The sequence below is a fragment of the Mycobacterium sp. AZCC_0083 genome (assembly GCF_014202335.1).
Classification (GTDB): Bacteria; Actinomycetota; Actinomycetes; order Mycobacteriales; family Mycobacteriaceae; genus Mycobacterium.
This window is the reverse complement of sequence record NZ_JACHGP010000007.1, coordinates 339,856-455,198: the sequence shown is the minus strand read 5'-3', so window position 1 is coordinate 455,198 and position 115,343 is coordinate 339,856. Positions and strand designations below refer to the sequence as shown.

Genomic DNA, 115,343 nt, shown 5'->3' with positions numbered 1-115,343 from the left:
CCCGATCGCGACATCACCATGTACATCAACTCGCCTGGTGGCTCGTTCACCTCGCTGATGGCGATCTACGACACCATGCAGTACGTGCGCGCCGACATCCAGACGGTCTGCCTCGGTCAGGCGGCGTCCGCCGCAGCGGTGCTGCTGGCCGCAGGCAGCCCTGGCAAGCGCCTTGCCCTCCCGAACGCGCGCGTGCTGATCCACCAGCCGTCGCTCGGCGGCGTCATCCAGGGCCAGTTCTCGGATCTGGAGATCCAGGCTGCAGAGATCGAGCGGATGCGCACCCTGATGGAAGTGACGCTGGCCAATCACACCGGCAAGACGCCGGCACAGATTCGCAAGGACACCGACCGCGACAAGATCCTCACGGCTGCCGACGCCAAGGAGTACGGGATCATCGACACGGTCTTGGAGTACCGCAAGCTCTCCGTCCAGAACGCCTGATAGCCCTCTGGACGCCGGGTACGTTGGACGCCGGGTCTCTCGAAGCGGTAACGACGGCGACACGCCAACAACACGGTGGCGCGTTCCGACGGGCTGCGGGGGACGGCAGGAGATATGTTCTCCTCCAACGCAGGCAAATATCACCGACGCGATTCGGCTTTATCGGTCGCATGGCGCCGGAGCAAGCGGGTAGCGTCGGGAAATACACCAGAGGTGACCCCCGGAGCGACCCTCACCGACGGCTAACAGGAAAGTAGGCCCGCAGGGACATGGCACGCATTGGAGATGGCGGCGACCTGCTGAAGTGCTCGTTCTGTGGCAAGAGCCAAAAGCAGGTCAAGAAGCTCATCGCGGGACCCGGCGTGTACATCTGCGACGAGTGCATCGATCTGTGCAACGAGATCATCGAGGAAGAGCTGGCTGACGCCGATGACGTCAAGCTGGATGAACTCCCCAAGCCTGCGGAGATCCGCGAGTTCCTCGAGGGCTACGTCATCGGTCAGGACACCGCCAAGCGGACACTGGCCGTTGCGGTCTACAACCACTACAAGCGTATTCAGGCCCAGGAGAAGACGCGCGACTCGCGCGCCGAGCCCGTCGAACTGGCCAAGTCCAACATCCTGATGCTGGGCCCCACCGGCTGCGGCAAGACCTATCTGGCGCAGACGCTGGCCAAGATGCTCAACGTGCCGTTCGCCATCGCCGACGCCACCGCCCTGACCGAGGCCGGTTACGTCGGTGAGGACGTCGAGAACATCCTGCTCAAGCTGATCCAGGCGGCCGACTACGACGTCAAGCGCGCCGAGACCGGCATCATCTACATCGACGAGGTCGACAAGATCGCCCGCAAGAGCGAGAACCCGTCGATCACCCGCGACGTGTCCGGTGAGGGCGTGCAGCAGGCACTGCTGAAGATCCTGGAGGGCACGCAGGCGTCGGTGCCGCCGCAGGGCGGGCGCAAGCATCCGCACCAGGAGTTCATCCAGATCGACACCACGAACGTGCTGTTCATCGTGGCGGGTGCGTTCGCGGGCCTTGAGAAGATCGTGTCCGACCGCGTCGGGAAGCGTGGCCTTGGCTTCGGTGCCGAGGTCCGCTCCAAGGCCGAGATCGACACCCAGGACCACTTCGCCGAGGTCATGCCCGAGGATCTGATCAAGTTCGGCTTGATCCCGGAGTTCATCGGCCGCCTGCCGGTTGTCGCCTCGGTGACCAACCTCGACAAGGAATCGTTGGTCACGATCCTCTCGCAGCCCAAGAACGCCTTGGTCAAGCAGTACAACCGCTTGTTCGAGATGGATGGCGTCGAGCTGGAGTTCACCGAAGACGCGCTCGAGGCCATCGCCGATCAGGCCATCCACCGCGGCACCGGTGCTCGCGGTCTGCGCGCCATCATGGAAGAAGTCCTGCTGCCGGTGATGTACGACATCCCCAGCCGCGACGACGTCGCCAAGGTCGTCGTGACCAAGGAGACCGTCGAGGACAACGTGCTGCCGACGATCGTGCCGCGCAAGCCCACGCGCACCGAGCGCCGCGACAAGAGCGCCTAGCTTTTCGATTGCACTGAGGGCTGTGAATCGTCGCGATTCACGGCCCTTAGTGCCGTCAAAGCTGCCGTCACTGGGGCGTTCGTTGCTCCGACCGGCTCGGGCGGACGACAGAACGGGTCCGAGCAGCTCATCGTCTGCCCGCGGGACGTCGTTCCCGAATCACCTCGGCGACGAGCGCGGCGATCTCGGCGATGCCGTCCCGCTGGGCGAACGCCGCCTCGAACTCACGTGCACGATGCAGGTAGGGCCCATCGTCGAGGATCTCGCGCACCGCGCAGCGGATCATCGACGGCGAGGGCGTGCCCGTCTTGAGGTTGATCCCCACCCCCGCCCATGCCACCCGCGCCGCGACCTCCGGCTTGTCCTCGGTGCTGCCCGCCACGACCAGGGGCACACCCGTCGATACCGCGCGCTGCACTGCGCCGTACCCGCCGTTGGTGACCATCACGTTCACCTTGGGCATCAGGACGTCGTACGGAATGTATTCGGCGACGTGAGTATTCGAGGGCAACGCCACCTTGATGTCGGCGACGTCGCGGCCGCCCGTCGTCACGACGAGGGTGACGTCCTCGTCGGCGAGGGCCTCGATGGTCGGCTCGATGAGGCGGGACAGGTCGCCGTGACCGATGGTGCCCTGGGTGACGTGGACGACCGGGCGGTCGTCGTCGAGCCGCTTCCACCAGCGTGGCGGCACGTAGCCGCGTGCCGACTGCGGATGCACCGCACCGACGAACCTGACGTTGGGTGCCAGGTCGCTGCGCGGGTACTCGAAGCTCGGCACCGTCGGCACGATGTAGCGGTCAGCCAGCACACCGACGTCGAGCAGGAACACCGGAAGCCGGCGGGTCCCGAGCGCGGCCAGCATCGCGTTGCCTGCCCGGTGCGCCTCCCGAAGGATCACGTTGTGCACCAACAGGTTCAGCGCACGGTTGCGCAGCCGCCCCCACCGGCCGATGCCGGGAAGTAGGCCCATACCGCTGGGTGCGGTGTCGCGGCTCGACAACATCAGCGGCGTCGGGGTGTAGTACAGCACCGGTGGCCGCTTCGCCGGGTCGCCGAGCAGAAACGGGATGATCCCGAAGAAGCCGAAGTCGACGATGATCGCGTCGAAGCGGGTTCGGGCCATCGCCGCGGCCAACTCGGCGGCCTGGTGCGGCATCGGGTTCAGGAACAGCTGGATGATGCCGCGGTTGAGCGCCTTGATGGGCGTCATCTTCCCGCGATCCTCCGTGTCGAACGCCGAATCGTCGAAGTCGGCGTTCGCGGGCAGCGGATGTGGCTGAGCGCCGGTGGCGTGGACGACGTCGCTGTGGGCGGCACCCGTCATCACGGTGACGTTGTCACCGCGGGCCACCAGGTCCTGCGCGACGGCGAGCAACGGGCTGATGTGTCCGACGGGGGACAGCGCTGCAATGAGAATCTTTGCCACGGTTACTTCACCACCGCCAAGACGGTTTCGTGCCGTTGCTGCACTGCTGACATGAACAACACACGCAGGGTGTAGGCAGGCGCGTCGGCGGGCCGAACCACGGTGGCGAACTGCACGGCCGTCGCATCTGGACGTGCGTTCGCCCGCACGGCGGACAGCGCGCCGTCGTAGTCGGCAGACGGACTGACGTCGGTCAGCTCGTACCAGTCCGACCAGCCGCCGACCCTCGCTTCGCGCCACACGAGGGTGGGCTTGGGCTCGATCGACCGCCTCTCGGTGCGCCACTGGCGCAGTGCACACACCAAGTACCACAGCAGGACTCCCGCAGCGATGATGGGCAGGGTCAAATCCTCAGACATGCTGGGCTTCCATTCGTCGTTCGGCGATGGCCTCGTCGACCAGAGCGGCGATCGCGTTGACACCGTCACGACGGGCGTAGGCCGTCTGCAGGCGCAAGGCGGACTGCCGGTAGGTGCCGTCGTTCAATACCGAGCGCACGGCCCGGCGCACTTCGGCCGCGGTGGGTACGCCCGTGCGCAGGTTCACGCCTGCGCCGAAGTACTCCACCCGTGCGGCGACCTCCGGCTTGTCCTCGGTGTTGCCAGCGACCACCAGCGGCACACCCGTGGTGAGCGCCCTCTGGACGGCGCCGTACCCGCCGTTGGTGACCATGACGTCGACCAACGGAAGGAGAATGTCGTGCGGGATGAACTCGGCGACGAATGTGTTCGGCGGCAACGGACTTCGCAGTTGGGAGATCGGGCGCCCGCCGGTGGTGACCACCACCGTGACGTCCTCGTTGGCCAGTGCCTCGATGGTCGGCTCGATCAGCCTGGTCAGGTCGGCGTTGTCGATGGTGCCCTGCGTGACGTGCACGACGGGCCGGTCGGCGGACAACTCGCTCCACCACCGCGGTGCGACGAAGTCATCGGCGGGTGGGGGAAGGACCGCGCCGACGAACCGCACGTGATCGGGTAGGTCGCTGCGGTGGTACTCGAACTCGGGGATCGTGGGGGCGATCAACCGGTCGGTGAGGATGCCCGAATCCAGCACGAACACAGGCAGTTTCGGCAAATCGAGCGTCGCCAGCATGGTGTCGGCGGCTTGATGCGAGGAGCGCAGCGTGACCTTCTGGGTGACGACGTTCAGCGCGCGGTTGCGCAAGCGGCCGAACACCCCTGTGCCCGGCAGGAGGCCGGGGCCGCCCGGTGCGGTGTCCCGGCTGGTCAAGAACAGCGGGGTCGTGGAGTAGGCCAGGATCGGTGGGCGAGACGTGCTCTTGCCCAGCAACATCGGCAGGATGCCGAGGAAGAACGCGTCGGCGACGATGGCATCGAAGTGGTGTGCGGCCATCACCTCCTCGAGCGCTGCCGCCTGGTGCGGAAGCGGTCGGATGAAGATGTGCTTCACGTCGAAGTTGACCCGCGCGACGCCGGACGTCTCGGCGCGGCCGGGCAGGTCGGCGTCCAACGACGAGTCGTCGTAGTCGGCGCCGTACGGCAGCGGGTGCGGAATCGCGCCGATGGCGCGGATCTTGTCGGCATGTCGGGCCGACGTCAGGAACGTGACGTCGTCGCCACGATTCACCAAGCCTCGGGCCACGCTGAGAAGCGGGGCGACGTGCCCGATGGGTGGACTGGCTGCGAACAGGATCTCCGCCACGACGATGTCTCCCTCGATGGTCTAGCGCGTGTATCGACGAGTTCGATACTTCGCGACCACGGGGTGGTCCAGCTTGGAGGTTGTGTGGAGATCGGGTGGAGATTGCAGGTAGGAGCGTTTCCGGCAGGCTAGCCGGCGTGCTTGACCCGGTCGGGGCGGGTGTAGACGTTCATCGATTCGCCCCGCAGGAACGCCACCAGGGTGAGCCCTGCCTGGCTGGCCAGGTCGACGGCCAGCGAGGACGGTGCCGACACTGCGGCGAGCACAGGGATACCGGCCATGATGGCCTTCTGGGTGAGTTCGAAGGACGCACGCCCGCTGACCAGGAGCACGGTCCCGGACAGCGGTATCCGCCCATGCTCGACCGCCCAGCCGATCACCTTGTCGACCGCGTTGTGCCGCCCGATGTCCTCCCGCACGACGAGCATGGTGCCGTCGGCGTCGAACAGGGCGGCACCGTGCAGCCCGCCGGTGCTGGCGAACACGCGCTGCGCGCTGCGGAGTTGATCGGGCATCGCCGAGAGCGTTTCGGAGGCAACCACGGTCGGGTCGTCGCCGGGGGAGTGTCGGCTGATCGTTCGGACGGCGTCGATCGAACCCTTGCCGCACACGCCGCACGACGACGTGGTGTAGAAGTTGCGGGTGACATCGAGACCAGGTGTCGGGACGTCATCGGCCAGGGTGACGTCGAGGACGTTGTAGGTGTTGGCTCCATCGGGTCCTGCGCCCCGGCAGTATTCGACTCTTGCGATGTCATCGCGCTGGCCGACGACGCCCTCGGTAAGCAGGAACCCTTGCGCCAGTTCGACGTCGGAGCCCGGCGTGCGCATCGTGACGGTGATCGCGGCACCGTTGATCCGCAGCTCCAACGGCTCCTCCACGACGAGAGTCTCCGGTCGGGTGGTGATCGTGTCGGCGGTGAGATGGCTCGCCCGCCGCCGCGCCGTGACCCTACCCACGGGCTGCTTCCAGCCTGATCACGATCGCCTTCGACACCGGCGTATTCGACTTGGCGGCAGTGTGATCCAGTGGGATCAACGGATTGGTCTCGGGGTAGTAGGACGCCGCGTTGCCGACGGGCGTCGGGTACGGCACGACGAGGAAGTCCTTGGTGCGGCGCTCCTCGATGCCTCCCGTCCCGTCGGGGAACTCGGAGATTAGGTCGACGCGGGCGCCGTCGACGAGCCCGAGCGAGGCGATGTCGACCGGGTTGACGAAGACCACCCGTCGGCCGCCCTTCACGCCGCGATAGCGATCGTCGAGGCCGTAGATGGTGGTGTTGTACTGGTCGTGGCTGCGTAGCGTCTGCAGCACCAACCGTCCCGGTGGCACCTCAACCCACTCCAGCGGGTAGATCGCGAAATTGGCCTTGCCCGTTGCAGTTTGGAATTCCCGCGAGTCCCGCGGCGGGTGTGGGAGCTGGAACCCGTCGGGTTGCCGCACCCGGGTGTTGTAGTCCTCACAGCCGTCGACCACGTCGGCGATGGCGTCACGGATCAGGTCGTAGGAGCCCGAGAACTGCTCCCACGGCACCGGATGCTCCGGTCCCAGAAGGGTTCTGGCCATCTGGCACACGATGGCGACCTCGCTGCGCAGGTGCTCGCTTGGCGGCGTCAGGCTGCCCCGCGACAGGTGCACCATGGACATCGAGTCCTCGACCGAGACCAGCTGCTTGCCTGCGGCCTGAATGTCGCGGTCGGTGCGGCCCAGGGTCGGCAGGATCAGTGCGGTCCGCCCGTGCACGACGTGACTGCGGTTGAGTTTGGTCGAGATCTGCACCGTCAGAGCACAACTGCGCAGCGCGGCCTCGGTGACCTCGGTGTCGGGGGTGGCCGAGACGAAGTTGCCGCCCATGCCGATGAATACGCGGGCGTGCCCGTCGCGCATCGCCCGGATTCCGTTCACGACGTCGTGCCCGTGGGTGCGCGGACTGGTGATGCCGAACCGCGTGTCGAGCGCGGCAAGGAACTCCTCGGGCATCTGCTCCCAGATGCCCATCGTCCGGTCGCCCTGCACGTTCGAGTGCCCGCGCACAGGGCACACGCCAGCGCCCGGCTTGCCGATCATGCCGCGCATCAGCAGCAGGTTGGTGGCCTCGCCGATGGTGGCCACCGCGTGCCGGTGCTGGGTCAGCCCCATCGCCCAGCAGAACACCGTCCGCTGCGAGGAGATCAGCATCCCCGCCACGCGATCGAGCTGCTCGCGGTCGATGCCGGTCGCCTCCACCACGGTGTCCAGATCGACTGCGCGGGTCTGCTTCTCGTACTCGTCGAAACCGGCGCAGTGGTCGGCGATGAAGGCACGGTCGAGCACCGAACCCGGGTTGCGGTCCTCGGCCTCGAACAGCAACCGGCCCAGGCCCGCGAACAATGCCATGTCGCCGCCGAGACGGATCTGGACGAACTCGTCGGCGATCGCGACGCCGTGTGCCACGACCCCCTTGACCTTCTGCGGATCCTTGAACCGCATCAGACCGGCCTCGGGCAACGGGTTGACCGCGATGATCTTCGCGCCGCGCGCCTTCGCCTTCTCCAGCACCGACAGCATCCGCGGATGGTTGGTGCCAGGGTTCTGCCCGGCGATCAGGATGCAGTCGGCGTCCACGATGTCCTCGACCGTGACCGAGCCCTTGCCGATGCCGATCGACTCCGTCAACGCCGTCCCCGACGACTCGTGGCACATGTTGGAGCAGTCCGGCAGGTTGTTGGTGCCGTAGCTGCGGACCAACAGCTGGTACAGGAACGCGGCCTCGTTGCTGGTGCGGCCCGAGGTGTAGAACAACGCATCGTCCGGGCTGTCCAGACTCTGTAGCTCGTCGGCGATGAGCCGGTAGGCCTCGTCCCACTCGACGGGCCGATAGTGCGTGTCGCCCGGCGCCAGCAGCATGGGATGGGTCAACCGGCCCTGTTGCGACAGCCAGTACTCGGGCTTGCCGGCGAGCTCGGCCACCGAGTGCCGCGCGAAGAACTCCGGGGTGACCCGGCGCTTGGTGGCCTCCTCCGCGACGGCCTTGGCGCCGTTCTCGCAAAACTCGGCCAGTTTGCGGCCGCCCGGCTCCTCGGGCCATGCACACCCCGGGCAGTCGAATCCATGCCGCTGGTTCAGCCGCGCCAACGTTGCCGCCGTGCGCACCGGGCCCATCTGCTCCAAACCGCGGTGCAGGGACACCATCACGGCCTTGACGCCCGCGGCCTCGTGCTCGGGCCCGGTGATTTCTGCCGCGTGCTCGTCGTACGAGGCGTCGTTGTCCTGGTCGGGGCGGAGGCGCGTGGGCATGTATACAGATTAGGTCGCGATCCAAGGTTCCCGCGAACTCGGGCTAGGGTCCGCGCACTCCCTTGCCGCCGACGGCGTCGCCATTGTCATCATTGTCATCATTGGCCGACGCGTCGAAGCGGCCGTCCTGGCCGGGCCGACGGGTCTCCACGTGGTCGATGTCGTTCTTGGGCTTCGGTCGTGGTTCGTCGTCGAGCGGCCTGAGCAATGCTTCGGGGCGGTGGAAGTAATTGACCCTGGCTTGACCGTTGTCAAGGCGCGCGGGTGGTGCCCATTCGCACTCACCGCGGGCGTTGATACTGGTGCAGTACCCCCGGTCGGTGGCGACACGGTTGTCCGGCCCGCATGCCAATGCCATCTCGTCGACGTTGGTGTTGCCGTCCTCGGCCCAATCACGCACGGCGTGATGGACCTGGCTGCCGTACGCGCCGACGGTGCAACACGGCTTGGTGCATCCCCCGTCACGGGCGATCAGCATGATGCGCTGCGCGGGGGTGGCTACCCGTTTGGCGCGGAAGTGATTGAGCGCGGAGCCCGTCGCGCCATCGAACACCGCGAGGTGGTGATTGGCGTGCCCACCGATGCGAATGACGTCCTCGATCGGCATGATGGTGCCCCCGCCGGTGACGCCAATCCCTGCTCTGCTCTCCAGGTCTTGGAGTGTGGTGCGGATGATGATCGAAACGGGCAGGCCGTTGAGGTCGCCGAGGTCGGTCATCAACGCGATTCTCCCGATCACCAGCATCGCGTCGTGCCGACGCTGGGCCGGGGTGCGGTGGTCGGCGTCGATCTGGGCTTGGCTGGGAGTGCCCGCGGTGCAGGGTTCGTCGTCGGCGGGATTGCACATGCCGGGCGCGGCGTACTTGGCGAAGATGACCTCCCACACAGCCCACGCCTCGGGTGACATCTCGCCCTGGATGGGGACGTTGCCGTTGGGCAGTTGCTTGCCCGTGGAGAGTCCGCGGGTGCGTTGCCGTTCCTCATCGTCGGGTTCGGGGCCGTCCTGATCCAGCAGGAACAGGCGTAGTGCGGCGGTCTCCTTGAGCTCCTTGGGTCCGACTCGCACTGCGACACGGACCAGGTCGACCTCGATCTGTGCACGGGTCACGGTGTCCACCCAGGGTGGGATCTTCTTCATCGTTTCGCGCAGCACCTTCACGTGGTCACCGTTGACCGCCGCTGCGGCCTGGGCGGCCGCGACCGCGGGTAGCACCGGATCGAGCGAAACACCGGTCAACGTGCACTGCGAGCCGAGGTCGGCGGCCTCGGCCAGCCGGCGACCGGCTTCGGCAGTCGACAGCCGCCACAGAATTCGCAGCGCCTCGTTCCACGACTTGGCGCCCAGCTCCCCGGCGGTGGTTTCGACTTGCAGACGGGCCAGCATCCGATGCGACTGGGTTGGCAGCGCACAGGTCAGCGCCTCGTATTCGCCGTAGAGCTCGAGTAGCTCGCAGCGTGTCAGGGTTTCGACAGGGCAGTCGGCGAAGGCGTCGTACGCGGCACGCAACGCGGCCATCGCCTCGATTGCCCCTGACTTCATGATTCGAACATACATTCGACCACTGACATTTTCGGGCCACTCTGTGACTCCTGAAACCAAAGTGACACAACGGATTAGAGTGAAGCTGGCCAATCCGAATTCTGCTTTCAGATCGCGGCCGCCATTCGTTCTCGAAGTGGTTTTGGCCATCGCGGTGAACGACCGGGGTTGAGCGACGCGACTTGTTTGCCGGGACACGCATTCTGGCGGTGACGTGCGCGTAACAGTCCCGGAACTCAACGCTCCTAATGTTGGCCGGTCTAGGTCCGCGAAACGGTTGCGGACGCATGCGGCGATAGGAACTCCATTGAGCGGAAACGCAGTCCGTCTGCAAGCGATCAACAACGTTGAGGCCTACGTGCCTCCGGCGATCAGCTTCGACCCCGCCGAAGCGCCCGGCGAGATCTTCGGTTCGAACGTCTTCACCAAGGCCGAGATGCAGTTGCGGCTGCCGAAGTCGGTCTACAAGTCCGTGCTTGGCACCATCGACAAGGGCGCCAAGCTGGACCCGGCGATCGCCGACGCGGTGGCCGCGGTGATGAAGGACTGGGCACTGGAGAAGGGTGCGACGCACTACGCGCACGTCTTCTACCCGCTGACGGGTCTGACCGCCGAGAAGCACGACAGCTTCCTCGAGCCGGTCTCCGACGGCGCCACCCTGGCAGAATTCGCCGGCAAGGTCCTGATCCAGGGCGAGCCCGACGCGTCCAGCTTCCCGTCCGGCGGGCTGCGCAACACCTTCGAGGCCCGCGGTTACACCGGCTGGGACGTGACCAGCCCGGCCTACATCCTGGAGAATCCGAACGGCAACACGCTGTGCATCCCGACGGTGTTCGTCTCGATGACCGGCGAGGCACTGGACCACAAGACACCGTTGCTGCGCAGCCAGCAGGCGATGGGTGCGCATGCCGAACGCATCCTGGCGCTGTTCGGGCACACCAACGGTGAGAAGGTGGTGTCGTTCTGCGGACCCGAGCAGGAGTACTTCCTGGTCGACAGGCACTTCTTCCTGGCCAGGCCCGATCTGATCAATGCGGGCCGCACGTTGTTCGGCGCCAAGCCGCCCAAGGGCCAGGAGTTCGACGACCACTACTTCGGCGCCGTGCCGGAGCGGGTGCTGGGCTTCATGATGGACACCGAGCGCGAGCTGTTCAAACTCGGCATCCCTGCCAAGACGCGGCACAACGAGGTCGCACCGGGCCAGTTCGAGATCGCCCCGATGTTCGAGCGGGCCAACATCGCGTCCGACCACCAGCAGCTGCTGATGACGACCTTCAAGACCATCGCCAAGAAGCACGGCATGGAGTGCCTGTTCCACGAGAAGCCGTTCGCCGGTGTCAACGGTTCCGGCAAGCACGTGAACTTCTCGCTGGGCAACGCCGAGCTGGGCAGCCTGCTGGTGCCGGGGGACACCCCGCACGAGAACGCACAGTTCCTGGTGTTCTGCGCGGCCGTGATCCGCGCCGTGCACAAGTACTCGGGCCTGCTGCGCGTTTCGGTCGCCTCTGCGACAAACGACCACCGCCTCGGCGCCAACGAGGCCCCGCCCGCGATCATCTCGATCTTCCTCGGCGACCAGCTTGCCGACGTGTTCGAGCAGATCGCCAAGGGTGCGGCGACGTCGTCGAAGGGCAAGGGCACCATGATCATCGGTGTGGACACGCTGCCGCACCTGCCCACCGATCCAGGCGACCGCAACCGCACCAGCCCGTTCGCGTTCACCGGCAACCGCTTCGAGTTCCGCGCGCCGGGTTCGGGTCAGACCGTCGCGGTGCCGATGGTGATGATCAACACGATCATGGCCGATTCGCTCGACTACATGGCCACCGTGTTGGAGAAGGCCGTCGCCGACGGCGAGGACTTCGACATGGCGGTGCAGACGTTGCTCACCGAGATCATCACCGAGCACGGCGCGGTGGTGTTCAACGGCGATGGATACTCCGACAACTGGCAGATCGAGGCGGCCGAACGCGGGTTGCCGAACCTGAAGACCACGCTCGACGCGCTGCCCGAGCTGATCAAGCCGGAGTCACTGGCCCTGTTCGACAAGTACAAGGTCTTCAACGATCGCGAGATGCACAGCCGCTACGAGGTCGGGCTCGAGCAGTACGCCCTGACCATTCACGTGGAGGCGAAGCTGTCCCTCGAGTTGGGATCCACGGTGATCCTGCCTGCGGCCATGCGCTATCAGACCGAGGTCGCCCAGAACGTCGCAACGCTCAAGGCGGCAGGCATGGAGCCGAGTACCACTCTGCTGGAGGATGTTTCGGCGCCCATCGCAGATCTGGTGAGTTCGCTCGCCGACCTGAAGAAGGGGTTGGAGGACCACTCGGCCGTCAGCGCCATGGACGAGGCGTCCCACGCGCAGAGCCTGCTGCCCGCGATGGAGGCGGTCCGTGCCGCGGCCGACACGCTGGAAGGCGTAGTGGCCGACGACCTGTGGCCGCTCCCGACGTACCAGGAGATGTTGTACATCCTTTGAGCACCGAGGTCACCAGGCACTTACTGCGCTCCGGTCCGCACTCGATCCGCAGTAAGTGCTTCGGTCAGCATCTGGGCCGCAGCGCTCCGCGTCCTGTCCTTGGCCTTCGGCCACAAGTGGCTGTACGTGTTGAGGGTCAGCAATGCGGAGCCTCAACACGTCACAACCAGCCGCAATCAACCCGCTGGCGTAGAAGTGCCGAAGGTCGTGAAGCGTGTGGCTCACCTTGGCATTGGCGCGAGTTCTGTTCCTCTGGTACCCGGCTGAATTCTGATGCAGCGGCACGCCTCGGCTGTCCGTGAACATCCACCGATCTGGGTCGTTGCCGGGGACGTGCAGGCGCACGTGCTCGGAAAGCATCTGCACCACACCGTCAGGCACGTATACGGTGCGCTCGCTGCCGTACTTGGGGCTGCACGCTGGAGCAACGTGGAGCGACAGGACTAGCCGCCCTGCTTCTGAGCTTGCTCACGCGCCTTCCGACGTTCCTTGATCGTCTTGCGCACCTTCCTGGGGGCGTAGAGGAGGAGGAACTCTTCCTTCTCGCGCTCGTTCATGCCCGCCAGCGCACGGAAGACGCCGCCGAACGAAAGGTCGCTGTCCGCATACTTAGATTCATGGGGAAAATGGTGTTCAGCGAGCATCGCGAGGTCCTCGGGGACCAGATCCTCGGGGGTTTCGGGATCCGTCATTTGCCCTCCCTCCACCGCCTAACACCGTCTATTAGGGAACGGCCAAGCGCCATAATCAGTATAACGCCGCAGGTCAAGGGGGATGCCGGGGACCGTCCCTCGATGCCCGTCGCTAGGACGGATCGTGCAAAGCGCAGAGACAGTTACTCTCGTCGGTTCGCATTGTGATGGTCGCGATTTCCCCGTCGATGACGGTCAGGGCCAACTCGAACGTTTCATTCGTGCGTCGTTCCCATGACGAGGCCAACCTCTCGCAAACGCGCAGCAGGGTCCATGGCCGCACGGTATCGGCGAAGGCGTGGGGCTGGTTCGCCACGCCGGTCTCATTCGTTGCCGCTGGTCCGCAGTTGGTCCCGTTGGGCAGATTTGGGCACTACCGGGAACGTGCTGTTCAGGCCGAGTTTCTACAGCCGGTCCCAACCCGACCAACGACACAAAACGCGCGGAAGGCGGTTGTTGTACATCCTCTGAGTCTTCCTTCCCTCGCGAGCGAGCTCCCCGCGAGCCCGCGTGTTTGTACCCCGACACGCCGTCGAATCACCCACGGATGCGCGGGCTCGCGGCGGACTGGGTGAGCGCACAATCGTTGGCATGGCTGACGCGGATTGGGCGACACTGACCGGGCTTCGTGAGATCGCGCGGGCGCGTGCCGAGCGCATCCCGGGGTGGCAGGCACCGGTCGCGTACGCGGTGGGCTATCGCGGTGACGACGGTTGGCACTTCCCCCACGTCAACCAGCCAAGTGGAACTCATGGGCTGCCCGCGGTCATCCTGGCCGAGTGCGTCGGTCACGCCTCGGGCACCCGTGAGTTCACGGTGACTCCAGCTCAATTGGACGACGCGATCGCTCAGCTGGCGCCTGCAGAGGCAGCGGCCGGCGTAAGCCATCCCAACCTGGTCGCCTGGCGTGCGGTCGCCGCCGCCGAGCCCCTCGAGATCGCCGTCGTCTTCATCGGATCGGTCGACGACGCCCCGGCTGGACCGGCGGACGCGGCCCTGCGTAGCAGGCTCACCGGAGGCTGAGGAACGTATCGAGCGGACCTTGCGTCAGAGCACGGTCAGCGCTGACCCCGCGGCGAGTTTGAGAGCGTGGCCGACCGGCAGTGCCCGGTAGGACGTCGACAGGACCTCGACGCCCCACGGTCCGTCGAAGCCGAGATCGCGTAGCGTCGCCACCAGTCCGGTCAGGTCGAAACAGCCCTCACCACAGAGCACCCGGCGGTCGACGGTGTCTTCGAAGAGCGTTCCGACGATCTCCGATGCCGCGTCGTCGAGTTCGACGCCGAAGATCACCTCCGGCCACAATGCCGCGCGCAGTTCTTCCAACGAGGTATCGGCGCGAAAGACGTGCCAGGCGTCGACGAGCAAGCCTGCCGCCGGATGTCCTGCCGCGGCGACGATCTCGGCGCCCATGGGCACCGTCGCGATCGCCGAGAAGGGCATCGTCTCGATGGCGACCCGGGTTCCGTGTGCTGCTGCCTGTTCGGCGAGCTTCCGCAGCGGCTCTGCCAATGCCAAGGGATCCGACACCGGCGGGCCGTTCTCCGAACCGATCTTGATGAACGACGGCCCAAGCACGTCGGCGGCCTCGAACAGAAGGCCGCGGACGTCGTAGGTGTTTCCCGGTTGCCCGCGCGGAATCCACCACCGCTCCAGCAGCTCGATCTCGACGTGCACCAACCCGGCCGCCGAGATCAGGTCACGTAGCGCCTCGAAGCCGATGTCGTCGCGGATGACTCGGAGGTCATCGGCCACCAGACCGAAGCCGCAGAAGCCGGCATCGGCGATGGCGCCGATCCGCTTGGCGATGGGCACCGGACTGACCGCCGGTGAGTCCATCGGTGAGACCGCGCCGGCGCTGCTCCACGCCGTGGCGACGAGACTCGGTTCAGTCACTTCAGCCCTCCACGAGCGCGCGCAAAGTAACGTCCACGAGCGGCGTGTCGGGGTGCAAACACGCGCGCTCGCGGAGGAGGTGTCACCTACTTGCCGTGCTTGGTGACGTACTCCGTCATGGTCTTCAGCTGGTAGCGCGACACCTCGTGGGCGTTCTCGTCCTCGGCGAACACCGACGACACCATGACGGTGTCCGGCCGGTCGTAGAAGCCGATCTCGGCCAGACCGCCGAAGAACTCGTCCCAGTCGACGTCGCCGTCGCCGATCTTGAGGTGCTGGTGCACCCGCACCGGGTTGCCCGGCGGGTTGGTGATGTACCGCAACCCGTGGCTGCGATGGTGGTCCATCGTGTCGGCGACGTGAACCAGCCGAAGCTTGTTGCCCGCCGCCCGCATGATGTCGATCATGTTGGCGCCCATGTGAAAAGAGTGGCACGCGACGAACACCATGCCAAGGTTGGGCGAGTTGATGCCGCGGATGATCCGCACCGCTTCCAAACCGTCCTCGACGAAGTCGTCGGGGTGCGGATCGATTCGGACGTCGATGCCCTCGCGCTCGAAGATCGGCACGAGTTCCTCCATCGAGCGGAAGAACGCTCGCTCGGATTCCTCGGCCCTCTCGGGGCGGCCGGAGAACTCGGTGTTGATCACGTTCACCCCGAGGTCGACGGTGATCTGGATGACGCGCTTCCAATTCCGCACCGCGGCTTCGCGCGCGTCCTCGTCCGGCCCGGACCACCGCAGCACCGGCAACACGGAGGCGATGCCCACGCCGGCGTCGGCGCAGGCCTTGCGGAACCGGGCGACCAGGTCGTCGTCCGCGCGGGGATGGTTGAAGAACGGGATGAAGTCCCGGTGCGGTGTCAGCTGCAGATGCTGGTAGCCCAATTCGGCGACTACGCGCGGAAATTCGAGCAGGTCGTGGTCGTGATGGAACGGGGTGGGGTCAAGGGCGATCTTCATGCTCACGCCCTCGGAATCGATCTGCGGTCGACCATCTTCACCTCGACCGGGAGTCCGCTCTGCAATGACTCGACTCCGGCTTCGCACACGGCGGTGGCCGCGTAGCCGTCCCAGGCGCTCGGTCCGTCGGTGAAGTCTCCTGTCGAGCGGCCGCGGTGCACGGCGTCGACCCAGCGCTGGAACTCGGTGTCGTAGGCCTGGCCGAACCGTTCGCGGAAGCCAGGGGTGATCTGGCCGCCGCGCGTGCCGAGGGCGCCCGTGCGCACCAGGCCGACGTCGAGGCCGATCATCGCGCTGCCGCGCTCGGCGACTACCTCGGTGCGCACCTCGTAGGCCACCCCGGTTGTGACGAACAGTTCCACATCAACGTGGATGCCCGTGCTTGTCCTTAAGATCGCGATCTGCGGATCGGAGAGGCCGTGCGGTGCAGCCGGATTCGGAGTGGGCTTGATGATCTGGATCGAGGCGATCTCCTCGTCGAATAGGAACCTGGTGACGTCGACCTCGTGCACTAGCGAATCCCGCACCATCATCGCGCTGTCGAAGTGTGGTGGTACGGCGGGATTCCGGTGCGCACAGTGCAGCACCAGCGCGTTGCCCAGCTCGCCTCCGTCGAGCAGTGCCTTCAGCTGGGCGTACTCGTGGTCGAATCGGCGCATGAAGCCGACCTGGATCAGCCTGGTGGAGAGTTCGGCCTCGCGCTTGACGATCTCGAGGGAGGTCGCGACGTCGGTGGTGAGCGGCTTCTCGCACATCACGGGCTTGGTGTGCTCGAGGCACGCCAGTAGCTGCTTCTCGTGGGTGGGACCGGGCGTGGCGAGGACGACGGCGTCGACGTCGGGGTCGGCGATCGCGTCGAGCGGGTCGGCGATGGCGCGGCAGCCGGGGATGCTGGCGGCGATCTGCTCGGCCTTCTCGGCGATGTAGTCGTTGACCACCGTGACGCGAGCGCCGGAGATCTTGCTCTCGATGCGGGCGACGTGATCGGCGCCCATGACGCCGACGCCGAGAACGGCGATGCGTAGATCCGACATGTCTTTTCAATCTCCCTAGATAGAGCGGCCGACTAGCTGAATCGAACGGAGGGAACGCCGCAGGACCCCAGATAGCTCCTGGTGCGCTGGGCGATGGGGAGCGGAGCGTCGACCTCACACGGGTACATGTCCTGCTCGACGATCGCGAACACATCGATGCCGAGCTTCTCGACGGCGGCCAGAAGCGGTGGCATGTCCGGGATTCCGCGCGGTGGCTCGGTCATGGCGCCAAGCTTGACGGCCTCGCCGAACGGCAGGTCCTCGGCCTCGACCTTCGCCCGAACCTCCGGGTCGACCTGTTTGAGGTGCAGGTAGCCGATCCGCTCGGGGGCCCGCTCGATGATGGCGATGTTGTCGCCGCCGCAGTAGCTGATGTGGCCGGTGTCCAGGCAGAGGTTGACGAACTCGCCGTCGGTGCCGTCGAGGAAGCGGTACACGTTCTCTTCGGTGTCGACGTGGCTGTCGGCGTGCGGGTGGTATTGCGCACGCACGCCGTACTTCTCGAACATCGCCTTGCCGAGATCGTTCATGCCCCGAGTCTTCTTGAGCCACTGCTCGGGGGTGAGCGTTCGGTCCTCGAGCACGGCGCCGGTGGCGGGATCGCGCCACATCTCCGGGATGACGACGACGTGCTTGCCGCCGACCGCGGCCGTCAGCTTCGCGACGTCCTCGATCTGCTTCCAGACGGCATCCCACGAGTCGTCTTGGTGCAGGTGTTCGAAAACCGTTCCAGCGGATAGCTTCAGGCCGCGGGAGGCCAGCTCGTGGGACAGCTGCTTGGGGTCGGTGGGCAGGTAGCCGTAGGGTCCGAGCTCGATCCACTGGTAGCCGGAGCCGGCGACCTCGTCGAGGAACCGGGTGTACGGGGTCTGTGCCGGATCGTCGGGGAACCACACGCCCCACGAATCGGGGGCAGAGCCAACGAGAATGGTGCTCATGTATCAATCCTTCGAGTCATGGGGCTTCACGAACGGGCGCTGAATCTTCTTCCACTCGGCGTAGGTCTCGTACGCCTGCTGTGTGGAGTCCAGCTCCGAGGTCTGGCTGACGGGAACGTCCCACCAGGACTGGCTGTCGGGCGCGAAGATCAACGGGTCGGTCTCGACGTGGATCACGGTGGTGCGTTCGTTGGCCTTGGCCACCTTGACCGCATCGGCGAACTCGGCGGCCGTCGTCACCTTGATCACCTCCGCGCCCAGGCTGGCGGCGTTGGCGGCCAAGTCGACGGGAAGCTTGTCGCCCGCGAGGTGGCCCGCGTCGTCGCGGTAGCGGTAGGAGGTGCCGAATCGCTGCGAACCCAACGACTCCGACAGCGAGCCGATGGAGGCGAAGCCATGGTTCTGCACCAGCACCAGGATGACCTTGACGCCTTCCTGGACCGCCGTCACCAGTTCGGTCGCCATCATCAGATACGACCCGTCGCCGACCATGACGAATACGTCGCGGTCGGGGCTGGCCATTCTGACGCCGATGCCACCTGCCACCTCGTAGCCCATGCACGAAAACCCGTACTCGACGTGGTAGCCCTTGCGGTCGCGGGTGCGCCACAGCTTGTGCAGGTCGCCGGGCATGGACCCTGCCGCACACACCACCACGTCACGCGGATCGGACAACGTGTTGGCGAGGCCGATGATCTGGCTCTGGTTCAGGGCACCGCCGTCGTCCTCGACGCGGTATGCCGCGCCGACGGTGTCGTCCCACTCCCTGGCGAGTTCGATTGTCCGCGTGCGGTAGCCATCGTCGACCGAGTAGTCGCTCAGTGCGTCGGACAGTGCGTCGATGGCCTCACGGGCGTCGCTGACGACGGACAGGCCGCCCTGTTTCACGGCGTCGAACGAGGCGACGTTGACGTTGACGAATCGGACGTCGGGATTGTTGAACGCGGTGCGTGACGCGCTGGTGAAGTCGCTGTACCGGGTGCCGATGCCGATGACGACGTCCGCTTCGGCGGCCAGCGCGTTGGCGGCGGTCGAGCCGGTCGAGCCGACCGCGCCGACTGACTGCGGGTGGTCGTAGGGCAGTGATCCCTTGCCCGCCTGCGTCTCCGATACCGGGATGCCCGTCTTCTCGACGAACGCAGCCAACGCATCGGGGGCGCCGGAGTAGATGACCCCGCCGCCTGCGACGATCAGCGGCTTGGCCGCCGAGCGGATCACCTCGGCGGCGCGGGCGATGACCGACCGCTCCGGAAGCGGGCGGGCGACATGCCAAGTGCGTTCGGCGAAAAGCGATTCCGGCCAGTCGAATGCCTCGGCCTGTACGTCCTGGGGCAGAGACACGGTCGCCGTGCCCGTCTCGACGGGGTCGGTCAGCACTCGCATCGCGCCGATCAAGGCCGCAGGCAACTGTTCCGGCCGCCACACCCGGTCGAAGAAGCGAGACAACGGCTTGAACGCGTCGTTGACGGTCATCTCGTTGTCGTGGGGCTGCTCGAGATCCTGCAACACTGGTGAACTGACCCGGGTTGCGAACGTGTCCGACGGCAGCAGCAGCACGGGCAGCCGGTTGATGGTGGCCAGGGCCGCGCCGGTGAGCATGTTGGTCGAGCCAGGCCCGATGCTCGCAGTGACCGCCCACGCCTGCAGCCTGTCCTTCTGTCTGGCATACGCGGCGGCGGTGTGCACCATTGCTTGCTCGTTGCGGCCCAACACATATCGCAGCCCTGGCTCGGTGCCTGCCTTGGCCGCCTTGATCTCGTCCTGCAACAGCGCCTGACCCATGCCTGCCACGTTGCCGTGCCCGAAGATGCCGAAGCAGCCCGCGAAGAACTTGCTGCGCTCGCCGTCGCGCTCGACGAACTGGTTGGCCAGGAATCGCACCGTGGCCTGGGCGACGGTGAGCCGCACGGTCGGTTCGTCGTGCGGGGACTTGAACGCGGAAGCCTTGGAGACCACGTCACACTCCTCTTGGGTCGTGCAGGGGCAGCCGGGGGTCCACGGCCTGGTCGTCCCAGGTGCCGCGCAGCCAGGCGTGTTCGGGATCGTCGACGATCATCCACACGCGCTCGGCGCCCGGTCCGGCCATCACGTTGAGGTAGTACATGTGGTAGCCCGGCGCCGCGACCGAAGGACCGTGGTAACCGTGCGGCACCAACACGACGTCGCCGGTGCGCACCTCCTCGAGCACCTCGATGGGACGGTCGGGTGTGCCGTACACCCTGTGGTAACCGAATCCGCGCGAACCGTCGGGGCCGGGCGCGATCTCGAAGTAGTAGATCTCCTCGAGTTGCGACTGGGTCGGCGTGTCCTCGTCGTGCTTGTGCGCCGGATAGCTCGACCAGTTCCCGCCGGGGGTGATCACCTCGCAAGCGATCAGCGAATCGGCCTCGAAGACGCCTGCGGTGCCGAAGTTGTGCACCTGACGGCTGCAGTTGCCTGCGCCCCGCAGCTCGACGGGCACGTCGGCGGCGGCTACGCGGCGGTTGGGGAACGACCGTTTGGCGCGGGCGCCGCAGATCGCGAATCGGCCTTCACCGCTGAGCCGGTACTCCTGCCCGATGCCGAGGTAGACCATGTCGCCGGGTCCGTCGAAGACCGATGCGCGTGGTGACAGTTCGTAGGTGACTCCGTCGCACTCGACGGTGCCTCCGTCGACCAGTGGAAGGATCATCACCTCGGTGTCGCCGGTGTTCGATTCGAGGGTCTGACTGTCGTCGAGTTCGACCACCTGCAAGGAGGATTCGGTCCAACCGGCCGACTCGGGTGTGACGTCGACGGTGAATGGGAGCTCGGCGCTACGGGCGGGGATGTACAGCTTGCTGTGCACGGTCACCTCACCATCGAGGCTGCGGTGGCCACCGCAGCACTCACGTCGTCGTCGGCCGGGTAGAGCAGGGTGCGACCGACGATCAGCCCGCGCACGGACGGAAGGGCGAGTGCCTTCTCCCAGCTGGCGAATGCCTCGTCGGGATCGGCGGGGTCGCCGCCGAGCAGCAGGGTCGGCAGCGTGGTGGACTCCATCACCCGGTCCATCTCGGCGACCACCGGGAGCTTCATCCACGTGTACGCCGACGTCGAGCCGAGTCCCTGGCTGATGTGCACGGACTTGATCACCCCGTCTGCGCTGAGGTCGTTGCGCACCTTGCCGTCGACGCGGGTGGACAGGAACGGTTCCACCATCGCGATCAGCCCGTGTGCCGCCAGCTCGTCGACCGCCTGCGCGCACGCGGTCATGGTGGCGACCGTGCCGGGATCGGCGAGATCGATGCGGCACAGCATCTTCCCGCCGTTCATGTTCGCCGCGGCGGTGGACGCCGCGGTGGCGCCGGTCATCCGGTCGTCGAGCTCGAAAGCCGATCCGGCCAGCCCGCCACGGTTGAACGACGAGAACACCACCTTGTCCTCGAGTGCGCCGAGCAGCAGCAGGTCGTCGAGGATTTCGGAAGTGGCGAGCACGCCGTCGACGCCTGGATCGGCGAGCGCGGCGCGCAACCGGTCCAACAGGTCGGTGCGGCTGTTCATCGCGGTCGGTCGTGATCCGACGGCCAGTGCACCGCGGGCGGGATGGTCGGCCGCGACGATCATCAACCTGCCGTCGCCGCGGATGGTGGGACGGGTGGTCCGGTCGTTCCATGCGCGGGCGACCGCGCCTGGATCGGTGGCCCGCAGGTCGGTGACCGCGGCGTAGTCGGCGCATACCGGAGCGACGGGAGAACGATCCGGGGCGAGCGGAGCGACGGGAGAAAGATCCGGGCTAGACATTCACGGCCTCCGTTGCGGTCAGCTCGGCCAGCGCGGCCACCTCGTCGGCGCTCGGCATCGCCGTCGAGCATTCGAGCCGGGACGCCACGATGGCACCGGCGGCGTTGGCGTAGCGCAAGGTCTTCTCCAGCGGCCAGTTGCGGAGCAGGCCGTGGATCAGGCTGCCGCCGAAGGCGTCTCCGGCACCAAGACCGTTGACCACGTCGACCTCGTTGGGTGGGACGGTCACCGAGCTGTGCCTGGTCTTGCCGAGCACGCCGCGCGGCCCCTGCTTGACGATCGCCAGTTCGACGCCGAGATCGAGAAGCGCGTCGGCGGCCTTGTGAGGATTCGTCTCACCGACGGCGATCTCGCACTCCTCGCGGTTGCCGACGGCAACGGTGACGTGCTGCAGCGCCCGCTGCACCTGCTCGGAGGCATCGGCAGGGGTGGCCCAGAACATCGGCCGGTAGTCCAGATCGAGCACGGTCAGGGGAGAGCGGGACCGGGCTTCCCATGCAGCGAAATGTGCACTGCGGCTCGGCTCCTCGGACAACCCCGTGACCGTCGACCAATACAGCCGGGCGGTGCGCACCGCCTCGGCGTCGATCTCGTCCTGCCGGATCTGCAGATCCGGTGCCGAGGGCTTGCGGTAGAAGTACAGCGGGAAGTGATCCGGCGGGAAGATCTCGCAGAACGTCACGGGGGTGGGGTACTCGTCATGGGTGCTGACGTAGGTGTTGTCGACGCCGAGGTTGGCCAGTTCGGCGCGGACGAAGCGGCCGAACGGGTCGTCGCCGACACCAGAGATCAGCGCGCTGCGGTTGCCTAGCCGGGCCGCGGCCACCGCGACGTTGGCCGCGCTGCCGCCGAGGAACTTCCCGAACGACGTCACGTGTTCGAGGCCGACGCCGGTCTGCAATGGATAGACGTCGACGCCGCTGCGTCCGATGACGAGGGCGTCGAATGCGTTCGTGGTGGTCAATTCTGCTCCCCAGCAGTCGTGGTCTTGCGTCGTAAACGACTGTGCCCTCCGTCACTCGGCTCTGTCAATAGTTTGTCCTGACATTCGGACTTTCAATCATGCGATGCTAAGATTCAGCTACTCTTTCGACGTCGCCGCGAGATCGGAGCAGACGTGCCGCTGGCAGTGGAACTCGACAGGTCTAGTCCTATCCCGCTTTACTACCAACTCGCCCAGGCGATCGAGGCTGCCATCCGTGATGGCGACCTGGCGCCCGGAGACCGCTTCGAGAACGAACTGGCACTGGCCAAGCGGCTGACCCTGTCCCGGCCCACCACGCGCCGGGCCATCCAGGAACTGGTCGACAAGGGCATGCTTGTCCGCAAGCGCGGTGTCGGCACGCAGGTCGTGCAGAACCCGGTGCACCGTCGCGTCGAGCTGACCAGTCTCTTCGATGACCTCGTCCGGGCTGGGCAGGAACCGACCACGCAACTCCTCGATTACCGCACCGGTGTTGCACCCGCGGAAATCGCTGCCGACCTGAATCTGAGTGCGGACCACGAGGTGGTCACCATTTCGCGGCTACGCAGTGCCAACGGCGAACCGCTGGCGGTGATGACGAATTACCTGCCCGTTGAGTATGCGCCGGATCCTTCCGAGCTGGAGGCCAGCGGGCTGTATCAGACGATGCGGACGCGCGGCGTACACATTCGCCTGGCGCGTCAGCGAATCGGAGCCCGGCCTGCGACGAAGACCGAGGCGCGGCTGCTCGACGAGAAGCCGGGCGCGCCGTTGCTCACGATGAGTCGCACGGCGTTCGACGACTCCGGCAAGGCAGTCGAGTTCGGCGATCATTGCTACCGGGCGTCGCGCTATTACTTCGAGACCACGCTCGTCGACCGCTGACCAATGGGCGCAGTGGTGCCACGGACCATCAACACGGGCTCGAGAACCACGTCACGATTCTGGTCGAGATTGCCCTCAAGCAGGCCCACCGCCATCCGAACGGCGTGGCCGGCAAGGGCGTTGGCGTCCTGGTGCACCGTGGTCAGATCGATCCGGGGGTTGTCGGAAAGGTGGCTGTCGTCGTAGCCGATCAGTGACAGGTCGCCTGGCACGTCGACGCCCGCCCTGGTGAACACGTCCAGAAGTCCGAGCGCGCAGCGGTCGTTGCCCGCCAGCACGGCGGTGGGCAGTTCGCGGTCGGCGAGCATCGCGCGCGCCGCGTCGGCGCCGGCAGCCTCGTTGTGCGCGCCCGGAATCACCTTGGCGTAGGCGGAGAGTCCGTGCCGCCGCATCGCCGCCCGGTAGGCCCGCCGCCGGTCGGCCGACCCCGGATCGGTGCCGCCGTCCACGTGATGAATGGCCCGATGTCCGATGTCGTACAGGTAGTTGACCGCCTGCCCGATGCCCTTCGCGTCATCGGTTCGTACCGTCGCCAAGCCCGGTGTCGGTGCGAGCCTCCGCCCGACGACCACCACCGGCACCCGCTGGGCCAGGGTCTTGAAGTAGTCGGGATCGGATTTCGGTCCGAGTAGGATCAGGCCCTCGCAACGGTGGCTCAGCAGGGCCTCGACGGGCACCGATTCGGCTCGGTCGGACAGGTTGGCCGACAGCAACACCTCATAGCCGATACCTTCAGCGGCCGGGTAGATACCGGTGACGAGTTCGGCTTCGAACAGTTGGCGGATGTCCAACAGCACACCCAGCGTTCGGCTGCGTCCTCTCGCGAGCGACCGCGCAGCTGAATCCGGCCGGTACCCGATCTCGTCGGCCACGGCGAGCACTCGCTCACGGGTCTTCTCGCTGGCCCCGGGCTTGCCGTCCAGCACGAAGGACACCAGGGTCCGGGACACGCCGGCCCGCCGGGCTACGTCGTCCATCGTCGGCCGGCGGACTGGCCGGTTGCCCGCGGCGGATGGGGGCACCAATACGACCCTCCTGAATGTGACGGTTGACACAGCGCTGTGCTGCGTTCATATTAGTCCTAACGCGCTTTACTAACGCGCTTTAGGTCCGCAAAAACATGGGAGTTCCTCGATGAGGTTGGGTGTGTACACCGCGGTGCTGCACGACATGCCGCTACGACAGGCACTGACCACCATCCGGTCGCTCGGATTGACGGGAGCGGAAGTCAACGCCGGCGGCTTCCTGCCCAGCCCGCACCTGCCGGTGGCCGCTCTGCTCGATGGCGAGCTGGATCCGGCTGCCTACCTGGCCGTCTTCGAGGAGACCGGGGTGCAACTGACGGGTCTGAACGTCAATGGCAACCCGTTGCACGCCGATCCCGAGGTAGGCCCGGAAGACGCCGACGATCTGCGCCGTGCGATCCGAGTCGCCGCTACGCTCGGCGTGCGCCGGGTGGTCACCATGTCCGGCCTGCCCGCCGCACACTCCGGCGGCCAGTGGCCCGCGTGGCACGTGAACCCCTGGGACAGTGGCTATCTCGACTCGTTGGACTATCAGTGGGATGACGTCGCCGTGCCGTTCTGGCGGGAGATCGACGCCCTCGCACGCGCCCATGACGTCAAGGTCTGCATCGAGATGCACCCACAGAATCTGGTGTTCAATCCGCCCACGTTGCAGCGACTCGTGGAGAAGACGGGTGCGACGCACGTCGGCGCCGAGATGGATCCGAGCCACCTGTTCTGGCAGGGCATCGACCCGGTCGCTGCCATCGACTTCCTGGGCGAGCTGGTCTTTCACGCCGCGGCAAAGGACACCCGGATCAACCCGGCATGTGCCGTGTACGGCGTGCTCGACGACCGGTTCACCCGTACGCCGGCCGACCAACCCAGCACTTCACTGGGTGGCAGGCACACCGTCAACCGGTGGCCCACCGAGTCCAGCTGGGATTTCGTCGCGGTCGGTCGCGGTCACGACGTCGACTTCTGGGCGAGGTTCCTCGCCGCGCTGCGCCGGGTCGACCCGGACATGGCGGTCAACGTCGAGCACGAGGACACCGAACTCGGCCAACTCGAGGGCCTCCAGGTCGCCGCAACCACACTGCTCGCCGCGAGCGATCTTGCGGCACAACCCGTCTGATCACCGAACGAAAAGGAAGACGACATCATGGCGACATCGACCGAAGGCGCGCCGCCTCGCAGATTCTTGACCAAGCTCACGGTGATCGCGACGCTCGGCGGTCTGCTGTTCGGCTACGACACGGGAGTCATCTCCGGTGCGCTGCTGTACATGAAGGACGACCTCGATCTGAGCTCGTTCGGCGAGGCGACGGTGGTGAGCTCGCTGCTGTTCCCGGGTGCCGCGTTGGGTGCGCTCTTTGGCGGGCGCATCGCCGACCGCCTCGGCCGGAAGAAGACCTTGTTGCTGTGCGCCTTCATCTTCCTGGTCGGCGCGCTGGGATGTGCACTTGCCCCGACCGTTCAGATCATGGTCGCGGCGCGCATCATCCTCGGTATCGGCGTGGGGGCGGCGTCGGTGACGTGCCCGCTGTACCTCGCGGAAATGGCGCCCCCGGAACGGCGCGGCCGAATGGTGACCATCAACGAATTGATGATCGTGACGGGTCAAATGCTCGCCTTCGCCATGAATGCCCTGCTCGATCACCTCATCCAGGATCCGCACGTCTGGCGCATCATGCTCGCAGTGGCCGCGGTGCCCGCGGTCGCGCTGCTGCTCGGCATGATGGCGTTGCCCGATTCACCGCGGTGGTACGGGCTGAAGGGGCGCATGGAGGAGGCCAGGAAGGTACTCGGATACAGTCTGGACAAGCGTGAAGCCGACGCCGAATTCGCGGCGATCGTCGAACATGCCGAGCGCACCCTGAACGTCAGGAGTACCCCGTTCTCGGTGATCCGGGATGTCCCGTGGATCAGGCGCGTGGTGCTCATCGGCTGCGGCCTGGCCATCGTGCAGCAGGCCACCGGCATCAACACCGTCAACTACTACGCCCCGACAATTCTGGAGCAGAGTGGCCTGGGCGTGAGCGCCTCACTGATCGCCACCATCGCCGTCGGCGTGACATCGGTGGTGACCACGATCATCGGCATCATCCTGCTCGGCTTCATCGGCCGACGGACCATGCTGCTCACCGGATTTGCCGGCGTGGCCGGCGCGCAGCTCGCACTGTCACTGACATTTCTGATGCCCGAATCAACCACACGCAGCTACATCATCCTGGCCTGCATGATCGTGTTCGTGGCCTTCGTGCAGATGTTCATCGGCACCTGTGTGTGGCTGCTGCTGTCGGAGATCTTCCCGCTCAGCATCCGCGGGTTCGCGATGGGCATCGCGGTGTTCGTGCTCTGGTGCACCAACGCGATCATCTCGTTTGCGTTCCCAGTGTTGAACTCGGCGCTCGGCTCGACGGGCACCTTCCTGCTCTTCGTCGGGGTCAACGTCGGATCCTGGTTGTTCGTGCACAAGTTCGTGCCGGAGACCAAGGGCACCACGCTGGAGGAACTAGAGGACCGGTTCGAAGCCGAGGGCCTGCAGCGGGAGGCAGCGAACGCCTGACCAGGCCGACCGTGCCGGTGAAGCCGACGTCACGCAACGCCGCGGCGATCGCTGGGTAGAAGATCTCGCCGCCGCCCGGCTCGCATCGCCCGGGCACGTCGGCGACCTGAACCTCACCGATGGCGTCACCGCATCGCCGCACCAACTCCACCAGTTCGGCGATGTGCAGGTTGAGCCGTGGAACGCGAAGCGTCGCAGCGGCTTTGATGCTCAGCTCGGCGGTGCGCACCACCTCGTCCGCGCCGCTGCGATCCACCAGGTCGCCGTGCACATATCCGGTCATCGAGGAACCGGGCGCCTCTCGCCGCGAGGGGTCTGGAGATCCTTGTCGTGCCAGCTCCATATTTCGACGGCGAAACCGAGCTGGTCGATGCGTCGAGCCCGTTCGGTGATGGGCAGATCGGTGAAGATCGTCTCCGCGCAGACGGCCAATTCGAAGTCATTCGTGTGGGTGGCACCTGATCTTGCTGTGACCAGGATGGACGCACCCTAACATTTGACCTGCAGTCCTAATGTCCGAACAAACTATTGACTTTCGGGTGTGACCCGTATTACATCGTGTTCATGTAGTGCCACTGGGCACCCGCAGACAGGAGAAACGATGAAGTTTGTTCGGTTGGCAGCCGTGGCGGGAATTGGGGTGCTCACCCTGGGGCTCGCGTCGTGTTCGAGCACCGGCGGAAAGCCGGACAGCAGCGGCAACGGGATGGGCGCCGGTCAGGCGAACACCCCACGCATGACGGTCGCGATGATCACCCACGAGGTGCCGGGCGACTCGTTCTGGGATCTCATCCGCAAGGGCGCGCAGGCCGCGGCCGACAAGGACAACATCGAGCTGCGCTACTCCAATGATCCCGAAGCGCCTGCTCAGGCCAACCTGGTGCAGAGCGCGATCGACAGCAAGGTCGACGGCATCGCCCTGACACTGGCCAAGCCCGACGCGATGGCTCCGGCCGTCAAGGCCGCTGAGGCCGCAGGCATTCCGGTCGTCGCATTCAACTCCGGCTTCGACAACTTCAAGGCGATGGACGTCCAGGAGTACTTCGGCCAGGACGAGAAGCTCGCCGGAGTGGCTGCGGGCGAGAAGCTCAACGCCGACGGGGCCAAGAAGATCATCTGCGTCATCCAGGAACAGGGTCAGGTCGCACTCGAATCCCGTTGCGCCGGAGTCAAGCAGGGCTTCAAGGGCAACATGGAGATTCTGAACGTGAACAGCAAGGACATGCCGTCGGTGGAGTCGACGATCACCGCCAAGCTGCAACAGGATCCGTCGGTCGACACCGTCGTCGCGCTCGGCGCGCCGATCGCGCTGACCGCGGTGCAGTCGGTCGGGAACGCCGGTAGTTCGGCGAAGATCGTCACCTTCGACACCAACGCCGCACTCGTCGATGCGATCAAGGGCGGGAAGGTGCAGTGGGCCGTCGATCAGCAGCCGTTCCTTCAGGGCTACCTGGCCATCGACTCGCTCTGGTTGTTCAAGAACAACAAGAACCTGATCGGTGGCGGTCAGCCGACACTGACCGGGCCGTCGTTCATCGACCAGGGAAACATCGATGCCGTCGCCGAATTGGCCAAGGCCGGAACGCGCTAGAGACATCACGGAAGAAAGAGAAGCCATGTCCACTCAAGCAGACTTGGACCTCGGGAGCCGCAAGGTCGTCCACGACGAGCGGGTCAAAGAACGCAACCGCGTGCAGCGCATGCTGATTCGTCCCGAGATGGGTGCCCTGATCGGCGCGATCGCGCTGTTCGTCATCTTCCTGATGGTGGCGCCCCCGTTCCGGGAGGCCGCGTCGCTGGCCACCGTGCTGTATGCCAGTTCCACGATCGGCATCATGGCGTGCGGCGTGGCGCTGCTGATGATCGGCGGCGAGTTCGACCTCTCGGCAGGCGTGGCCGTGACGTTCAGTTCACTGGCGGCATCGATGCTGGCCTTCAACCTGCACCTCAATTTGTGGGTGGGCGCTGCGTTGGCCCTGGTGCTCGCGTTGGGTGTCGGATTCCTCAACGGCTATCTGGTGATGAGGACGAAGATCCCCAGCTTCCTCATCACGTTGAGTTCGTTCTTCATGATCGCCGGCATCAATCTCGCTGTTACCAAACTGGTTTCGGGTCAGGTCGCCACCCAGAGCGTCAACGACATGCAGGGCTGGTCCTCGGCCCAGTGGGTGTTCGCGCACCCGTTCAACGTGTTCGGCGTTCAGATCAAGATCACCGTGCTGTGGTGGCTACTGTTCACCGCGATCGCAACGTACGTGTTGTTCAAGACCAAGATCGGCAACTGGATCTTTGCGGTCGGCGGTGACGCGGACAGCGCGCGCGCGGTGGGCGTTCCGGTGACCAAGGTCAAGATCGGGCTGTTCATGCTCGTCGGCTTTCTGGCCTGGTTCTCCGGCATGCATCTGCTGTTCTCGTTCAACACAGTGCAGTCCGGGCAGGGCGCCGGCAACGAGTTCTTCTACATCATCGCCGCCGTCATCGGAGGCTGTCTGCTCACCGGCGGTTACGGCACGGCGATCGGCGCGGCCATCGGTGCGTTCATCTTCGGCATGGCCAACCAGGGGATCGTCTATGCCGGTTGGGATCCCGACTGGTTCAAGTTCTTCCTCGGCGCGGTGCTCCTGTTCGCCGTCATCGCCAACAACGCCTTCCGTAACTACGCAGCGAAGAGGTGACCGAATGACTGCAACAGTCGAACGTCCCGAACATGACGCCCCGTCCGGGGGCAAGGTGCCCCTGGTCGAGTTGAAGAACGTCAGTAAGTCATACGGAAACATCACCGCGCTCAAGGACATCTGCCTGCGTGTGCACGCGGGCGAGGTCACCGGCATCCTCGGCGACAACGGCGCGGGCAAGTCCACGCTCATCAAGATCATCTCCGGGCTGCACCAGCAGACCGAGGGTGACCTTCTCGTGGATGGCGAGTCGACGAAGTTCGCATCCCCGGGCGACGCGCTCGCCAAGGGCATCGCCACGGTGTACCAGAACCTCGCCGTCGTGCCGTTGATGCCGGTATGGCGCAACTTCTTCCTCGGCCAGGAGCTGCGCAAGTCGTCGTTCCCGTATTCGTTGGACGCCAATGCGATGCGGGCCACGACGCTCGCCGAATTGGCCAAGATGGGTATCGAGCTGCCGGACGTCGACGCACCGATCGGTTCGCTGTCCGGCGGCCAACGTCAGTGCGTGGCGATCGCCCGCGCGGTGTTCTTCGGGGCGCGGGTACTGATCCTCGACGAGCCGACGGCCGCGCTGGGGGTCAAGCAGTCGGGGGTGGTGTTGAAGTACATCACCGCGGCGAAGGAGGCCGGCTTCGGCGTCGTGTTCATCACGCACAACCCGCACCACGCACACATGGTGGGCGACCACTTCGTGCTGCTCAACCGCGGCAGGCAGAAACTCGACTGCTCTTACGACGACATCACGCTGGACCACCTCACTCAGGAGATGGCCGGCGGTGACGAACTCGAGGCGCTCTCGCACGAGCTGGGACGCAAGGGAGCCTGATCCACCGCGGTGGCAGCGGTGGTCAGGTGACGTCCAGGACCACCTTGCCCGCCACCCGGCGGTCAAGCAGTGCCTCAGCGGCCCCTGACACGTTGTCCCACGAGTCGCGCAACCCGATCTGCGGATCCAGCTGGCTGGTGGCCAGCAGTTCGACCAGGTAGTTGAGGTCCGCTTGGAAGGGTTCGCGAACCGTGAAGGGCTCCAAGCGCTTCCGCGTCCACCTGTGCCGTTCCGCCTCGAAGTCGATCGTCGTAGGCTGGTTGGACGCCATCCCGATCGACTGTACGGAACCGCCTTCGCCGACCAGGCTGAACGCCTGGGCCAGCAGTGGGCCGCCAACATTCTCCAGGACACCGAACACGGGCTCGGTGACGTCGTCGAGCCCGACGACGACCTCGGCGGCGCCCAACTCGACGAGCCCCGCGCCCCGTGCCTCGCTTCCGACTGCCGCGATCACGTGAGCGCCAGCCCTGGCCGCGAGCTGCACGGCGAACCGGCCGACCCCGCCGGACGCGCCGGTGATGAGCACTCTCCGCCCCACGACGGATCCGAGTGCTCGCAGTGCCTGCAATGCCGTGACGCCGGCGACGGGCAACGCGGCAGCAGTGGCGAAGTCGACGGAGTCGGGAACTACCGCGATGTTGCCGGTTGGCGCCACGCGGCGCTCAGCCCACCCACCGGCGCCATTGAAGGTCACCACTCGGGTGCCTGCCGATGGCCCGGTTCCATCGGCCGCGGCTTGGACGACCACTCCTGCGGCATCCCACCCTGGCACCTCGCCGGGCTGGCGCACGTCGGCGATGAAGCGCACCTCGCCGAAGTTCAGTGCGATTGCCTTGACGTCGATCAATGCCTCGTCATCAGCGACAACCGGTGGACTCACCTCGTCGAAGCGCAGGTTTTGAGGGGCTTGCGGATCGAAGACGACTGCTCGCATGCTTGACCCAAACCTTCACAGTCGAGCGGATATTCCGGGCAGAGTAGCAGCGTCGCGTGTCTGCGGACCCGTATCATCGGCCACTGTGTCAGCCGTGTTGGTGGTCGACGCTGGCCCAAGACGCGTCGTCAGGCGAGTCCTGGTCACAGCGTCCGCAGCGGAGATCTTCGCGCTCGTCGTCGATCCGCACCGGCATCCGGAGCTCGATGGGTCCGGCACGATGCGCGACATCCCGATCAGGGGACCTCATCACCTTGCGGTGGGCGACAAGTTCACGGTCGGGATGAGGCAGTGGGGAGTGCCGTACAAGATCACCTCGACCGTCACCGAGGTCGACGACGATAGGGTCGTGGAGTGGCAGCATCCGATGGGCCACCGCTGGCGCTGGGACCTGATGGAGACTGCGCCCGGCACCACGGAAGTCACCGAGACGTTCGACTACAGCATCCACAAGGCGCCTAGGCTCCTGGAGTTCTTCGGCATGCACACGCAGAATGCCGACGGCATCACGTCGACCCTGGAGCGCCTCGCGGCCCGGTTCGGCGGTTAGACCGTGAACGCAGCGCGGAACGCCTCGAGTGCCGCGACGCTGTCGCCGGATGCCCAGCCCTCCAGGCCGACGGTGCCGTGGAACCCCATGTCGCGCAATGCCCGTGCGATCGCGGGGTAGTGGATCTCGCCGGTGCCCGGTTCGCAGCGGCCGGGGACGTCGGCCACCTGGATCTCGCCGATCGCGTCGCCGCACCTGCGGACGAGTTCGATCAGGTTCCCCTCGCCGATCTGCGCGTGATAGAGGTCGAGCATCATCTTGACGTTCGGATGGGCGACGGCCTCGATCAGTGCATGGGTGTCCTTCGCCCGCGCCAGCGGTACGCCAGGGTGATCGACGATCGTGTTGAGGTTCTCCACGCAGAACGTGACGCCGTTGGCGGCGCCGAGGTCGCCAAGACGGTCGAGGGTGCGCAGCGCGGTGAGCCACATCGGGCCGGTGGCGCGCCGCCGTGGCCGCGCCGCATTGCCGTCGACCAACTCCGCGGTATGCAGGTTCAACCGTGTCACGCCAAGGGTTTCGGCGGCCTTGATGGACAGCTCGGCGGTACGCACCACCTCGTCGGCGGTCGCGGCGTCGATGAGGTCACCGTGCAGATACCCGGTCATCGAGGTGAAGGTCGCGCCCGTGGCTCGCAGCGCGGCTAGGTCCTTGTCGTCCCAACTCCAGATCTCGACCGCGAAGCCGAGGTCGTGGATGCGACGTACCCGCTCGATGAACGGCAGTTCGGTGAACACCATCTCGGCGCTGACGGCCAGCTGAAAAGTCATCGGGATTCCATGCCGGCCGCGCGATACGCGGCGTCCACGAACGCCATGTTCGCCACGGCGTCGGCGGAGCCGAACGGCAGGGGAGCGCCATGCTGCACGTGGGCGGCGAAGGCCTCCAACTGGTAGGTATAGGACGGCCGGGTGCCAAGGCGCTCCACGGTGATGCCAACCGGAGTGGTGATGGTCAAGCGGTCGTCGGTGCTCGGCGTGATGAAGTCGTGCACCAGCACGTCCCCAGCCGTGCCGACGATCCGGATCGTGTGCGAGTGGTGGTCTCCCACCATCGAATTGGCGGACAGACCGGTGGCGCCGCCTGGGAAGGCGACCTCGACGTCGCACCAGGCATCCACCCCGGGAGTGCGTTGCTCGGCGTGTGCGCGGGTGATCGACGGCCGCCCGTCGACGCCGGGCACGCCCAGCCGGCCGAGCGACCGCATGATGTGTAGGCCGTAGCAGCCGAGGTCCATCAGTGCGCCCCCAGCCATCTCGAGCGACCAGCGTGGATCGCCGTCGTCGGGTGGGGGCATCGCCATCCGCACCTCGACGTGGGTCACCTCGCCGAGGGTGCCGTCGGCGGCAAGCTCGAACGCACGCTGGGTGACGGGATGGAAGAAGTAGTGGAAACCCTCCAGCACGGTGACACCCGCGGCACCCGCGACGTCCGCGACGCGTCGGGCCTCGGATTGGTCACGCGCGAAGGGCTTTTCGCTCAAAACCGGCTTGCCCGCGATGATCGCGGCGAGGTTCCACGGCGCATGCAGCGAGTTCGCCAACGGGTTGTAGACGACGTCCACCTCGGGATCGTCGATCACGTCCTGATACGACGCGACGACACGCTCCACGCCGTACTTCTCGGCGAAGGACTCCGCCCGCGACCGGTCCCGCGCCGCCACCGCCACCAACCGGTGTCCGAGTTCGGCGGCGGGCCCGACGATCGCCGACTCCGCGATCCGCGACGCGCCGAGCACCCCGATGCGCAGCGTCATCCGGCGACTGCCTGGAGGAAGGCGACGCTGGCCAGCACGTCGCGCACCGGACCTTCACCGGCAGGCTCGCCATCCAGGATGGTGTCCTGCTCGAGCACGAACCAGCCGTCGAAGCCGTTGTCGCGCAATACCGAGACGATGCCCGCGATGTCGACGTCGCCCGAGCCGAGCGGGGTGTACATCCCGGCCCGGACGGCGTCGGTGTACGTCAGCTCACCCGACTGCACCTTGGCGGCCAGCGCGGCGTCGACGTCCTTGAGGTGGGTGTGCGCAATGCGATTCGGCACGGCCTTGGCCAGCTCCAGCGGATCGGTGCCACCGATCAGCAGGTGCCCGGTGTCCAGACACAGCGGGATGGATGACCCGGCAAGCACCCGGTCGACGTCTGCGCGGGTCTCCACCATGGTGCCGACGTGCGGATGCAGCACGGCAAGCAAGCCACGGTCGGCGACGATCGTCGCCAGCCGGTCCAGGTTGGCGAGCAGTGTCGACCACTGCGCCTCGTCGAGGACGGGACGCGAGTCGTAGCCGTCGGATCCGGTCGTTGCGGCGAGCACGACGACGCCTGCTCCGGCGGCGACCAGTGATTCGAGCGGCCCGGCGAGGTCGTCGGCGGGATCACGAGCGTCGTCGAACAGCACGACCGGCACGAAGCCGCCGACACACGCCAGGTCATGGGACCGCAGGACGGACTTCAACTCGTCGACATCCGTCGGCAGGAAGCCCTCGGGGCCGAGTTCCGTTGCGGTCAGGCCTGATCCGCGCATCTCGGTCAGTACACGGTCGGGTGCCAACTGGTAGCCCCAGCCAGGTACCTCGCAGACGCCCCACGAGATCGGCGCCCCGGCAATCTTGATCACGAGTTCCGCACCTCGGCGATCGTGACCGGTGCATGCCTGCGAAGGGACTCAGTGGCGGCTTCGGCGAGCCAGGCGACCTCGACCGCGTCCGCCACCGTGGCCCCGCGGATCGGGCCACCCTGCGCGACCTGGACGAACTCGGTCAGCTCCGCGCGGAATGCCGCGGTGAAGCGGTCCATGAAGAAGTGGTGCGCGGGGCCCGCCGGAAAGTCATTGAGCGGATCCATGTTTCGCAGCGGAACGCCCTGGTCCCAGCCGGCCACCACGCTGTCGTCGAAGCCGTGGATCTCCAAGCGGCAGTCGTAGCCGCGGGCGTTGTATCGTGCGTTGGACACCACGCCGAGTGCTCCGCCGTCGAACGTCACCACGACGGCGGCGGTGTCGACGTCGGCGTACTCCGCGAACAGGGGATCGCCCTGGACGGTTCCTGTGGCGTACACCTCGACGGCGCGCTGCCCGGTGATCCAGTTCAGCACGTCGAAGTCGTGGACGGCGCAGTCGCGGAAGATGCCGCCCGAGGTCTTGATGTAGTCCATCGGCGGGGGAGCGGGGTCCATCGTGGTGCTGCGCACCGTGTGCAGGGTGCCGAGCGCCCCCTCGTCGACGGCGCGCTTGGCCGCGGCGAACGCGGCGTCGTACCGGCGCTGGTAGCCGACCTGCACGGGCACACCGGATTTCGCGATCACCTCGGCGACCCGCGCGCTCTCCGCGGCGGTGGACGCGATCGGCTTCTCGCAGAACGTCGGGATGCCGCGCTCGACGGCGGCCAGCGTCAGCTCCGCGTGTGCCGGGGTTGCAGCCGCGACCACGATCCCGTCCACACCCGAGGACAGCAGCTCCTCCACCGTGTCGACCGCCTTGACGCCGTACTTGGTGGCCACCGCATGGGCGACGTCGGTGCACTCGTCGGTGATCACCAACCCGTCGAGACCCTCGATCCCACTGAGGGTTTCAGTGTGGAAGGCGCCGATGCGGCCGAGCCCGATTACGCCGAGGGTGGTCATGGCATTCTCCGTTCGTTCTGCTCGCTGAGTGCGATGTCGAGTGCTGCGGGGGTGAGATCGTCGGCCAGTGCGGCCAGCACGGTGTCGACCTGGCTGGGCGGTGCCAGGCTGCCGATCGGCTGGTCGCTGTCGAGGTTGGTGGGGAACGGATAGCCCTCCGCGGTCGCGTTGACCGCGTTGCGGAGTTCGCCCTCCGAGCGTCCTGCGGCCTTCATCGCCAGCAGCGCAGGGTAGATGGCCCGCACCATCGCGCTGCGGTCCAGCGTCTCCATGGCGCGCCCGAACGGCGACGAGATCTGCAGCAGGTTGGCCATCCGCGAGATGTCGGTCGACGTGTTGGCGCCAGCCCCGTGCATGAGCGCCGGGTTGAAGAACACCGCGTCACCCTTGCGCAGCGGTACCTGCACCTGGTGGGCGGCGAAGTATTCGATGAAGTCCTGGCGGTAGAACGCGATGTAGCCGCCAACGAACTTCTGCGAGTGGGGCAGCAACATCGTCGGCCCGCTCTCCAGCGGCATGTCGCAGTGCGCGACAGCACCCTGCAGCGTGAGGGCAGGCGACATCCGGTGCATGTGCGCGGGGTAGGCCGCCAGCTGGTCGACGTTGACGAAGCCGAGGTGGTAGTCGCGATGCGGAATCTGCGCCGCGCCACCGGGATTGACGACGTTGACCTGCGAGGTGACCTGATACCGCGGGCCGAGCCAGGCCTGCGACACCAGTGCGATGGCGTCGGTGGCGTAGTACTCGGCGAAGACTTCGGGTGCGTGCAGCGCGAGTTTCTGCGCGGCGTTCCAGATCCGGTCGTTGGCGCCTGCCTTGCCGAAGTGGTCGCCTGCGGCGGTGCCCTCGGCGCGCTGGGCGGCGATGAGCGCGGTGAACGCCTCGCTGGCGCGGTCGACGACTGCCGGATCGACGGCATCCTCGAACACCACGACGCCAGGGCCGTCGGCGAGGGCGCGGATCAGCTCGGTCTGCAGGGCGTGCCGGCCGGCGCGCGCCACCGTCTCGGCGGAGTAGACCAGCGCGCCCTCGCGGACGTCGGCCGCCAGCGGAAAGTCGTTCACGTCCGTGTCCTGAGACACCAGTGCGCGGAAGTCGTCGAGGTCGCAGTCCGTGTCCTCGATCCACGCGCGGTTCGCAGTGGTCAGTGGTGTTGCCATGGCCCTTAGTCTTGTGGTGACCCGCACCGCAATCAACACCAGAAAGCCATCAAAAACACCTCAAGATTCTCGGCGAGCAGACACAAATGGCCCCCAATGCGGGCATTTCAGGGCCCTTTGCGTCTGCTCGCGGGAAGAAGTGGGGAACGGGAGGAGAGGACAGCGATGCCGCACCGGTACAAGGTCCGTGAGATCGCCCAACAGTCCGGCCTCAGCGAGGCGACCGTCGACCGTGTCCTCAACGACCGCCCCGGCGTCAGGGAGAACACCCGCGCCGAGGTCGCGCAGGCAATCGCGGACCTGGACAAGCAACGCGCGCAACTGCGCCTCAACGGCCGCCGCTATCTGATCGACGTGGTGATGCAGACGCCCCAGCGGTTCTCCGACGCATTCAGGGCGGCGGTCGAAGCCGAGCTGCCCGCATTCGCCCCCGCCATGCTGCGCGCCCGTTTCCACCTCTGGGAATCGGGGTCAAGCGCCCAGATGGTGGACGCCCTCGGACGGCTTCGCGGCAGCCACGGCGTCGTACTCAAGGCACAGGACGAGCCCGAGGTGGCGGAGGCCGTCGACCGGCTGGTCGCGTCCGGCGTGCCCGTGGTGACATACGCGACCGACGTGCCGACCAGTTCGCGATGCGGGTACGTCGGCATCGACAACCACGGCGCGGGCGTCACCGCGGCCTATCTGGTGGACCAGTGGCTCGGCGCGACACCGTCGGACGTCCTGATCACGCTCAGCAGGACGGTGTTCCGCGGCGAAGGTGAGCGCGAAGTCGGATTCCGGTCGGCGTTGCGCGGATCGGGCCGCGGGATCGTCGAGGTGAGCGAGAGCGACGGCATCGACGCGACCAACCAACGGCTCGTCCTCGACGCGCTCGACCGGAATCCTGGCGTGGAAGCGGTCTACTCGGTCGGCGGCGGCAACACCGCCACCGTCGCGGCGTTCGAGCGATTGGGACGCCCCTGCAGGGTCTTCATCGCGCACGATCTCGACGCCGACAACCGACGGCTGCTTCGGGACGGCCGCATCTCGGTGGTGCTGCACAACGACCTGCGCGCCGACGCCCGGCTCGCGCTGCGGCTTCTCCTGCAGGAACGCGGCGCGCTGCCTGCCGAGCCCGTGCGGCCCGTACCCATCCAGGTCATCACGCCGTACAACCTCCCGAGCTAGCCGTAGCTGGCTAAGGTCTGCATTGAATCCCGGACTCTCGAGGTTCAAGGGGGAAACCATGCAGGTCATCGCGTTCGCGCCGTCATTGAAGGCAGTGCTGGAGGAATCGGGCGGCGTCACGACGGACGGCTTCCCGATGACCAGTGCCCACGTCACCAGCTTCCCCGCACAGATCACCGTGCCGCTGGTGCTCGCCGTGTACACCAAGGGGGGCACCGACTACGACCCGCGCCTGTACGTCGTCGCCAAGTCGGCAAAGGGTGAACGACTCGCCGCGTTCGAGTGCGCCTGGCACTGGCCCGACAACCCGGGCGTACCCGTCAAGTTCCGCGTCTTCGTCCACCACTTGTCGATGACGGTGCAGTCCGCGGGCGTATATACCGTCGGCCTGTACGACAGCATCGATGCCACGGAAACCGACCACAGTTTCCCGCTTCCGGTGATCAAGGCCAGCCCGTTCGCGCAGCCGCCGAAACAGCCTTCGGCTCGCCTGTAGATCAGGCCGATTCGTCGGCGACCGAGCGTCTGAATCGTCGATTGTCGGGAATCGGGACTACCATTTCGCCCCATTGGCGACGACGAGAGCGCCGACCAACACCCAGGAGACCGATCGGTGCCGCGACATCGCGTCAAGCTCGCCCCTGGCGTGACCGTGCTGGGCAACTTGGCGATCGACGTCATCAACGGCGCGCCGAAGAGTCCTGGCGGCTGCGCCTCGTTCTCCGGAGTCGCCTTGCAGGCCGCAGGCGGACACGGCCACATCGTTGCGCTGGCCGCCGAAGCGGACCATGCCCTGTTCGAGTCGCTGCTCGTTCGCTTCGGCTCGATCGTCCGGATCCTGCCCGCAGACCGGACGAGCGCGTTCCGCCTCGACTACGAAGACGTGGATCACCGCCAGATGTCGGTCGACGCGATAGGTCCCGTATGGGGCCGGTCGGAGATCGAAGCCGCCGATCCCGACACGACGTGGGTGCACCTCGCACCGCTGCTGCGCACGGACTTCCCGGCGAGCACCTTGGCCTTGCTCGCCGAACGAGGCCATCGGGTCGCCTACGACGGACAAGGCCTCGTTCGCGCCGATCGGCTGGGACCGCTCGTCGTCGACCGCCACTATCCGCCCGAACTGCTCTGCCACCTCAGTGTCCTCAAGCTCGCCGAGGACGAAGCGGTCATCGTTGCCGACGGCGCGTTCGACGAGTCGACGGCCAAACGACTCGGCGTTCCCGAAATCCTCGTCACCTACGGATCCGAGGGATGTGACATCTACACCGACGACACCGTCGTCCGCGTGCCTGCCGCATGGCGCGTCGAGGGCGTGCAGACGACGGGTGCCGGCGACATGTTCACGTCGTGCTACGTAGCCAATCGCGCCGCGGGCGCTGATCCACGCAGGTCGGTGGAACTGGCGAGCGAACTGGTCGCCCGCGAACTCGACAGGCGCCTGAAGGCCGGCTCCCACGAAATGGTGTAGCCGCAGGTTCGACTGGCTGCGACTCGACACGTGTCAAGTTCTGTCGGCCCGAGCTACTCGTCGGTAACCGAATCCTTAGAGAACGACATTCTCGAAAAGTGACGAAGACCACAATTCGGCAGATCCACCGTTCGAGTTCATGCAGTTGACCTGCGAGCTTCACATAGATTTACCGGTAGGTAACCGGCGGGTCCAGTCGGGTGCTGCCTAAGAGAAGTGCAATAATCGGTACTGCCAGTGACAGACAAAAAACGGGTGGACGTCATACCGAAGGCGCATCGTGCCACAGCCGGCCTCGATTGCGACTCGAACAGGCGCAGCCCGACAAGCTTGAAAGGTAGGGGTCGTGGGCCAAAACGGCAACGGTACCTCCTCGCGTCAGAAGCTCGAAAAGGTCGTCATCCGCTTTGCCGGTGACTCCGGCGACGGCATGCAGCTGACGGGTGACCGGTTCACCTCCGAAGCCGCGCTGTTCGGCAATGACCTTGCGACGCAACCGAATTACCCCGCCGAGATCCGGGCACCACAGGGCACGCTGCCCGGCGTCTCCTCGTTCCAGATCCAGATCGCCGACTACGACATCCTCACCGCAGGCGACCGGCCCGACGTTCTCGTCGCGATGAACCCCGCGGCGCTCAAGGCCAACGTGGAGGATCTGCCGCGCGGCGGCCTGATCATCGCGAACGCCGACGAGTTCACCAAGCGCAACCTCGCCAAGGTCGGCTACGAGGCCAACCCACTGGAGAACGACGAGCTCTCCGACTACGTCGTTCAAGCCGTGGCGATGACCACGCTGACGCTGGGCGCCGTCGAGCCCATCGGCGCGACCAAGAAGGACGGCCAGCGCGCCAAGAACATGTTCGCGCTGGGGCTGCTGTCGTGGATGTACGGCCGCGAGCTCGAGGCCAGTGAGGCCTTCATCCGGGAGAAGTTCGCCCGGAAGCCAGAGATCGCCGAAGCCAACGTGCTGGCGCTCAAGGCCGGTTGGAACTACGGCGAGACCACCGAGGCGTTCGCCGTCACCTACGAGGTGGGCCCCGCCAAGCTGAAGTCGGGCGACTACCGGCAGATCTCCGGCAACACGGCACTGGCCTACGGGCTGGTGACGGCGGGGCAACTCGCCAACACGCAAGTCGTACTGGGCAGCTACCCCATCACGCCCGCGTCGGACATCCTGCACGAGCTCTCCAAGTACAAGCACTTCAACGTGCTGACCTTCCAGGCCGAGGACGAGATCGCGGGCATCGGCGCCGCCATCGGGGCCTCCTACGGCGGCGCGCTCGGCATCACCAGCACCTCTGGCCCGGGCATCTCGCTGAAATCCGAGGCCATCGGCCTGGCCGTGATGACCGAACTCCCGCTGATCATCATCGACGTGCAGCGTGGTGGTCCGTCGACCGGTCTGCCCACCAAGACCGAACAGGCCGATCTGCTTCAGGTGCTCTACGGCCGCAACGGTGAATCGCCGGTCGTCGTGCTCGCGCCGGCAACCCCGTCGGACTGCTTCGACGTCGCCGTCGAGGCCGCGCGGATCGCGGTGACGTACCACACCCCGGTGATCATCTTGTCCGACGGCGCGATCGCCAACGGTTCGGAGCCCTGGCGCATCCCCGACGTGAGTCGGTACGCGCCCATCGAGCACACCTTCGCCAAAACCGGTGAGCCCTTCCAGCCGTACGCCCGCAACCCGGAAACCCTGGCCCGGCAGTTCGCGATCCCAGGGACTCCCGGTTTGGAGCACCGGATCGGCGGCCTCGAGGCTGCCAACGGCTCGGGCAACATCTCCTACGAGCCCAAGAACCACGACCTCATGGTGCGACTGCGCCAGGCCAAGATCGACGGCGTCACGGTGCCCGACCTCGAGGTCGACGACCCGACGGGCGACGCCGAACTCCTCCTGGTCGGCTGGGGCAGCTCGTACGGCCCGATCGGCGAGGCGTGCCGACGCGCCCGGCGCAAGGGCATCAAGGTGGCCCACGCGCACGTTCGCCACCTCAACCCGTTCCCCGCGAACCTCGGCGAGGTGCTCAACCGCTACCAGAAGGTCGTCCTTCCAGAGATGAACCTGGGCCAGCTGGCGATGCTCTTGCGCGGCAAGTACCTGGTCGACATCCAGTCGGTCACCAAGGTCGAGGGCATGGCGTTCCTGGCCGACGAAGTCGAGGGCATCATCGATGCCGCGCTGGACGGAACACTCGCCGAAACGGAAACTGACAAGGCCAAGTTCGCGCGGCTGGCAGCAGCCACGGTGGATACTGGTGTGGGAGTTGATGCATGACTGATCTGATCGGGGCCGACCTTGGGCTCACCTCCGTTGGTTTGACGAAGACCAGCGCGGTGCCGACCACCGACGAGCCGCAGAAGGCCAAGGACTTCACCAGCGACCAAGAGGTGCGTTGGTGCCCCGGCTGCGGTGACTACGTCATCCTCAACACCATCCGCAACTTCCTGCCGGAGTTGGGCCTGCGTCGCGAGAACATGGTCTTCGTCAGCGGCATCGGCTGCTCCAGCCGGTTCCCGTACTACCTCGAGACCTACGGCTTCCACTCGATCCACGGTCGCGCGCCGACCGTCGCCACCGGCCTGGCGCTGGCTCGCGAGGATCTGTCGGTTTGGGTGGTGACCGGTGACGGCGACGCGCTGTCCATCGGCGGCAACCACTTGATCCATGCGCTGCGCCGCAACATGAACCTCACGATCCTGCTGTTCAACAACCGCATCTACGGACTCACCAAGGGGCAGTACTCGCCGACCTCCGAGGTCGGCAAGGTCACCAAGTCGACCCCGATGGGCTCGCTGGACTACCCGTTCAACCCGGTGTCGCTGGCGTTGGGCGCCGAGGCCACCTTCGTCGGCCGGGCACTCGACTCGGACCGCAAGGGCCTCACCGAGGTGCTGCGTGCGGCGGCCTCGCATCGTGGCGCTGCGCTGGTCGAGATCCTGCAGGACTGCCCGATCTTCAACGACGGCTCGTTCGACGCGCTCCGCAAGGAAGGCGCCGAGGAGCGGCTGATCAACGTGGCTCACGGCCAACCGATCACGTTCGGCGCCAACGGTGAGTACTGCGTGGTGAAGTCCGGTTTCGGGCTCGAGGTCGCCAAGACGGCGGACACCGCTGCCGACGACATCGTGGTGCACAACGCCCACGTCGACGATCCGGCCTACGCGTTCGCACTGTCGCGCATCTCGGAGCAGAACCTCGAGCACACCGTGATGGGAATCTTCCGTCAGGTGATCCGCCCGACGTACGACGAGATGGCGCGCGATCAGGTCACCTCTGCAAGGGATTCCAAGCCCCACGACACGGCGGCTCTGCAATCCTTGCTCCGTGGAAAAGACACCTGGACCGTCGAATAACGTGACGACCCCGTTGGCCGCAGTCATCCTGGCCGGCGGGGCATCGCGCCGCATGGGCCGCGACAAGGCAACCCTGAGCTTCTCCGGACCCGCGGGTGAGACGACGTTCGTCGAGCGCGCCGTGGCGATTCTCGGCGAACGCTGCTCCCCGGTCTTCGTGGTGGCCGCACCCGGCCAACCACTGCCGCCCGGCCTGAATGCCGAGGTGCTGCGCGACGACGTCCGTGGCGTTGGCCCGTTGTTGGCCACTGCTCGGGGCCTTCGCGCGGCCGCCGACGCCGGTCTTGACCTGGCCTTCGTGAGTGCCGTCGACATGCCCTACCTGACCGTCGAGCTGATCGACGAACTCGTCGGTCCCGCGGTACGGCTCGGTGCGGACGTGGTGCTGCCATGGGACGGTCGTGACCACTACCTCGCCGGGGTCTACCGCACGGGGCTGGCCGACCGCGCCGACGCATTGGTGGCAGCGGGGGAGCGAAGCATGCGTGCGCTGGTCGATGTCGTCGACACCCAGCGGGTCGTGATGTCCGAACAGCGGGCGCTGACCAACGTCAACACCGTCGCAGATCTCGTCTGAATTCAGTCAGCAAATTTGGAATTCGGACGCCAATCTGCGCAATTAAGTCGTGTGACCATCTAACTAACATTCTTTGTGGCAAGTGTGGTCTGTTATTGACGACGTAATTGCTCGTCAGCCGTTTAGCACCTAGGGGCGGATACGATGGCGCTGGGCATCAAACCTGCTACGGCGTAACGGATCTCGATGCCACCGGGAAAGTTGGGCAATTCGGGAATTTTACGGATCAGCCGAATCCGCGGTGTATAGACCGAGGTCATTGGGGGCGAGGTCCTGGTGGCGGCCCGCGCGACGTCGCTGCGACAGCGGTCGCCGAGGTCCGGCGCTGAGATACCACTGCAGATCACCACACGTGTCGCGAAAGCTATTGCAGAACAAGGATATTGGTGACCGTGTTCATGATCGCCACGACTGGTGTTTGGCGCGGTGGCTACGGGCGTTGGATCGGGTATCCGTGGTCAAATACTTTGCAGGGCAGCGGCATTCACATATCTGTCTAACTCGGGGTGAACGGGGCCAGGCAGCGAATCAAAACCGCACTTCCTGGCGGATCGGTACTGGTGCAACGCCTTTTGGCGCGTCGCGGTGACCATTGTTGCTGGTGTGACGCCACCGACTGTGCGCCGGCTCACAAATTCCTAGTGATCTGTCTCACCAAAACCTGTCCGACGTGCGATTTCCGATTCTCGTAAAAGCGGCGTCTTACCTGCACGGACGATTGTTAGGCCACACCGTGATCTGCCCGTGATGTACCCGCGACACGCGTCCGACCAAACATGACTTTGCGCCAAAAGATTTGTACGGTCCCTAAGTCTCCAAATGGAGCAAATAATTTCAAAACCAAGAACCTGCGTGTGAGCGGGGCTGCGGCAGGCCACTACGGCCTTCGCGGCGGCCGGGCGGAATGCCCGGCGAGGCGGATCTGCCCTCCCCGCTGTCGTGCCCGACCGAGACGGCGCGACCCATCCCTGCCGCCTGGAATCCCGGCATTTCGTCCGCGTCATTGCGGGCGTCTTTGGCGCGCGCTTGGCGAGAGGATCGAAGTTGAAGAACATCCGCAAGACGTTTGGGCTGGCCACCTTCGCCGGGGCGCTCCTCGTGGCTCCGATGGCGCTGGGCGCCGGTACCGCGAATGCGGACGGGGTGAACTGGGACGCCGTCGCAGCCTGCGAGTCCGGCGGCAACTGGCACACCGCCACCGGTAACGGCTACTACGGCGGTCTGCAGTTCACCATGGGTACCTGGCGCGCCAATGGTGGCTCGGGCTCGCCCCACCAGGCCAGCCGTGAAGAGCAGATCCGGGTTGCCAACAACGTCCTGAAGACCCAGGGCATCCGTGCCTGGCCGGTCTGCGGCCGGCGGGGCTAAGCCCTGGTAGACATCGCGGAATTCGATCGCGACAGCTTTGACGACGGTGCCGGGCGATATGCCCGGCACCGTTCTCATTTAAACCACCTCATCTACACCACGGCCCCCTCCAACACATCACGCCCCGATAAAGAACTTCAGTCTCTTCTGTAACGCGTGAAATCCCTCACACGAAGTACTGGATGACCGCGTTGTGGGAACACACAAATCTTGCAAACGGTCCTCGTGTCAAACGGTCGGGGAAGGACCGCACAGATGAACATTCGATTCGCATTTCGCAAGACAGTGACCAACGCACTGAAGCTGGTCCTGGTCACTGGTGCGTTCGCCGTCGCCGCGTTGACCCTCTCCACCGCGCTGACCACGGGCACTGCCCACGCCGACAGCATGAACTGGGACGCCGTCGCCCAGTGCGAATCGGGCGGCAACTGGGCCGCCAACACCGGGAACGGGGCCTACGGCGGGCTGCAGTTCAAGCCGGCCACCTGGTCCTCCAACGGCGGCTTCGGCTCGCCCGTGAACGCTTCGCGTGAGGAGCAGATCCGCGTCGCCGAGAACGTCCTGGCCAGCCAGGGCCCCAAGGCATGGCCCAAGTGCAGTGCGGTCGGCGGTACACCCGCGCTGTGGACCACGTCGACGTCGACGGCCCAGGCCCCCGCCGCCACCGGCTGCGAGGCCATGCCCACCTCGGGACTGCTCGGCTTCATCAACCCGCGGCAGATGTGCTCCGCGCTGCTCAGCCCGCTGACGTCACTGGGTCAGGTGCGCTGACCTCGTTGCCATCGGGATCGACGAGAAGGTCGCCAGCGGCCGAGGCACCGGCACCGACCAGCTCGTCGAAGCCTGCTGTGACGCTCCACTGCCACCGGTTGGGCACCACCCGCTCGTCGCGAACACGCACGAACTTCCAGATCAGCTCTGGGCGCCCCGCCGATTCGTAAAGCCACCGCATCGTGCCATCGGTCCCAGGACCGATCTCCGCCCCGAGCAGCGCAGCCCACCAGGCCGCGAGCTCCTCAGGACGGTCGCTGTCGGTGCAGACCGCGAACACGCGGGCAGGCGGGCCCGAGTCGGCATCCGGCTCGATGAACGCACAGAACTCGTTGCCCTCGACGTCGGCGAGGGTGACTCGCCGTTCCGGCAGGTACTCGTCCAGCACCCGGGCGCCCAGGGCCAGCAGGGATGCCACGTCGTGGACGTAGACGTCGACGTGGACGCGGTTCTTCACCACCTTGGCTGTCCGCTGCGGCCGGATGACGAGATATCGACGGCACGCCGCCTCGCCGAGCGCGGCCTCCCAGAACCGTGTCACCGCCGCCGGGTCCTCGGCCTCGACCAGCAGCGGTCCGAGCTGAACGGTCACAGGTCGTCCGCCGGGAGTGCGAACGCCGACCGGGACGCGATCGACGCGAGGTGCCGGGTGAGCAGCGCCTCCGGCATCACTGCGGAGGCACGCATCATGGCGGCGCCGATGAACGCGGGCCGCACGTTCACGATCTCGCCGATCAGCCTGGATTCCCTGACCAGGGGGCTCACTCGCGGCCGCCGGACGGCGGCGAATCGTGCGAACGCGGTAGGCAGGCCGTCGGCGTGCTCGATGCAGTGCGCCAGGATCGCCGCGTCCTCGAGTCCCTGGCAGCCGCCCTGGCCGAGATGAGGTCGCATCGGATGGGCGGCGTCACCGACGAGGACGACGGAACCGCGCGCCCACTGCCGAGCGTCGGCGCGGTCGTAGAGGTCGTTGCGCAGTAGGTCATTCGGGTCGGTGGTCGCCAACAACGCGGGGATCGGGTCGGCCCAGGCGCCGTACTTCGACTGCAGGTACGCGAGTTCGCCTCCAGGAGCTTTTCCACCCTCCCGGCTGCGCTCGGTGGCGAACCAGTAGGTGTGTTCGCCTCCGAGCGGGACGTGGCCGAATTCCGTTCCCGTGCCCATGGTTTCACCGGCCAGCTCGGGGTCGAGGGAGTAGACGGCGACGCCGCGCCACGCCGTGTAGCCGGCATAGCGGCGGGCCATCGCGCCGTTGAGATGGCGCGCCACCATGGAACCGACGCCGTCCGCGCCGACCACACCGTCCGCCTCGCGAGTCGTGCCGTCGGCCAACGTGATCCGTACTCCGTCGGCGGTGGCGACGAGTTCGGTTGCTGCACGCCCGGTTTCGATGGTGCCTGCGGCCAGCGCGTCGGCCAGCAGACCCATCAGTACCGTGCGCCGGACCACCACCAGCGGCTCGCCGAGTGCGTGGACGATGCGTTCAGGGGACGGATGACGCAGCCACGACCCGTCATGCCAGCGCATCGCGCCTGCGGACACCCGGCCACCCGCCGCGCGGACGGCGTCGCCAAGGCCGATCTCGTCGAGGGCGGCCAAGGCGTTGGGCCAGATGCTGATCCCCGCCCCCGACGCGGTGTCGGCCCGTTCCTCGAGGATGGTGACCCGGTGGCCGTGCCGTTGCAGTGCGACCGCCGTTGCCAGCCCCGCGATGCCGGCGCCGACCACCACGATGTCGTTCGTCACCGAAGAAAACTAGCGCGGCGATGTGGCCGCTCGTGTCAGAGGTCGAACACGAGCAGGGTGCTGGTGGCCGTCGCGATCACCGCGCCGTCGGGATCTGTCACCACACCCTCGGTGAAGCCAACCCGCGACCCGGACTTGACCACGGTGCCCGTCGCGGTGAGCAGGCCGCTGGTCAGGCGAACTGTCCGCAGGTAGTTCACCTTGATCTCGATCGAGGTGTAACCCTTGCCCCGCGGCAGCGTGCTGTGCAGCGCGCAACCGGCCACCGAGTCCAGCAGCGTGCAGATCAGGCCGCCGTGGATGACCCCGATCGGGTTGTACGCCGACTCGTCGGGCCGGCAGGTGAAGATCACCTTGCCGGGATCGGCGGAGACCATCGTGAACTCCATCAGGCCCGAGATCGGTGGCGGCGGCAGAACCCCGTCGAGCATCGCGCGCAGGTAGTCGACGCCAGCCATCGCGAGGCCTCTCGCGGTGGTGGGTGCGGGATCGTGCCAGGACACGACCTTCGAGCGCAGCTCACCCCAGGTGCCCTCGGGCGTCTCGGTCAGTTCGGCAGTCACGTTGTCTTTCCTTCGTCGAGGCGGTCGGAGATGGCGCTATACCGGCGCGGCCGGCGCGGATCGTCGGGGGCGACGGCGTGAACCTGGCCCCAGGCCAGTAGTGCGTCGAGAACGGGGATGAGGGCTCGTCCGGAGTCGGTGAGGCGGTACTCGTCGCGCTGCGGCGCGGTTTGGTACGGCACCCGGGTGATGACGCCTGCAGCGGTCAAAGTCTTGAGCCGTGCGGCGATACGGTCGCGGGGGGCACCGGTGCCGCGGACGATGTCGCTGAAGCGGGTGGCTCCCAGTGCGATCTCCCGCACGACCAGCAGAGCCCAGCGTTCGCCGACGACCTCCATGGCGGCCGCGATCGGGCACGGCCGACCGGGTAGGCCGGCCAACGGCACTGAGGTCATGGTGTTAGCGTGCCAGGAGTGAGTTTGAATATCAAACCAAAGAGACCACGGTCACTGGCCGTCATCGCCGCGGGCACGGCGCGCTCGTCCTGCTCACCGACGTGACGCCGATGGCGACCCCTGCCCCGTACCGCGGCCGATCTCGGGGCCGACGCCGCGGCGCGGGCCTGGCTGCTCAGCTCCATGCCCGTCGGGCGGGCCGCGGGCCTGCTGGCGGCGGGGGTATTGGGTGACAACTTCGGCAGGCGACGCGTGTACCTGGCGGGGCTCGCCATGCTCGCGGCCGGTGCGTTCGGCTGCGCCGCGGCACGGGAGCCAGTGGTGTTCGTGGCCGCGCGCATCCTCGAGGGTCTCGGCGGCGCGGCGATACTGGCCTGCAGCCTGGCGATTCTGGCCAACGACTTTCCCCAAGCGCGACGCCGTGGCCACGCCACCGCGGTCTGGGGAGCCAGTGTGGGCGTTGGGATCTCGCTCGGCGTGGTGGTGTCGGCGGGGCTCGGTACGCCGCTCTGGCGAGAGTCCTACGTGGCCGTCGGCGGACTGGCGTTGATTCTGTTGTGGCCCAGTGTGTCCCGTGTTCTCGAGTCGCGGGCCGCGAACCGTCGCAGGCTCGATTGAGGGGGTCTGGTGCTGTTCGCCACCGCCATGACCCTGATGGTCTGCGCGCTGACGCGGGGCCGCCGTCACCTCGGTACTCGCTGCGGCTGCCGTGTTGGCGCAGGCCGGATTCGTCGTGGTCGAGCGCCGGATCCGCGATCCATCGATCGAACCCGAACTGTTGCGGCACCGCGGGTTTCGGGTCGCCGCGATCGGATCCATGGCCGTCGGCGCAGGTATCACCGCCACGGCCTCGTTCGTCCCGACACTGGTCCAGGTCGGGCTGGGCGCCGGATTGTGGACGGTCGCGGTTCTGGTCATCGCATGGTCGGGTACCAGCGTGGCGACGTCGGTGCTCCTGACCCGAGTTCGACGGTCGGTGCAGGGGCCAGCAATCATCGCGGTCCTGCTGATCGTGGTCGCCCTCGGTCAACTGCTGGGCTACGGGTTGGGCGCCGGATCCAGCCCGTGGCGGCTGGTGCCGTCGATGGTGATCGCAGGCGTGGCGACCGGACTGCTCAATGCGCTGCTCGGCCGTGAGGCGGTGGCCAGTGTCGGTGCCGACCGCGCGGCGATGGGCAGCGGCGCCAACAAAACCGCACGTCTCGGCGCGGCGGTCGGCATCACGTTGTTCGTCGTGACCGCCACCCAGGTCGGCGACAACCTGATAGCCGGCTGGAATGCCGCAGTACTGGTATCCGCCGCGCTGACCCTTGTCGGCGCCGGTGCCGTCGTGCTCGCGGCGAAACCCGCTCGAACCAGAGCGCTCACTCGTGCTACCAACGGGACGTGACCCCGACACCGTTTCACGATCTCGACGACTTCCTCGCCCTGCCCCGGGTATCCGGCCTGGTGGTGTCCCCCGACGGATCCCGCGTCGTGACGACGATCGCCGAACTCAACGACAAGCGGACGGAGTTCATCAGCGCCGTCTGGGAACTCGACCCCGCAGGCGTGCGACCGGCCTGGCGCTTGACCCGCGGCGCCAAGGGCGAGTCGGCGCCGGCGTTCACCGCGGGTAACGATCTGCTGTTCGTGGCGGCACGCGCCACCGATGACGACGACAAACCACCCGCGTCGCTGTGGCGACTTCCGGCCGCGGGCGGGGAGGCCACCCAAGTCCTCGACCTGCCAGGCGGCGTCGACGCGGTGTACGCCGCCAGGGAAGCCGACGTCACGCTCGTCGGCACCACCATGCTGCCGTCGGCGACCGGCGTCGACGACGACAAGCGGTTACGGGCACTGCGCAAGGACGCCAAGGTCTCGGCGGTGCTGCACACCGGCTACCCGGTGCGGCACTGGGACCACGACATCGGCCCGGGACTGCCGCACCTGCTCGACGGATCGGACACGCGCGACCTGACCCCCCATCCCGGCCAGTCCATGCAGGACGTGGACCTCGACGTCAGCGGGGATGGCCGATTCGTCGTGACCTCCTGGCACGCACCAGGACCGGGTGCGTCCGTTCGCAGCACGCTGATGCGCATCGACGTCGGCACCGGCGAGCGGGCCGTCATCGCGGAGGACCCCGGAGCCGACCTCGAGTTCCCGGCGATCTCGCCCGACGGCGCCACCGTGGCGTTCACGCGCGAGACCGTGGCCACGCCGCACCAAGCGCCGCGAATCACATTGTGTGTCATGCGGTTCGGCGAACCCTTCGTCGAGATCGCCACCGGGTGGGACCGTTGGCCCGCGTCGGTTTCGTGGTCCGCCGACGGCACCGCCCTGGTGGTCACGGCCGACGAGGCAGGCCGACGCCCGGTGTTCACCGTCGACCCCAGCACCTCCGAGGTCATCCGGCGCACCGACGACGACTTCACCTACACCGACGTGTCCGCCGCGCCGGGCGGCGTGCTCTACGCACTACGAAGCAGCTATGCGACGCCCCCGCATCCCGTGCGCATCGATCCCGACGGAACCGTGACGGCGTTGCCCTGCGTCGAGCTGCCCAGCCTGCCCGGCGAACTCACGGAGTTGACCGCTACTGCACCCGACGGCACCCCAGTCCGGTCCTGGTTGACGCTGCCCGACGGGGACGACCCGGCGCCGCTGGTGCTGTGGATCCACGGCGGCCCACTGGGCAGCTGGAACGCCTGGCACTGGCGCTGGAACCCGTGGCTGCTGACCGCCAAGGGATACGCCGTGCTGATGCCCGATCCGGCGTTGTCAACGGGCTACGGCCAGGACTTCATCCAGCGGGGCTGGGGGGCATGGGGATTCGCTCCGTACACCGATCTGATGGCCGCGACCGACGCGGCGTGCGCACACCCCAGGGTCGACGGAACCCGCACGGCAGCGATGGGCGGCTCGTTCGGCGGTTACATGGCCAACTGGATCGCGGGCCACACCCACCGGTTCGACGCCATCGTCACGCACGCCAGCCTGTGGGCGCTCGACCAGTTCGGGCACACCACCGACGGCGCGTACTGGTGGGCTCGCGAGATGACCACCGAGATGGCCGAGGCGAACAGCCCGCACCGACACGTCGGCGAGATCCGCACGCCGATGCTGGTGATCCACGGCGACAAGGACTACCGCGTGCCGATCGGCGAGGGCCTGCGGCTGTGGTACGAGCTGCTCACCGAGTCCGCCTTGCCCGCCGCAGACGACGGGACCAGTCCACACGAATATCTCTACTTCCCGACCGAGGGGCACTGGGTGCTTGCGCCACAACACGCGAAGGTCTGGTACCAAGTGGTCACGGCGTTCCTTGGCAGGCACGTTCTTGGTCAGCAGTCGAAGCCCCCGGAGATCCTCGGCTGAGCAGAATTGGATCACCACACGGTGTCGACCCACCGGTAGGTTGAGGCCATGACCGCAGCGCAGCGTGAACTCGACATCGTCCTCTACGGTGCTACCGGCTTCGTCGGAAAACTGACGGCCTCCTACCTGGCCAAGGCAGGCGGCACGGCCCGGATCGGGCTGGCCGGCCGCTCGGCAGAACGCCTCCTTGAAGTGCGCGAATCGCTCGGCGATGCGGCCAAGGACTGGCCGTTGATCACCGCAGACGCGTCGTCGCCGTCGTCGCTGAACGACATGGCCGCCAGGGCCCGCGTCGTGGTCACCACCGTCGGTCCCTACACCAAGTACGGATTGCCGCTGGTCGCCGCGTGCGCGGCCGCAGGCACCGACTACGCCGACCTCACCGGCGAGACGATGTTCGTCCGCGAAAGCATCGACAGCTACCACAAGCAGGCCGCCGACACCGGCGCCCGCATCGTGCACGCATGCGGATTCGATTCCATCCCGTCGGATCTCACCGTGTACGCGCTGTTCGAGCAGGCCCGCAAGGACAGCACGGGCGAACTCGGCGAGACCAACTTCGTGTTGCGTGCCATGGCAGGTGGAGTGTCCGGGGGCACCATCGCCTCGATGATGGAAGTGATGGCGACCGCGTCATCCGACCCTGAGGCGCGGCGGGCGATGAACGACCCATACACGCTGACCACCGACCGTGCGGCCGAACCCGACTTCGGGCACCAGTCCGACACCCCGTGGCGGCGCGGCCGGGAAATCGCACCCGAACTTGGTGGCGTCTGGACCGGGGCCTTCGCGATGGGGGCACCCAACGCCCGAATCGTCCGGCGCAGCAACGCATTGCTCGACTGGGCGTACGGCAACAGGTTCCGCTACGCGGAGAACATGAGCGTCGGCTCGTCGGTCGTGGCACCGGTGGCCGCCGCGCTCGGGACGGCCACCAACGCCGCCATCCTCGGCCTGGGCAGTCGGTACTTCAACAAACTGCCGCGCGGTGTCCTCGAACGGATCGCGCCCAGTCCCGGCACCGGACCCAGTGAGCGAGCCAGGGAGAACGGCCACTACCGGGTCGAGACGTACACCACCACGACGTCGGGTGCCCGCTACCGGACCACGATGGCCCAGCGGGGCGACCCCGGTTACAAGGCGACTTCGGTGTTGTTGGGGGAGTGCGGCCTGGCGCTGGCGCTGGACCGCGACCGGCTCTCCGACCTTCGTGGGGTGCTGACGCCTGCCGCAGCGATGGGTGACGTGCTGTTGACCCGGTTGCCTGCGGCCGGGGCGACGCTAAACACCGTCCGGCTCAACTGAATCGCTGCGAGACGAACCGGCCTCAGCCAAGTCCGGTTGTATTAGTGTCGACACCGAGTTTCGCCACAACCCAGCAATGAAGGTGGAGATGACATGGCAGGTCTCGACGATCTCTTCGCGGAGATCCCAGTACAGGACATTGCGACCAAGCTCGGGGTCGATGAAGGTGAGGTGAACACCGCGATTCGCACGCTGGTTCCCGCGCTCGTCGGCGGCGTGCAACACAACGTCCAGGCGGACGACATCGACTCGAGCAAGCTCGAGTCGGCCGTTACCACGCATGCCGCCAGCGGTCTGCTCGACGGTGGCGTCAGCGTCGACCAGGTCGACGAGCAAGAGGGCAACAAGCTCGTCGCCAACATCTTCGGCGGCAACGACAGCGGCCAGGTGGCCTCGGCGTTGGCGGGCACCGGTGCGGGCGGTAGCGACCTGATCAAGAAGCTGCTGCCGATCCTCGCTCCGATCGTGCTGGCCTACATCGGCAAGCAGCTCACCAAGGGAAGCGGCACCGCGGCACCCGCCGACAGCCAGCCCCAGGCTGCGTCGGGCGGCGGTCTCGGCGACATCCTCGGCAGCATCCTCGGTGGTGCGTCCGGCGGTGGCGGCGGAAACAACCCGCTCGGCAGCATCCTTGGCAGCGTGCTCGGCGGCGGCAGCGGTGGTCAGGGCAACGCGATCGGCGAGATCCTCGGCGGACTGCTCGGCGGCAAGAAGTAGCCAGCGCGAACAGACGTAAAGTGCCCTGAAACGTCGAGTTTCAGGGCACTTTACGTCTGCTCGCGAGTGGTTCCTAGACTGTTTGGGTGACGACCGCCTCTTCGAAGCCCGCTGAAACGCCCGGGGCAGCAGACCTGCCCAAGACGTGGGACCCGAGCGCGGTAGAGAGCGCCCTGTATAAGCGCTGGCTAGACGCCGGCTACTTCACCGCCGACGCGACCAGCGAAAAGCCGCCGTACTCGATCGTGCTGCCGCCGCCGAACGTGACCGGCAGCCTGCACATGGGCCACGCGCTGGATCACACGCTGATGGACGCGCTCACTCGCCGCAAGCGCATGCAGGGCTACGAGGTGCTGTGGCTGCCGGGCATGGACCATGCCGGTATCGCCACCCAGAGCGTGGTGGAGAAGCAACTGGCCGCCGACGGCAAGACGAAGGAAGACTTCGGCCGCGAGCTGTTCATCGACAAGGTGTGGGACTGGAAGCGCGAATCGGGCGGCACCATCGGCGGTCAGATGTGGCGACTTGGCGACGGCGTCGACTGGAGCAGGGACCGCTTCACCATGGACGACGGCCTGTCGCGCGCCGTCCGGACGATCTTCAAGCGCCTCTTCGACGCCGGGTTGATCTACCAAGCCGAGAGGCTGGTGAACTGGTCGCCGGTGCTCGAGACCGCGATCTCGGACCTCGAGGTGAAGTACGAGGACGTCGAGGGCGAGCTGGTGTCGTTCCGGTATGGCTCAATGGATGACGCACAGCCTCACCTTGTCGTGGCTACCACCCGTGTCGAGACCATGCTCGGCGATACCGCGATCGCCGTGCACCCCGACGACGACCGCTACCGGGACCTGGTCGGGACGACGCTGCCGCACCCGTTCCTCGATCGCGACATCATCATCGTCGCCGACGAGCACGTCGACCCCGAATTCGGCACGGGCGCAGTCAAGGTCACGCCTGCGCACGACCCGAACGACTTCGAGATCGGCGTCCGGCACAAGCTGCCGATGCCGTCGATCATGGACACCAAGGGTCGGATCGCCGATACCGGAACCGAATTCGACGGCATGGACCGCCTCGACGCCCGTATCGCCGTCCGCGAAGCGCTCGCGCGCGAGGGTCGTATCGTCGAGGAGAAGCGGCCCTACCTGCACAGCGTCGGGCACTCCGAACGCAGCGGTGAACCCATCGAGCCGCGGCTGTCGCTGCAGTGGTGGGTGAAGGTCGAATCGCTGGCCAAGGCCGCCGGTGACGCGGTGCGCAACGGCGACACCGTGATTCACCCCAAGAGCCTGGAGCCCCGCTGGTTCGGGTGGGTTGACGACATGCACGACTGGTGCATCTCGCGGCAGCTTTGGTGGGGCCACCGCATCCCGGTCTGGCACGGACCGAACGGCGAGAAGGTCTGCGTCGGGCCCGACGAAACCCCGCCGGAGGGCTGGGAGCAGGACCCCGACGTGCTCGACACCTGGTTCTCGTCGGCACTGTGGCCGTTCTCCACGATGGGCTGGCCCGACCGCACGCCCGAGCTCGACAAGTTCTATCCCACGAGCGTTCTCGTCACCGGCTACGACATCCTGTTCTTCTGGGTGGCCAGGATGATGATGTTCGGCACCTTCGTCGGCGACGACGACGCGATCACTGGCGGTCGGACGCCGAAAAGTTCACGTCCGCAGGTTCCATTTGAGAACGTCTTCCTGCACGGCCTCATCCGTGACGAGTTCGGCAGCAAGATGAGCAAGTCCAAGGGGAACGGCATCGACCCGCTGGAATGGGTGGAGATCTTCGGCGCCGATGCACTGCGGTTCACGCTGGCGCGCGGCGCCAGCCCCGGTGGCGACATGTCGATCGGCGAGGACCACGCCCGCGCGTCGAGGAACTTCGCCACCAAGCTGTTCAACGCCACCAGGTTTGCGTTGATGAACGGTGCCGCGCCTGCGCCGCTGCCTGGCGACGAGGACCTCACCGAAGCCGATCGTTGGATTCTCGGCGAGCTGGCGAAGACGATCTCCGCGGTGGACGAGGCCTTCGACGCCTACGAGTTCAGCCGGGCGTGTGACGCGCTCTACCGATTCATCTGGGATGACTTCTGCGACTGGTACGTCGAACTCGCCAAGGTCCAGGTTGCGAACGCCGTTGCACACACCCCAGCCGTACTCGCGTTCGTTCTGGACAACGTGCTGAGGTTGCTGCACCCGATCATGCCGTTCGTCACCGAAACCCTGTGGCAGGCGCTCACGGGTGGCGAGTCGATCGTCATCGCGGACTGGCCAAAGCCACAGGGGTTCACCGGATCTGAGTTCTCGAGGAATCGCGTTCTCAACATTCAGGAGCTCATCACGCAGATCAGGCGCTTCCGCAGCGATCAGGGGCTCAAGGATCGGCAACGGATTCCCGCTCGCGTTTCGGGAATCCCTTCGGATGACACCGAGATCGATCTGGGTCCGGTCTTTGCGCTCGCCTGGCTGACCGAATCGGACGAAGGCTTCAGTCCGACCGCGTCGGTCGAGGTTCGCTTGAGTCCGGCGACGGTGACGATCGAACTCGACATGTCGGGCACCGTCGACGTCGCCGCGGAGCGCCGCCGCCTCGAGAAGGATTTGGCCGCCGCCGAGAAGGAGTTGACCCAGACCACCGAGAAGCTCGGCAACGAGGCGTTCGTGGCCAAGGCGCCAGAAGCCGTCGTCGACAAGATCAAAGCCCGCAGGCAGTTGGCCTCTGAAGAGGTCGAGCGCATCTCCGGTCGCCTCGCCGGTCTCTCGTGAACCCAACCGAACCGACGCCCGACGAGATCGCCGCGCTGCTGCAGGTCGAGCACCTGCTCGATCAGCGGTGGCCGGAGACGAAACTCGAACCGAGCACGACGCGCATCACCGCGCTGCTCGAGCTGCTCGGGTCGCCGCAGCGCGGGTATCCGAGCATCCACGTCGCCGGAACCAACGGCAAGACGTCGGTGGCGCGGTTGATCGACTCACTGCTGACCGCCCTGCACCGCCGCACCGGCCGTACGACCAGCCCGCACCTGCAATCCGCCGTCGAGCGCATCTCGATCGACGGAAAGCCCATCACCCCTGCGCAATACGTCGAGACCTACCGCGAGATCGAGCCGTTCGTCGAGATCGTCGACGCACAGTCCCAGGCCGGTGAGCTTGGCCCCGTCGGCCCGAGGCTGAGCAAGTTCGAGGTCCTGGTGGCAATGGCCTTCGCCGCGTTCGCCGACGCGCCCGTCGACGTCGCGGTGGTGGAGGTCGGCCTCGGCGGAAAGTGGGATGCCACCAACGTCATCGACGCGCCCGTCGCCGTCATCACCCCCATCGGCATCGACCACGTCGACTATCTGGGCGACACCGTCGCCAAGATCGCCGCGGAGAAGGCCGGCATCATCACCAAGCAGAACGTCGACGTGGTGCCCGCGGGCATGGACGTGGACACCGTCGCGGTGATCGGGCAACAGACCCCGGAGGCGATGGAGGTGTTGATGGCCCAGGCCGTCCGCGTCGATGCCGCCGTGGCCCGCGAGGACTCCGAGTTCGCCGTGCGCCGCCGCGAGGTCGCGGTCGGGGGCCAACTCCTCGAACTGCAGGGGCTCGGTGGCATCTACACCGACATCTTCCTGCCGCTGCACGGAGAGCATCAGGCGCACAACGCGGTGCTGGCACTGGCTGCGGTGGAGGCGTTCTTCGGTGCTGGCGCTCAGCGTCAGCTCGACGTCGACGCGGTGCGGGCCGGGTTCGCGACGGTTGCGAGCCCCGGTCGCCTGGAGCGAATGCGAAGCGCCCCAACGGTGTTCATCGACGCAGCGCACAATCCGGCTGGCGCTGCCGCGCTGGCGTCTGCGCTGCAGACCGAATTCGACTTCCGCTTCCTGTTGGGCGTCGTATCGGTGATGGCGGACAAGGATGTCGACGGCATCCTCGCCGCGCTCGAGCCCGCGTTCGATCAGATCGTGGTGACCAACAACGGGTCCCCCCGCGCGATGGACGTCGAGGAGCTCGCCCTGCGCGCCGAGGAGCGCTTCGGTCCGGACCGTGTGATCAGAGCTGCGACGCTGCCCGATGCGATCGAGACCGCGACGGCGCTTGTCGAGGAGTCCGGTCAGGACGACGGGTTCTCCGGTGCGGGCATGGTCATCACCGGCTCCGTCGTCACCGCGGGCGTCGCGCGCACCCTGTTCGGCCGGGACCCGCAGTGACCCAGGAGCCCCCAGAAGAGGAGCCCTCCGTACAACCCGGGGACGTCGTACAACCCGGGGACGCCGTCGCGCCGCCGGATCCGTGGAAGAGCTTCCGCGGTGTCATGGCGGGCACGTTGATCCTGGAGTCCGTCGTGGTGCTGCTCGCGCTGCCGGTGGTCTCGGTCGTTGGCGGCGGCCTGAGCGCCGCGAGCACCGCCTATCTCATCGGTGTGGCCGTGGTCCTGATCCTGATGGCAGGCGTGCAGGGCAAGCCGTGGGCGCTCAAGGCGAACCTCGCCATCCAGGCCGTCCTGGTCGCAGGGGCGTTCATCCACGTCACGATCGGCTTCATCGGCGTGCTCTTCGTCCTGGTCTGGGTGCTGATCGCGTATCTGCAAGCCGAGGTCAAGCGCCGTCAGGAGCGCGGTCTGCTGCCCGGTCAGCAGCCCCCTCCTACTGACTAGTAGGCTCTCGCGACGTGACTGAGCGGACTCTGGTGTTGGTCAAGCCCGACGGCGTCAAGCGACACCTCGTCGGCGAGATTCTCGGCCGAATCGAACGCAAGGGCCTGAGCATCGCGGCCCTCGAACTCAAGACCGTCAGCGACGACGTCGCCCGGCAGCACTACGCCGAGCACGCGGACAAGCCGTTCTTCGGATCGCTGCTGGAATTCATCACCTCTGGGCCCGTGGTGGCCGCCATCGTCGAGGGGCCGCGGGCCGTTGCCGCGTTCCGTCAGATCGCGGGCGGGACCGATCCCGTCGAGAAGGCAACGCCCGGCACCATCCGTGGTGACCTGGCTCTCGTCACCCAGGACAACCTCGTGCACGGCTCGGATTCGCCGGAATCGGCGGCCCGCGAGATCGAGCTCTGGTTCCCCGGCCGTTAGCTGCCGGAGGGGGTGCCAACCGCACCTCGTCGGAAAACGCTCCGCGGTGTGGGATACTGGACCAGGGTGACCGGCTCAGAACCAGGGTCGGGCGCCCGGATGAAGACTTAGACGAGCGCGACCACTTAGGACGTTCCCAAGTGCGGCGCCGACCGTCCAGCCATCATTCAGCCAGGCACCGAGTGCTCTCCCGAGTAGCTCGGAGCGAGACCATAACAAGCTCGGGAGCAGTTGCCCGAGCCCATAGCGGAAGCCCTCGCGTGGCCGCGTCGATACGACGCGCCCGGGGGCTTGAGGAGAATTCGTGGCCGAAGATGCCCATACCCAAGACCTATCCGAAGACACACAGCCGGGACAGGAACCGCTGGCTGAGCAGCTGAGCGAGGATGACGCACCCCCCATCGTGGTGGCGTTCGACGATGCGGTGGTCCCCGAGCCCGTCCTCGTAGAGCCCGTCTCCGAGCCCGTCGAGGTTGTCGAAGAGCCCGTCGACGAGGCGGCACCCGACGAGCCGATCGAGGACGACGAGCCCGAGTCGCGGCTGATGCTTGAGGCCCCTGCGGCCACCGCCGCCCCGACTCCAGCCGAGCCTGCGGCGTACATGCCGCTGTTCGTCGCCCCGCAGCCCGTCACGTTCCGCGCGCCGGCACCGCCCGTCGTGGTCGCGGTTGACGACGACGATGACGATGACGACGACGACGACGACGATGAGTCGGGCGACACCGATGACGACCAGGGGGACCGCCCCGCCGCGGCCCGCCGGCGTCGGCGCGGACGTCGTGGCCGAGGACGTGGTCGCGGTGAGCAGAACCCCGATGACCCGACAGACGATGACGGCAACGACGACGAAGCCGCCGACCAGAGCGACTCGGACGACGACTCGGACGACGAGGGCGCCGACGACGAGAACGGGTCCGGCGAGGGCGGCAACCGCCGTCGTCGCAGGCGCAGGCGTCGCAAGTCCGGCGCGGGAGACGGGGACGAGGCCGCTTCGCCCGACGACCCGCCGAACACGGTCGTGCACGAACGGCCACCCCGCGAGAAGGCGGCTAAGCCCGTCAACAACGAGATTCAGGGCATCAGCGGGTCCACCCGGCTGGAGGCCAAGCGGCAGCGTCGCAGGGACGGACGCGACGCGGGACGGCGCCGTCCGCCGATCCTGAGCGAGGCCGAGTTCCTGGCCCGCCGCGAGGCCGTCGAACGCGTCATGGTGGTGCGCGACAAGGTCCGCACCGAGCCGCCGCACGAGGGCGCCCGCTACACCCAGATCGCGGTGCTCGAGGACGGCGTCCTCGTCGAGCACTTCGTCACGTCCGCGGCGTCGGCGTCGCTGGTCGGCAACATCTATCTCGGCATCGTGCAGAACGTGCTGCCTTCCATGGAGGCGGCGTTCGTCGACATCGGCCGCGGCCGCAACGGCGTGCTCTACGCCGGTGAGGTGAACTGGGAGGCCGCGGGACTCGGCGGCGCCAGTCGCAAGATCGAACAGGCTCTCAAGCCCGGTGACTACGTCGTGGTCCAGGTCAGCAAGGACCCCGTCGGACACAAGGGCGCGCGCCTCACCACGCAGGTGTCGCTGGCCGGGCGGTACCTGGTGTACGTGCCAGGAGCGTCGTCGACCGGGATCAGCCGCAAGCTGCCCGACACCGAACGGCAACGGCTCAAGGAGATCCTGCGCGACGTGGTGCCCGCTGATGCGGGCGTGATCATCCGCACCGCGTCGGAGGGCGTCAAGGAAGACGACATCCGCACCGACGTGAATCGGCTGCAGGAGCGCTGGACCGAGGTCGAAGCCAAGGCGGAGGAGACCAAGAAGAAGGCCGCAGGCGCCGCGATCGCGCTCTACGAAGAGCCCGACGTTCTCGTCAAGGTGATCCGCGACCTGTTCAACGAGGACTTCTCCGGGCTCATCGTGTCAGGCGACGACGCCTGGAAGACGATCGACGACTACGTCAACTCCGTTGCGCCGGAACTGGTTCCGCGGATGAGCAAGTACGAGCCCACCTCACCCGGTGGCCCGGACGTGTTCGCGGTGCACCGCATCGACGAACAGCTGACCAAGGCGCTGGATCGCAAGGTGTGGCTGCCGTCGGGCGGCACCCTGGTGATCGACCGCACCGAGGCGATGACCGTGGTCGACGTCAACACCGGCAAGTTCACCGGATCCGGCGGAAACCTCGAGCAGACCGTCACGCGCAACAATCTGGAAGCCGCCGAGGAGACCGTGCGCCAGCTGCGGCTGCGCGACATCGGCGGCATGGTCGTCATCGACTTCATCGACATGGTGCTCGAGGCCAATCGCGATCTGGTGCTGCGTCGTCTGACCGAAGCGCTCGGCCGGGACCGCACCCGTCACCAGGTGTCGGAGGTGACATCGCTCGGACTGGTCCAGCTGACCCGAAAGCGCTTGGGCACCGGCCTTATCGAGGCGTTCTCCACGAACTGCACCCACTGCGCGGGACGCGGGATCGTGCTGCACGCCGACCCCGTCGACATGGCGTCGTCGACCAGTCGCGGTCCCGAGTCGGGCAGCGGCGGTAGGCGCGGCAAGCGCGGCAAGAAGGGCGGCAAAGCCGAGATCGAGGATGTGCAGATGGCCAAGGTGCCATCGCATGCGGCGGGCGAGCATCCGATGTTCAAGGCGATGGCCGCAGCCAACGGCCGTCCCGAGGACGAGGCCGACGACGAGTCGACCGAGGACGCAATCGCCGAGTCCGACCTGGGGGACGACACCGCTGAGCACGTCCACCACGGCCAGTTGAATGGCGACGTGGACGAGGACTCGACCGATGACGAGGACTCGGATGAGGACTCGGACGATGACGACGTCGATCTGGCTGCCGACGACGAGGACGAGGACATCGATGACGACGACATCGAGGTCATCGGCGACGACTCGGACGACGAGGACGACGACGAGGACGATGAAGACGTCGACGACTCGGACGACGATGAGGACGACGAAGACGAAGACGAAGACGACGACGACGATGATGACGAGGACGAAGACGATGATGAGGACGACGAGTCGCTCGTCGCTGCGACGTCACGCCCTCGCCGCCGCCGCGCGGCCGCTCGGCCGGCAGGACCGCCGGCCTCATGACGCATCGAGGCGGTTTGACCCTTTACCCGCTGGTCACGTAACCTTGAGCAGCTGTCTTCTGGCTCCGTGACCAACTGAGCCGGTGACAGCATCGGTTTGCGAGGGAACCACCGAGACCCCGCACCCCCAGACCTGCGCACGCACCCTCGGGTAGCGCGCGCCCGCACAGTGAAGCAGAGGTAGTAAACGATGGCAGCCGACAAACCGACGTACGCAATCGTCAAGACCGGCGGCAAGCAGTACAAGGTCGCCGTTGGAGACATCGTGAAGGTCGAGAAGCTGGAGCTCGAGGCGGGCGCGTCCGTCTCGCTGCCCGTCGCGCTCGTCGTTGACGGCGCCAAGGTCACCACCGACGCCAAGGAACTGGCGAAGGTCGCGGTCACCGGTGAGATCCTCGAGCACACCAAGGGCCCGAAGATCCGCATCCACAAGTTCAAGAACAAGACCGGCTATCACAAGCGCCAAGGCCACCGTCAGCCACTGACGGTCGTCAAGGTCACCGGTATCAAGTAGCGACGGAGCGAACACATGGCACACAAGAAGGGCGCTTCCAGCTCACGCAACGGTCGCGACTCCAACGCCCAGCGGCTCGGCGTCAAGCGGTTCGGTGGCCAGGTCGTCAAGGCCGGCGAGATCATCGTCCGCCAGCGCGGCACCCACTTCCACCCCGGCGTCAACGTCGGCCGTGGCGATGACGACACCCTGTTCGCCACCGCGCCAGGCGCCGTGGAGTTCGGCGTAAAGCGCGGACGCAAGACGGTCAACATCGTCCGCGTCCCGCGACCCGAGGCCTAACGACTAGAGGACTTCTCCGCGAATGTGAAGCTGCTGCGAGTTCTCAAGCGACGTCTCGCCTTAGCTTCACACTCGACGGAAAGGAAGTTCGATGCCCCGGTTCGTCGACCGCGTCGTCATCCACGCCCATGCGGGCAATGGCGGTAGAGGCTGCGCCTCGGTACACCGGGAGAAGTTCAAGCCGCTGGGTGGTCCCGACGGCGGCAGCGGTGGTCGCGGCGGCAGCATCGTTCTGGTCGTCGACCCGCAGGTGCACACCCTGCTCGACTTCCACTTCCATCCGCATGTCGACGCCCCGTCCGGCAAGCAGGGCGCGGGCAACAACCGTGACGGCGCCAACGGCAGCGACCTCGAACTGAGGGTCCCCGACGGCACCGTCGTCCTCGACGAGGACGGCCGCATGCTCGCCGATCTGGTCGGCGAAGGCACGCGTTTCGAAGCTGCGGCCGGCGGCCGTGGCGGACTTGGGAACGCGGCTCTGGCGTCGCGTGCCCGCAAGGCACCGGGTTTCGCACTGCTCGGCGAGAAGGGGCAGGCCCGCGACTTCACCCTCGAACTGAAGACGGTCGCCGACGTCGGGCTGATCGGATTCCCCTCGGCCGGCAAGTCGTCGCTGGTGTCGGTGATCTCGGCGGCGAAGCCGAAGATCGCCGATTACCCGTTCACGACGCTGGCGCCGAACTTGGGCGTGGTGTCGTCGGGGGAGCACACCTTCACCGTCGCCGACGTTCCCGGCCTGATCCCTGGGGCCTCCGAGGGCCGCGGCCTCGGCTTGGACTTCCTGCGCCACATCGAGCGCTGCGCGGTGCTCGTGCACGTAGTCGATTGCGCGACACTGGAGCCGGGCCGTGACCCGATCTCCGACATCGACGTGCTCGAGGCCGAACTGGCCGCATACACCCCGACCTTGCAGGGCGATACGACCCTCGGCGACCTCGCCGAGCGGCCACGTGCGGTGGTGCTCAACAAGATCGACGTGCCGGATGCGCGCGAACTGGCCGACTTCGTCCGCGACGAGGTGGCCCAGCGCTACGGCTGGCCGGTGTTCGAGGTGTCGACCATCACCAGGGATGGACTGCGGCCGTTGACGTTCGCGTTGTGGGACCTGGTGTCGACATACCGGCAGGCGCAGCCCGCTGTGGCGCCGCGCCGTCCGGTGATCAAGCCGATCCCGGTCGACGACAGCGGTTTCACCGTGTCCTCGGACGGCGAAGGCGGCTTCGTAGTGCGCGGCGCCCGGCCCGTCCGTTGGGTTGGTCAAACGGATTTCACCAATGACGAGGCCGTCGGCTATCTGGGCGACCGGTTGGCCCGGCTTGGCGTGGAGGACGAGCTGATCAAGCAAGGTGCGCGGCCCGGCTGCGCGGTCACCATCGGCGACATGACGTTCGACTGGGAACCGCAGACTCCGGCGGGCATCGAAATGCAGATGACGGAGCGCGGCACCGACATTCGACTGGAACAGAGCGACCGCGTCGGCGCCGACGAGCGCAAGGCCGCCCGGCGCGACCGTCGTCGTCCCGGCAGCGAGGAATGACCAGCGCGCATCGGGACGCCGTGCGCACCGCACGCAGCGTCGTCGTCAAGGTCGGCACCACCGCGCTGACCACGCCTTCTGGCCTGTTCGACGCCGGTCGTCTCGCCACGCTGGCAGAGGCCATCGAGGCGCGGATGAAGGCGGGATCCGACGTCGTCATCGTGTCGTCCGGCGCCATCGCCGCGGGCATCGAACCGCTCGGTCTGACCAAGCGGCCCACTGATCTGGCCACCAAGCAGGCGGCGGCAAGCGTCGGGCAAGTGGCGCTGGTCAACGCCTGGAGTGCGGCGTTCGGCCGCTACCAGCGCACCGTCGGCCAGGTCCTGCTCACCGCACACGACATCTCGATGCGGGTGCAGCACAACAATGCCCAGCGCACTTTGGACCGCCTGCGTTCGCTGCACGCCGTCGCGATCGTCAACGAGAACGACACCGTGGCCACCAACGAGATCAGGTTCGGCGACAACGACCGACTCTCGGCGTTGGTGTCGCACCTGGTGGGGGCCGACGCGTTGGTGCTGTTGAGTGACATCGACGGCCTGTATGACGGCGATCCCCGCAAGGCGACCGAGGAGCATCCCGCGCACTTCATCCACGAGGTCGCCGCGCCCGATGACCTGGACGGTGTGGTGGCAGGCGGCGGGAGTCGTCTCGGTACCGGTGGCATGGCCTCCAAGTTGTCGTCGGCCCTGCTGGCCGCCGACGCAGGGGTGCCGGTGCTGCTCGCCGCGGCAGCCGATGCGGCCGCGGCGCTGGCCGACGCGTCGGTGGGAACGGTGTTCGCGCCGCGCGGTGAACGGATGTCGGCGCGCCGCTTCTGGGTGCGTTACGCCGCGGAGTCGGCGGGTTCGTTGACCCTCGACGACGGTGCCGTTCGCGCTGTCGTCCGGCAACGGCGATCGCTGCTGCCCGCGGGGATCACCGCGGTCTCCGGACGGTTTCACGGCGGCGACGTGATCGAACTGCACGGCCCGGATGCGGCGATGGTCGCGAGGGGTGTGGTGGCCTACGACGCCGCCGAACTGGCCACCATGCTGGGTCGCTCGACGTCGGACCTGCCCGCGGAGATGCGTCGCCCGGCCGTGCACGCCGACGATCTGGTCGCCATCTAGGGTGCCTCGAGATACAGAGCGCCCCAGACGATCTGGGTAAAAGTGGCAGCCAACTCGGCATCGAAGGACGGCGGCCTGCCTGGCAGGTTCTGCTGGCAGGCCCGTTCGACCATCCAGGTGAGCGCGGACGCCGCCGTCGCCGACTCCAGCTCGCGGCGAACGTATCCGTCGGCCTGGCCCTCTTCGATGACCGCAGCCACGCGCGCCGAAATGGCGGTGAGAATCTCCCGGTAGGTGGCGCCGACCTGCGGGTCGTAGCCGGCCATTTCGTTGAGCGCGACGAGCAACGGTTGGTGCTGCCGGTAGCTGGCGACGATGCCCGTCATTGCGGCCAGCACGTCGCGAGGGTCGCGTCGTTGCGCGACGCTCCACCAGCGTTCGCCTGCGTCGGCGAGGTCGGCGAAGACCTGGCCCGTGAGGCGACGTAGCAGGTGGCCCTTGTCCTCGAAGTAGATGTAGAAGCTTGCCCGCGAAATGCCCGCCTCCGTGGCGAGGCGGTCGACGCTGAGCTCGGTGAAGCTGGTTCCGTCGGCCATCAGCCGCTCCGTGGCGTCGAGCAGCTGACGCTCGATTTGCTCTTGGCGCTCCTGGCGTTTGGCCTGGGGCTTTCGGGTGACTGACGGCACGGAGTCAGCGTATCCGAAGGTGTCACACCTTGACTAGACATAGTGTCTAGACTTATCGTCATCGGCATGACTGTGTCGCCGCTCACATCATCTGCAACCCGCGACTACGACCCGATCGACCTCTCGTCGCGGGCCTTCTGGGCCACCAGCGCCGCCGAGCGCGAGGTGTCCTTCGCCGCCCTTCGCGCCGAGCGTCCAGTGAGTTGGCATCGACCGGTCGAGGACTCGTTGATGCCCGACCCGAGCGATCCCGGTTACTGGGCGGTGACGCGCCACGCCGACATCGTCACGGTCAGCCGGGACAGCGAGACCTTCCTGTCGGGCAAGGGCGTGCTGTTCGAGACCATCCCGGAGGAGCTGCTCGAGGCGTCGCAATCGTTCCTGGCGATGGACCCGCCTCGACACACGCTGTTGCGCAAGCTCGCACACGCGGCCTTCACTCCACGACAGGTGCGCCGCATCGAGGAGTCGATCAAGGCGAACGCGCGCGCGGTCGTTGGGGAATTGCGATGGATGGGCAGTGGTGCCGACTTCGTGGAGCACTGCGCAAGGGAACTACCGATCCGGACGCTATCGGACATGGTCGGCATCCCGGAATCCGAACGGGCGCAGGTGGCGCATGCCGCCGATGCGTTGGTGTCGTGGGCCGACCCGATCTACCTCGACGGGCGTAACCCGCTCGAGGTGCTGGTCGGCAATCAGATGTATCTGCACCAGGTGGCCGGTGCATTGGCCGCAGACCGGCGGGCGAATCCAGGAGATGACCTCATCACCAGTCTGGTCGAAGCCGAGGTCGACGGTGACCGGCTCACCGACGCCGAGGTGGCCGCGTTCTTCGTCCTGCTAGCGGTGGCGGGCAATGACACCACGCGGCAGACGATGAGCCATGCGGCCAAGGCGCTCACCGACTTCCGCGATCAGCGCACCTGGCTGGCCGCCGACTTCGACGACCGCATCGGCAGTGCCGTCGAGGAGATGGTCCGGTGGGCCACTCCGGTGATGACGTTCCGCCGCACGGCAGCAGTCGATTGCGAGCTTGGCGGGCAGTCGATCTCAGCTGGCGACAAGGTCGTCATGTTCTACTCGTCTGGCAACTTCGACGAGCGTGCATTCGATCAACCCGGCCACTTCGATTTGGGCCGCAAGCCCAATTCACACGTCGGATTCGGTGGCGGAGGGCTGCACTTCTGCCTCGGTGCACACGTGGCGAGGGCGCAGCTACGGGCGATCTTTGGTGAACTACTCATTCAATTGCCCGAATTCGAGGCGGGCAATCCCTCGTACGTGCCTGGCAACTTCATTCACGGCATCCGCTCGATGCCGGTCACCTTCTAGCGATTCGGCGTGTTCCGTCGCGCTCAGCGGAACAAATCACGCCGAAATCGCAGGGGAGAGTTCGTCGGCAAGCAGCGCCAGTAGCTCCGAGCAGCCGCCGTCGACCTTGACGCCGGCCAGGTGATCGCCGCGGGTGGGCCCGCGGTTGATGATCGCGACGGGTTTGCCCTTGGCCGCGGCGTGCCTGACGAACCTCAGCCCGGAGAACACGGTCAGCGACGAACCGGCGACCAGCAGGGCGTCCGCGGCGTCGACGAGCGAAATTGCCTGGGCGACACGGTCCTTCGGGACGTTCTCGCCGAAGTAGACGATGTCGGGTTTGAGCATTCCCCCGCAGCGCGGGCAGTCCACGTACCGGAACGACGCGGTCTCGGTCACCATCGCGTCGGCGTCGGGCGCAACGGCGATGCCGCCGACCTTCTCGGCCCGCTCGACGAAGCCGGGGTTGAGCGCCTCCAGCCGTTCGGCCAGTGTCGCCCGCGTCATGGTGTGGCCACATGCCAGGCACGCCACCCGCACATACGTGCCGTGCAGGTCGATCACCGTCTGGCTGCCCGCCTTGGTGTGCAACAGGTCGACGTTCTGGGTGATTACGCCGGTGACGACACCCGCGTGTTCGAGCATCGCCAGCGCCCGGTGACCGGCGTTGGGCAGCGTCGCGTCCATGTGGCGCCAGCCGACGTGGTTGCGCGCCCAGTACCGCTGCCGGAATACGGGATCCGAGGTGAACTGCCGGATGGTCATCGGGTTGCTCGGTGGCGAGTCCGGCCCCCGGTAATCGGGGATGCCAGAGTCCGTGGACAACCCTGCACCGGTGAGCACTGCGATGCGCCGACCGTCCAGCAGTCTGACGAGTTCGGGAACTTCCACTCCGTCGAGGATAGGCGCTCTCGCGTTATCGTCCCTGCATGGACCTGACCGTGCGGAAGCTGCGTTACTTCACGGTCGTGGCGGAGGAGCGGCACTTCACCCGGGCCGCGGCCCGGCTCTTCGTCGCCCAGCAATCGCTGTCACGTCAGATCCGTGATCTCGAAGAGGAGGTCGGTGCGCTGCTCTTCTACCGGACGACCCGGTCGGTTGAACTGACACCAGCAGGCGAGGCATTCCTTGCCGGAGTGCAATCAGCACTTGCCAGCCTTGACGCAGGCATCGAGGAGGCGCGCAGGCACGGCGCGGGCGCGGTCGGACACTTGCGGATCGGGTTTGGCTTGGGAGCCGCTCTGGAGCTGACGCCATACATCGTGGAGGAATTCTCGAAGCAGTTTCCCCACGTCGAAATCGAGATGCGTGAGTTCGGGCTGCCGGACCAGAGTGCCGGGCTGTCCGACCACTGGGCTGACGTCGCGATCATCAGACCGCCGCTGGCCGATCCCGGCATCATCGCCCATACGCTCTTCGTCGAGCCGCGGGTGCTGACCGTCTCGGTGCGTCACGCCCTCGCGCAGCGGCAGACCGTCGCCGTGGCCGACATCCTCGATGTTCCGCTTGCCGTTGGTAGGTCCGCCGACGAGGAGTACCGCCGCTTCTGGAGCCTGCAGGACTTCCGCACGGGGTTGACTGAGCCGATCCTTACTCCTACCACCAGCAATACCGAGGAGATCGAGTTGATCGCCGCAGGATTGGCGTGCACGGTCAACCCGGCCGCGATCATGCGCTACATCCCACACTCCGGGGTGCGCTACATTCCGATCGTCGACGTGCCGGGTTCGGCCGTGGCCATCGCGTGGCGACGTGACCGAGTCTCTCCGCTCGCCTTGTCCTTCAATCGTGTCGCTCAAGAAGTCCGGGACCGTGAGACCGCGACGGTCGAGAGCATCGAGAACCCCTTCAGCGGAGTCGAATTCACGTCGGCGTCGGTGTCGCACGACCACCCGTAGCTCAGGGCCGCTGCACCGAATCCTGGAACTTCGCGACACCGGCCTCACCGCGGTTGATGCGGCCCCGCAACACCAGCACGTGCCACAGCACCGCCAGGACGGTCGCGCCTTCGACGACCTTCACCGCACCGTGGAACTCTGCCGGGATGGTCAGGATCAGCAGCGCGGTGATGATCCACACCAGTCCGACGATCATCAGCGGGACGCCCCACCGGCCCAGGTTGAAAGCCCCAGGGGCAGCCGCCAACGTCGAGCGTCGGCGCATGTATGACCCGACGATCAGTAGGTAGACCAGATAGGGCGCGATGGACGTCGCACCGACCAGTGTGGTGAACGAATCCGTTTGCAGGAAGCCGTAAACCATGAATAGGACGCTGACCACGCCTCCGACGATCAGCGCGCGCATCGGTGTCTTGGTGCGCGCGTTGACCATGCGGAAGTGGCGGGAGAACGGCAACATGTTGTCGCGGCCCATCGAGTACATCAACCGGGCCTGGGCGGCCTGGTTGGCGATGACCAGCGCGATCATGGAGAACGCCACCACCACTATGAAGACCTTCACCAGCGCAGAAGGCAGGTAGAAGTCGGCGATCGTCACGATCGGTGCATCCGACGCCTGTGCCGCACCCAGATCCGGCATGGCCACGGTGAAACAGATCAGCGCCAACATGCCGAGCACCGCCGAGCCGATCACGCCCATGAGCACCCCCCGCGGGACGGCCTTCTGCGAGTCGACGGCCTCCTCGGTCAAATCCGCCGAGAGCTCGAATCCGACCATGGTGTAGATGCCCAGCAGGCCGGCCAGCACGAAGTGGCCAATCCCGAGCCCGCGGTTCCCGTGCTGTTGGTGAGATTGGCGACCGAGCCACCATCGTCGCCCGCGTAAAGGCCGAATGCGACGATCACAGTGACAGCGAGAAGCACGGTCCCGATGATCTCGGCGATCACCGCCGTGTTGTTGACACTCGCTGCCAACTGCACACTGACGATGTTGATCAGCACGGTGAGCAGCAGGATCGCGATCGCGACGCCGAGCAGTACCCCGTCCGGCGGGCTGATGCCCATGGCCTCGAACAACAGTGGGGTAGCACCCAACAGGATGATCGCCCCGCCAGTGATACTCATGTACAGCAGGCCGAAGAAGCCCGTGTACCAGCCGTAGGTGGACCCGACTAGCCGTGCGCCCCACTGGTACGCGTAGCCCGCAAGCGGGATCTTGGTGCTCAACTCAGCGATTAGCAGCGCCATGACGATCTGACCGGCTGCGGCGATCGGCCACGTCCAAATCGATGCGCCGCCAAACTGATTGATGGCGAAGCCGTAGTTCAGGAAGATTCCGGTGGAGATGGAGACGATGGAGAACGAGATGGCGAACAGCGAGAAGAAGCGCAGCGTCCGCTTGAGTTCCTGTTTGTAGCCGAAGGACGCCAGCGTCGCGTCATGAGGGTTGTCGAGATTCGGTGGCGCTGCCGTGGAGTTGTCGGTTGGGCGGTCGATCGTCATGGATCTCCTTGATTCGGTCGGTCGGGTCAGTTGGCGCCGAAGTGCTTGCGCACTGCGGCGAACGCGACTTCGGTGCCTCGAAGCGCCCGGTCGATGACGGCGTCGTCCATCGCGCAGGACATGAACCAGTTGTGCTTGGGATGGAGGTAGACGCCGGATGCCAGCGCAGCCTCGCTGAAGCACGTCATCCGCAGACGGTCGTCGTCCCCCGCGAATGTCACGTACGGCATGACGTCGGGTCCCGTGTAGGCGATCGTGAGCCGGTTGTCGGCGGCCTGAGCCAGGATGCCCGCCCGCAAGCGTGCGCCGGCACGTCGCATCAGCGACACTCCGTCGATGTCGCCGAGGCGTCGGATCGTGGCGAGCGCTGCGGCCATCGGTGTCGAGTTCATCCAAAAGGATCCGGTGAGGAACACCGACGACGCCGCTTCACGTAGGGCTTCCTGGCCGGTAACCGCAGCGAGCGGATAGCCGTTCGCGATCGCCTTGCTCCACGCGCTGAGGTCGGCACGCACTCCGATCGGTTCCCAACTGCCGCCGTGGGCGAGGCGGAATCCGCACCGTACGTCGTCGACGATCAGCAACGCGTCGCGTTCGTCGCATCGCCGGCGGACGTGCCGGGCGAAATCGATGTCGACGAGGTCCTGATCTTCGCCCTCGACGTGCCGGAAGGGTGTCAGCATGACGCCCGCGAGATCACTGCCCGCCGCCTCGAGGGCACGGTCGAAGTCGTCCGGGTCGTTGTAGTCGAAGTAGCCCATTGCGGCCCGGTCACTCGCGAGGGTCCCGGCGGGAACGGGCGTACACCAGGGCGCTGCACCGTGATAAACGCCGCGTGCCACCAGAACTACCGACCGCGACGTGTGCGCCCTGGCGACCGTCAGGCACGCGGTGGTGGCATCGGTTCCGTTCTTGCCGAACAGAACCCAGTCTGCATCGGTGACCACGTCGACGACAGCCTCGGCAAGGTCCACCAGCACCGGCCCCGGCCCGTCGAGACAGTCGCCCAATTCCATCTGAGCGCGTACTGCCTGCGTGACGACGGGATCGCGGTGGCCCAGGACGACGGGGCCCCAACTGCACATGAGGTCGACGTACTCGTTGCCGTCGACATCGGTGATCAGCGCGCCCTCGCCCGCCGCGAAGAATTGCGGGTATGCCGGAGACATGTTGCGGATCGCTTGATGCCCGTACATCCCGCCGGGTACGACCTTGGACGCGCGTCGGGTCAGTTCCACGTCAGTGCTCTTGACCGCGGCGGCTGAGGTCACGTCTCGCTCCTTGTCGGGGCTTGTCTTGTTTGGGCAACGTCTTGTTTGGCCGATGTCGGATCTGGCTTGTCGGCCATGGTCGGCCACCCCTGGCCGCAGCGGAAACACCCATTTACGCGCAATTCACAACCAACACGTTGTGAATGTGGCTGATATGGCTCTGACATGGCATTGAGACCGGCAATCGGACCTTGGCGCCAGAGGGCCTGAGACAATTGAGACCGTGGACTTCTACAGCGCCTACCGGCACGGCTTCGTCCGGGTCGCCGCGTGCACGCACCACACCTCCCTGGCCGACCCCGCGGCCAACGCGGAATCCGTGCTGCGGATGGCTCGTGACTGCCACGACGACGGCGTCGCCCTTGCGGTATTTCCCGAGCTGACGCTGTCGGGATATTCGATCGAGGACATCCTGCTGCAGGACGGCCTGCTCGACGCCGTCGAGGTCGCGCTGGCCGACGTCGTCGCTGCTTCGACGGAGTTGTTGCCGGTACTGGTGGTTGGCGCACCGTTGCGACACCGTCATCGGGTCTACAACACCGCCGTGGTGATCCACCGCGGCACCGTGCTCGGCGTGGTGCCGAAGTCCTACCTGCCCAACTACCGCGAGTTCTACGAACGCAGGCAGATGGCGGCCGGTGACGACGCCGGCGGCACCATCCGCGCCGCGGGCGCCGACGTCCCGTTCGGCCCCGACCTGCTGTTCGCGGCCACCGACCTTCCGAACTTCGTGCTGCACGTCGAGGTGTGCGAGGACATGTGGGTGCCGATCCCGCCGAGTGCGGAGGCCGCGCTGGCCGGGGCGACGGTGCTGGCCAACCTGTCCGGCAGCCCGATCACGATCGGCAGGGCCGACGACCGCAAGCTGCTGGCCCGCTCGGCGTCGTCGCGCTGCCTGGCGGCCTACGTCTACTCGGCCGCCGGCGAGGGGGAGTCGACGACCGATCTGGCCTGGGACGGGCAGACGATGATCTACGAGAACGGTGTCCTGCTCGCCGAATCCGAGCGCTTCCCCAAGGGCGAGCGGCGATCGGTCGTCGACGTGGACACCGATCTTCTGCGCGCTGAGCGGCTGCGGATGGGCACGTTCGACGACAACCGCAGGCACCACGGTGCACGCGTCGACGCCTTCCGCCGGATTGAGTTCGTCGTCGACCCGCCCGCCGGTGACATCGGACTGCTCCGCGAGGTCGAACGCTTCCCGTTCGTGCCGTCGGATCCCGCTCGGCTGCAACAGGATTGCTACGAGGCCTACAACATCCAGGTGTCGGGTCTGGAACAGCGGCTGCGCGCACTGAACTATCCCAAGGTCGTGATCGGGGTTTCCGGCGGACTGGACTCCACCCATGCGCTGATCGTCGCGGCGCGCGCCATGGACCGCGAAGGCAGGCCGCGCAGTGACATCCTCGCGTTCACCCTGCCCGGCTTCGCGACGGGCGATCGCACCAAGGGCAATGCGATTGCGTTGGGCAAGACGCTGGGAGTGACGTTCTCCGAGATCGACATTCGCGACACCGCGACGTTGATGCTCACCGAGATGGGTCATCCGTTCGCCCGGGGTGAGAAGGTCTACGACGTCACGTTCGAGAACGTGCAGGCCGGCCTGCGCACGGACTATCTGTTCCGGTTGGCCAACCAGCGCGGCGGAATCGTGCTCGGCACCGGCGACCTGTCGGAGCTCGCGCTGGGCTGGTCGACCTACGGCGTCGGCGACCAGATGTCGCACTACAACGTCAACGGCGGTGTGCCCAAGACCCTGATCCAGCACTTGATCCGGTGGGTGATCTCATCGGGCCAGTTCGACGACGAGGTCAACGCGGTGCTGCAGTCGGTGGTGGACACCGAGATCACGCCGGAGCTGGTGCCCGCAGGTGAGGACGAGGAGATCCAGAGCAGCGAGGCCAAGGTCGGGCCCTATGTCCTGCAGGACTTCTCGCTCTATCAGGTGTTGCGCTGGGGCTTCCGCCCGTCGAAGGTGGCGTTCCTGGCGCTGCACGCCTGGGGTGACGCCCAGCGCGGCGACTGGCCCGAGGGATACCCCGCCGACAAGCGGCCGGCGTACTCGCTGGGCGAGATCCGCGGCTGGCTGAAGGTGTTCGTGCAACGGTTCTATTCGTTCAGCCAGTTCAAGCGCTCTGCACTGCCCAACGGTCCGAAGGTGTCCTCGGGTGGGGCGCTGTCGCCGCGCGGCGACTGGCGCGCGCCGTCGGACATGTCGGCGCGCATCTGGCTCGACGAGATCGAGCGCAACGTCCCGGAGGCATGAGAGGTCAGCGCTCGTAGGTTCCGGTCAGTGTGCCGCGGGCCAGCACGTGACCGGATGCCCCGGAGAGCACCGCCTTGACCGACGCGGCGGCCTCGGGCACGGGGTGCTTTAGGGCCAGCAGGTGGAAGCGGTAGCAATGCGGGCCGTGACCGGGGATCGGCCGGGGTCCCGAGTAGCCGTCCTTGCTCAGCATGGTTGGCACGACCCGCACACCCTCTGCCCCCGTGCGGAATTCGCCCTCGCCGAGCCCCTCGGCGTCCGGTGCCATGATCGCCACACTGTGGATCAACGGCGAGCGCAGCGGTACGTCCACGTCGTCCATCAGGAGCACCAGTGCTGCAGTTCCTGGCGGCACGCCCTGCCACTGCACCTCGGGGGACACGTCGTCGCCGACGCCCCTGCCCGCGTGCCTACGCGGGATCGGGCCGCCATCGGCGAACGCCGGGCTGGTCACGGTGATGGTCGCGGGTGCCTCGAACCCGCTGCCTGCCAGCGGGCTTCGGCGCGGATCTGCGCGCACCCTCCGTAGCACCTTGCCGATCACGCCCCGCTCCCTGCCCCACGCATCGCCACAGTGCTCGAGCGCAAGATCTCACCGAGCTCGGCGGGTAGATAGCCCGTCGCGGCGAGGCGCGGCATCACCCCGCCCTCCGCGATGATGTCCCGAATCAGATCGGGCAGCCGGGGCACCGAGCCGGACTTCCCGGTGGTCTCGTTTCGCCACGTTCCGTCCGCCAGGTCGAAGGTGCCGGTGTCACCGTCGGTGAACAGTGCCGTCGCCTCGGGCAGTGTCATCGCGGGCAGCCCGGCGTTGACCGCGTTGCGGAAGAACAGCGAATTGAACTCCTCGGCGACGAGACCGGCAACCTCGAGCTCGTTGAACAGCGCCGCGACGGGCCGAGACGAGCCGACGCCGAAGTTGCGGCCCGCCACCACGATGTCGCCAGGTGACACCTCGTCGGTCCAACCGGGGCGGATCGCGTAGAAGACGTGCTTCGCCGCCTCCGGTGGTTCCATCTTCATCGCGAAGGCCGGATACATCGCGTCGGTGTTGAGGTCGTTTCCGAACACCCACACCTTGCCGGAGAACTTGAGGGTCATGCGGTCACATTCCTGGCGTCGGTGATGTAGCCGGCGACCGCCGACGCGGCGACGGTGGCGGGGGAGGCCATGAAGATCTTCGCCTCGGTGCTGCCCATCCGGCCGGTGAAGTTGCGCGTGCTCGACGTGACGCACACTTCTCCGGGCCCGACGACCCCCATGTGATAGCCGAAGCAGGCACCGCAGGTGGAGTTGGTCACGACGCCGCCGGCATCCGCGATGTCCTGTAGGTAGCCAAGGCGCATCGCCTCCCGGTACACCGCTTGTGATGCCGGCGTGACGAGTAATCGCACGCCGGGTGCTACCGACTTGCCGCGCAACACGTTTGCCGCGATCTCGAGATCCTCGAGCTGGCCGTTGGCGCAGGATCCGATGAACGCCTGATCGACCCTCTGTCTTCCGAGTCGGGAGACCGGCACACCGTTGTGGCTGACGGTGCCGGGTTTGGCGACGTAGGGCTCGAGGGCAGCCAGGTCGACATGCCGGACGTCGACGTAGGTCGCGTCGGAATCCGCCGAGGCCGAGCGGTATCCGGTGACGCCACCTTCGTCGAGGAACGCGCTGAGCACCTCGTCGGGCTCGAACGTGCTGAAGTCGGCCGACACCTCGGCACCCTGGGTGGCGATGGTGCGCCGGTCGTGCATCGGCACGCTGGAGAGGCCGGGTCCGCCGTACTCCAGGTTCAGGTTGGCCGCGTCGCCGTATTCGTTGGCGATGTGCAGGAAGACGTCCTTGCCACTGACCGAGTCGGGCTTGACGCCTTCGAGTTCGTAGCGGACCGTCGGTGCGACCTGGAACCAGGTGCTTCCGGTACACATGATGGAGTACACCTCGGCGGGGCCCAACCCACGGGCGGCGGTGTTGTAGGCGCCGCCCGCGCAGGTGTGAGAGTCGGTGCACGCCAGCACTTCTCCGGGACGGGCCAGCCCGTTCTCGGCGATCACCTGGTGACAGATGCCGTGCCTGCCGACGTCGTAGAAGCGTTCGATGCCGAACTCGGCGGCGAACTTGCGGGCCCGTGGGCCGCCCTCCGCATCCTTCAGCGTCGGGGCGGGCACGGCGTGGTCCATCACGATGGCCAGCTTGTCCGGGTCGTGAATCTTGAGGGGCCGCAGCCACATCGTGGCGAACTGCAGATCGATCAGCACGGTCATGTCGACGTCGACGACGACGGTGTCACCCGGCCCGACCGAATCCAGGCCCGCCTTGCGGGCGAAGATCTTCTCGATGATGGTCATGCCCATGAGTGGTCCCCTTGTCGGTCTCGGGTGGCTGCGAGTTTGGTGTCGAGTGCGAACCACTCGGCCATGCCGATCAGGTTGAAGAAGTCGGCGGGCTTGGTGGGCAGGAAGTCGGCCACGTCGGTGCCGTTGAGCGCGCAGAGGCCTTCGAGCATCGCGAACGTCGCTCGGCCGAGGGGGTCACCGGGGTGAATGGCGACGGCGTAGCCCAACTCCTGCAGCCTCGCCGCCGACTCGATCGGCGTCATCCCGCCCACCACCAGGTTGATCAGCAGGGGTGCGTCGACTTCGCGGGCGATGCGCTCGATCTCGTCGGTGCCCTGCGGTGCCTCCACGAAGATGACGTCTGCTCCCGCGGCGGCGTAGCGGTTGGCCCGCTCGATGGCGGCGTCCAGTCCGAGTGGGGCGCGCGCGTCGGTTCTTGCGACGATCAGCAGATCGTCGTCGGAGCGGGCGTCGAGTGCGGCGGCCAGCGTCTGCTCGAACACTTCGGCGTCGACGACGTGCTTGTCCGGAAGGTGGCCGCAGCGTTTCGGGTATGCCTGGTCCTCCAATTGGATTGCGGCGACGCCTGCGGCGTCGTACTGGCGGACGGTGCGCACAACGTTCAGCGGGGCTCCGTAACCGGTGTCGGCGTCGGCGATCAGTGGCACCTCGCCGAGGACGTCGACGAGCATCCGCGCCCGCTCGGCCATCTCGCTGGCGGTGACCAGCCCGATGTCCGGTAGGCCGAAACCGGATGCCGCGACCCCTGCGCCGGTCAGGTAGGCCGCGGTATGCCCGGTGCGCTTGGCGAGCTGTGCGGAGATGCCGTCGAAGACGCCGGGCGCGACGATCAGCTCGCCGCGCTCGAGGAGTCCGCGTAGGGCCTTGCGTGCGGAAGATGTTGGCATGTCGGTCCTCTCAGTCCAGTGCGCCGGCGACGGGGTCCGCAAGCAGGTCGATGAGCTCGCCGACGTCGTCGAGGTCCTCGAGCCCGGTCACCGCCCGTTCGATCGCCTCCGCGCGCCCGCGGCTGGTCACCCGGTCGGCGAGTGCGTGGAACTTGGCGACGAGCTCGTCGTTGGTGACGGGATCGGTTGGCGCACCGTGGGGTTGGTCGACCCTGGTGTGGTGCACGGTGCCGTCGGACATGGTGACCGCGACGTCGGTACGAAACTTCTCCGTCACGGGTGCGTCGGCAAGTGATTCGTCGAGGTGCACGTCGGTGGCGTCGATCATCGCCCAGACGTCGTCGGCGTCGAGCCGCGTCGGCGTGAACTGCTCGGGCATGACGTTGCCGTCGAGTAGCGCGACGGCCGTGGCGTAACCGATGTTCATCTGCGCGCCGATCGGCGTCAGTGGGCGTTCGGGCTTCCACCACCCGTGCTTGTAGACGGTTTCGCCGACCGTGATGTCGACCCGCGAGATGTCGGCGGGGTCGATCGATTTTCGGAGGCCGCGCGCACCGTCTATGGCGCCGTGCAACCCGCCCATCGCGGCGTAGGACTTCACCATGATGATCGAGGTCTCCCAGCGGTCGCCGAGACCGGCGGTCAACAACGTGGCGTCGGGGGCGTGGCCCTCGCCGAAGACGCTGAGGAATCCGCCGTACTCGCGTTCGAAGACCCGCTTGATGCCGGTGTATCCGGCGGCGGCCAGACCGGCGGCGTAGAAACCGTTGCGGGCCGCGAAGCCGTGGTGCATGCGCTTGCTCATGGCCTCGAACTGGGCGGCCATAAGCCCGGACGACTGCGTCCCTGCCAGGCCGAGGGCGTCCTCCAGCTGAGACGGCGGTAGGCCGCGCAGCTTCCCGGAGGCCATCGCCGCACTGTGCGTGCCGAACACCGGCCCGGAATGCCAACCCCGGTCCAGCATCTGAGCGCCGTGCAGCGTGTAGCCGACCCGAGGGCCTACTTCGAAGCCGGCGATCGCTGCGAGCAGAAGCTCTGCGCCGGTGGTCGGTGCGGATCGGGCCGACGCGGTCGACAGCAGCGCCGGGATCAGCAGCGAGCAACTGTGCAGGGGAGCCAGTGGGTGGAAGTCATCGAGTTCGAAGCCCTGGATGAACGTGCCGTTCAGTACTGCCGATGCGGGTGCGCTGGTCGTCTCGCCGGTGCCGACGACGACGGCGTCTCCGTCGCCCTCGAGCGCGAGCACGGCATCCGTCGCCACCCGTGACCACGGCAACCCGGCGCCGATCAGGGCGCATCCGAGCCCGTCGAGAAGCAGGTACTTGGCCCTGTCGACAACAGTCGGCGGGACGTCGGCGTATCGGAGGTCGGCGACCCAGTGCGCCAGCCTGCCCGTCGGTCCGTGCGGATCCGTGGCCGCATCGTTTGCCATTCGCGACACCCTTCCACGAAGTTGTTATATAGTTATAACAACTTAAACGGCATCCGACAAGCGGGAATGTGGAAAGGTCATGGGGGCGAGCGAAGCGACGGGGGAAGACTGACGTGCCGGACGGAAAGCAGGGCGTCGATCTGGTCAACGTCGGTGCGGGCGTGCCGTTGCATCGTCAGCTCTTCCTGGTGTTGCACGACGAGATCGGTCGCGGGGCGCTGGGTGCGGGCGATGCACTCCCCACCGAGCAGTCCTTGTGCGACCAGTTCGGCGTCTCACGCATCACCGTCCGTCGTGCGCTTGCCGACCTGGCAGAGGCCGGGTTCATCGAGCGCCGTCACGGCATCGGCTCGTTCGTGACAGAACAGTCACCGCTGCGCCCACCCGAAGCCAGCGGCTCGTACATGGACGAACTGCGGCAGGTCGAGTTCGAGACCGAGGTCGACGTCGTCGAGTTCGGCATGCGCGCCCTGCCCCGTCCCGTCTTCCAGAGATTGGCTCCACGCGAGCGCGGACTGTTCGTGCTTAGGCTGCGACGCGAGCGCAGAACGGGCGAGCCGCTGATGATCACCGAAGCCTGGCTGCCCGACGAGCTCGCCGACACGGTCACCCAGGAGGCGTTGGCGACCTTGCCCCTCTACCGGCTGCTGGCCAACGCGGGCGTGAACCTGGAGCGCCTCGAGCACGAGCTGACGGCCGAGGTTGCGGGTCCGCGTACCGCGGCCCTACTCGACACGACGATCGGTTCGCCGTTGATTCGGGTGAACCGGGTCGTATTCGCCGCCGGGGAGCCGCATCACTTCTTGTCGATGGTGTTGTCGCCGAACCGAAGTCGGGTGGTATTCAACCAGACGCCCGGCGATCTCGCGTCGGGTGCAGGCATGGCGATCGCCCATGACGTGCGTCGGCCTACGGCCTGACCGCGCTCGGCTACCCGTATCTCAGAACGTCGTCGATGGCCTCGGCCGACGGAGCGCAGTCACCCGCCCCCGGCATCAGCGTCGCCAGAGCGCCTGCCGCACAGGCGCGGCGCAGCGCGTCGGCCGGACCGGCGAGCCACCCCGCGGCGAGCACTCCGGCGAAGACGTCGCCAGCGCCGGTGGTGTCGACCGCCTCGACTGCGGGTGCGGCGATGTCGCGGCTGCCATCGGGACCGACGTGCGTCGCGCCGTCGGCGCCCCGCGTGATCACCAGATGAGGGACCGGCCAATGCCATTGCCGTGATTCATCGTCGTTGAGCACCACGACGTCGACCACCCCGGCGAGCGCCTCGAGAGCCTCGGGTGGCGCACCGGCCGGTGACGCGTTGACCACGACCAGCGCGCCGCCGTCACGCCCCAGCCGCGCGGCCGCCAACGCCGTCTCGATCGGAATCTCCAACTGCAGCAGCACCACGTCGGCCGCCGCCACTACGGACCGGGCTTCGGCCGACGCCATACTCAGATGGGCGTTGGCGCCGGGTGCGACGACGATGATGTTCTCCGCATGGGCATCCACCACGATCGCCGCCGCTCCACTGGGGCCAGGCACCGTGACCACGCCCTCGAGGCCCACCCCGTTGTCGCGCAGGTGTGCGCGCAGAACGGCCGCCGCCGGATCGTCGCCGAGGGCGGCGACGATGTCGACCGACGCACCTGCCCTTGCGGCCGCGACGGCCTGGTTGCCGCCCTTGCCGCCGGGTGCGGCCGACGACGACGATGCCAGCACCGTCTCGCCGGGCCGCGGGAGCGAAGCCACGCTGAACGACTGGTCGAGGTTGATGCTGCCCACCACGCACACCGTTGTCACGCGCCCTACCGTAGCCCGAACGGGCGGCGGCCGGATTCGCTCGATAAGCTGCACTAATGAGCGTGCAGGCACCAGCGCAGGACGGTCTGCGTCAACAGGTTCACGACGCCGCCCGACGGGCGCGCGTCGCCGCCCGCGCGCTGGGCAAATTGAACACCGCGACGAAGGACCGGGCGCTGCACGCAGCCGCCGACCTCGTGCTCGCCCACGTGCACGAGATCCTGGCCGCCAACGCCGAAGACCTCGACATCGCCAGGGCATCCGGCACGCCAGAGGCCATCCTCGACCGGCTCGCCCTCAACCCGCAACGGGTCGACGGCATCGCCGCAGGGCTGCGACAAGTCGCCGGCCTGGCCGACCCGATTGGCGAGGTGCTACGCGGCAGCACGCTGCCCAACGGCCTGCAACTGCGCCAGCAGCGCGTTCCGCTCGGCGTGATCGGCATGGTGTACGAGGGCAGGCCCAACGTGACGGTCGACGCCTTCGGTCTGACGCTGAAGTCCGGCAACGCCGTGCTGTTGCGCGGCAGTTCGTCGGCCGCGCGCTCCAACGCCGCGCTGGTGACCGCGTTGCGCGCCGCGCTCGTCGAGGAGGGCCTCACCCCCGACGCCGTGCAACTGCTGCCCAGCGACGACCGCACCACCGTCACCCACCTGATCCAGGCCCGCGGCCTCGTCGACGTCGTCATCCCGCGCGGGGGAGCCGGCCTGATCGACGCGGTGGTGCGCGACGCGACGGTGCCGACCATCGAGACGGGCGTCGGCAATTGTCACGTCTACGTGCACTCGGCGGCCGATCTCGATGTCGCCGAACGCATCCTGTTGAACTCCAAGACGCGGCGGCCAAGCGTGTGCAACGCCGCCGAATCGCTGTTGATCGACGCCGCCATCGCCGACCTGGCCGTGCCACGCCTGGTCGGCGCGCTCCAGGATGCAGGCGTGACGGTGCATCTCGATCCCAGCGAGGACGAACTGCGGGCCGAGTTCCTCTCGATGGACATCGCGGTCGCGGTGGTCGACGGCATCGACGCCGCGATCGCCCACGTCAACGAGTACGGCACCGGCCACACCGAGGCCATCGTGACCACCAATCTTGCTGCCGCGCAACGCTTCACCGAGGAAGTGGATGCGGCCGCGGTGATGGTGAACGCGTCGACCGCGTTCACCGACGGCGAGCAGTTCGGGTTCGGGGCCGAGATCGGCATCTCCACCCAGAAGCTGCACGCCCGCGGCCCGATGGGGCTGCCAGAATTGACGTCAACCAAGTGGATCGTGTGGGGCGACGGCCACACCCGGCCAGCCTAACGAGGAGAAGTACACGAGTGAGCGTTCCCGCCCGCCCGATACCGCTGTTCACCGACATCGAGGATGTCGCAACGCGGCTCGCCGAGACCGGATACCTGCCCGACAGAGCCACGGCCACCGCAGTCTTTCTCGCCGACCGGCTGGACAAGCCGCTGCTCGTCGAGGGTCCCGCCGGCGTCGGCAAGACCGAGCTGGCCCGCGCCGTCGCGCAGACCACCGGCTCCGAGCTTGTCCGGTTGCAGTGCTACGAGGGCGTCGACGAGGCCCGCGCACTCTACGAGTGGAATCACGCCAAGCAGATCTTGCGCATCCAGGCCGGGTCGGGCGACTGGGATCAGACCAAGATGGACGTGTTCAGCGAGGAGTTCCTGCTGTCGCGCCCGCTGCTGACCGCCATCCGGCGTACCGAACCCACCGTGCTGCTGATCGACGAGACCGACAAGGCCGACATCGAGATCGAGGGCCTGCTGCTCGAGGTGCTGTCCGACTTCGCCGTCACAGTGCCCGAACTCGGCACCATCACCGCGACCCGCAAGCCGTTCGTGCTGCTGACCTCCAATGCGACGCGCGAGCTCTCCGAGGCGCTCAAACGCCGTTGCCTGTTCCTGCACATCGACTTCCCCGACGCCGAACTCGAGCGGCGCATCCTGCTGTCACGTGTGCCGGAACTCCCGGAGCGGCTGGCGGAGGAGTTGGTGCGCATCGTCGGGGTGCTGCGGGGCATGCAGCTCAAGAAGGTGCCGTCGGTCGCCGAGACCATCGACTGGGGCCGCACGATTCTGGCGCTGGGACTCGACACCATTGACGACGAGGTGATCGCCGCCACCCTCGGCGTCGTGCTCAAGCATCAGTCAGATCAGAAGCGCGCGTCTGGCGAGCTACGCCTGAATTGAATCGAAGCCTGAACTAAGGAGTTCGACTGATGGCCGTCCGACGCACCACCCCGCCGCAACCGCTTGCGCCACACGGACTTCCCGGGCACCTGGTGGAGTTCGTCGAAGCGCTGCGCTCGGTGGGCATCGCGGTCGGCCCTTCGGAGACCGTCGACGCAGGCCGGGTGATGGCCGTGCTCGGGCTCGGCGACCGCGAGGTGGTGCGCGAGGGGCTGGCCTGTGCCGTGTTGCGGCGCGCCGAACACCGTGACACCTACGACGCGATGTTCGACCTGTGGTTCCCCGCGGCGCTCGGTGACCGCACCGTGCTCGACGACGAGGAAACCGACGGTGACGAGCATCCCGAAGGGCTGCCGCCGCAGGACATCGAGGCCATGCGCGACGCGCTCATCGCGATGCTGTCGGACAACCCGGAGCTCGAGAACATGGACGACCGCCTGGCGGCGATGATCGCGCAGATCGTCGAGTCATTCGGCCGCTACAGCTCCAGCCGCGGACCGTCGTACTCGTCGTACCAGGCGCTCAAGGCGATGGCACTCGACGAGCTCGAGGGCAGGCTGCTGGCCGGACTGCTCGCAGGGTACGGCGACGACCCGACGCCCACACAGGAGCAGATCGCCAAGGCCATTGCCGCAAAGCGGATCTCGCAACTGCGCAAGATGGTGGAGTCGGAGACCAAGCGTCGCACCGCCGAGCAACTGGGCCGCGACCACGTTCAGATGTACGGCATCCCGCAGCTCGCCGAGAACGTCGAGTTCCTGCGCGCCTCCGGTGAGCAGCTGCGCCAGATGCGCCGGGTGGTGGCACCGCTTGCGCGCACGTTGGCCACCCGGCTGGCGGCGCGGCGGCGCCGGTCGCGTCGCGGTGAGATCGATCTGCGCAAGACGCTGCGCAAGTCCATGTCCACCGGCGGCGTGCCCATCGACGTGGTGCTCAAGAAGCCGCACCCGGCCCGCCCCGAGCTGGTGGTGCTGTGCGACGTGTCGGGGTCGGTCGCGGGGTTCAGCCACTTCACCCTGATGTTGGTCAGCGCACTCCGGCAGCAGTTCTCGAGAGTTCGCGTCTTTGCCTTCATCGACACCACCGACGAAGTCACCGACCTCTTCGGCCCCGATGCCGACCTCGCCGTCGCGGTCCAGCGCATCACTCGCGAGGCGGGTGTGTACACCCGTGACGGGCACTCCGATTACGGCCACGCCTTCGTGTCGTTCTTGAACGACTTCCCCAACGTGCTGTCGCCGCGCAGCTCGCTGCTGGTGCTCGGCGACGGACGCAACAACTACCGCAACCCCGAGACCGACCTGCTCGCGCACATGGTGAACGCCAGCAGGCACGCGCACTGGCTCAACCCCGAACCCAAACACCTGTGGGGGAGCGGCGACTCTGCGGTACCGCGCTACGAGGACGTCATCACCATGCACGAGTGCCGGTCGGCCAAGCAGCTCGCCACGGTGATCGACCAGTTGCTGCCGGTCTAGGCTGGCCAAACCTCACCCCCGAGGATGCAGGTACTCGGCCTGGCGGGCGTCTTCGTCGTCGATCGGGCCGCGCCAGCCGCGTCGGGCGTAGACCTGGCTTCGCGATAGGGCGCGGAGACGAATCAATGTCGACCAAAGAGTTGACGGTTGCCCTCGTCGATCCACACCGCCTTTTCCTCGGTGAAGGGCAGCAGCGCGTCGGCGCCCATCTCCTTTCCGACACCGGACTGCTTGTAGCCACCGAACGGCATGGCGTAATGCCCGATCCGATAGGTGTTGACCCACACCGTCCCGGCGCGCAGTCGCTTGATCATGCGGTGCGCCCGCCCGACGTCTTGCGTCCAGACGGCGGCGGCCAGCCCGAAATCCGTGTCGTTGGCCATCCGCACCGCGTCATCCTCGTCGGAGAACCGCACCAGACTGGCCACGGGGCCGAAGATTTCTTCCTGGGCGAGCCGCGACGCGTTGTCGACATCGGTGAAGATGGTGGCAGGCACGAACAGGCCGCGCTCCAATTCGGGAGTCGAGGTGATGCGCGTGCCCCCGGCAAGCAGTGTGGCGCCTTCCGACTTCCCTATCTCGACGTACTCGAGGACCTTGTTCAGCTGCCGCTGACATGCGACGGGACCGACGTCCACTCGCGGGTCCAACGGGTCCCCGTACTTCAGTTGGCCCGCAGCCTCTTTCAGGCCATCGGCAAACTCGTCATAGACACTGTCCTGTACCAGAATTCGTGATCCGGCCATGCATGACTGGCCGGCCGCAGCAAAGATACCGCCCATCGCTCCGTGTATCGCGTTGTCGATGTCAGCGTCGGCGAACACGACGTTCGGCGACTTGCCGCCGAGTTCCAACGTCACGCGCGCGATGCGCTCGGCCGCGGCGCGCATGATGGCCTTGCCGCCCATGCCCGAGCCGGTGAAGGCGATGAGGTCGACATCCGGATGCGCGACGAGCGCGGAGCCGGTTTCGATGCCCCCGGTGACGACGTTGACTACTCCGGGTGGGAACCCCGCTTCCAGACAGAGCTCAGCGAGCCGGATCGTCGAGACCGGCGTTACCTCCGAGGGTTTGATCACCACGGTGCAGCCGACCGCCAGAGCGGGAAGTAACTTCCAGGCGAGCAATCCGAGCGGTGAGTTCCACGGCGTGATCGCCGCGACTACTCCCACGGGTTCGCGCATGGTGTAAGTCGTGACGTTCGGGATGCTGGTGGTCATGGTGCGACCAGAGACGTTTTCGTCAAGTCCGGCAACATACTCGGCCTGGTGGGCCAAGAAGCGCGTACCCATCGCCATCTCGTTGATCGACTTGCCGTTCTCGGCGATCTGCAGCTTCACCAGTTCGTCGGCGTGCTCGAGAATGAGATCAGCGAGCGCACGAAGCAACGTTGCGCGCTGCAAGGGGGGCGCGGTGGCCCAGCCGCGGTCGAAGGCTACCCGGGCCGCACGCACCGCGTGGTCGACGTCGCGTGGACCGGCTTCCGGGACCCTGCCCCATTCGCGATTCTCGTACGGATCAACACAGGCAAAGGTCGCACCGAGGGTCCCCTCGGACCGTTCAGAGCCGACGATCATCTGATAATCGCGGTCGTAATCGGCAGGGAAGCGACCGGTTTGCGCTGGTGCGGTCGTCGTGGTCACAACGCGCTCGCTTCCGGGATCAAGCGGCTGTTCTGAACCGGCGGGACGACGCTGTCTGCGTCTCCTCCCGCTGTGGCGGTCACCCTAGCGCGGGCCACTTCGCAACCTGCGATCCGCCCAAAGGTCAGCGACCTCAGTACCGATGTGCCGGAGGGATATAGATCGTAGAACACGCCGGTGATCTCGCCGGCCGCATACAGCCCCATGATCGGCCGACCGTCCACACCGATGACACGGCTCTGGCCATCGACTCGCAGACCGCCGAAGGTGAAACACAGATGTGGCTCTACCGGCATCGCCTCGAACGGTGGAGTCACGAGCGGTTCGGCCCAATGAGACTTGGGTGGTTGCAGACCGACGGTGGCCTTGGCGTCGAACCTGGTCGCGTCGAACTTGGCGTCTGTGCACGCCGCGTTGTAGTCGTCGATGGTGCGGCGCAGGGCCTCACCCGGTATCCCGAGCTTCTCGGCCAGCCCTTCTGGTGAATCTGCGCGGATCGGTTGGTGTTCACTAAGGTTGAGGGCGTCGAACATTGTGACGCGGGCGCGGACGCCAGCGTCGATAATGGAGTATGCGCGCCCGTTCTGCTCGGCGAATATTCGATTTGCGACCACGTCGAACTGCAGGTCATAGGATCGTTCGGCCTCGTCCATGAAGCGCTCGCCCTCTTGGTTCACCAGGATTCCGAACAGCCACGAGCTGACCAACGCTTCTAGGTTGGAGGACCGCGGATCGACGGGTTCCATGTGGGTGCGGTCGAACTGTCCCGACGTGTCGGCACCCACCTCGATGGCCATGCGAATGCCTTCGCCCTTGTTGGCCTGCGTGCCGGGGGACACCAACTTCAAGCTGTGCGCGTTCGGAATGTAGCGAGCGAGCATCTCGGGATTCGCCTCGAATCCTCCACTCGCCAGCACAACGGCGGGGGCCGTCAGGACTCGTTGGGCTCCCTCGCTGTCACGGACGACGACACCCGCGACCGCGCCAGATGCATCCATGACCAGTCGGGTCGCCGTCGTCTCGTAGAAGATCGACGCGCCACGGTCTGCGATGGCCAGGGCCAGCGTGTCGACGATCGCACGGCCGCCGCCCGCCGGGAGGCAGAGCGTCTTGGTGAAGGACAGCGGAATTGGCGCCGGGACCTTGAGGAACTTGATGCCGTGCCGGCGCAGCCAGTTCAGCGTATCGACGGCGTTCTCGTAGAACGCTTCGATGTAAGCGTCGTTGACTAGGTGGCCTGAGGTTTCCCGCACCACGTCCGCCCAACCCGGATCCAGCGCCTGATCGTCGTCAAGCCGCAGATTGGCCGTCGTCCACGCCGTCGATCCGCCGCGTCCTTCGACGTTCGCCCGATCCAGCACTGCAATCCGCGGGTTCGATTGCAGCGCAACATTTTCCAGGTAAGCGAGCGCCGCGGTAAGCCCGGCCGCTCCATGGCCGACGACGACCACATCCCAAGGTCCTTCCAGTGCAACGTGATTCGTCGATGAGCCTTCAGTCATCATTGCTAACTCCGTCCTGGTTCGATGAAGCAAATGGTTCGTCTGCTGGAGCAAATGCGCCATAGTCGGCGAGCGAAGTCACGGGACGGTGGTGGCTCCCGTGGATCAAGAGGCGCAATCGGTACCTACTTGGCGGAATGAGACTCCATTGAAATGTCAGCGGGCGTCGCTGCGGGTCGTACATGGTGCGCGTCACCTCGAGCAAAGGGTCGCCAACCTTGACTTTCAAGGCGGCCGCCAACATTGGATCTGCCAGCGCAGCACCGACTTCGTCTTCCGCCCGTACGACCGGGTAACCAATTTCTTGCAGCGCGGTGGGCAGCGTGCAGCGGGCGAGTCGTTCGCGGTCGAGCAGGTCGCCGATGTCGGCCGGAAGGTAACTGGTGAGATGGCGCAATGGTGTGTCCTCCTGACTACGAAGTCGCACCAGCTTCAGACATGGGACGCCTATCGGTATCGCCAGCGCGCATGCAGCCTCGCGTGGCGCCGGCACCGGCCCCCACTCAAGGACTTCCACCGTCGTGTCGAGACTCGCTCGCTCGATGGCTGGCAGGTGCTCGGCGATGGGCACGTTGAATGCCACGTCGAGTACCCGAGTTCCCTTGCCGGGCAAGCGGTCGATTAGCCCGTCGTCTTCGAGAGTTTCCAGGGCGCGGCGCACCGTTGCGCGCGACACGTGGTACATCTCCATGAGCGAGTTCTCGCCCGGCAGGTAAGCCCCCGGACTGTAGCGGCCGGAGGCGATCGCGCTGCGCAGTACAACGGAGATCTGATGATGCAGAGGTACACCCGCGTCGCGGCGGATGGTCATCATCGGTTCTTTTCCAGTATCCACGAGCGCTCCTGGTGGTAGGCGGTCTCAAATGCGGTGATGGAGCTCATCCGCTCCAACGTCGCGGCGATCTCGTCGAGGCCGTTGAGCAGCATGTGACGGTGGTATGCCCCGATCGAAAAGCCAAACCGCATCCCGTGCAGAGTGCTGATGGTCTGTGCTTCGAGATTCACCGTGAGCCTGTCGAGGGGTTCGTTGCAAGCCAGCAGTGCCAAGGTTTCGACTTCGTCGGGGGCCAAGACCACCGGCAGCATTCCGTTCGCAATGGCGTTGCCGTGGAAGATGTCGCCGAAGGAGGGAGCAATGATGCATCGCACGCCGATCTGGGCGAGCGCCCAGACCGCCATTTCCCTTGATGAACCGCATCCGAAATTGCGGCCGGCGATGAGTACTTCGCCGTCTACGTAGGGACGCTGGTTCATGATGAAGTTGGGATTCGGGCTGCCGTCGGAACGATAGCGGTATCCGGCGAAGGCGTTGCGGCCCATCTGGGTGCGGTCTGTCAGAGCCGACGGATCCATCGTCGAGGAGTTGACGCCCGTCGCCGGAAAGATGTCGTCGGTGTTGACGTCGGGCCAAGTCAACGGGATCGCGATCGCCGTGAGGGTGTTGAACGGTTGCATGGTTCCCGCCTCAGACCACGTCGCGGACGTCGACGACGTGACCGGCGATCGCTGCAGCGCCGGCCATCGCCGGGCTCAGCAGGTGGGTCCGTGCATGGGGTCCTTGGCGGTGCTCGAAGTTCCGGTTCGACGTGGAAGCGCACCGCTCGCCCGGACCCACGATGTCATTCGAATTGCCAAAGCACATCGAGCATCCGGCGGATCGCCATTCGAAGCCAGCCTCGATGAACACGCGATCCAGTCCTTCCTCCTCGGCGGCCTGCTTCACCAGGCCCGAACCGGGCACCACGATCGCGTTTACCCCCTCGGCAACTCGGTGACCGCGCGCCACCTCGGCCGCCGCACGCAGATCCTCGAGGCGGGAATTGGTACACGACCCGATGAAGACGCGTTGTATGGCTATGTCCGTCATCGGCGTGCCAGGTTGCAGTCCCATGTATTCGAGTGCCCGTTCCCACGCTCGAGCCCTTTCCATGGACCCGGCGCTGGACGGTTCGGGTACGCGATCGCCGACGTTTGCCACTTGATCCGGCGAGGTTCCCCAGGTGACCTGCGGCGCCAACGTCCCGAGATCCAGGTCGACGACGCGGCTGTATACCGCATCGGCGTCCGAGCGCAAGGTGGCCCAGAACGCGACCGCGTCGTCCCAGTCCTTGCCCACGGGCGAACGGGGGCGATTGCGCAGCCAATCGATGGTGACTTGATCCGGCGCGATCAGTGCGTAGCGGGCTCCGGCTTCGACAGCCATGTTGCACAGGGTGAGTCGGCCGGGAATCGACAGCGCGTCGACGATCGGCCCGGTGAATTCGACGGCATGTCCGACCGCGCCATCCGCGCCCAGTCGGCCGATCGCCGCGAGAATCACGTCCTTTGCCGCGACCGGTGGTGCGACGGTGCCTCGCAACGCCACGTTCATCGTCTGCGCAGGGCTCTGGAGGATGGTCTGCGTAGCCAGTACGTGCTCGAGCTGCGACGCGCCCACGCCGAAGGCCAATGCACCCAGCGCGCCGTGGCTGGCCGTGTGGCTATCCGGGCAGACCATCACCAAACCAGGCTGGGTGAAGCCTTGTTCGGGTCCGACCACGTGAACGATGCCCCGGCGGGGATCATCGAGATCGAGGTACTCGATGTCGAAGTGAGATGTTTGTTCTCGGAGACCGTCGATGAACTCCGTAACGGCCGGCAACTGAGGTCTGTCGGTACGCGTCCCCACGAAGTGATCGGCAACTGCCAAGGCTGAAGCGGGTCGGCGCACCGTCCGATCGGCTCGTCGTAATTCAACGAAAGCCGGCAGCGAGCCTTCGTAAAGCAGCTCTCGATCGACGTAGAGCACGCACGTGCCGTCATCGAGACGTTCGACAACGTGGGAGTCCCAGATCTTTTCGTAGAGGGTGCTTGGTTGCACGACTGCCTTTCGCTGGACTGACTTACTGTACGGATAACCAGACAAGTACTGTGGCGTACGTTACATCCGCCGCAACAGGGGTGCAACACCGGTACTCGTTCAGCGCACGCACCTTTGGGTTGACAGGCTGTACGGATAACCAGACAATCAAAACTCGACCAAGCCAGCCCACCGACCGACTGGCCGGCGAACGCAGTTCTCGACCGATGGAAAGCAGGACCTCTTCAGATGACGACGGCGACGACGACCCACGACCTCGTGCTCCGCAATGGACTGATCGTCGATGGACGCGGCGGCGTACCGTTCGTGGCCGACCTTGCTGTGAAGGACGGGCTGATCGCCGACATCGGCGCGGACCTGGCCGAGGGTAGGGAGGAATTCGACGCCACCGACCTACTCGTCACACCCGGTTTCGTCGACATCCACACCCACTACGACGGGCAGGTCACCTGGGAGAACACCCTCGCGCCGTCTTCGAACCACGGCGTCACGACGGTAGTCACGGGTAACTGCGGTGTCGGCTTCGCGCCGTGTCGGCCTGCTGACCAGGTCGCCCTGGTCGAACTCATGGCTGGAGTCGAAGACATTCCGGAAGTGGTCATGGCCGAGGCACTGTCATGGAATTGGGAGACGTTCCCGAATTACCTCGACGTCGTCGACTCGCGACCGCACGACGTCGACATCGCCGCGATGTTGCCGCACTCGGCACTACGCGTATACGTGATGGGCCAACGTGCCATCGATCGCGAGCAAGCAACCGAGGACGACATCACGAAGATGGCGGAACTCACCCGGGAAGCCATCCAAGCTGGCGCGATCGGCTTCGGAACCTCACGAGCATTGCAGCACAAGAGCACCCGAGGCGAATCCATCCCCACCGTGCGCGCGCACCGGGATGAGTTGGAGGGGATCCTCGCGGCGATGAGCGTTGAGGGATCCGGTGTCTTCCAAGCCTTGTCGGACTTCGACTTATTCCAAGACGTCCGCGGTGAATTCGCCATGCTCCGGGGTCTGGTCGAGAAGACGGGCCGTCCCATGTCGTTCACCCTCAACCAGAAACACGACGATCCCGACGGCTGGCGCGAGATCCTGGGACTCGTCGAGGAGTCCACCGCCGCCGGGCATCCGATCAAGGCGCAAGTCTTGTGTCGCGCAAGCGGTTTGCTGCTTGGGCACCATGTCAGTTTCAACCCGTTCATGGCATGCCCTAGCTATCAGGTCATCGCCGACCTTCCGTTCGATGACCGGATCGCCGAGCTTCGCCGAGCCGATGTGCGTGAACGCATCCTCGCCGAGTATGGCGCGCCTGAGTACTCGGAACCCGTTGAGAAGTGGGACAGGCGATACTTCGTCGGTGATCCGCCCAGCTACGAACCCGACCGTTCGGAGTCACTGACCGCGCTTGCTGCCGGTCGAAACGTATCGCCGGCCGAGCTCGCCTATGACGCTCTGCTGGAGGAGGACGGCCGACGCCTGATCCACCACTTCATCCAGAATTTCGCAGAAGGCTCCCTTGATGCCGTACACGAGATGGTCGTCCACCCCGACACCGTCCTCGGTCTCGGCGATGGCGGCGCGCACCTGGGACTGATTTGCGACGCCAGCTACACCACCACGATGCTGGCTTACTGGACTCGCGACCGGGAGCGCGGTCCGAGGGTGAGCCTGCCCGCGGCAGTTCAAGCTCTGACGTCGTCGACTGCAAATGCGGTCGGCTTGTGTGACCGCGGCCAACTCGCACTGGGCTACAAGGCCGACATCAACGTCATCGACTACGCCCACCTGCGCCTCCATGCGCCCGAGGTGAAACACGATTTGCCCGCCGGGGGGAAGCGGATCGTCCAAGGCGCAGACGGGTATGTCGCGACGTTCCTCAACGGTGTGGCGACCCACAGGCGAGGAAGTGCCACTGGCGCGATGCCGGGCCGACTAGTCCGTGGTGCGCAATCCGCACCTGCGACCACTCAGGTCTAACACGAGAGGGACGATGATCGAAATGCTTATGGAACGCCTTGTGGGCGGCTGGAGACTCGACGCCGTGATCGGGACTCATGACGACGGAAATACCTTCTATCCCATGGGAAGTAGCGTTCAGGGGCGTATCGTCTACACACCCGCCGGGCTCGTCGCGGTGAACCTCATGGAGGGCGACCGTGAACTACCCGAGGCGGGTACGAGGTGGCCTCGGGTCGCCGAAGCGGACGCCGCGTTGTGGGCGCGGACGTACATGGCCTACTCAGGCCGGTACTCCGTCGACGAGCAATCTCAGATCGTGCACCACCACCTTGACATGTGTTTGGACCCGACCATGGTCGACACCGACCAAGTGCGTCATGTCGAATTCGCTGCCGACGGAGAATTGAAACTCGGTGTGCCCCTTGACGAATTCAACGGGCAACCCATCCAATCCATCGTCCTGGTGTGGCATCGCGAAACCGATTGACTCGGTGCTCAGAACCGAAGTTCGATGCCGACCGAGGGCGCAGAAATCGAACCCGGCCTCTGGCCGCCCGCGACTACCACGACGCCACATGCACATGACACTGATCAAACTCAATCACTTCGTCGAACGTGAATCGGGCGTTCAATGGCTCCAACCAGTTGCGTCTCGTGACCGCATCGCGCGCCTACTCGGCAGTCCGCGGGTATATGGTGACTGAATAAAGTAAGTACGAAGCTCGCCTGTCGGAGACTGGAGTGCCTCAATGCGGTTGATATTCATACGTCACGCCGAAACCGAATCGAACGTTGCCGGCATCATCGACACCGGTGTCCCAGGCCCCGGGCTAACTCCGTTGGGAAGCCGACAAGCCGATGCATTGGTCAACTCGCTCGCTGGTGAGGATATCGACGCGATCTACGCATCCACCCAAGTCAGGACCGCGCACACGGCCGGACCCCTTGCGCGGGCGCGCCATTTGGAAGTCGCCACCGACTCGGGCTTTGGTGAGATTTCCGCGGGATCGCTAGCGATGCGCGGTGATCCGCCCGCCATCGACTGTTACGTGGGGGTCTTGGGTGCGTGGGTGGGCGGAGAGTTGTCATCTCGCATGCCCGGCGGAGAAGACGGACATGAGTTTCTCGGTCGGTTCGACGCCGCTCTGGCCCGAATCCGCAGTTCGGGTTGTCGGACGGCGGCAGTGTTCAGCCATGGCGGGGCGATCCGGACGTGGACGTTGATCCGAGCACGCAATGCCGATGCCGCAGTCGATGTCAATTGCGACATCGAGAACACCGAAGCGATCCACGTGATGTGGACGGGGTCGGTGTGGGAGGCCGTCCGGTCCACCGTTCTCGAGACTGCCCCTTGCGTTCATGCCAATCCCCTGCCAGACTTCGAGTAACTGTAGTCGCTGACTAGTTACTAAGGAATGTGGGTAGATCGTTGACGGAGATCAAGGCCACTGCCCCTGGCTCTTGCCCATTCGATCCGTACACGGCAGCGGTGAACCACACCACTGATGAGGCATACGCGCACATGCGTATTCAGTCACCGGTCCATCAGTTGTCGGGGACGAATGTCTTCCTCATCACCCGATACGACGACATCGTCGCGGCAGCCCGGGACACCGAGACGTTCAGCAATGAATTCGTCAGCCCGGGTATCGCACTGGGGCAGGGAAGCTCTGAGATATCAGGAGAACTCGCAGCGATCCGAGCGACCGGCTACCCCCAGGTACCGACGATGCTGACGCGCGATGACCCGGCGCACAGTAGGTTTCGTCGCCTCACCACGCGAGCATTCAGTGCCAGAAGGATCGACTCCTGGACAGCCGACATCGAACGCATCTGTAATGGTTTGATCGACGGCTTCATCGACGCCGGCGAAGTCGAGTTCGTCTCGGCGTTCGCAGTACCTCTGCCGGTCCGCGTCATCGCATTCGCGTTGGGCGTGCCGGCCGAGCGCGAACAGGACTTCAAGGCGTGGACCGATCACGCAACGGCGGCGATCGGGGCGGATCCGGGCGACGACGCGCGGCTCGACGCGGCGCGCGGTCTGGTGGAATTCCAACGCTACTTCGCTGCGGAACTCGAGGATCGACGGGCCCATCCGCGCGATGACTTTCTGACCGACCTGTTGAACGCGGAAGTCGCGGATGACGACGGCCTAGACGACCGGCGTCCGCTCGACGAGACCGAAATGTTGAGCATCCTGCATCAGCTGCTCGTTGCTGGAAACGAAACCACGACGGCCCTGCTCGCCTCGGCGGCGATCGAGTTGAGCGACAAGCCGGAGCTTCGGAACGCGATCCGCAACGACCGAAATGCGTTGCGGGCGGTCGTGGAAGAACTCCTTCGCCTCTCCTCGCCTGCGCAAGGCATGTTCCGGATCGTGCGCCGCGATGTCACCGTTGCAGACAAGTTGATTCCCGAGGGCGCCACCGCGATTCTGATGTACGGCTCCGGAAATCGGGATGCCGAGCGGTTCGAGTGCCCGGACGACTTTCGCGTTGATCGTGAATCGAAGCAACACTTGGCCTTCGGTCACGGACTTCACTTTTGTATCGGCGCCAGGTTGTCACGCCTCGAATCCGAGATTGCACTGCGTCAACTGTGCCAACGCATGGACGAGATGTGGTTGACGGCGGCACCGACCTATAAGCCCAGCTTCGTGCTCAGTGGGCCGCTGACGGTACCGCTGGCCTTCAAGCGAGCCGAGCGCTCGACCACCGACTGTAATTAAACCCACAACAAAGGAGAGAAGGACGATGTCTGAAAAGCGGCCCACCCTAGGAGACTTCAACTTCCGCAACGTGGCAGCCAGCTACGAACCGAATTTGGCGCTGTTGATGCCGGATCAGCCCCATTGCGGATTGTCGCTACAGTCTCAGTATCTCTACGGCGGATTGACAAGCGAATCCGGCGTGACCTACGTCCTGGAGCGGAAGTTCATCGGCCCGATGTCCGGCGGGAACTACGTCCTGAACAACAAGTCGGGCACGATGGAGCTCGCGCCGGAGTCGGGCCACACCGCGAAGGGTGAGCTGGTGCGCAACTTCGAACCGACACAACGGCATTGGGCCTCGAAGGGCATGCTCCACGACAGCGCCGAGCTACCCATCGACCTCACCATTACCGACGAGAACCTCACCTGGTCCGAGGGCGACGCGCTGAATCTGTCCGGTGCTCGGCCGGCCTACGGCGTGCAGTTCTTCGCCCCTATGCGTGACGAACCCCTCGCCTATGCCAGCCAGCCGTACTGGTTGACGGGGACCATCCTCGGCGAGCGTTGCGAAGGCCCGGTGTTCTTCGACCACGTCTACTTCCGCCACGGCGTCGAGTGGAAGGAATACCGTTGGTACACCGACGTTCAGGTGTCCTGGAATGTGTTCGCCAACAAGTTCGACGACGGGTCCGTGGAGTGGGGCCACATCGCTCGCGGCAGGCAGAGTTGGTCGGTCGCCGCGGTGATGAACAACGATGAACAGCTGGCGATGTGCACCGACGTTCGGGGCGACTTCACCCTCGACGACGAGGGCTACGTCACGGGGGCCGACTACGACTGTGGTTCCGAAGGAGTGTGGACCTTCACCGGGGATCCTACGCAGAAGTTCACGGGCTTCAACAATGCACGTTGGGGTGGCTACCGGGCGCAGGGTGGCACGACACGCCGCAAGGGGGACGATCGCAAGGTGGTGGGCGGTTGGACATGGTTGGAGTGCTTCGCAGATCGGATCACCTCGGAAGGTCTTCTGCGGCAGTCCTAGTGGGGCGCGGCCTTGCGGACGGCTCCGGCGCATCGCCAGCGCAACCGAAATCCCAAGAGCCTCAACCAACTGATCGGAGCGGTTTAGATGCGACGGCTGTCGCACCCCTTCACCGGGTGGACGTACGAATGGGCCGACGACGGTGTCGGTCCGGTCTTGGTGACTGATCGCGATGGTACCCGCGGACACTTCGATCGCGACGGTCGACCTGTCGCCGGTGACTTGCAGTACGCCGATCCGGAGATGTGTCGGTGGATAGCCAGTGGAGGCCCCGCCGCCGGGGGACCGGCGGGGCGGAGCCGGCGATTTGCGGTCCCGGAATCCGCTCCCGTGGATACATCGCGATGACGAAGGGCACGACCACACGCGGCAACCACGCGACGGGAATGAGCTATCAAGACATCCTCGACACCGATCGCTGCGAGCCGCCGGCGACCTATCGGTGGCAGTCATCGTCGTCCGCAGGACCCGTGGAAGTTCCGGTATCGCGGTATCTGTCCGTCGAGGCGCACCGGCTCGAGAAGGAGTACCTGTGGTCACGCGTGTGGCAGATCGCCTGCCGCGCAGAGCAGCTGACCGACGTCGGCGATGCCGCGGTGTACGACATAGCCGACAAGTCCTACCTGCTCGTGCGGGCGGCGGACGGGCCCGACGGCGTCCGTGCATTTCCGAACGCGTGCCTTCACCGCGGCCGCGCACTTCGAGACGGGCCGGGTCGGGTATCGGAAATTCAATGCACCTTCCATGGCTTCTGTTGGTCGCTGGAGGGCAAGCTGAGACGAATCCCCAGTGCATGGGACTTCCCCCACTTGGAACCGCACTCCTTGACTCTTCCCCGGGTCCACGTCGGCCAATGGGGTGGATTTGTATTCATCAACCCGGATCCGGACTGTGAGCCCCTCGCTGAATACCTCGGGGTGCTTCCTGAACTCTTCACGCGCTGGCCGTTGGACCAGCGCTACACCAAAGCGCATGTGAGCAAGGTGATCAACGCCAACTGGAAGGTTGTGCAGGAAGCCTTCATGGAGAGCTATCACGTGGTGACCACCCATCCGCAGCTGCTGCCGGGCTTCGGCGACGCGAACAGTCAATACGACGTCTTTGGCAACGTCGCCCGCGCGATGAGCCCGCGCGGCGTGCCCAGTCCGCTGCTCGCCTGGAATCCCACCGAACAGCAACAGCTCGATTCGGCACTGGACGTCCGTCAAGACGACCCAGCCATCTTTGCGCTCGGGGAGGGCGGTCGGGCGCGCCACGCTCTGGCCGACGCGGCGGCCGCGGCGCTACGCCCCCATCTCGGCGACTCGGTCGAATGCCTCAGCGAGGCAGAACTCGTCGACAGTTACTTCGTCGACATCTTTCCCAACGCCCATCCGTGGGCTGCCTACAACCAGATCTTCTATCGGTTCCGCCCCAACGGCGACGACCATCGAAGCGCTCTGATGGAGGTCATGCTGTTGGCGCCGTATTCGGGTGAAAGGCCAATGCCCGCGGCAGAGATCAGACTGGGCGCCCAGGATGCGTGGCGGGACGCCACCGACGTTCTGGGGTCCTTGGCACGCGTCTTCGATCAGGACGAATTCAATCTCGAGGCCGTGCAGCGTGGCCTGCACAGCACTCAACGGGCCGCCGTCAACCTGGCCGCCTATCAGGAGAGCAAGATTCGGCACTTTCACGAACTCTACGAGCAATGGGTGCCCGAGCTCGCCTGACCGGATCGACGAACAGCCCACGCCGGCGCAGACGGAGGAACGATGGACATTCAAGGCAAGACAGTGATCGTCACCGGGGGAGGTGGCGGGATCGGAAGTGCCGCAGCATGTGTCCTTGCCGCACGCGGCGCGTCGATCGTCCTCGTTGATCGCAACGAAGGCGCGATGGCTGCCGTACTGGACCGACTCACCCCTGGACGTCACCGCAGTATGAACGTCGACGTCGGCGACGCCAAGGCGGCCGCGGGCGTCTTCGACGTACTCGATGGCGACGGTGCTCAACTCGTCGGCGTGGTGAACGCCGCGGGCATCGTGTCCGGCGGCTCGCCCTGGCCGGCAAGCGATCTTGGGCGGATGGTCTCGGTCGTCGCGATCAACACTGCAGGCACGGTTCTGTTCTCGACGCTGGCGGCACGTCGACCGGACCAGCGGGGGATGGTCGTGGTGAACGTTGCCTCGGCGGCCGCGATCCGCCCACACGCGCCGGATCCGGCCTACGCGGCCAGCAAGGCGGGCGTGGTGGCGTTCACGCGCTCGGCGGCGGCCGCCGCGGTCCCCGGTCTAAGGGTCAACGCCGTGCTGCCGGGTGTGGTGCGGACGCCCATGCTGAATGATACCGGGGAGGACGGCGTGGCCCCCTGGTTGGCGCCGCGCCTGCAACACCAGTTGTTGAGCCCAGAGCAGGTTGCCGAGACGATCGAAGAATTCGTCGTCGGTGACCAGAACGGTGAAATCTGGTCCCTGGAGCTCGACAAGGCGAATCCAGGTCGGGTACTGCGGAGCTCGCTATGAGCGCGCCATCAGACGCCGCCGAGAACGCACTCGCGCAGGCCATCGCCGCTGAAGGCGACCCGGTGATCCGACGCAACCTGCAGGTGGTCGCCGAGCACATCGACGCCGAGGTCGCGGGCGATCTCGACAGGTTGATGGCCACCCTCGTCGCGGAACCGGTGTACCACATCTGGGGAGCGTCCAACAGCGTTGGACCGCAAGGCTACGACGAAGTGCGGGCGAACTACGAGAACCTCGTCGCGAGCGGAAAGAACCGGCTGGCCTACCGAGTGAGCCGCGCGGTCGCCGACAGCCGCTGCGTGGTCACTGAAGGCCATTTCGTCTTCGCGTATCCAGGGGTGGTCCTTCGACAAGACGAATTGCCCACGGGCGAGCCGATTCTGGCGGACCACTGGTACCTCGTCGAGTACAAGTGCGTCGTGCTGTGGCCCGTCGACGCCTCGGGCCGCATCCAAGGTGAAGAGCTCTACGCAGGCGAAGTCCCGAGAGTGATCAGACCGCTCGACGATGGTGAGCTGACCGATCTGGGACCACGGGGTCGCAGCAACGGCACTCTGACGGCGGGTTGGATATGACGTCCACCCACGAGGTGAATCGCATTCGATCGGAGAACAAGTCATGACCACTCATGCCGGCACTGCACAATTGGGAGCGCAGAACCTTCCCGACGGTGCCGCCTTGGAACGCATGTATGCGCTGATGCTGACGACCACCCTCGCCGATGACAAGGCTCGTGAGGAGGCGAAGGCCGGCCGCTTGCAGGCTGCCTTCTATCCGGTGCGGGGTCTTGAGGGCGTATGCGCGGCCTTGAACGCCGCACTGCGCCCAGACGACCAACTGGTGTCGACGTATCGGAACCTCGGCGACGCTCTCGCCAAGGGAGTTTCGTTGCGGTCGATCGTGGCCGAGTTGTACGGGCGCGTCGACGGAACATCCCACGGCAAGGGCGGTGGGATGCATCTGCACGACAGCTCGGTCGGCTTCATGACAACGACCGGAATCGTCGGATCGGGATTGCCGATCGCTGCCGGATTGGCGCTGGGCGCCCAACTCGACGACGGCGATCGTGTGGTGGTGGTGACCTTCGGCGATGGCGCTACCTCGATCGGCGCGTTTCACGAGGCGATGAATCTTGCCGCCCTGTGGTCGCTGCCGCTGATCTTTCTCTGCCAGAACAACCAATGGGGCGAACACACCCCCATCGCGGAGTACGCGGGCAACGTCGACCTGACCGCGCGCGCAGCCTCCTACGGCATGGCCGCAACCCGCGTGGACGGTTTCGACGTCATGGCGACGCTGCGCACGCTGCGGCGCGCGGTGGCCGCCGCCAGGCGCGGTGGAGGTCCGGTCTTCGTCGAAGCGGTCACGTACCGCCTCACGGGACACACGGGAACCGCGGACTTCAGCTACGTTCCCGCCGACGAGTTGGAGGCAGCTACCAAGCGCGATCCGGCGCCGAACTTCCGGACTCGGCTCCACGACGATCACGGATTCACCGACGATCAGCTGTCGGCAATCGAACATGCGGCCGCGGAGACGGTCTCGGACGCATTCGACTTCGCACAGGCGAGCCCGTTCCCAACGACCGAGGCACTCTATACCGACGTGTTCGCCGTCGACCACCTGTGAGGAAAGCAATGACCCTTGTTTCAGAAGACGGCGAACGGCAAGTGATGAAGGCCGCTGGCGCAATGACTTCGGCCCTCGAGTGCGCCATGGAGACCGACGAGAAGGTGATCCTGCTCGGCGAGGACATCGCCGACCCCATCGGAGGTGTCTTCAAGATCACCAAGGGACTGTCGACCAGGTTCGGCCGGCATCGAGTGCGGGCGACGCCCATCTCCGAGCAGGCGATCGTCGGCACCGCGATCGGTCTATCCATGGTCGGCTACCGACCGGTGGCTGAAATCATGTTCTTTGACTTCATCACGGTGGCCATGGACCAGATCATCAACCACGCAGCCAAATCGCGCTACATGTCGGGGGGCGCGACCCCGGCGCCGATCACGGTTCGCACCACGGTGGGTGGCAGCCGTTTCGGCGCACAGCATGCCCAGATGCTGGAGGCTTGGTTCATGCACACGCCCGGCATCAAGGTCGTCATGCCGTCAGGGCCACGAGATGCAAAGGGGCTCCTGGCATCCTGCATCTTCGACGACGATCCATGTCTGTTCATCGAGCACATGGGACTCAACTTCAGCGTGAGCGAAGAAGTCCCACTTGGTGACTTCCGGATTCCGCTCGGACAAGCGAACGTCCTCAGACCGGGATCCGATATGACCATCGTGACCTACGGATCCATGGTCGGGCCGTGTTTGGAGGCACACGACACTCTTGCCCGCGCCGACATCGGCTGCGAAGTCATCGACCTGCGCACGCTCTACCCCCTCGACTTCGAAACCATCTTCGACTCGGTCACCAAGACACGGCGCGCCTTGGTGGTCCACGAAGCCACGCAATTCTGCGGCCCTGGAGCCGAGATCAGCAGCCAGATCCACGAGCAGTTGTTCGGCGAACTTCTCGCGCCGGTCCTCCGATTGGGGGCCGAATACACGCCAGTACCGTTCTCGTCGGCCCTTTCGGGCTACCCGACGCACGACAAGATCGTGTCGGCAGTCCGCTCCGCGGTGCGGCCGTGACGGTTTTCCAGGAACCGGTGCTCAGTCGAACACGATGCGGTGGCCAACCGCTTGCAGCGACGCCTCCAAGGCCTGAGCGGATCGACGGCTGAGCGGTCCTCCATCGAGGCGCAGAGGCATCACCGAGATCATCAAGTGAACCAGCGTCCGTGCGGTCAGCACGTCGTTGATGCTGTTCGAGCCCGAGGTGTCTGCGGACCCTCCGTCCCGCTCAAGATAGCGAAACGCTGCCGCCACGTGGCGTGCCTCGTGCTCCTCACGTATTAGGGCGCTTCCGGGGGTGGCGCCCGGGAGCTGGCTATAGAGCATCTTCGAGGCGTGTGGATGATCGTCAGCCCAGCTATTGCCGGCATGAATGACAGACTGCAGTTCTTCGGCAGACCCGGGTGCATGCCCCAGGCGCGCAGCCTCGACGGTGCTGTCGAGGCTGTCGTAGACCGCTGCTATCGCGGCGTCGAATAGGTCGGCCTTCGTCTCGAAGTGATAGTAGATGCCGGACTGCACGACGCTGGCGCGCACCGCGATGTCGTTCACACTCGCGTCCGCGAAGCCCTTCTCCGCGAATACTGAGACAGCCGCTTCGATGATGCCGAGGCGGCGTGAGGGCCGGTGCGCCGCACGACGATGGTCGTCAGCCTTCTGGGATTGGACAGACAGCGGTCCTCCTCGGGTCGACATCTTCTAGGACTTACTATAGATGGATGGCAGTTAAGCGCGCGGCGCATCGGCCTTCACGCAAGCACGAGATCGTGGCGGCGACGTTGCGTCTGTATGCGTCCATTCCTCGGGAGGCGATCGCCGTGGGCGACATCGCGGCCGAATCGAAGATGACCGTGGCTGCCTTGTATTACCACTACGCGACCAAGGAGGAAATCCTCCTGCACGGGTTGACCGCCTTCGCGGACGACTTCGCCGAGGAGACATCGGCGTACTTGAAGAACGATCCCGCCGCGGTCCAGAACGTGGTCGTCCATCTCTTGGACTGGATGCGGGACCGTCATGATGCCGCAGCGGTCTGGTTTGCCTACAGCAATGGCCTGAGCACTGCCGTCGAGGAGGCTCGTCGAACTACCAACGGGCGCGTTCTCGGCGACCTGATAAAGGCCGTTAAAAAGGCGAATCCACAGTTTCCGCTGCCTCATGCGTCCGTGGTTGCGGCGGCGCTCATGGCTCAAATCGATGTCTGCGCGCGGGCTTGGTTGGTCAACGACGAGCAGTGCTCAGGGGTGGCAGAGAACGACTTCCGCTCTGCGGTAGCAGGTTTGAGCGCGCGAATCATCAGCACGCCGGTGTAGCGGACAGCTGTTCCTAACCAGATATGGTGCGCCGGGAATCCCAATAGCTGGCCTTGAGGGACCGTTTGTTCACCTTGCCCATCTCGTTTCGTGGGAGTTGCGGCACGAACTCGTAGGTTCGAGGGCATTTGAATCCCGCGAGCTCGCGGCGGCACCAGGCGCCGAGCTCTTCGAGGTCGAGGGGGAGACCGGTGGCTACCACGAGCGCGTGAAGGGCCTCGCCCATGTCCGGATCGGGCACGCCGATCACGGCAACTTCGTGAATGCCAGGGTGTGTGATGAGAACGTTCTCGCACTCGGCCGGGTACAGGTTCACCCCACCGGAGATCACGACATCGGTGAGCCGATCGGTGATGTAGACGAACCCGGAAGCATCGACGTAACCCACGTCGCCAAGGGTCGCCACGCCCGGCTTGACATACGCATTTCGGGACTTCTCGGCGTTGCCGTGGAACTGCAGCACGCGCCCGTCGTTGAGCTCGACCCCAAGTACACCGATCTCACCTGGCTCGAGCTCGTTTCCGATTCCGTCGAACGCGGCGATCCGCAATGGTGGGACGGCCTTGCCCACCGAACCCGGATGTCTCTGCCAATCTTGGCTGGAAATTCTGGCCACGGTGCCGAGCTCGCTGCCGCCGTACGATTCGACGAGGATCGGTCCCACCCAATCGATCATCGCCTGCTTGACTTCGCGTGGGCACGCCGAGCCCGTATGCGCCAGTGTCTTCAAGCTGCTGACATCCCCAACGCGACGGACGTCAGCGGGCAGCGACAGAAGTCTGCTGAAATGCGTCGGCACCATGACGCTGGACGTAATGCCATGCCGTGCAATGAGAGTCAGCGCCTCCCTCGGGCCGAATCGTGGCATCACGACGACCGGCTCGCCGGCGACGAGGTGCCGGACACTGGTCAGGGGACCGTTGTGCTGCAGCGGCCCGACTACCAGGTGCGGGCCCGGGGGAAAGCTGGACCCCTTGGCCAGTTGTTGCAGATACTGCATCGCCGTCGTCGCGCGCTGAGGTGGTAGCCAATGAGCTTCGGTGGCGCTGGGGCGTCCGGTGGTCCCCGACGTGTAGACCATCAGAGGGCGGGCCGGACGCGCCGCGAGGTCGACATCCACTGGTGATCCCGACGACCATTGCCCCCATTCGAGAAACCCCGCTGGCGGATCGTCAATACCATGGGCCACTGCGGTTTCGACCACGCCACCCGCCACGGCAGCGGCGGCGGCATCGACGCCGGATGGCCCCACGAGCATTGCCCGGCAATCCGCGGTCTTTAGCTCGTGAGTCAGTTCGGCTGGGGTGGCTTGGCGGTGTATGGCCACGGTGCCGACACCGCTGACGAGGCCGGCCACGTGCGCGACCAGCGTCGGCACCGCGTTCTCGCCGCTGACGCCGAGCCGGACACCGGCGGGCAACCGGGCCAGGTGGCCGGCGACTCCACGCACGGAGTCTGCAAGTCGTGCCCAGCTCAGCGTGATCGTGCCGTCGGTGACCGCGATGGCGTCAGGCGTGCTCGTGCTGCGTTCAGAGATCCCGCCGAGATACATGCCCGCCTCCGTTGATGGGAAATCGGCCCTTGCAAACCCATCCCTGTTACTAGAGACTACACCCAGTAAGTCGGGTGCCATCGCAGTACGGGAGGTTCACTGGTGGCCTATCTTTCACCGGAGGTCTTCGCATCGACCGAGCCGCTGTTGCTGGCTGGATCTCGTTGTCTGGACTGCGATCACGTTCAATTTCCAGCTGGCAAAAACTGCCCAAGTTGTGCGAGTAACGAGTGTCGGCGGTTTGCACTCCCGGACCGCGGTGTCGTGTGGACGTGGACGGTTCAGCGCTTCGCGCCAAAGCCGCCCTATATCGTCGCCGACGGCGACTTTGTGCCGTTCGCGGTGGGCTACGTGGACCTGGACTGTGTTCTCGTCGAATCGGTGCTTCTCGGTCCCATCGCGGAGCTGTCCATCGGACAGCCAGTCCACCTCGTGAGTCACCGCCTTTCGGGTTCAGGCGACGAGCGCTCCTACGCATTCAGCGCATGAACAGGTCCAATGACGTCTACGTGGTGGGTCTCGGTATCCATCCCTTTGGGCGGCACGACGGAGTCAGTGCATTGGACATGGGAACGCACGCGGTCCGATCAGCGCTAGATGACGTCGGATTGACCTGGAAGCAGATCGATCTCGCCGTAGGGGGTAGCAATACGGCGAAGCCGGACGCGTTGGTGGCGCGGTTGGGACTGACTGGCCTGTCGTTCGTATCGGTTCGCAATGGCTGCGCCACGGGCGGGCTGGCGCTGTCGACGGCGGCCAATGCACTGCGTGCCGGTGAAGGCGAGTTCGCCGTCGTGGTCGGTTTCGACAAGCACGAGCGAGGAGCCTTCACCAGCGATGCCGCCTCCTATGGGCTGGGTCCCTGGTATCCAAGGTCGGGTCTGATGGTCACGACGCAATACTTCGCCATGCGGACGCGCCGGTACATGCACGACTATGGCGTCACCAACGACAGCCTCGCCCACGTCGCGGTTCTGTCCAGTCGCTGTGGGGCAGCCAACCCGATCGCCTGGCGTCGACGCGAGCTGAGCACGTCGGAAGTGCTGTCTGCGCCCATGGTGTCGGATCCCCTGACCCAGTTGATGTTCTGCCAGCCCAACGAGGGCGCGGTGGCCCTCGTCGTGGCGCGCGGCGAGCGAGCATTCGAGCTGTCCGACCGGCCCGTGCGGGTTGCCGCCATTGCGGCACGGAGCCGTGGTGTCGAGTCCTTCGAGGTCTACTCACCGTCGATGACCCCCGGTCGGTCGGGCAGTCCGACTGTGGCCGCCGCTGCCGCCGCGCTTGGGGGAGCTGGCATATCTGCGCGTGACGTCGACATTGCGCAGGTGCAGGACACCGACACCGGTTCGGCGCTCATTTCACTGGCCGAGACGGGCCTGTGTGAAGACGGTGCGCAGACGGAGATGCTCAATGTTGGCGATCTTGCGCCCGAAGGTGGGCTGGCGCTCAACACTGACGGAGGCTGTCTTGCCAACGGCGAACCGATCGGGGCCTCGGGCCTACGGCAGGTCCACGAGATCGTTCGTCAGCTGCAGGGCAGACCGCTGGGACTGGCTGCCGCACCGAGACCGCAGATCGGATTCACCCATGTATACGGCGCGCCCGGGATCGCGGCGTGTTCTGTTCTGACGACCGTGGATACGACGAAATGACCAAGCCCGACATCGCCATTTGGGAAGCCGACGTCCGGTCGTGGTTGGAAGCGACCGTTGGCTACGTCGACGACGTCGGACACACACCGGACTTGGAAGTGTTTCGGGACCTGACGGACGACCGCGAAACCGTGGTCCTGCAATACGTGCGCTCATACCGACGCGCCCGATTCGATGCCGGTTACGGCGCATTGACCCTTCCGGCGGAATACGGGGGAGCGGGACTGCCCGCGTCCTTCGCGGCCCGGTTCAGTCAGATCGAACGGGGGTACGCCGTGCCTCCTTCGACCGAACTCATCAGCGTGACGACGGGTCTGGTTGCTCCTGCGGTCGCCCTCTACGGAAGCCAGGCGCAGCGCGATCGATATCTTCGTGCCTTGTTACGCACCGACCTTCTCGCCTGTCAGCTCTTCAGCGAACTTGGCGCCGGTTCGGATCTGGCAGGTTTGACGTGCCGCGCGGAGTCGGACGGAGCCGGCTGGACGGTCCATGGCCAAAAGGTGTGGACGTCGGGCGCTCGCCACGCCGATCTCGGTCTGCTTCTCGCGCGCACCGATCCGACAGTCGGCAAGCACCACGGCATCACCGCGTTCCTGGTACCGCTGGATTCGCCTGGCATCGCCATCCGACCGATCCGCCAAATGAGCGGGGCAAGTTCGTTCAACGAGGTCTTCCTCGACGCGGTGACGATCCCCGACGAGCTCAGGATCGGTGAAGTCGGTCAAGGCTGGGAGGTCGCCAAGGCGACATTGGCATTCGAACGGCAGGCCTCCGGCAGTGGGACGCGCCAGAAGGGGGGCACGTTCGAAGATCTGCTCGCCGTCGCCCGAAGGCGCGGCCGCCTATCCGACCCGGTAGTGCGCCAAAACCTGATCGACGTCTACGTGTTGGCCGAACTGCGGACGGCGACCAGCCAACGGGTGACGCAGGCCGCGGCGGCGGGTGAGTCGCCCGGCCCCGCCGGATCGGTTGGCAAGCTGGTGGCCTCTGAACTCCTTGTCGCCATTGGCGAATACGCGCTCGAACTGCTGGGAACCGACGCCATCGCGGACCACGGAAACGGTGACTTCGCCTGGACCGCCCACTTGCTCGGTGCCCCGGGATATCGGCTCGCCGGTGGCACCGACCAGATCCAGCGCAACATCATCGCCGAGCGTGTACTGGGGCTGCCGCCGGAGCCCCGGCCCGACGTGGGGCGGTCCTTCTCGGAACTCGCCAGAGGATGATCCCGCCCGTGCCGACGACCGATGGAGGAGTTTCATGACCGCGGATGCCGCAGCTCCCGACGTCCTCGATGAGCTTCGCGCCACCGTTCGGAGCTTCGCTCAGCACTTGGGCGGCACCCAGCTCGCCCGTCGCGCGATCGAATCGCCAACGCCCGGATTCGATCCCGATGCCTGGCGGTTGCTCTGCGAGCAGCTCGGCATCGCCACCCTTGGCCTTCCTGAGGACCTCGGTGGCGTGGGTGGATTGCGCGAATTGGTCGCTGTCGCAGAGGTGTTCGGTGAGTCACTGCTGGCCATCCCGTTCTTCGGCAGCACGGTACTGGCCGGGCAGGTCCTGGCCCGCTGTGGCGATGCGGCGCACTCCACCCTGGAAAAGATGTCCGAGGGAACCATCTGCGCGCTCGCGACGTCACCGCCCTTCGGTGGGCAACCGCAGTTGTCGCTAGTTACGGACGGCACCGTCTCCGGCCACGTGCCCACTGTGATCAACGCACCGGAAGCAGACGTGCTGATTGCCGTTACCGCCGAAGCGGTGGTGCGCGTCGATCTGCCGGATCCCGGATGCGAGGTGACCCGCCTGCGCACCCTCGACCTGACCCGATCCATCGGTTCGGTCACGCTCCGCAACGCTGCGTGCACCATTTTGCATCCGGTCGACCATGCCGCGGTGGTGCGGCCTGCTTTGGAAATGGCCGCGTTGGCCCTTGCCGCCGAGCAGCTCGGCGGATCGCAGGCCTGCCTGTCGATGACCGTGGACTACGTCAAGGAGCGTCGTCAGTTCTCCCGCACCATCGGCAGCTTTCAAGCCATCAAACATACTCTGGCCGACGTCCTCATCAAGATCGAGTTGGCGCGCTCGGCTCTGTCGCGCGCACTCGAGGTCGAGTCGGATGGCCCTCGCTTCGCCGAAGCGGCTGCGGTGGCCCGTATTTGGTGCAACGAGGCCTACCGGTTCGCCAGTGCCGAGGCGATCCAGCTGCACGGTGGTATTGGATTCACGTGGGAACACGACGCGCACTTGTACTTCCGCCGGGCCAGGTCCGATGCCCAATTGCTCGGCAACACGGCCGACTGGCGTGAGCATCTGGCGCAAACGCTTCAATGGGCCTAACGATCAACGAGGGCGAGTAACAAGAAATGACTTACAGAAACTCGTTGACTGGACACCGTTCGATCGGGCATCCTGTCATCGTGATGGGTGTCACTGACACGACGGAGGACAAATTGCCAAGGCTAGTCGACCAGCCAACACCGACGCGACTGTCGGAGATGACGCCCGAATGGCTTACCGCGGTCATGCAGTCTTCAGGCCAGATCCAGGGCGATGACATCGTTACGGGCTGGCACGCCTCGCCCATCGGCGAAGGCATCGGCCTGCTGAGCGATCTCGCCAAGCTGGAGTTGCAGTACGCGTCCTCCGGCAACCCGGTCCCTGCGCTGATCGCGAAGTTCGCAGTGACCGACGGAGTCAACCGGGCGGTGGCCCAGGGTCTGCAGACCTACGAGCGCGAAGTCAAGTTCTACCAAGGCCTGGCCGCCGAGATTGGTTCGTGTTGCCCACGGTCGTACTTCTCAGACGTCGATCCAGTCACGGGCGACATGGTCTTGCTGCTGGAGGACCTCACCGCTTATCGCGCCGGAGACCAGACTCGCGGGTGCACGGTTTCCGAGGCCGCCATCGCGCTGGACGCGGTGGCCCGGTTGCACGCCGCGACGTGGCATGCGGAGGGACGCGACGACCTGGCGTGGTGGCCGACCATTGAGGGTCCGCTCTACAGCGGAGCCATCGGGGTCGCCGTGGCCAACGTGTTCGATAAGACCATGGAATCGTTCGCTGCGTTCGTTCATCCCGACGTCGTCGAGGCCGGCGAACGCTTCAAGGCGGCAATACCCGAGTTGCATCGGCGAATGGCGCAGGGTGCGCAGGCGCTCATCCACGGCGACTACCGACTGGACAACTTCATGTTCGGCACGCGGGCCGATCACCGGCCCTTCGTCATGCTGGACATGCAAGCGCCGATCGTGACCAAGGCCGTGCACGACGTCGGTTACCTACTCTCGCAGAGCCTCGACGTCGAGAACCGCCGGACCAGCGAGCATCAACTCGTGACGCAGTACCACTCGGCGCTCGTCGGCTATGGGGTCGCGGACTATTCCTTCGAACAATGTTGGGAAGACTACCAACTCGCAGTCCTGCACTGCCTGGAATACGCGATCGTCATCGCGGGAACGCTGGAACCGGGTAACGCTCGCGGGCGCAAGTTCGTCGAGTCCTGCCTGCAACGTTCCTGCCAGGCCATCGTTGACCTGGACCTGCTCAGCCTACTTCCCTAATTTGACTCCACGACGCACGGAGGAACGCATGCAGCTCGACAACAGGGTCGCCCTCATCACCGGCGGGACTCGCGGTATCGGTTTCGGCATTGCCTCGGCATTCATCGCCGAAGGCGCTTCGGTCGTCATCACCGGCAGAAGCCAGGAAAAGGGCGACAAGGCGCTCGCAGAGCTCGGGCAGCCGGAGCGGGCCGCGTTCATCGCGGGCGATGGAACGAGCCGCGAGAGCGTCGAGGCGGCGATCGAGGGCACCGTATCGCGGTTCGGCCGGCTCGACATCCTCGTCAACAACGTCGGTGGCGCAGATGAATTCGCTCCGGTCGCGGCAATGTCCGACGAAGTGTGGGAGCGTGGGCTGCTGTTCAACTTGACCAGCGCGTTCTATGCCTCACGGAAAGCCCTCGAGTACATGCTGCCGCAGAAGCACGGCCGGATCATCAATATGTCCTCGGTGGAAGGCAAGCACGGCAAGCCCTTCATCGTCCAGTACGTAACGGCCAAGCACGCCCTCAACGGATTCACCAAGGGACTCTCGAAAGAAGTTGCTACAGAAGGCATAACCGTCAACGCCATCTGTCCCGGTCTGGTCGTCACGGATCTGATCCGGGAGTCGGCGGCAGCGGCGGCGGGGTCGGCCGGCATCAGCACCGAGACGTTCCTCGACCAGTACGCAGCGGAGGCGGCACTCGGTCGAGCCATCACTCCCGCCGAGGTTGCAGCGATGGCGCTGCTGCTGGCTTCCGATGCCGGATCGGGGGTCACGGGCGCGCTCTTGTCGGTCGACGGAGGTACCGCCGCCTACTGACGATTGAATCGGAATCGAGAATGAGCCTGGGTGACATGGGATTCGCCGCAAACCCCGCGGTGCCAGCTGGCACGAGTGTCGTGGCACGACTCTAGCGCGGTCCAAGTGGATCCACTGACGCTCGACGTCTGACCAGTGGGCGCAGCGTCTTGACCGCCATGCGCATCGAGAACTCGGCGGCAGTCCCGAACGGGGGAGAAGCAAGAGACATGACGCTGTAGCGCCCGCCGGTCGACACCGTGGTACGGAGATGGCTGAAGGAGTCGAAGCCGGCCTTGCCGTGGTAGTAGCCGGATCCGCTGTTGCCGACCCCGCCGAACGGCGCACCGTTCGGTAGGGCGTGGATGGCGAAGTCGTTGCGAGACAGACCTCCACAACGGATGTGACGCGAGAACACGTCATAGTCCCGACTCGCGGGACCGTACCAGTAGGCGGCCAGTGGCGCCGGTCGTTCGGCGACTTGGGCAAGGACGTCGTCGATCGTGTCATACGGGATGACACCGAGAATCGGTCCAAAGACCTCTTCGTGATACAGCAGCATGTCGGCGTCGAGATCCCAGGCAAGTGTGGGAGCCATCCACCGGTGCTGAGCCGACGAAGGCTCCTCACCTTCGGGAAGCAGAGTCTTGACCTTCGCGCCCTTGGATTCGGCGTCACGCACGAGGTGTTGCAGCCGAGCGTAGTTGCCCTCGTTGACGATCCATGGGTAGGACGCATTGCTTGCGATCGTAGTCCACGTGCGGCGCCACGCTTCTTCTGCGCGTTGAAGGAACTCGTTCAGCTTCGCTCGGGGGACCAAGGCATAGTCAGGGCAGAGGCACAACTGGCCACCGTTCGTCATGCGTCCGCCGGTAATGCGTTGCGCGGCCCTCGCAATGTCCGCGTCTCGCGCCACTACCGCGGGGTTCTTGCCGCCGAGCTCCAGCGTCACCGGCACCAGGTGATCGGCAGCCGCCCGCTGGACGAGCTTGCCGATTGCGGGCGATCCCGTGAAGAAGAGATGGTCGAACGCCAGGCCGGCGAAGGTGCTGGCCACCGAGGCATCACCCACGACTACCGCAAGTTCCTCCGGGGCAAACGCCTCATCCACCACACGTTCGAGAACGTCTGCAGTGCGCGGTGTTACCTCGGACATCTTGACCATCACGCGGTTCCCTGCGGCCAGAGCGGCGAAGGTCGGCTGCAGGGCCAGGGTGATCGGAAAGTTCCACGGAGCGATGACGCCTACCACGCCGAGGGGCGTTCGCTCGACGCGCACGTGCATGCCGAGCAGACTGTGCATGCCTGGCCGCAGCCGGCGAGGACGCGACCACGCCGCGACGTTGCGTCGGATGTGAAGGACGTCGGGTAGGGGCGCAAGGATGTCCGTGGCCAATGTCGCTGCCGCGCAACGCTGGCCGAAGTCGTCATTGGCGGCATCGCACAATGCGTCGGCATTGTCGAGCACCGCGGACATCAGCCGGTCCATCCGGTGCCGACGGACGGCAACGGAGGGAAGAGGGTCATCCCGAAACGCCGAGCGCTGCTTGCCCAGCAGGGCATCTAGTTCGGATGGTGGCGGAACTGAGCTCACCGTTGAACCATAGCGCGCCGATTTCCAAGTTTATAGAGGGTAATTCTAGATAGTGTGTGATCTGTTGTTGGCCAGCGTAAGTGGGCCTACTTGTAACCGACCGCGGTGACCACCACGTTGATGACGAACAGTGCCATGAAGCTGAACACCACCGTCTCGTTCACCGCATTGCCCACGCCTGCCGGACCACCGCCGACGGAAGTTCCCTTGTAACAGGCGATCAGCCCCGCACACATGCCGAAGACCCCAGCCTTGCACAGCGCGAACGTGACGTCACGGCCAGAAATGAGCAAGGTCAACCCGCCTACGAATGCGCCAGGGGTCACGTGCTGAAAGAACACCGAGAACAGGAACCCGCCCACCAGCCCTACGATCGTGACCACGCTATTCAGCATCAGCGCGACGACGGTAGCTGCGAGTACGCGCGGCACCACGAGCGACTGTACTGGATTGATCCCCATCGCCCTCAGCGCGTCGAGTTCCTCGCGAATCGTCCGCGCGCCTAGGTCGGCACACATGGCCGTCGCTCCCGCCCCCGCAATCACGAGGACGGTCACCACCGGCCCGATCTGCTGTACCGAGCCCAGCGCCGCGCCACTGCCGGAGAAGTCGGCAGCCCCGAACTCGATGAACAAGATGTTGAGAGTGAATACCACCATCACCGTGAAGGGGATCGCCAGCATCACGGTAGGCCCGATCGACACGCGTGCGATGAACCACGCCTGTTTGATGAACTCGCGCCATGCGAACGGAGGCTTGAACATCAGTACGAACGTGTCCAGGCTCATGGCGAAGAACCCGCCGACGCCGCGCACGGACTTGCCGATGGCTGTGGTGGCACCCATGACTGTCCTAACCCCGATTCGCGGGTACGGCCGCTGACGCCCCGCAGCAGATGGATGGGGCATTGATCCGCCCGCAGCGCCCCGCGCCGATCGACATGACGTCCATGATTTAATCCTTCATTAGTTTGCTATCGGCTGTTTTGGTCTGATGCGTGGCGGTGTCTGGTGGCGCGGACCGTTCCGTTGTCCATGACTGTCCTGTCTAGCAGTAGCCCGGCGAGCTTAACAGTCATTGTGCGAAGAAATGTGTAGATATTGGCATGGAGCCACACTATGAGGACTTTCGTTTCTGCTTGGCGTGTCTATTAACTCGATGAGCTGGCCCCATGGAACACATTCCGCGGGCAGGTATTGCCCGCGGCCCGGGGTGTGGTGTACGTTGCAATGACACCGACTTAGTGGTGTACGTCTCAAGTTTGCTGTAAACAAGATATGCGACGCTGCGAGGAGTCTTCAATGGCGGACGTGGTGGGTCAGCCCAGTTCCGGAACATGCCGAAGGTTGGGGCAGGCCGTCGCGGGTGAGGGCCATGTGGCCGGCGGTCGGATTGAATGTTGCGGGCGAATGCCAGGACGGCTTTTCGATATCCGGGCGGCCTCGCTTTGAGCGTCGCGGCAGCCAATACGTTGCGCCCACGATTGCACCGTCTCAGTTACCGCGTGACGCAGGCTTTGACCCGGCTCGGAGTCCAGACGCAGTTCTATGGGACGACGATAAGAGGTGTCTGGGACGCCCTGGTGCACTACAAGATTGAGTTGGTTCGGCTCATCGCGCAGATGAGCCTGGGGGTGGGGGCGCTCGCGGTCATCGGTGGCACGGTCGTCATCGTCGCTTTCTTGACGTTGTCGGCGGGTTCGCTGGTGGCAGTGCAGTCCTACAACCAGTTACAGCAGGTGGGCGTAGAAGCACTTGCTGGCTTCACCTCGGCATTCATCAATGTCCGGATCGTCGCGCCCCTGGTGGCCGTGATCGGCTTGGCGGCGACCATCGGCGCAGGGGCGACGGCTCAACTGGGAGCAATGCGCATCAACGAAGAAATCGACGCGCTGGAAGTGATGGGCGTCCGGTCCGTCGCATACCTCGCATCGACGCGCGTCGTTGCCGGCGTCATGGTCGTGATGCCGCTGTACTGCATCGCTGCGTTGATGACGTTCGCTGCCACTCGTATCGGCACCACGTTCGTCTACGGACAGTCGACGGGTGTATACGACCACTACTTCAACACGTTCCTCAATCCGACGGACCTCCTGTGGTCATTCGGGCAAGCCGTCGCAACGTCGGTCGTCGTGATGCTCGTTCATACCTACTACGGCTTCACGGCGTCAGGCGGGCCAGCGGGAGTCGGTGAGGCCGTGGGCCTTTCGGTCCGGACGTCGCTCGTAGCGGCGTCCTTCGCGACCTTGTTCGTATCCTTGGCCGTCTACGGTCAATCCGGCAGCTTCCACCTCTCGGGGTAGCGTCCAATGGACTCCATACGCCGTGACGGCGGTCTGCACCCCATCTGGTCGGCCCTGATCCTGCTGAGCAGCTTGGGCCTGGTGGCTTGGACGAGCCTAGCGCTGTTCATGGGCACTTTCCGATCCTTCGTACCGGTGACGTTGACATCGGACCGGGCAGGCCTCGTCATGGAGGAGGGCGCCAAGGTCAAGATGCGCGGCGTCGAAGTGGGCCGAGTCGGCGCCATCCGCGGCTCGCCCAGTCAGGTCGAGCTGACCTTGGAGCTGTACCCCGATCAGGCGAAGTACATCCCCGTCAATGTCGATGCCCGCATCCGCGCTACGACGGCTTTCGGGACCAAATACGTCGACCTCGAATACCCCGCCGCGGCGAGCCCGAACCACATCGCCGCTGGGGCGGTACTGATGTCGCAGAACGTCACGACAGAGGTCAACACCGTGTTTCAGAGCCTCGTCAACGTGCTGCACGAGATCGACCCCGCGAAGCTCAACGGCGTGCTGAGTGCTCTGGCCGAAGGGCTGCGCGGTCAGGGGGCCGCGATCGGTCAAGCTACGACTGCCGCCAATCACGTTCTTCCCGAGTTGAACTCGCGCATGGATGCGATCGGGCAGGATTGGCGATCACTGCGGAATTTCAGCGACGCCTACGGTGCCGGGGCTCAAGGCATACTCGCCATACTCGACCACGCGACCACGACGAGCGACTCCATCAATGCCCATGCCGCGGATCTCGATCACCTACTGGTGAGTGTCATTGGCTTCAGCCGAAGCGGAATTGGCGTGCTCGAGCCCAGTAAGGACAACCTGATCGCAGGCATCAACGCAACCGAGCCGACGACCGCGTTGCTCCATGAGTACGACCCAGAGCTGACGTGCTTGCTGGTCGGCGCAAAGCTCGTTGTTGATCCCGAGAGCGAAGGCGGGTACGGCAGCGCCGACTGGAACGGCGGCGCCAATGGCAAGTCCGAAATCCTCGACATCGGCCTGCTGCTCGGCGACGATCCGTACCGCTACCCGGACAACCTGCCGATCACCGGAGCCAAGGGCGGACCAGGGGGCAAGCCGAGCTGCGGATCGCTTCCGGATGTATCCAAGAACTTCCCGCAGCGCTACCTGGTGACCAACACGGGCTGGGGAACCGGCTTGGACATGCGGCCCAACCCGGGAATCGGATTTCCCGGCTACGCGGACTATTTTCCGACCACCCGTGGCGTGCCGAAACCGCCGAGCATCCGGCACGACGGAGCTCCGGCTCCGGGTCCCATTCCCTATCTCGGGGCTCCTCCTTACGGCGCAACGCTTTACGCGCCCGACGGCACTCCGCTGTATCCCGGCCTGCCGCCCGCACCACCGCCGGGTGCCCCGCGAGATTCGGGACCGCTACCGGGGGAGGAGCCGTTCGTCCCACAAAACACGATGGACATGCCGCCCACGCCGACACCGCCAACCCAGTAGCCCCAGATGCCAAGCACA

General features: G+C 65.9%; 104 protein-coding genes and 2 pseudogenes (1 of these 106 running past the window's edge). 59 read left to right on the top strand and 47 right to left on the bottom strand.

Translation table 11 applies throughout. The features are described from left to right. Both HNP02_RS19990 and clpX read left to right on the top strand, forming a co-directional pair. On the top strand, positions 1-444 hold the 3' portion of the coding sequence (locus tag HNP02_RS19990; RefSeq protein WP_184441645.1) for an ATP-dependent Clp protease proteolytic subunit. 204 nt of this gene lie to the left of the window's left edge; 444 of the gene's 648 nt are visible here — the last part of the coding sequence; the start codon falls outside the window, past its left edge; it ends in the stop codon at positions 442-444. A 269-nt stretch (positions 445-713) separates the two neighbouring features. Beyond that, complete coding sequence (gene clpX / locus HNP02_RS19985; protein ID WP_184441643.1) at positions 714-1,994, top strand: ATP-dependent Clp protease ATP-binding subunit ClpX; 1,281 nt, start codon at positions 714-716, stop codon at positions 1,992-1,994. Between the two features lie 127 nt (positions 1,995-2,121). On the opposite strand, the gene HNP02_RS19980 is transcribed toward clpX, so the two are convergent. The 6 genes from HNP02_RS19980 to HNP02_RS19955 form a co-directional block, all read right to left on the bottom strand. Continuing rightward, the gene (locus HNP02_RS19980; protein ID WP_184441641.1) at positions 2,122-3,423 is read right to left on the bottom strand and encodes a nucleotide disphospho-sugar-binding domain-containing protein; all 1,302 of its coding nucleotides are present in this window, start codon (positions 3,421-3,423) and stop codon (positions 2,122-2,124) included. A 2-nt stretch (positions 3,424-3,425) separates the two neighbouring features. Beyond that, a complete protein-coding gene (locus HNP02_RS19975) occupies positions 3,426-3,782 on the bottom strand; it encodes a hypothetical protein (RefSeq protein ID WP_184441639.1) in 357 nt (118 codons plus the stop codon). Further along, positions 3,775-5,085, bottom strand: a complete 1,311-nt coding sequence (locus HNP02_RS19970) for a glycosyltransferase (protein WP_184441637.1) — start codon at positions 5,083-5,085, stop codon at positions 3,775-3,777. The genes HNP02_RS19975 and HNP02_RS19970 overlap by 8 nt, the downstream gene beginning before the upstream one ends. Before the next feature lie 128 nt (positions 5,086-5,213). Continuing rightward, entirely contained in the window at positions 5,214-6,044 is an 831-nt protein-coding gene (gene fdhD / locus HNP02_RS19965) for a formate dehydrogenase accessory sulfurtransferase FdhD (protein WP_184441635.1), read from the bottom strand. After that, on the bottom strand, positions 6,037-8,361 hold the full coding sequence (locus HNP02_RS19960) for an FdhF/YdeP family oxidoreductase (protein WP_184441633.1): 2,325 nt from the start codon (positions 8,359-8,361) through the stop codon (positions 6,037-6,039). Before HNP02_RS19960 ends, fdhD begins: the two co-directional genes overlap by 8 nt. A 43-nt stretch (positions 8,362-8,404) precedes the next feature. Further along, positions 8,405-9,916: a DUF222 domain-containing protein gene (locus tag HNP02_RS19955; RefSeq protein ID WP_184441631.1), complete on the bottom strand. Its 1,512-nt coding sequence runs from the start codon at positions 9,914-9,916 to the stop codon at positions 8,405-8,407. A gap of 292 nt (positions 9,917-10,208) precedes the next feature. Between HNP02_RS19955 and HNP02_RS19950 the strand changes: the two genes are divergently transcribed. Beyond that, a complete protein-coding gene (locus HNP02_RS19950) occupies positions 10,209-12,383 on the top strand; it encodes a glutamine synthetase III (RefSeq protein WP_184441629.1) in 2,175 nt (724 codons plus the stop codon). Positions 12,384-12,826: 443 nt separating this feature from the next. Here HNP02_RS19950 and HNP02_RS19940 read toward each other — a convergent pair whose 3' ends face one another. Beyond that, positions 12,827-13,075 (bottom strand): hypothetical protein, encoded by a 249-nt coding sequence (locus HNP02_RS19940; RefSeq protein WP_184441625.1) that lies wholly within the window; start codon positions 13,073-13,075, stop codon positions 12,827-12,829. Positions 13,076-13,666: 591 nt separating this feature from the next. On the opposite strand from HNP02_RS19940, the gene HNP02_RS19935 reads away from it, so the two are divergent. Then, positions 13,667-14,098 (top strand): hypothetical protein, encoded by a 432-nt coding sequence (locus HNP02_RS19935; RefSeq protein WP_184441623.1) that lies wholly within the window; start codon positions 13,667-13,669, stop codon positions 14,096-14,098. Positions 14,099-14,122: 24 nt separating this feature from the next. Here the strand turns inward: HNP02_RS19935 and HNP02_RS19930 are convergent, their stop codons facing one another. From HNP02_RS19930 to iolC, 8 genes are all read right to left on the bottom strand, one after another. Next, positions 14,123-14,971, bottom strand: a complete 849-nt coding sequence (locus HNP02_RS19930) for a sugar phosphate isomerase/epimerase family protein (RefSeq protein WP_309241634.1) — start codon at positions 14,969-14,971, stop codon at positions 14,123-14,125. Between the two features lie 86 nt (positions 14,972-15,057). Continuing rightward, positions 15,058-15,933, bottom strand: coding sequence for a sugar phosphate isomerase/epimerase (locus HNP02_RS19925; RefSeq protein ID WP_184441621.1), 876 nt, complete (start codon positions 15,931-15,933; stop codon positions 15,058-15,060). Positions 15,934-15,935: 2 nt separating this feature from the next. Next, on the bottom strand, positions 15,936-16,967 hold the full coding sequence (locus HNP02_RS19920; protein ID WP_184441619.1) for a Gfo/Idh/MocA family protein: 1,032 nt from the start codon (positions 16,965-16,967) through the stop codon (positions 15,936-15,938). Positions 16,968-16,999: 32 nt separating this feature from the next. Further along, positions 17,000-17,905, bottom strand: a complete 906-nt coding sequence (locus HNP02_RS19915) for a sugar phosphate isomerase/epimerase (RefSeq protein WP_184441617.1) — start codon at positions 17,903-17,905, stop codon at positions 17,000-17,002. 3 nt (positions 17,906-17,908) lie between these two features. After that, positions 17,909-19,861 carry a 3D-(3,5/4)-trihydroxycyclohexane-1,2-dione acylhydrolase (decyclizing) gene (iolD, locus tag HNP02_RS19910; protein ID WP_184441615.1) on the bottom strand — a complete coding sequence of 651 codons (1,953 nt, stop codon included), beginning with the start codon at positions 19,859-19,861 and terminating at the stop codon, positions 17,909-17,911. 1 nt (position 19,862) lies between these two features. Further along, positions 19,863-20,732: a 5-deoxy-glucuronate isomerase gene (iolB, locus tag HNP02_RS19905; protein WP_184441774.1), complete on the bottom strand. Its 870-nt coding sequence runs from the start codon at positions 20,730-20,732 to the stop codon at positions 19,863-19,865. 2 nt (positions 20,733-20,734) lie between these two features. Then, entirely contained in the window at positions 20,735-21,667 is a 933-nt protein-coding gene (locus tag HNP02_RS19900; RefSeq protein WP_255506680.1) for an aldolase, read from the bottom strand. Continuing rightward, positions 21,660-22,631: a 5-dehydro-2-deoxygluconokinase gene (gene iolC / locus HNP02_RS19895; RefSeq protein WP_184441613.1), complete on the bottom strand. Its 972-nt coding sequence runs from the start codon at positions 22,629-22,631 to the stop codon at positions 21,660-21,662. Before iolC ends, HNP02_RS19900 begins: the two co-directional genes overlap by 8 nt. 153 nt (positions 22,632-22,784) lie before the next feature. Between iolC and HNP02_RS19890 the strand changes: the two genes are divergently transcribed. Beyond that, positions 22,785-23,516 (top strand): GntR family transcriptional regulator, encoded by a 732-nt coding sequence (locus HNP02_RS19890; RefSeq protein ID WP_184441611.1) that lies wholly within the window; start codon positions 22,785-22,787, stop codon positions 23,514-23,516. On the opposite strand, the gene HNP02_RS19885 is transcribed toward HNP02_RS19890, so the two are convergent. Next, on the bottom strand, positions 23,486-24,493 hold the full coding sequence (locus HNP02_RS19885; protein WP_184441769.1) for a LacI family DNA-binding transcriptional regulator: 1,008 nt from the start codon (positions 24,491-24,493) through the stop codon (positions 23,486-23,488). The genes HNP02_RS19890 and HNP02_RS19885 overlap by 31 nt on opposite strands. A 157-nt stretch (positions 24,494-24,650) precedes the next feature. Between HNP02_RS19885 and HNP02_RS19880 the strand changes: the two genes are divergently transcribed. After that, entirely contained in the window at positions 24,651-25,655 is a 1,005-nt protein-coding gene (locus HNP02_RS19880; RefSeq protein ID WP_184441609.1) for a sugar phosphate isomerase/epimerase, read from the top strand. Between the two features lie 27 nt (positions 25,656-25,682). After that, entirely contained in the window at positions 25,683-27,089 is a 1,407-nt protein-coding gene (locus HNP02_RS19875) for a sugar porter family MFS transporter (protein WP_184441607.1), read from the top strand. A 1-nt stretch (position 27,090) separates the two neighbouring features. Here the strand turns inward: HNP02_RS19875 and HNP02_RS42855 are convergent. Next, positions 27,091-27,566 (bottom strand): annotated as a pseudogene (locus HNP02_RS42855) (hypothetical protein); the annotation flags it as partial. 124 nt (positions 27,567-27,690) lie between these two features. On the opposite strand from HNP02_RS42855, the gene HNP02_RS19870 reads away from it, so the two are divergent. Genes HNP02_RS19870 through HNP02_RS19860 form a run of 3 tightly spaced genes read left to right on the top strand, consistent with a single transcriptional unit; the run spans position 27,691 to position 30,593 of the window. After that, positions 27,691-28,680, top strand: a complete 990-nt coding sequence (locus tag HNP02_RS19870) for a substrate-binding domain-containing protein (protein ID WP_184441605.1) — start codon at positions 27,691-27,693, stop codon at positions 28,678-28,680. Positions 28,681-28,705: 25 nt separating this feature from the next. Beyond that, the gene (locus tag HNP02_RS19865; protein ID WP_184441603.1) at positions 28,706-29,764 is read left to right on the top strand and encodes an ABC transporter permease; all 1,059 of its coding nucleotides are present in this window, start codon (positions 28,706-28,708) and stop codon (positions 29,762-29,764) included. Positions 29,765-29,768: 4 nt separating this feature from the next. Then, the gene (locus tag HNP02_RS19860; RefSeq protein ID WP_184441601.1) at positions 29,769-30,593 is read left to right on the top strand and encodes an ATP-binding cassette domain-containing protein; all 825 of its coding nucleotides are present in this window, start codon (positions 29,769-29,771) and stop codon (positions 30,591-30,593) included. Between the two features lie 22 nt (positions 30,594-30,615). Here the strand turns inward: HNP02_RS19860 and HNP02_RS19855 are convergent, their stop codons facing one another. Then, positions 30,616-31,530, bottom strand: a complete 915-nt coding sequence (locus HNP02_RS19855; protein WP_184441599.1) for a zinc-binding dehydrogenase — start codon at positions 31,528-31,530, stop codon at positions 30,616-30,618. Between the two features lie 85 nt (positions 31,531-31,615). Here HNP02_RS19855 and HNP02_RS19850 point away from each other — a divergent pair, with 85 nt between their 5' ends. Beyond that, entirely contained in the window at positions 31,616-32,080 is a 465-nt protein-coding gene (locus HNP02_RS19850; protein ID WP_309241633.1) for an SRPBCC family protein, read from the top strand. On the opposite strand, the gene HNP02_RS19845 is transcribed toward HNP02_RS19850, so the two are convergent. From HNP02_RS19845 to HNP02_RS19825, 5 genes are read right to left on the bottom strand one after another with little or no spacing between them, the layout of a single operon-like run. Further along, complete coding sequence (locus tag HNP02_RS19845) at positions 32,077-32,850, bottom strand: TIM barrel protein (RefSeq protein ID WP_184441595.1); 774 nt, start codon at positions 32,848-32,850, stop codon at positions 32,077-32,079. The two genes, HNP02_RS19850 and HNP02_RS19845, sit on opposite strands and share 4 nt — an antisense overlap. Next, positions 32,847-33,836, bottom strand: a complete 990-nt coding sequence (locus HNP02_RS19840) for a Gfo/Idh/MocA family protein (protein ID WP_184441592.1) — start codon at positions 33,834-33,836, stop codon at positions 32,847-32,849. Before HNP02_RS19840 ends, HNP02_RS19845 begins: the two co-directional genes overlap by 4 nt. After that, positions 33,833-34,693: a sugar phosphate isomerase/epimerase gene (locus HNP02_RS19835; protein WP_184441767.1), complete on the bottom strand. Its 861-nt coding sequence runs from the start codon at positions 34,691-34,693 to the stop codon at positions 33,833-33,835. The genes HNP02_RS19840 and HNP02_RS19835 overlap by 4 nt, the downstream gene beginning before the upstream one ends. Continuing rightward, positions 34,693-35,700, bottom strand: a complete 1,008-nt coding sequence (locus HNP02_RS19830; protein ID WP_184441589.1) for a Gfo/Idh/MocA family oxidoreductase — start codon at positions 35,698-35,700, stop codon at positions 34,693-34,695. The genes HNP02_RS19835 and HNP02_RS19830 overlap by 1 nt, the downstream gene beginning before the upstream one ends. Then, the gene (locus tag HNP02_RS19825; protein ID WP_184441588.1) at positions 35,697-36,860 is read right to left on the bottom strand and encodes a phytanoyl-CoA dioxygenase family protein; all 1,164 of its coding nucleotides are present in this window, start codon (positions 36,858-36,860) and stop codon (positions 35,697-35,699) included. Before HNP02_RS19825 ends, HNP02_RS19830 begins: the two co-directional genes overlap by 4 nt. 165 nt (positions 36,861-37,025) lie before the next feature. On the opposite strand from HNP02_RS19825, the gene HNP02_RS19820 reads away from it, so the two are divergent. The 8 genes and pseudogenes from HNP02_RS19820 (at position 37,026) to HNP02_RS19785 (ending at position 45,574) form a co-directional block, all read left to right on the top strand. Beyond that, positions 37,026-38,030 (top strand): LacI family DNA-binding transcriptional regulator, encoded by a 1,005-nt coding sequence (locus tag HNP02_RS19820; protein ID WP_184441586.1) that lies wholly within the window; start codon positions 37,026-37,028, stop codon positions 38,028-38,030. A 58-nt stretch (positions 38,031-38,088) separates the two neighbouring features. Next, positions 38,089-38,526: a hypothetical protein gene (locus HNP02_RS19815; RefSeq protein WP_184441584.1), complete on the top strand. Its 438-nt coding sequence runs from the start codon at positions 38,089-38,091 to the stop codon at positions 38,524-38,526. A gap of 150 nt (positions 38,527-38,676) precedes the next feature. After that, the gene (locus HNP02_RS19810; RefSeq protein WP_184441765.1) at positions 38,677-39,501 is read left to right on the top strand and encodes a PfkB family carbohydrate kinase; all 825 of its coding nucleotides are present in this window, start codon (positions 38,677-38,679) and stop codon (positions 39,499-39,501) included. Positions 39,502-39,847: 346 nt separating this feature from the next. Next, positions 39,848-41,779, top strand: a complete 1,932-nt coding sequence (locus HNP02_RS19805; protein ID WP_184441582.1) for a 2-oxoacid:acceptor oxidoreductase subunit alpha — start codon at positions 39,848-39,850, stop codon at positions 41,777-41,779. Next, entirely contained in the window at positions 41,776-42,858 is a 1,083-nt protein-coding gene (locus HNP02_RS19800) for a 2-oxoacid:ferredoxin oxidoreductase subunit beta (RefSeq protein WP_184441580.1), read from the top strand. The genes HNP02_RS19805 and HNP02_RS19800 overlap by 4 nt, the downstream gene beginning before the upstream one ends. Before the next feature lies 1 nt (position 42,859). Next, the gene (mobA, locus tag HNP02_RS19795; protein ID WP_184441578.1) at positions 42,860-43,435 is read left to right on the top strand and encodes a molybdenum cofactor guanylyltransferase; all 576 of its coding nucleotides are present in this window, start codon (positions 42,860-42,862) and stop codon (positions 43,433-43,435) included. 1,134 nt (positions 43,436-44,569) lie between these two features. Then, positions 44,570-44,803: pseudogene (locus HNP02_RS19790) on the top strand (transglycosylase family protein); the annotation flags it as partial. A 255-nt stretch (positions 44,804-45,058) separates the two neighbouring features. Further along, complete coding sequence (locus HNP02_RS19785) at positions 45,059-45,574, top strand: transglycosylase family protein (RefSeq protein ID WP_184441574.1); 516 nt, start codon at positions 45,059-45,061, stop codon at positions 45,572-45,574. Here HNP02_RS19785 and HNP02_RS19780 read toward each other — a convergent pair. Genes HNP02_RS19780 through HNP02_RS19765 form a run of 4 tightly spaced genes read right to left on the bottom strand, consistent with a single transcriptional unit; the run spans position 45,540 to position 48,278 of the window. After that, entirely contained in the window at positions 45,540-46,166 is a 627-nt protein-coding gene (locus tag HNP02_RS19780; protein ID WP_184441572.1) for a VOC family protein, read from the bottom strand. The two genes, HNP02_RS19785 and HNP02_RS19780, sit on opposite strands and share 35 nt — an antisense overlap. Next, positions 46,163-47,320 carry an FAD-dependent oxidoreductase gene (locus HNP02_RS19775; RefSeq protein ID WP_184441570.1) on the bottom strand — a complete coding sequence of 386 codons (1,158 nt, stop codon included), beginning with the start codon at positions 47,318-47,320 and terminating at the stop codon, positions 46,163-46,165. The genes HNP02_RS19780 and HNP02_RS19775 overlap by 4 nt, the downstream gene beginning before the upstream one ends. A 35-nt stretch (positions 47,321-47,355) precedes the next feature. Continuing rightward, positions 47,356-47,883 carry a PaaI family thioesterase gene (locus HNP02_RS19770; protein ID WP_184441569.1) on the bottom strand — a complete coding sequence of 176 codons (528 nt, stop codon included), beginning with the start codon at positions 47,881-47,883 and terminating at the stop codon, positions 47,356-47,358. After that, positions 47,880-48,278 carry a helix-turn-helix domain-containing protein gene (locus HNP02_RS19765; RefSeq protein ID WP_184441567.1) on the bottom strand — a complete coding sequence of 133 codons (399 nt, stop codon included), beginning with the start codon at positions 48,276-48,278 and terminating at the stop codon, positions 47,880-47,882. The genes HNP02_RS19770 and HNP02_RS19765 overlap by 4 nt, the downstream gene beginning before the upstream one ends. Positions 48,279-48,398: 120 nt before the next feature. Here HNP02_RS19765 and HNP02_RS19760 point away from each other — a divergent pair, with 120 nt between their 5' ends. The 14 genes from HNP02_RS19760 to proB all read left to right on the top strand — a co-directional run bounded on the left by HNP02_RS19760 (position 48,399) and on the right by proB (position 65,267). Continuing rightward, positions 48,399-48,896 (top strand): MFS transporter, encoded by a 498-nt coding sequence (locus tag HNP02_RS19760; protein ID WP_184441763.1) that lies wholly within the window; start codon positions 48,399-48,401, stop codon positions 48,894-48,896. A gap of 94 nt (positions 48,897-48,990) precedes the next feature. After that, positions 48,991-49,668, top strand: coding sequence for a hypothetical protein (locus tag HNP02_RS19755; RefSeq protein ID WP_184441565.1), 678 nt, complete (start codon positions 48,991-48,993; stop codon positions 49,666-49,668). Next, positions 49,665-51,638 (top strand): S9 family peptidase, encoded by a 1,974-nt coding sequence (locus HNP02_RS19750; RefSeq protein ID WP_184441563.1) that lies wholly within the window; start codon positions 49,665-49,667, stop codon positions 51,636-51,638. Before HNP02_RS19755 ends, HNP02_RS19750 begins: the two co-directional genes overlap by 4 nt. A gap of 48 nt (positions 51,639-51,686) precedes the next feature. Beyond that, positions 51,687-52,943: a trans-acting enoyl reductase family protein gene (locus HNP02_RS19745; protein ID WP_184441561.1), complete on the top strand. Its 1,257-nt coding sequence runs from the start codon at positions 51,687-51,689 to the stop codon at positions 52,941-52,943. A gap of 93 nt (positions 52,944-53,036) precedes the next feature. Further along, a complete protein-coding gene (locus tag HNP02_RS19740; protein ID WP_184441559.1) occupies positions 53,037-53,660 on the top strand; it encodes a DUF937 domain-containing protein in 624 nt (207 codons plus the stop codon). 86 nt (positions 53,661-53,746) lie between these two features. Next, positions 53,747-56,422: a valine--tRNA ligase gene (locus HNP02_RS19735; protein WP_184441557.1), complete on the top strand. Its 2,676-nt coding sequence runs from the start codon at positions 53,747-53,749 to the stop codon at positions 56,420-56,422. After that, positions 56,419-57,849 (top strand): folylpolyglutamate synthase/dihydrofolate synthase family protein, encoded by a 1,431-nt coding sequence (locus HNP02_RS19730; RefSeq protein ID WP_184441548.1) that lies wholly within the window; start codon positions 56,419-56,421, stop codon positions 57,847-57,849. Before HNP02_RS19735 ends, HNP02_RS19730 begins: the two co-directional genes overlap by 4 nt. A gap of 104 nt (positions 57,850-57,953) precedes the next feature. Then, positions 57,954-58,295, top strand: coding sequence for a DUF4233 domain-containing protein (locus HNP02_RS19725; RefSeq protein ID WP_184441761.1), 342 nt, complete (start codon positions 57,954-57,956; stop codon positions 58,293-58,295). A 14-nt stretch (positions 58,296-58,309) separates the two neighbouring features. After that, complete coding sequence (ndk, locus tag HNP02_RS19720; RefSeq protein ID WP_184441546.1) at positions 58,310-58,720, top strand: nucleoside-diphosphate kinase; 411 nt, start codon at positions 58,310-58,312, stop codon at positions 58,718-58,720. Positions 58,721-59,024: 304 nt separating this feature from the next. After that, positions 59,025-61,823: an Rne/Rng family ribonuclease gene (locus HNP02_RS19715; protein ID WP_184441544.1), complete on the top strand. Its 2,799-nt coding sequence runs from the start codon at positions 59,025-59,027 to the stop codon at positions 61,821-61,823. 189 nt (positions 61,824-62,012) lie between these two features. Continuing rightward, a complete protein-coding gene (rplU, locus tag HNP02_RS19710; RefSeq protein ID WP_149371798.1) occupies positions 62,013-62,336 on the top strand; it encodes a 50S ribosomal protein L21 in 324 nt (107 codons plus the stop codon). A gap of 15 nt (positions 62,337-62,351) precedes the next feature. Beyond that, the gene (rpmA, locus tag HNP02_RS19705) at positions 62,352-62,618 is read left to right on the top strand and encodes a 50S ribosomal protein L27 (RefSeq protein ID WP_184441542.1); all 267 of its coding nucleotides are present in this window, start codon (positions 62,352-62,354) and stop codon (positions 62,616-62,618) included. Between the two features lie 91 nt (positions 62,619-62,709). Continuing rightward, on the top strand, positions 62,710-64,155 hold the full coding sequence (gene obgE, locus HNP02_RS19700; RefSeq protein WP_184441540.1) for a GTPase ObgE: 1,446 nt from the start codon (positions 62,710-62,712) through the stop codon (positions 64,153-64,155). Next, on the top strand, positions 64,152-65,267 hold the full coding sequence (gene proB / locus HNP02_RS19695) for a glutamate 5-kinase (RefSeq protein WP_184441538.1): 1,116 nt from the start codon (positions 64,152-64,154) through the stop codon (positions 65,265-65,267). Before obgE ends, proB begins: the two co-directional genes overlap by 4 nt. On the opposite strand, the gene HNP02_RS19690 is transcribed toward proB, so the two are convergent. Next, on the bottom strand, positions 65,264-65,893 hold the full coding sequence (locus HNP02_RS19690) for a TetR/AcrR family transcriptional regulator (protein ID WP_184441536.1): 630 nt from the start codon (positions 65,891-65,893) through the stop codon (positions 65,264-65,266). The two genes, proB and HNP02_RS19690, sit on opposite strands and share 4 nt — an antisense overlap. A gap of 66 nt (positions 65,894-65,959) precedes the next feature. On the opposite strand from HNP02_RS19690, the gene HNP02_RS19685 reads away from it, so the two are divergent. After that, positions 65,960-67,228 carry a cytochrome P450 gene (locus HNP02_RS19685; protein WP_184441534.1) on the top strand — a complete coding sequence of 423 codons (1,269 nt, stop codon included), beginning with the start codon at positions 65,960-65,962 and terminating at the stop codon, positions 67,226-67,228. Positions 67,229-67,264: 36 nt separating this feature from the next. Here HNP02_RS19685 and HNP02_RS19680 read toward each other — a convergent pair whose 3' ends face one another. Continuing rightward, positions 67,265-68,098: an NAD-dependent deacetylase gene (locus HNP02_RS19680; protein ID WP_184441532.1), complete on the bottom strand. Its 834-nt coding sequence runs from the start codon at positions 68,096-68,098 to the stop codon at positions 67,265-67,267. Positions 68,099-68,136: 38 nt separating this feature from the next. Between HNP02_RS19680 and HNP02_RS19675 the strand changes: the two genes are divergently transcribed. Beyond that, the gene (locus HNP02_RS19675) at positions 68,137-69,105 is read left to right on the top strand and encodes a LysR family transcriptional regulator (protein WP_221317750.1); all 969 of its coding nucleotides are present in this window, start codon (positions 68,137-68,139) and stop codon (positions 69,103-69,105) included. A 1-nt stretch (position 69,106) separates the two neighbouring features. Here the strand turns inward: HNP02_RS19675 and HNP02_RS19670 are convergent, their stop codons facing one another. Genes HNP02_RS19670 through HNP02_RS19660 form a run of 3 tightly spaced genes read right to left on the bottom strand, consistent with a single transcriptional unit; the run spans position 69,107 to position 71,879 of the window. Then, positions 69,107-69,913, bottom strand: coding sequence for an APC family permease (locus HNP02_RS19670; RefSeq protein WP_184441530.1), 807 nt, complete (start codon positions 69,911-69,913; stop codon positions 69,107-69,109). Beyond that, positions 69,853-70,608, bottom strand: a complete 756-nt coding sequence (locus tag HNP02_RS19665) for an amino acid permease (protein WP_184441529.1) — start codon at positions 70,606-70,608, stop codon at positions 69,853-69,855. Before HNP02_RS19665 ends, HNP02_RS19670 begins: the two co-directional genes overlap by 61 nt. A 26-nt stretch (positions 70,609-70,634) precedes the next feature. Further along, a complete protein-coding gene (locus tag HNP02_RS19660; protein ID WP_309241632.1) occupies positions 70,635-71,879 on the bottom strand; it encodes an aminotransferase class III-fold pyridoxal phosphate-dependent enzyme in 1,245 nt (414 codons plus the stop codon). Positions 71,880-72,102: 223 nt separating this feature from the next. Here HNP02_RS19660 and HNP02_RS19655 point away from each other — a divergent pair, with 223 nt between their 5' ends. Continuing rightward, on the top strand, positions 72,103-74,145 hold the full coding sequence (locus HNP02_RS19655) for an NAD(+) synthase (RefSeq protein WP_184441528.1): 2,043 nt from the start codon (positions 72,103-72,105) through the stop codon (positions 74,143-74,145). A gap of 4 nt (positions 74,146-74,149) precedes the next feature. Here the strand turns inward: HNP02_RS19655 and HNP02_RS19650 are convergent, their stop codons facing one another. The 5 genes from HNP02_RS19650 to HNP02_RS19630 are packed head-to-tail and all read right to left on the bottom strand — an operon-like array spanning position 74,150 to position 78,812. Then, positions 74,150-74,689 (bottom strand): YbhB/YbcL family Raf kinase inhibitor-like protein, encoded by a 540-nt coding sequence (locus tag HNP02_RS19650; protein WP_184441527.1) that lies wholly within the window; start codon positions 74,687-74,689, stop codon positions 74,150-74,152. Further along, positions 74,686-75,246: a 3-isopropylmalate dehydratase gene (locus HNP02_RS19645; protein WP_184441526.1), complete on the bottom strand. Its 561-nt coding sequence runs from the start codon at positions 75,244-75,246 to the stop codon at positions 74,686-74,688. Before HNP02_RS19645 ends, HNP02_RS19650 begins: the two co-directional genes overlap by 4 nt. Beyond that, positions 75,243-76,490: an aconitase/3-isopropylmalate dehydratase large subunit family protein gene (locus HNP02_RS19640; protein WP_184441525.1), complete on the bottom strand. Its 1,248-nt coding sequence runs from the start codon at positions 76,488-76,490 to the stop codon at positions 75,243-75,245. The genes HNP02_RS19645 and HNP02_RS19640 overlap by 4 nt, the downstream gene beginning before the upstream one ends. Continuing rightward, entirely contained in the window at positions 76,481-77,380 is a 900-nt protein-coding gene (locus HNP02_RS19635; RefSeq protein ID WP_184441524.1) for an oxaloacetate decarboxylase, read from the bottom strand. The genes HNP02_RS19640 and HNP02_RS19635 overlap by 10 nt, the downstream gene beginning before the upstream one ends. A gap of 10 nt (positions 77,381-77,390) precedes the next feature. Continuing rightward, the gene (locus HNP02_RS19630) at positions 77,391-78,812 is read right to left on the bottom strand and encodes an MmgE/PrpD family protein (protein ID WP_184441522.1); all 1,422 of its coding nucleotides are present in this window, start codon (positions 78,810-78,812) and stop codon (positions 77,391-77,393) included. Between the two features lie 113 nt (positions 78,813-78,925). Between HNP02_RS19630 and HNP02_RS19625 the strand changes: the two genes are divergently transcribed. Next, positions 78,926-79,732 (top strand): GntR family transcriptional regulator, encoded by an 807-nt coding sequence (locus tag HNP02_RS19625; RefSeq protein WP_184441520.1) that lies wholly within the window; start codon positions 78,926-78,928, stop codon positions 79,730-79,732. A 10-nt stretch (positions 79,733-79,742) separates the two neighbouring features. Here HNP02_RS19625 and HNP02_RS19620 read toward each other — a convergent pair whose 3' ends face one another. After that, positions 79,743-80,600: a ribokinase gene (locus tag HNP02_RS19620; protein ID WP_309241631.1), complete on the bottom strand. Its 858-nt coding sequence runs from the start codon at positions 80,598-80,600 to the stop codon at positions 79,743-79,745. A gap of 56 nt (positions 80,601-80,656) precedes the next feature. On the opposite strand from HNP02_RS19620, the gene HNP02_RS19615 reads away from it, so the two are divergent. The 3 genes from HNP02_RS19615 to HNP02_RS19605 are packed head-to-tail and all read left to right on the top strand — an operon-like array spanning position 80,657 to position 84,275. Continuing rightward, on the top strand, positions 80,657-81,904 hold the full coding sequence (locus tag HNP02_RS19615) for a glutamate-5-semialdehyde dehydrogenase (protein WP_184441517.1): 1,248 nt from the start codon (positions 80,657-80,659) through the stop codon (positions 81,902-81,904). A 17-nt stretch (positions 81,905-81,921) separates the two neighbouring features. Then, complete coding sequence (locus HNP02_RS19610; RefSeq protein ID WP_184441515.1) at positions 81,922-82,797, top strand: MoxR family ATPase; 876 nt, start codon at positions 81,922-81,924, stop codon at positions 82,795-82,797. 29 nt (positions 82,798-82,826) lie between these two features. Further along, complete coding sequence (locus HNP02_RS19605) at positions 82,827-84,275, top strand: VWA domain-containing protein (RefSeq protein WP_184441514.1); 1,449 nt, start codon at positions 82,827-82,829, stop codon at positions 84,273-84,275. A gap of 122 nt (positions 84,276-84,397) precedes the next feature. On the opposite strand, the gene HNP02_RS19600 is transcribed toward HNP02_RS19605, so the two are convergent. The 5 genes from HNP02_RS19600 to leuC are packed head-to-tail and all read right to left on the bottom strand — an operon-like array spanning position 84,398 to position 90,280. Further along, a complete protein-coding gene (locus HNP02_RS19600; protein WP_309241630.1) occupies positions 84,398-85,918 on the bottom strand; it encodes an aldehyde dehydrogenase in 1,521 nt (506 codons plus the stop codon). Continuing rightward, positions 85,915-87,423: an FAD-dependent oxidoreductase gene (locus HNP02_RS19595; RefSeq protein WP_184441513.1), complete on the bottom strand. Its 1,509-nt coding sequence runs from the start codon at positions 87,421-87,423 to the stop codon at positions 85,915-85,917. Before HNP02_RS19595 ends, HNP02_RS19600 begins: the two co-directional genes overlap by 4 nt. Continuing rightward, positions 87,413-88,231: a GntR family transcriptional regulator gene (locus tag HNP02_RS19590; RefSeq protein WP_221317749.1), complete on the bottom strand. Its 819-nt coding sequence runs from the start codon at positions 88,229-88,231 to the stop codon at positions 87,413-87,415. Before HNP02_RS19590 ends, HNP02_RS19595 begins: the two co-directional genes overlap by 11 nt. Next, positions 88,231-88,875 (bottom strand): 3-isopropylmalate dehydratase small subunit, encoded by a 645-nt coding sequence (gene leuD, locus HNP02_RS19585; protein WP_184441511.1) that lies wholly within the window; start codon positions 88,873-88,875, stop codon positions 88,231-88,233. Before leuD ends, HNP02_RS19590 begins: the two co-directional genes overlap by 1 nt. A 10-nt stretch (positions 88,876-88,885) precedes the next feature. Beyond that, complete coding sequence (leuC, locus tag HNP02_RS19580; protein WP_184441510.1) at positions 88,886-90,280, bottom strand: 3-isopropylmalate dehydratase large subunit; 1,395 nt, start codon at positions 90,278-90,280, stop codon at positions 88,886-88,888. A gap of 228 nt (positions 90,281-90,508) precedes the next feature. Between leuC and HNP02_RS19575 the strand changes: the two genes are divergently transcribed. The 10 genes from HNP02_RS19575 (at position 90,509) to HNP02_RS19530 (ending at position 101,131) form a co-directional block, all read left to right on the top strand. After that, positions 90,509-92,254, top strand: coding sequence for an amidohydrolase family protein (locus tag HNP02_RS19575; protein ID WP_184441509.1), 1,746 nt, complete (start codon positions 90,509-90,511; stop codon positions 92,252-92,254). Between the two features lie 13 nt (positions 92,255-92,267). Beyond that, positions 92,268-92,723: a lipocalin-like domain-containing protein gene (locus HNP02_RS19570; protein ID WP_184441508.1), complete on the top strand. Its 456-nt coding sequence runs from the start codon at positions 92,268-92,270 to the stop codon at positions 92,721-92,723. A gap of 262 nt (positions 92,724-92,985) precedes the next feature. Then, complete coding sequence (locus HNP02_RS19565) at positions 92,986-93,624, top strand: histidine phosphatase family protein (RefSeq protein ID WP_184441502.1); 639 nt, start codon at positions 92,986-92,988, stop codon at positions 93,622-93,624. 41 nt (positions 93,625-93,665) lie between these two features. Beyond that, a complete protein-coding gene (locus tag HNP02_RS19560) occupies positions 93,666-94,964 on the top strand; it encodes a cytochrome P450 (RefSeq protein WP_184441500.1) in 1,299 nt (432 codons plus the stop codon). A gap of 25 nt (positions 94,965-94,989) precedes the next feature. Then, on the top strand, positions 94,990-95,988 hold the full coding sequence (locus HNP02_RS19555) for a hypothetical protein (protein WP_184441498.1): 999 nt from the start codon (positions 94,990-94,992) through the stop codon (positions 95,986-95,988). A gap of 344 nt (positions 95,989-96,332) precedes the next feature. Further along, positions 96,333-97,700 carry an SRPBCC family protein gene (locus HNP02_RS19550; protein WP_184441496.1) on the top strand — a complete coding sequence of 456 codons (1,368 nt, stop codon included), beginning with the start codon at positions 96,333-96,335 and terminating at the stop codon, positions 97,698-97,700. A gap of 42 nt (positions 97,701-97,742) precedes the next feature. Next, a complete protein-coding gene (locus tag HNP02_RS19545) occupies positions 97,743-98,492 on the top strand; it encodes an SDR family NAD(P)-dependent oxidoreductase (RefSeq protein WP_184441494.1) in 750 nt (249 codons plus the stop codon). Next, the gene (locus HNP02_RS19540) at positions 98,489-99,067 is read left to right on the top strand and encodes a nuclear transport factor 2 family protein (RefSeq protein ID WP_184441492.1); all 579 of its coding nucleotides are present in this window, start codon (positions 98,489-98,491) and stop codon (positions 99,065-99,067) included. Before HNP02_RS19545 ends, HNP02_RS19540 begins: the two co-directional genes overlap by 4 nt. Positions 99,068-99,110: 43 nt before the next feature. Then, on the top strand, positions 99,111-100,121 hold the full coding sequence (locus HNP02_RS19535) for a thiamine pyrophosphate-dependent dehydrogenase E1 component subunit alpha (RefSeq protein ID WP_184441490.1): 1,011 nt from the start codon (positions 99,111-99,113) through the stop codon (positions 100,119-100,121). A gap of 8 nt (positions 100,122-100,129) precedes the next feature. Beyond that, a complete protein-coding gene (locus HNP02_RS19530; RefSeq protein WP_221317747.1) occupies positions 100,130-101,131 on the top strand; it encodes an alpha-ketoacid dehydrogenase subunit beta in 1,002 nt (333 codons plus the stop codon). 21 nt (positions 101,132-101,152) lie between these two features. Here HNP02_RS19530 and HNP02_RS19525 read toward each other — a convergent pair whose 3' ends face one another. Next, on the bottom strand, positions 101,153-101,809 hold the full coding sequence (locus HNP02_RS19525) for a TetR/AcrR family transcriptional regulator (RefSeq protein WP_184441488.1): 657 nt from the start codon (positions 101,807-101,809) through the stop codon (positions 101,153-101,155). Between the two features lie 23 nt (positions 101,810-101,832). Here HNP02_RS19525 and HNP02_RS19520 point away from each other — a divergent pair, with 23 nt between their 5' ends. Further along, entirely contained in the window at positions 101,833-102,426 is a 594-nt protein-coding gene (locus tag HNP02_RS19520) for a TetR/AcrR family transcriptional regulator (RefSeq protein ID WP_184441486.1), read from the top strand. Between the two features lie 13 nt (positions 102,427-102,439). On the opposite strand, the gene HNP02_RS19515 is transcribed toward HNP02_RS19520, so the two are convergent. Beyond that, the gene (locus HNP02_RS19515) at positions 102,440-103,978 is read right to left on the bottom strand and encodes an AMP-binding protein (RefSeq protein WP_184441484.1); all 1,539 of its coding nucleotides are present in this window, start codon (positions 103,976-103,978) and stop codon (positions 102,440-102,442) included. Positions 103,979-104,080: 102 nt separating this feature from the next. Between HNP02_RS19515 and HNP02_RS19510 the strand changes: the two genes are divergently transcribed. From HNP02_RS19510 to HNP02_RS19485, 6 genes are all read left to right on the top strand, one after another. Continuing rightward, positions 104,081-104,467, top strand: a complete 387-nt coding sequence (locus tag HNP02_RS19510) for an OB-fold domain-containing protein (protein ID WP_309241629.1) — start codon at positions 104,081-104,083, stop codon at positions 104,465-104,467. Next, positions 104,464-105,630, top strand: a complete 1,167-nt coding sequence (locus HNP02_RS19505; protein WP_184441482.1) for a thiolase family protein — start codon at positions 104,464-104,466, stop codon at positions 105,628-105,630. The genes HNP02_RS19510 and HNP02_RS19505 overlap by 4 nt, the downstream gene beginning before the upstream one ends. Next, entirely contained in the window at positions 105,627-106,856 is a 1,230-nt protein-coding gene (locus HNP02_RS19500) for an acyl-CoA dehydrogenase family protein (protein ID WP_184441480.1), read from the top strand. The genes HNP02_RS19505 and HNP02_RS19500 overlap by 4 nt, the downstream gene beginning before the upstream one ends. Before the next feature lie 34 nt (positions 106,857-106,890). Continuing rightward, positions 106,891-107,967 (top strand): acyl-CoA dehydrogenase family protein, encoded by a 1,077-nt coding sequence (locus tag HNP02_RS19495; protein ID WP_184441478.1) that lies wholly within the window; start codon positions 106,891-106,893, stop codon positions 107,965-107,967. An 83-nt stretch (positions 107,968-108,050) separates the two neighbouring features. Beyond that, the gene (locus tag HNP02_RS19490) at positions 108,051-109,190 is read left to right on the top strand and encodes a phosphotransferase (RefSeq protein ID WP_184441476.1); all 1,140 of its coding nucleotides are present in this window, start codon (positions 108,051-108,053) and stop codon (positions 109,188-109,190) included. A gap of 28 nt (positions 109,191-109,218) precedes the next feature. Continuing rightward, complete coding sequence (locus HNP02_RS19485; RefSeq protein ID WP_184441474.1) at positions 109,219-109,995, top strand: SDR family NAD(P)-dependent oxidoreductase; 777 nt, start codon at positions 109,219-109,221, stop codon at positions 109,993-109,995. Positions 109,996-110,086: 91 nt separating this feature from the next. On the opposite strand, the gene HNP02_RS19480 is transcribed toward HNP02_RS19485, so the two are convergent. Beyond that, positions 110,087-111,568 carry an aldehyde dehydrogenase family protein gene (locus tag HNP02_RS19480; RefSeq protein WP_184441472.1) on the bottom strand — a complete coding sequence of 494 codons (1,482 nt, stop codon included), beginning with the start codon at positions 111,566-111,568 and terminating at the stop codon, positions 110,087-110,089. An 86-nt stretch (positions 111,569-111,654) separates the two neighbouring features. Beyond that, complete coding sequence (locus tag HNP02_RS19475; RefSeq protein WP_184441470.1) at positions 111,655-112,413, bottom strand: ABC transporter permease; 759 nt, start codon at positions 112,411-112,413, stop codon at positions 111,655-111,657. Positions 112,414-113,015: 602 nt separating this feature from the next. Between HNP02_RS19475 and HNP02_RS19470 the strand changes: the two genes are divergently transcribed. Together HNP02_RS19470 and HNP02_RS19465 are read left to right on the top strand one after the other, a co-directional pair. Further along, positions 113,016-113,870: an ABC transporter permease gene (locus tag HNP02_RS19470; RefSeq protein WP_255506677.1), complete on the top strand. Its 855-nt coding sequence runs from the start codon at positions 113,016-113,018 to the stop codon at positions 113,868-113,870. Between the two features lie 6 nt (positions 113,871-113,876). Next, positions 113,877-115,325, top strand: a complete 1,449-nt coding sequence (locus HNP02_RS19465; RefSeq protein ID WP_184441466.1) for an MCE family protein — start codon at positions 113,877-113,879, stop codon at positions 115,323-115,325. Positions 115,326-115,343 lie beyond the last annotated feature (18 nt).

What these genes read in the sequence shown, in the direction of transcription:
- clpX (WP_184441643.1), top strand. Translation starts at nt 714, where the DNA reads ATGGCACGCATTGGAGATGGCGGCGACCTGCTGAAGTGCTCGTTCTGT.
- HNP02_RS19975 (WP_184441639.1), bottom strand. Translation starts at nt 3,782, where the DNA reads ATGTCTGAGGATTTGACCCTGCCCATCATCGCTGCGGGAGTCCTGCTG.
- HNP02_RS19960 (WP_184441633.1), bottom strand. Translation starts at nt 8,361, where the DNA reads ATGCCCACGCGCCTCCGCCCCGACCAGGACAACGACGCCTCGTACGAC.
- HNP02_RS19955 (WP_184441631.1), bottom strand. Translation starts at nt 9,916, where the DNA reads ATGTATGTTCGAATCATGAAGTCAGGGGCAATCGAGGCGATGGCCGCG.
- HNP02_RS19940 (WP_184441625.1), bottom strand. Translation starts at nt 13,075, where the DNA reads ATGACGGATCCCGAAACCCCCGAGGATCTGGTCCCCGAGGACCTCGCG.
- HNP02_RS19935 (WP_184441623.1), top strand. Translation starts at nt 13,667, where the DNA reads ATGGCTGACGCGGATTGGGCGACACTGACCGGGCTTCGTGAGATCGCG.
- HNP02_RS19925 (WP_184441621.1), bottom strand. Translation starts at nt 15,933, where the DNA reads ATGAAGATCGCCCTTGACCCCACCCCGTTCCATCACGACCACGACCTG.
- HNP02_RS19920 (WP_184441619.1), bottom strand. Translation starts at nt 16,967, where the DNA reads ATGTCGGATCTACGCATCGCCGTTCTCGGCGTCGGCGTCATGGGCGCC.
- HNP02_RS19915 (WP_184441617.1), bottom strand. Translation starts at nt 17,905, where the DNA reads ATGAGCACCATTCTCGTTGGCTCTGCCCCCGATTCGTGGGGCGTGTGG.
- HNP02_RS19900 (WP_255506680.1), bottom strand. Translation starts at nt 21,667, where the DNA reads ATGTCTAGCCCGGATCTTTCTCCCGTCGCTCCGCTCGCCCCGGATCGT.
- HNP02_RS19885 (WP_184441769.1), bottom strand. Translation starts at nt 24,493, where the DNA reads ATGGACGACGTAGCCCGGCGGGCCGGCGTGTCCCGGACCCTGGTGTCC.
- HNP02_RS19880 (WP_184441609.1), top strand. Translation starts at nt 24,651, where the DNA reads ATGAGGTTGGGTGTGTACACCGCGGTGCTGCACGACATGCCGCTACGA.
- HNP02_RS19875 (WP_184441607.1), top strand. Translation starts at nt 25,683, where the DNA reads ATGGCGACATCGACCGAAGGCGCGCCGCCTCGCAGATTCTTGACCAAG.
- HNP02_RS19870 (WP_184441605.1), top strand. Translation starts at nt 27,691, where the DNA reads ATGAAGTTTGTTCGGTTGGCAGCCGTGGCGGGAATTGGGGTGCTCACC.
- HNP02_RS19865 (WP_184441603.1), top strand. Translation starts at nt 28,706, where the DNA reads ATGTCCACTCAAGCAGACTTGGACCTCGGGAGCCGCAAGGTCGTCCAC.
- HNP02_RS19860 (WP_184441601.1), top strand. Translation starts at nt 29,769, where the DNA reads ATGACTGCAACAGTCGAACGTCCCGAACATGACGCCCCGTCCGGGGGC.
- HNP02_RS19855 (WP_184441599.1), bottom strand. Translation starts at nt 31,530, where the DNA reads ATGCGAGCAGTCGTCTTCGATCCGCAAGCCCCTCAAAACCTGCGCTTC.
- HNP02_RS19845 (WP_184441595.1), bottom strand. Translation starts at nt 32,850, where the DNA reads ATGACTTTTCAGCTGGCCGTCAGCGCCGAGATGGTGTTCACCGAACTG.
- HNP02_RS19840 (WP_184441592.1), bottom strand. Translation starts at nt 33,836, where the DNA reads ATGACGCTGCGCATCGGGGTGCTCGGCGCGTCGCGGATCGCGGAGTCG.
- HNP02_RS19830 (WP_184441589.1), bottom strand. Translation starts at nt 35,700, where the DNA reads ATGACCACCCTCGGCGTAATCGGGCTCGGCCGCATCGGCGCCTTCCAC.
- HNP02_RS19825 (WP_184441588.1), bottom strand. Translation starts at nt 36,860, where the DNA reads ATGGCAACACCACTGACCACTGCGAACCGCGCGTGGATCGAGGACACG.
- HNP02_RS19820 (WP_184441586.1), top strand. Translation starts at nt 37,026, where the DNA reads ATGCCGCACCGGTACAAGGTCCGTGAGATCGCCCAACAGTCCGGCCTC.
- HNP02_RS19815 (WP_184441584.1), top strand. Translation starts at nt 38,089, where the DNA reads ATGCAGGTCATCGCGTTCGCGCCGTCATTGAAGGCAGTGCTGGAGGAA.
- HNP02_RS19800 (WP_184441580.1), top strand. Translation starts at nt 41,776, where the DNA reads ATGACTGATCTGATCGGGGCCGACCTTGGGCTCACCTCCGTTGGTTTG.
- HNP02_RS19785 (WP_184441574.1), top strand. Translation starts at nt 45,059, where the DNA reads ATGAACATTCGATTCGCATTTCGCAAGACAGTGACCAACGCACTGAAG.
- HNP02_RS19765 (WP_184441567.1), bottom strand. Translation starts at nt 48,278, where the DNA reads ATGACCTCAGTGCCGTTGGCCGGCCTACCCGGTCGGCCGTGCCCGATC.
- HNP02_RS19745 (WP_184441561.1), top strand. Translation starts at nt 51,687, where the DNA reads ATGACCGCAGCGCAGCGTGAACTCGACATCGTCCTCTACGGTGCTACC.
- HNP02_RS19740 (WP_184441559.1), top strand. Translation starts at nt 53,037, where the DNA reads ATGGCAGGTCTCGACGATCTCTTCGCGGAGATCCCAGTACAGGACATT.
- HNP02_RS19725 (WP_184441761.1), top strand. Translation starts at nt 57,954, where the DNA reads ATGGCGGGCACGTTGATCCTGGAGTCCGTCGTGGTGCTGCTCGCGCTG.
- rplU (WP_149371798.1), top strand. Translation starts at nt 62,013, where the DNA reads ATGGCAGCCGACAAACCGACGTACGCAATCGTCAAGACCGGCGGCAAG.
- rpmA (WP_184441542.1), top strand. Translation starts at nt 62,352, where the DNA reads ATGGCACACAAGAAGGGCGCTTCCAGCTCACGCAACGGTCGCGACTCC.
- obgE (WP_184441540.1), top strand. Translation starts at nt 62,710, where the DNA reads ATGCCCCGGTTCGTCGACCGCGTCGTCATCCACGCCCATGCGGGCAAT.
- proB (WP_184441538.1), top strand. Translation starts at nt 64,152, where the DNA reads ATGACCAGCGCGCATCGGGACGCCGTGCGCACCGCACGCAGCGTCGTC.
- HNP02_RS19685 (WP_184441534.1), top strand. Translation starts at nt 65,960, where the DNA reads ATGACTGTGTCGCCGCTCACATCATCTGCAACCCGCGACTACGACCCG.
- HNP02_RS19675 (WP_221317750.1), top strand. Translation starts at nt 68,137, where the DNA reads ATGGACCTGACCGTGCGGAAGCTGCGTTACTTCACGGTCGTGGCGGAG.
- HNP02_RS19665 (WP_184441529.1), bottom strand. Translation starts at nt 70,608, where the DNA reads ATGACGATCGACCGCCCAACCGACAACTCCACGGCAGCGCCACCGAAT.
- HNP02_RS19645 (WP_184441526.1), bottom strand. Translation starts at nt 75,246, where the DNA reads ATGACCCTCAAGTTCTCCGGCAAGGTGTGGGTGTTCGGAAACGACCTC.
- HNP02_RS19640 (WP_184441525.1), bottom strand. Translation starts at nt 76,490, where the DNA reads ATGGGCATGACCATCATCGAGAAGATCTTCGCCCGCAAGGCGGGCCTG.
- HNP02_RS19635 (WP_184441524.1), bottom strand. Translation starts at nt 77,380, where the DNA reads ATGCCAACATCTTCCGCACGCAAGGCCCTACGCGGACTCCTCGAGCGC.
- HNP02_RS19630 (WP_184441522.1), bottom strand. Translation starts at nt 78,812, where the DNA reads ATGGCAAACGATGCGGCCACGGATCCGCACGGACCGACGGGCAGGCTG.
- HNP02_RS19615 (WP_184441517.1), top strand. Translation starts at nt 80,657, where the DNA reads ATGAGCGTGCAGGCACCAGCGCAGGACGGTCTGCGTCAACAGGTTCAC.
- HNP02_RS19605 (WP_184441514.1), top strand. Translation starts at nt 82,827, where the DNA reads ATGGCCGTCCGACGCACCACCCCGCCGCAACCGCTTGCGCCACACGGA.
- HNP02_RS19595 (WP_184441513.1), bottom strand. Translation starts at nt 87,423, where the DNA reads ATGATGACTGAAGGCTCATCGACGAATCACGTTGCACTGGAAGGACCT.
- HNP02_RS19590 (WP_221317749.1), bottom strand. Translation starts at nt 88,231, where the DNA reads ATGACCATCCGCCGCGACGCGGGTGTACCTCTGCATCATCAGATCTCC.
- leuD (WP_184441511.1), bottom strand. Translation starts at nt 88,875, where the DNA reads ATGCAACCGTTCAACACCCTCACGGCGATCGCGATCCCGTTGACTTGG.
- HNP02_RS19575 (WP_184441509.1), top strand. Translation starts at nt 90,509, where the DNA reads ATGACGACGGCGACGACGACCCACGACCTCGTGCTCCGCAATGGACTG.
- HNP02_RS19570 (WP_184441508.1), top strand. Translation starts at nt 92,268, where the DNA reads ATGATCGAAATGCTTATGGAACGCCTTGTGGGCGGCTGGAGACTCGAC.
- HNP02_RS19565 (WP_184441502.1), top strand. Translation starts at nt 92,986, where the DNA reads ATGCGGTTGATATTCATACGTCACGCCGAAACCGAATCGAACGTTGCC.
- HNP02_RS19555 (WP_184441498.1), top strand. Translation starts at nt 94,990, where the DNA reads ATGTCTGAAAAGCGGCCCACCCTAGGAGACTTCAACTTCCGCAACGTG.
- HNP02_RS19550 (WP_184441496.1), top strand. Translation starts at nt 96,333, where the DNA reads ATGACGAAGGGCACGACCACACGCGGCAACCACGCGACGGGAATGAGC.
- HNP02_RS19545 (WP_184441494.1), top strand. Translation starts at nt 97,743, where the DNA reads ATGGACATTCAAGGCAAGACAGTGATCGTCACCGGGGGAGGTGGCGGG.
- HNP02_RS19540 (WP_184441492.1), top strand. Translation starts at nt 98,489, where the DNA reads ATGAGCGCGCCATCAGACGCCGCCGAGAACGCACTCGCGCAGGCCATC.
- HNP02_RS19535 (WP_184441490.1), top strand. Translation starts at nt 99,111, where the DNA reads ATGACCACTCATGCCGGCACTGCACAATTGGGAGCGCAGAACCTTCCC.
- HNP02_RS19530 (WP_221317747.1), top strand. Translation starts at nt 100,130, where the DNA reads ATGACCCTTGTTTCAGAAGACGGCGAACGGCAAGTGATGAAGGCCGCT.
- HNP02_RS19525 (WP_184441488.1), bottom strand. Translation starts at nt 101,809, where the DNA reads ATGTCGACCCGAGGAGGACCGCTGTCTGTCCAATCCCAGAAGGCTGAC.
- HNP02_RS19520 (WP_184441486.1), top strand. Translation starts at nt 101,833, where the DNA reads ATGGCAGTTAAGCGCGCGGCGCATCGGCCTTCACGCAAGCACGAGATC.
- HNP02_RS19515 (WP_184441484.1), bottom strand. Translation starts at nt 103,978, where the DNA reads ATGTATCTCGGCGGGATCTCTGAACGCAGCACGAGCACGCCTGACGCC.
- HNP02_RS19505 (WP_184441482.1), top strand. Translation starts at nt 104,464, where the DNA reads ATGAACAGGTCCAATGACGTCTACGTGGTGGGTCTCGGTATCCATCCC.
- HNP02_RS19500 (WP_184441480.1), top strand. Translation starts at nt 105,627, where the DNA reads ATGACCAAGCCCGACATCGCCATTTGGGAAGCCGACGTCCGGTCGTGG.
- HNP02_RS19495 (WP_184441478.1), top strand. Translation starts at nt 106,891, where the DNA reads ATGACCGCGGATGCCGCAGCTCCCGACGTCCTCGATGAGCTTCGCGCC.
- HNP02_RS19490 (WP_184441476.1), top strand. Translation starts at nt 108,051, where the DNA reads ATGGGTGTCACTGACACGACGGAGGACAAATTGCCAAGGCTAGTCGAC.
- HNP02_RS19485 (WP_184441474.1), top strand. Translation starts at nt 109,219, where the DNA reads ATGCAGCTCGACAACAGGGTCGCCCTCATCACCGGCGGGACTCGCGGT.
- HNP02_RS19475 (WP_184441470.1), bottom strand. Translation starts at nt 112,413, where the DNA reads ATGGGTGCCACCACAGCCATCGGCAAGTCCGTGCGCGGCGTCGGCGGG.
- HNP02_RS19465 (WP_184441466.1), top strand. Translation starts at nt 113,877, where the DNA reads ATGGACTCCATACGCCGTGACGGCGGTCTGCACCCCATCTGGTCGGCC.